At 37.3% G+C, this 115,343-nt stretch carries 119 protein-coding genes and 2 other annotated features (2 of these 121 only partly in view); of the genes, 82 read left to right on the top strand and 37 right to left on the bottom strand.

The window, feature by feature from the left end; all coding sequences use genetic code 11:
• From Q9B79_RS12895 to Q9B79_RS12880, 4 genes are all read left to right on the top strand, one after another.
• Positions 1 to 337: the final stretch of a cation:proton antiporter gene (locus Q9B79_RS12895; protein ID WP_306184730.1), read on the top strand. The gene continues 887 nt to the left of window position 1, outside the view; 337 of the gene's 1,224 nt are visible here — the last part of the coding sequence; the start codon falls outside the window, past its left edge; its stop codon occupies positions 335 to 337.
• Between the two features lie 254 nt (positions 338 to 591).
• A complete protein-coding gene (locus tag Q9B79_RS12890; protein WP_048529473.1) occupies positions 592 to 1,785 on the top strand; it encodes an MDR family MFS transporter in 1,194 nt (397 codons plus the stop codon).
• 187 nt (positions 1,786 to 1,972) lie between these two features.
• Positions 1,973 to 2,192 (top strand) — a binding site (T-box leader).
• 65 nt (positions 2,193 to 2,257) lie between these two features.
• Positions 2,258 to 4,666, top strand: coding sequence for a leucine--tRNA ligase (leuS, locus tag Q9B79_RS12885; protein ID WP_306184727.1), 2,409 nt, complete (start codon positions 2,258 to 2,260; stop codon positions 4,664 to 4,666).
• Between the two features lie 204 nt (positions 4,667 to 4,870).
• Positions 4,871 to 5,851 (top strand): hypothetical protein, encoded by a 981-nt coding sequence (locus Q9B79_RS12880; protein ID WP_306184725.1) that lies wholly within the window; start codon positions 4,871 to 4,873, stop codon positions 5,849 to 5,851.
• A 44-nt stretch (positions 5,852 to 5,895) separates the two neighbouring features.
• Here the strand turns inward: Q9B79_RS12880 and Q9B79_RS12875 are convergent, their stop codons facing one another.
• The 5 genes from Q9B79_RS12875 to Q9B79_RS12855 form a co-directional block, all read right to left on the bottom strand.
• Positions 5,896 to 6,318 carry a pyrophosphohydrolase domain-containing protein gene (locus tag Q9B79_RS12875; protein WP_000180554.1) on the bottom strand — a complete coding sequence of 141 codons (423 nt, stop codon included), beginning with the start codon at positions 6,316 to 6,318 and terminating at the stop codon, positions 5,896 to 5,898.
• Between the two features lie 98 nt (positions 6,319 to 6,416).
• Positions 6,417 to 6,602 carry a hypothetical protein gene (locus tag Q9B79_RS12870; protein WP_002089083.1) on the bottom strand — a complete coding sequence of 62 codons (186 nt, stop codon included), beginning with the start codon at positions 6,600 to 6,602 and terminating at the stop codon, positions 6,417 to 6,419.
• Positions 6,603 to 6,692: 90 nt separating this feature from the next.
• Positions 6,693 to 7,772 carry a spore germination protein GerHC gene (gene gerHC / locus Q9B79_RS12865; RefSeq protein WP_306184717.1) on the bottom strand — a complete coding sequence of 360 codons (1,080 nt, stop codon included), beginning with the start codon at positions 7,770 to 7,772 and terminating at the stop codon, positions 6,693 to 6,695.
• A complete protein-coding gene (locus tag Q9B79_RS12860) occupies positions 7,748 to 8,842 on the bottom strand; it encodes a spore germination protein (protein WP_306184715.1) in 1,095 nt (364 codons plus the stop codon). Before Q9B79_RS12860 ends, gerHC begins: the two co-directional genes overlap by 25 nt.
• A 17-nt stretch (positions 8,843 to 8,859) precedes the next feature.
• Positions 8,860 to 10,905 carry a spore germination protein gene (locus Q9B79_RS12855; RefSeq protein WP_306184713.1) on the bottom strand — a complete coding sequence of 682 codons (2,046 nt, stop codon included), beginning with the start codon at positions 10,903 to 10,905 and terminating at the stop codon, positions 8,860 to 8,862.
• 152 nt (positions 10,906 to 11,057) lie between these two features.
• Here Q9B79_RS12855 and Q9B79_RS12850 point away from each other — a divergent pair, with 152 nt between their 5' ends.
• Entirely contained in the window at positions 11,058 to 12,182 is a 1,125-nt protein-coding gene (locus tag Q9B79_RS12850) for a homoserine O-acetyltransferase family protein (RefSeq protein WP_483861656.1), read from the top strand.
• Between the two features lie 49 nt (positions 12,183 to 12,231).
• Here the strand turns inward: Q9B79_RS12850 and Q9B79_RS12845 are convergent, their stop codons facing one another.
• Positions 12,232 to 12,414 (bottom strand): hypothetical protein, encoded by a 183-nt coding sequence (locus Q9B79_RS12845; RefSeq protein WP_098669399.1) that lies wholly within the window; start codon positions 12,412 to 12,414, stop codon positions 12,232 to 12,234.
• Between the two features lie 200 nt (positions 12,415 to 12,614).
• Here Q9B79_RS12845 and Q9B79_RS12840 point away from each other — a divergent pair, with 200 nt between their 5' ends.
• From Q9B79_RS12840 to Q9B79_RS12815, 6 genes are all read left to right on the top strand, one after another.
• Positions 12,615 to 12,920: a rhodanese-like domain-containing protein gene (locus Q9B79_RS12840; protein ID WP_000141212.1), complete on the top strand. Its 306-nt coding sequence runs from the start codon at positions 12,615 to 12,617 to the stop codon at positions 12,918 to 12,920.
• Positions 12,921 to 12,997: 77 nt separating this feature from the next.
• Positions 12,998 to 13,222: a spore germination protein gene (locus tag Q9B79_RS12835; RefSeq protein ID WP_000512471.1), complete on the top strand. Its 225-nt coding sequence runs from the start codon at positions 12,998 to 13,000 to the stop codon at positions 13,220 to 13,222.
• 20 nt (positions 13,223 to 13,242) lie between these two features.
• Positions 13,243 to 13,566, top strand: a complete 324-nt coding sequence (locus Q9B79_RS12830; protein WP_001110854.1) for a hypothetical protein — start codon at positions 13,243 to 13,245, stop codon at positions 13,564 to 13,566.
• Between the two features lie 281 nt (positions 13,567 to 13,847).
• Complete coding sequence (locus Q9B79_RS12825) at positions 13,848 to 18,155, top strand: beta strand repeat-containing protein (RefSeq protein ID WP_306184706.1); 4,308 nt, start codon at positions 13,848 to 13,850, stop codon at positions 18,153 to 18,155.
• 172 nt (positions 18,156 to 18,327) lie between these two features.
• Positions 18,328 to 19,341, top strand: coding sequence for a GTP 3',8-cyclase MoaA (gene moaA, locus Q9B79_RS12820; protein WP_306184704.1), 1,014 nt, complete (start codon positions 18,328 to 18,330; stop codon positions 19,339 to 19,341).
• Between the two features lie 16 nt (positions 19,342 to 19,357).
• A complete protein-coding gene (locus tag Q9B79_RS12815; protein WP_306184702.1) occupies positions 19,358 to 20,371 on the top strand; it encodes a molybdopterin-synthase adenylyltransferase MoeB in 1,014 nt (337 codons plus the stop codon).
• Positions 20,372 to 20,407: 36 nt separating this feature from the next.
• Here the strand turns inward: Q9B79_RS12815 and moaC are convergent, their stop codons facing one another.
• On the bottom strand, positions 20,408 to 20,893 hold the full coding sequence (gene moaC, locus Q9B79_RS12810; protein ID WP_061656289.1) for a cyclic pyranopterin monophosphate synthase MoaC: 486 nt from the start codon (positions 20,891 to 20,893) through the stop codon (positions 20,408 to 20,410).
• 83 nt (positions 20,894 to 20,976) lie between these two features.
• On the opposite strand from moaC, the gene moeA reads away from it, so the two are divergent.
• The 7 genes from moeA (at position 20,977) to Q9B79_RS12775 (ending at position 25,655) form a co-directional block, all read left to right on the top strand.
• Positions 20,977 to 22,266 carry a molybdopterin molybdotransferase MoeA gene (moeA, locus tag Q9B79_RS12805; RefSeq protein WP_306184699.1) on the top strand — a complete coding sequence of 430 codons (1,290 nt, stop codon included), beginning with the start codon at positions 20,977 to 20,979 and terminating at the stop codon, positions 22,264 to 22,266.
• Complete coding sequence (gene mobB, locus Q9B79_RS12800; protein WP_306184697.1) at positions 22,236 to 22,751, top strand: molybdopterin-guanine dinucleotide biosynthesis protein B; 516 nt, start codon at positions 22,236 to 22,238, stop codon at positions 22,749 to 22,751. The genes moeA and mobB overlap by 31 nt, the downstream gene beginning before the upstream one ends.
• Positions 22,748 to 23,212 (top strand): molybdopterin synthase catalytic subunit MoaE, encoded by a 465-nt coding sequence (moaE, locus tag Q9B79_RS12795; RefSeq protein WP_306184695.1) that lies wholly within the window; start codon positions 22,748 to 22,750, stop codon positions 23,210 to 23,212. Before mobB ends, moaE begins: the two co-directional genes overlap by 4 nt.
• 2 nt (positions 23,213 to 23,214) lie before the next feature.
• Complete coding sequence (moaD, locus tag Q9B79_RS12790) at positions 23,215 to 23,448, top strand: molybdopterin converting factor subunit 1 (RefSeq protein WP_306184694.1); 234 nt, start codon at positions 23,215 to 23,217, stop codon at positions 23,446 to 23,448.
• A 94-nt stretch (positions 23,449 to 23,542) separates the two neighbouring features.
• Complete coding sequence (locus Q9B79_RS12785; protein ID WP_306184692.1) at positions 23,543 to 23,962, top strand: DUF3888 domain-containing protein; 420 nt, start codon at positions 23,543 to 23,545, stop codon at positions 23,960 to 23,962.
• A gap of 36 nt (positions 23,963 to 23,998) precedes the next feature.
• Entirely contained in the window at positions 23,999 to 24,856 is an 858-nt protein-coding gene (gene glcU / locus Q9B79_RS12780) for a glucose uptake protein GlcU (protein ID WP_306184690.1), read from the top strand.
• Positions 24,857 to 24,869: 13 nt separating this feature from the next.
• Positions 24,870 to 25,655 carry a glucose 1-dehydrogenase gene (locus Q9B79_RS12775; protein ID WP_306184688.1) on the top strand — a complete coding sequence of 262 codons (786 nt, stop codon included), beginning with the start codon at positions 24,870 to 24,872 and terminating at the stop codon, positions 25,653 to 25,655.
• 74 nt (positions 25,656 to 25,729) lie between these two features.
• On the opposite strand, the gene Q9B79_RS12770 is transcribed toward Q9B79_RS12775, so the two are convergent.
• On the bottom strand, positions 25,730 to 26,224 hold the full coding sequence (locus Q9B79_RS12770; RefSeq protein ID WP_001998466.1) for a CarD family transcriptional regulator: 495 nt from the start codon (positions 26,222 to 26,224) through the stop codon (positions 25,730 to 25,732).
• Positions 26,225 to 26,478: 254 nt separating this feature from the next.
• On the opposite strand from Q9B79_RS12770, the gene Q9B79_RS12765 reads away from it, so the two are divergent.
• Together Q9B79_RS12765 and Q9B79_RS12760 are read left to right on the top strand one after the other, a co-directional pair.
• The gene (locus Q9B79_RS12765; protein ID WP_000533799.1) at positions 26,479 to 26,715 is read left to right on the top strand and encodes a DUF2553 family protein; all 237 of its coding nucleotides are present in this window, start codon (positions 26,479 to 26,481) and stop codon (positions 26,713 to 26,715) included.
• A gap of 1 nt (position 26,716) precedes the next feature.
• Positions 26,717 to 26,899, top strand: a complete 183-nt coding sequence (locus Q9B79_RS12760; RefSeq protein WP_000621751.1) for a sporulation protein Cse60 — start codon at positions 26,717 to 26,719, stop codon at positions 26,897 to 26,899.
• 34 nt (positions 26,900 to 26,933) lie between these two features.
• Here Q9B79_RS12760 and Q9B79_RS12755 read toward each other — a convergent pair whose 3' ends face one another.
• A complete protein-coding gene (locus Q9B79_RS12755) occupies positions 26,934 to 27,161 on the bottom strand; it encodes a DUF3973 domain-containing protein (RefSeq protein WP_000498989.1) in 228 nt (75 codons plus the stop codon).
• A gap of 425 nt (positions 27,162 to 27,586) precedes the next feature.
• Here Q9B79_RS12755 and Q9B79_RS12750 point away from each other — a divergent pair, with 425 nt between their 5' ends.
• A complete protein-coding gene (locus Q9B79_RS12750; protein ID WP_306184685.1) occupies positions 27,587 to 28,018 on the top strand; it encodes an SRPBCC family protein in 432 nt (143 codons plus the stop codon).
• Complete coding sequence (locus Q9B79_RS12745) at positions 28,019 to 28,342, top strand: ArsR/SmtB family transcription factor (protein WP_306184683.1); 324 nt, start codon at positions 28,019 to 28,021, stop codon at positions 28,340 to 28,342. It begins immediately after the preceding gene.
• Positions 28,343 to 28,374: 32 nt separating this feature from the next.
• Here Q9B79_RS12745 and Q9B79_RS12740 read toward each other — a convergent pair whose 3' ends face one another.
• Both Q9B79_RS12740 and Q9B79_RS12735 read right to left on the bottom strand, forming a co-directional pair.
• A complete protein-coding gene (locus Q9B79_RS12740) occupies positions 28,375 to 29,811 on the bottom strand; it encodes an MDR family MFS transporter (protein ID WP_306184681.1) in 1,437 nt (478 codons plus the stop codon).
• A gap of 172 nt (positions 29,812 to 29,983) precedes the next feature.
• Complete coding sequence (locus tag Q9B79_RS12735) at positions 29,984 to 31,255, bottom strand: BaiN/RdsA family NAD(P)/FAD-dependent oxidoreductase (protein ID WP_306184679.1); 1,272 nt, start codon at positions 31,253 to 31,255, stop codon at positions 29,984 to 29,986.
• Between the two features lie 393 nt (positions 31,256 to 31,648).
• Here Q9B79_RS12735 and Q9B79_RS12730 point away from each other — a divergent pair, with 393 nt between their 5' ends.
• Positions 31,649 to 33,301, top strand: coding sequence for a putative polysaccharide biosynthesis protein (locus tag Q9B79_RS12730; RefSeq protein WP_306184678.1), 1,653 nt, complete (start codon positions 31,649 to 31,651; stop codon positions 33,299 to 33,301).
• Positions 33,302 to 33,342: 41 nt separating this feature from the next.
• Positions 33,343 to 34,071 (top strand): pseudouridine synthase, encoded by a 729-nt coding sequence (locus Q9B79_RS12725; RefSeq protein WP_306184676.1) that lies wholly within the window; start codon positions 33,343 to 33,345, stop codon positions 34,069 to 34,071.
• A gap of 81 nt (positions 34,072 to 34,152) precedes the next feature.
• On the opposite strand, the gene Q9B79_RS12720 is transcribed toward Q9B79_RS12725, so the two are convergent.
• The gene (locus Q9B79_RS12720) at positions 34,153 to 34,374 is read right to left on the bottom strand and encodes a DeoR family transcriptional regulator (RefSeq protein WP_000805512.1); all 222 of its coding nucleotides are present in this window, start codon (positions 34,372 to 34,374) and stop codon (positions 34,153 to 34,155) included.
• Between the two features lie 357 nt (positions 34,375 to 34,731).
• Between Q9B79_RS12720 and pepV the strand changes: the two genes are divergently transcribed.
• The 4 genes from pepV (at position 34,732) to Q9B79_RS12700 (ending at position 40,312) form a co-directional block, all read left to right on the top strand.
• Complete coding sequence (gene pepV, locus Q9B79_RS12715; RefSeq protein ID WP_306184672.1) at positions 34,732 to 36,138, top strand: dipeptidase PepV; 1,407 nt, start codon at positions 34,732 to 34,734, stop codon at positions 36,136 to 36,138.
• Positions 36,139 to 36,460: 322 nt separating this feature from the next.
• Positions 36,461 to 37,006 carry an RNA 2',3'-cyclic phosphodiesterase gene (gene thpR, locus Q9B79_RS12710; protein ID WP_306184670.1) on the top strand — a complete coding sequence of 182 codons (546 nt, stop codon included), beginning with the start codon at positions 36,461 to 36,463 and terminating at the stop codon, positions 37,004 to 37,006.
• 137 nt (positions 37,007 to 37,143) lie between these two features.
• On the top strand, positions 37,144 to 39,285 hold the full coding sequence (pulA, locus tag Q9B79_RS12705) for a type I pullulanase (RefSeq protein WP_306184668.1): 2,142 nt from the start codon (positions 37,144 to 37,146) through the stop codon (positions 39,283 to 39,285).
• 229 nt (positions 39,286 to 39,514) lie between these two features.
• The gene (locus tag Q9B79_RS12700) at positions 39,515 to 40,312 is read left to right on the top strand and encodes a phosphotransferase family protein (RefSeq protein ID WP_306184666.1); all 798 of its coding nucleotides are present in this window, start codon (positions 39,515 to 39,517) and stop codon (positions 40,310 to 40,312) included.
• Positions 40,313 to 40,315: 3 nt separating this feature from the next.
• On the opposite strand, the gene Q9B79_RS12695 is transcribed toward Q9B79_RS12700, so the two are convergent.
• The gene (locus tag Q9B79_RS12695; protein ID WP_016118745.1) at positions 40,316 to 40,594 is read right to left on the bottom strand and encodes a YtzH-like family protein; all 279 of its coding nucleotides are present in this window, start codon (positions 40,592 to 40,594) and stop codon (positions 40,316 to 40,318) included.
• Positions 40,595 to 40,827: 233 nt separating this feature from the next.
• Between Q9B79_RS12695 and trmB the strand changes: the two genes are divergently transcribed.
• Both trmB and Q9B79_RS12685 read left to right on the top strand, forming a co-directional pair.
• The gene (gene trmB / locus Q9B79_RS12690; RefSeq protein WP_001239381.1) at positions 40,828 to 41,481 is read left to right on the top strand and encodes a tRNA (guanosine(46)-N7)-methyltransferase TrmB; all 654 of its coding nucleotides are present in this window, start codon (positions 40,828 to 40,830) and stop codon (positions 41,479 to 41,481) included.
• 69 nt (positions 41,482 to 41,550) lie between these two features.
• On the top strand, positions 41,551 to 42,405 hold the full coding sequence (locus Q9B79_RS12685) for a YtnP family quorum-quenching lactonase (protein ID WP_306184663.1): 855 nt from the start codon (positions 41,551 to 41,553) through the stop codon (positions 42,403 to 42,405).
• Between the two features lie 95 nt (positions 42,406 to 42,500).
• Here Q9B79_RS12685 and Q9B79_RS12680 read toward each other — a convergent pair whose 3' ends face one another.
• Positions 42,501 to 42,812: a PepSY domain-containing protein gene (locus Q9B79_RS12680; protein ID WP_000118543.1), complete on the bottom strand. Its 312-nt coding sequence runs from the start codon at positions 42,810 to 42,812 to the stop codon at positions 42,501 to 42,503.
• A gap of 148 nt (positions 42,813 to 42,960) precedes the next feature.
• Between Q9B79_RS12680 and Q9B79_RS12675 the strand changes: the two genes are divergently transcribed.
• From Q9B79_RS12675 to murC, 10 genes are all read left to right on the top strand, one after another.
• The gene (locus tag Q9B79_RS12675; RefSeq protein ID WP_048528744.1) at positions 42,961 to 44,034 is read left to right on the top strand and encodes a M42 family metallopeptidase; all 1,074 of its coding nucleotides are present in this window, start codon (positions 42,961 to 42,963) and stop codon (positions 44,032 to 44,034) included.
• A gap of 280 nt (positions 44,035 to 44,314) precedes the next feature.
• Positions 44,315 to 44,824 (top strand): DUF84 family protein, encoded by a 510-nt coding sequence (locus Q9B79_RS12670; RefSeq protein WP_306184659.1) that lies wholly within the window; start codon positions 44,315 to 44,317, stop codon positions 44,822 to 44,824.
• A gap of 83 nt (positions 44,825 to 44,907) precedes the next feature.
• Positions 44,908 to 45,222: a thioredoxin family protein gene (locus Q9B79_RS12665; protein ID WP_000838193.1), complete on the top strand. Its 315-nt coding sequence runs from the start codon at positions 44,908 to 44,910 to the stop codon at positions 45,220 to 45,222.
• Between the two features lie 78 nt (positions 45,223 to 45,300).
• Positions 45,301 to 46,113, top strand: a complete 813-nt coding sequence (locus Q9B79_RS12660; RefSeq protein WP_000784603.1) for a DUF1444 domain-containing protein — start codon at positions 45,301 to 45,303, stop codon at positions 46,111 to 46,113.
• Positions 46,110 to 46,724 (top strand): YtpR family tRNA-binding protein, encoded by a 615-nt coding sequence (gene ytpR, locus Q9B79_RS12655; RefSeq protein WP_306184655.1) that lies wholly within the window; start codon positions 46,110 to 46,112, stop codon positions 46,722 to 46,724. Before Q9B79_RS12660 ends, ytpR begins: the two co-directional genes overlap by 4 nt.
• Positions 46,725 to 46,944: 220 nt before the next feature.
• Complete coding sequence (locus tag Q9B79_RS12650; protein WP_306184653.1) at positions 46,945 to 47,289, top strand: thiamine transporter; 345 nt, start codon at positions 46,945 to 46,947, stop codon at positions 47,287 to 47,289.
• Between the two features lie 38 nt (positions 47,290 to 47,327).
• Positions 47,328 to 48,266, top strand: a complete 939-nt coding sequence (locus tag Q9B79_RS12645) for an N-acetylmuramoyl-L-alanine amidase (RefSeq protein WP_306184651.1) — start codon at positions 47,328 to 47,330, stop codon at positions 48,264 to 48,266.
• 155 nt (positions 48,267 to 48,421) lie between these two features.
• The gene (locus tag Q9B79_RS12640; protein WP_306184649.1) at positions 48,422 to 52,123 is read left to right on the top strand and encodes a DNA translocase FtsK; all 3,702 of its coding nucleotides are present in this window, start codon (positions 48,422 to 48,424) and stop codon (positions 52,121 to 52,123) included.
• A 61-nt stretch (positions 52,124 to 52,184) separates the two neighbouring features.
• Positions 52,185 to 53,303: a nicotinate phosphoribosyltransferase gene (locus tag Q9B79_RS12635; protein ID WP_071726009.1), complete on the top strand. Its 1,119-nt coding sequence runs from the start codon at positions 52,185 to 52,187 to the stop codon at positions 53,301 to 53,303.
• Positions 53,304 to 53,555: 252 nt separating this feature from the next.
• Positions 53,556 to 54,866: a UDP-N-acetylmuramate--L-alanine ligase gene (gene murC, locus Q9B79_RS12630; protein ID WP_306184645.1), complete on the top strand. Its 1,311-nt coding sequence runs from the start codon at positions 53,556 to 53,558 to the stop codon at positions 54,864 to 54,866.
• 54 nt (positions 54,867 to 54,920) lie between these two features.
• Here the strand turns inward: murC and Q9B79_RS12625 are convergent, their stop codons facing one another.
• Positions 54,921 to 55,583 (bottom strand): hypothetical protein, encoded by a 663-nt coding sequence (locus Q9B79_RS12625; protein WP_306184643.1) that lies wholly within the window; start codon positions 55,581 to 55,583, stop codon positions 54,921 to 54,923.
• The gene (locus Q9B79_RS12620) at positions 55,580 to 55,924 is read right to left on the bottom strand and encodes a PadR family transcriptional regulator (protein WP_306184641.1); all 345 of its coding nucleotides are present in this window, start codon (positions 55,922 to 55,924) and stop codon (positions 55,580 to 55,582) included. Before Q9B79_RS12620 ends, Q9B79_RS12625 begins: the two co-directional genes overlap by 4 nt.
• A gap of 123 nt (positions 55,925 to 56,047) precedes the next feature.
• Between Q9B79_RS12620 and Q9B79_RS12615 the strand changes: the two genes are divergently transcribed.
• The 7 genes from Q9B79_RS12615 to Q9B79_RS12585 all read left to right on the top strand — a co-directional run bounded on the left by Q9B79_RS12615 (position 56,048) and on the right by Q9B79_RS12585 (position 59,559).
• The gene (locus Q9B79_RS12615) at positions 56,048 to 56,461 is read left to right on the top strand and encodes a MerR family transcriptional regulator (protein ID WP_306184639.1); all 414 of its coding nucleotides are present in this window, start codon (positions 56,048 to 56,050) and stop codon (positions 56,459 to 56,461) included.
• On the top strand, positions 56,451 to 57,356 hold the full coding sequence (locus Q9B79_RS12610; protein ID WP_306184638.1) for a DMT family transporter: 906 nt from the start codon (positions 56,451 to 56,453) through the stop codon (positions 57,354 to 57,356). The genes Q9B79_RS12615 and Q9B79_RS12610 overlap by 11 nt, the downstream gene beginning before the upstream one ends.
• 56 nt (positions 57,357 to 57,412) lie before the next feature.
• On the top strand, positions 57,413 to 57,961 hold the full coding sequence (locus Q9B79_RS12605; RefSeq protein WP_306184637.1) for a GNAT family N-acetyltransferase: 549 nt from the start codon (positions 57,413 to 57,415) through the stop codon (positions 57,959 to 57,961).
• A complete protein-coding gene (locus Q9B79_RS12600; RefSeq protein WP_242269440.1) occupies positions 57,958 to 58,449 on the top strand; it encodes a GNAT family N-acetyltransferase in 492 nt (163 codons plus the stop codon). Before Q9B79_RS12605 ends, Q9B79_RS12600 begins: the two co-directional genes overlap by 4 nt.
• A gap of 75 nt (positions 58,450 to 58,524) precedes the next feature.
• Entirely contained in the window at positions 58,525 to 58,929 is a 405-nt protein-coding gene (locus Q9B79_RS12595) for a PH domain-containing protein (protein WP_306184634.1), read from the top strand.
• Entirely contained in the window at positions 58,926 to 59,108 is a 183-nt protein-coding gene (locus Q9B79_RS12590; protein ID WP_306184632.1) for a hypothetical protein, read from the top strand. Before Q9B79_RS12595 ends, Q9B79_RS12590 begins: the two co-directional genes overlap by 4 nt.
• 16 nt (positions 59,109 to 59,124) lie before the next feature.
• On the top strand, positions 59,125 to 59,559 hold the full coding sequence (locus Q9B79_RS12585; protein ID WP_306184630.1) for a hypothetical protein: 435 nt from the start codon (positions 59,125 to 59,127) through the stop codon (positions 59,557 to 59,559).
• A gap of 35 nt (positions 59,560 to 59,594) precedes the next feature.
• Here the strand turns inward: Q9B79_RS12585 and Q9B79_RS12580 are convergent, their stop codons facing one another.
• Positions 59,595 to 60,710 (bottom strand): aminopeptidase, encoded by a 1,116-nt coding sequence (locus Q9B79_RS12580; protein WP_000654739.1) that lies wholly within the window; start codon positions 60,708 to 60,710, stop codon positions 59,595 to 59,597.
• A 187-nt stretch (positions 60,711 to 60,897) separates the two neighbouring features.
• On the opposite strand from Q9B79_RS12580, the gene Q9B79_RS12575 reads away from it, so the two are divergent.
• The 4 genes from Q9B79_RS12575 (at position 60,898) to ccpA (ending at position 64,395) form a co-directional block, all read left to right on the top strand.
• A complete protein-coding gene (locus tag Q9B79_RS12575) occupies positions 60,898 to 61,410 on the top strand; it encodes a DUF948 domain-containing protein (RefSeq protein WP_306184628.1) in 513 nt (170 codons plus the stop codon).
• On the top strand, positions 61,410 to 61,736 hold the full coding sequence (ytxJ, locus tag Q9B79_RS12570; protein WP_001057466.1) for a bacillithiol system redox-active protein YtxJ: 327 nt from the start codon (positions 61,410 to 61,412) through the stop codon (positions 61,734 to 61,736). Before Q9B79_RS12575 ends, ytxJ begins: the two co-directional genes overlap by 1 nt.
• A 117-nt stretch (positions 61,737 to 61,853) precedes the next feature.
• On the top strand, positions 61,854 to 62,870 hold the full coding sequence (locus Q9B79_RS12565) for a CamS family sex pheromone protein (protein WP_306184626.1): 1,017 nt from the start codon (positions 61,854 to 61,856) through the stop codon (positions 62,868 to 62,870).
• Between the two features lie 526 nt (positions 62,871 to 63,396).
• Complete coding sequence (ccpA, locus tag Q9B79_RS12560; RefSeq protein WP_306184624.1) at positions 63,397 to 64,395, top strand: catabolite control protein A; 999 nt, start codon at positions 63,397 to 63,399, stop codon at positions 64,393 to 64,395.
• 34 nt (positions 64,396 to 64,429) lie between these two features.
• Here the strand turns inward: ccpA and Q9B79_RS12555 are convergent, their stop codons facing one another.
• Both Q9B79_RS12555 and Q9B79_RS12550 read right to left on the bottom strand, forming a co-directional pair.
• Positions 64,430 to 64,792 (bottom strand): DUF4288 domain-containing protein, encoded by a 363-nt coding sequence (locus Q9B79_RS12555; protein ID WP_306184819.1) that lies wholly within the window; start codon positions 64,790 to 64,792, stop codon positions 64,430 to 64,432.
• A gap of 1 nt (position 64,793) precedes the next feature.
• Positions 64,794 to 65,030, bottom strand: a complete 237-nt coding sequence (locus Q9B79_RS12550) for a DUF3949 domain-containing protein (protein ID WP_306184622.1) — start codon at positions 65,028 to 65,030, stop codon at positions 64,794 to 64,796.
• A 200-nt stretch (positions 65,031 to 65,230) separates the two neighbouring features.
• Here Q9B79_RS12550 and Q9B79_RS12545 point away from each other — a divergent pair, with 200 nt between their 5' ends.
• Complete coding sequence (locus Q9B79_RS12545; RefSeq protein ID WP_306184620.1) at positions 65,231 to 65,503, top strand: DUF3917 domain-containing protein; 273 nt, start codon at positions 65,231 to 65,233, stop codon at positions 65,501 to 65,503.
• 49 nt (positions 65,504 to 65,552) lie between these two features.
• Here the strand turns inward: Q9B79_RS12545 and mscL are convergent, their stop codons facing one another.
• From mscL to Q9B79_RS12530, 3 genes are all read right to left on the bottom strand, one after another.
• Complete coding sequence (mscL, locus tag Q9B79_RS12540; RefSeq protein WP_000267003.1) at positions 65,553 to 65,951, bottom strand: large-conductance mechanosensitive channel protein MscL; 399 nt, start codon at positions 65,949 to 65,951, stop codon at positions 65,553 to 65,555.
• A 128-nt stretch (positions 65,952 to 66,079) separates the two neighbouring features.
• Positions 66,080 to 67,006, bottom strand: a complete 927-nt coding sequence (locus tag Q9B79_RS12535) for a Gfo/Idh/MocA family protein (protein ID WP_306184617.1) — start codon at positions 67,004 to 67,006, stop codon at positions 66,080 to 66,082.
• A 71-nt stretch (positions 67,007 to 67,077) separates the two neighbouring features.
• A complete protein-coding gene (locus tag Q9B79_RS12530) occupies positions 67,078 to 68,166 on the bottom strand; it encodes a response regulator (RefSeq protein WP_306184615.1) in 1,089 nt (362 codons plus the stop codon).
• Positions 68,167 to 68,489: 323 nt separating this feature from the next.
• Here Q9B79_RS12530 and Q9B79_RS12525 point away from each other — a divergent pair, with 323 nt between their 5' ends.
• The 4 genes from Q9B79_RS12525 to Q9B79_RS12510 all read left to right on the top strand — a co-directional run bounded on the left by Q9B79_RS12525 (position 68,490) and on the right by Q9B79_RS12510 (position 77,310).
• Entirely contained in the window at positions 68,490 to 71,486 is a 2,997-nt protein-coding gene (locus Q9B79_RS12525; protein ID WP_306184613.1) for an isopeptide-forming domain-containing fimbrial protein, read from the top strand.
• 39 nt (positions 71,487 to 71,525) lie between these two features.
• The gene (locus Q9B79_RS12520) at positions 71,526 to 73,187 is read left to right on the top strand and encodes a SpaH/EbpB family LPXTG-anchored major pilin (protein WP_306184611.1); all 1,662 of its coding nucleotides are present in this window, start codon (positions 71,526 to 71,528) and stop codon (positions 73,185 to 73,187) included.
• A 90-nt stretch (positions 73,188 to 73,277) separates the two neighbouring features.
• Entirely contained in the window at positions 73,278 to 74,102 is an 825-nt protein-coding gene (locus tag Q9B79_RS12515) for a class C sortase (protein ID WP_306184610.1), read from the top strand.
• Positions 74,103 to 74,205: 103 nt separating this feature from the next.
• Positions 74,206 to 77,310 (top strand): hybrid sensor histidine kinase/response regulator, encoded by a 3,105-nt coding sequence (locus Q9B79_RS12510; RefSeq protein ID WP_306184608.1) that lies wholly within the window; start codon positions 74,206 to 74,208, stop codon positions 77,308 to 77,310.
• 31 nt (positions 77,311 to 77,341) lie between these two features.
• On the opposite strand, the gene Q9B79_RS12505 is transcribed toward Q9B79_RS12510, so the two are convergent.
• Positions 77,342 to 78,022, bottom strand: a complete 681-nt coding sequence (locus tag Q9B79_RS12505; RefSeq protein WP_306184607.1) for an ankyrin repeat domain-containing protein — start codon at positions 78,020 to 78,022, stop codon at positions 77,342 to 77,344.
• A gap of 149 nt (positions 78,023 to 78,171) precedes the next feature.
• Here Q9B79_RS12505 and Q9B79_RS12500 point away from each other — a divergent pair, with 149 nt between their 5' ends.
• From Q9B79_RS12500 to Q9B79_RS12490, 3 genes are all read left to right on the top strand, one after another.
• A complete protein-coding gene (locus Q9B79_RS12500) occupies positions 78,172 to 79,626 on the top strand; it encodes a sensor histidine kinase (protein WP_306184605.1) in 1,455 nt (484 codons plus the stop codon).
• Between the two features lies 1 nt (position 79,627).
• Entirely contained in the window at positions 79,628 to 80,317 is a 690-nt protein-coding gene (locus Q9B79_RS12495; protein ID WP_306184603.1) for a response regulator transcription factor, read from the top strand.
• A gap of 120 nt (positions 80,318 to 80,437) precedes the next feature.
• The gene (locus Q9B79_RS12490) at positions 80,438 to 80,707 is read left to right on the top strand and encodes a hypothetical protein (RefSeq protein WP_306184817.1); all 270 of its coding nucleotides are present in this window, start codon (positions 80,438 to 80,440) and stop codon (positions 80,705 to 80,707) included.
• 20 nt (positions 80,708 to 80,727) lie between these two features.
• On the opposite strand, the gene Q9B79_RS12485 is transcribed toward Q9B79_RS12490, so the two are convergent.
• The 4 genes from Q9B79_RS12485 to acuA form a co-directional block, all read right to left on the bottom strand.
• The gene (locus tag Q9B79_RS12485) at positions 80,728 to 81,630 is read right to left on the bottom strand and encodes an alpha/beta fold hydrolase (protein WP_306184601.1); all 903 of its coding nucleotides are present in this window, start codon (positions 81,628 to 81,630) and stop codon (positions 80,728 to 80,730) included.
• A gap of 205 nt (positions 81,631 to 81,835) precedes the next feature.
• The gene (gene acuC, locus Q9B79_RS12480; protein ID WP_306184599.1) at positions 81,836 to 83,002 is read right to left on the bottom strand and encodes an acetoin utilization protein AcuC; all 1,167 of its coding nucleotides are present in this window, start codon (positions 83,000 to 83,002) and stop codon (positions 81,836 to 81,838) included.
• On the bottom strand, positions 82,999 to 83,643 hold the full coding sequence (locus tag Q9B79_RS12475; protein WP_000634568.1) for an acetoin utilization AcuB family protein: 645 nt from the start codon (positions 83,641 to 83,643) through the stop codon (positions 82,999 to 83,001). The genes acuC and Q9B79_RS12475 overlap by 4 nt, the downstream gene beginning before the upstream one ends.
• Before the next feature lie 17 nt (positions 83,644 to 83,660).
• Positions 83,661 to 84,293 (bottom strand): acetoin utilization protein acetyltransferase AcuA, encoded by a 633-nt coding sequence (gene acuA, locus Q9B79_RS12470; protein ID WP_061680131.1) that lies wholly within the window; start codon positions 84,291 to 84,293, stop codon positions 83,661 to 83,663.
• A gap of 176 nt (positions 84,294 to 84,469) precedes the next feature.
• Here acuA and acsA point away from each other — a divergent pair, with 176 nt between their 5' ends.
• The 6 genes from acsA to tyrS all read left to right on the top strand — a co-directional run bounded on the left by acsA (position 84,470) and on the right by tyrS (position 89,743).
• A complete protein-coding gene (acsA, locus tag Q9B79_RS12465; RefSeq protein WP_306184596.1) occupies positions 84,470 to 86,188 on the top strand; it encodes an acetate--CoA ligase in 1,719 nt (572 codons plus the stop codon).
• A gap of 90 nt (positions 86,189 to 86,278) precedes the next feature.
• A complete protein-coding gene (locus Q9B79_RS12460) occupies positions 86,279 to 86,836 on the top strand; it encodes a maltose acetyltransferase domain-containing protein (protein WP_042514614.1) in 558 nt (185 codons plus the stop codon).
• A gap of 66 nt (positions 86,837 to 86,902) precedes the next feature.
• The gene (locus Q9B79_RS12455; RefSeq protein ID WP_306184594.1) at positions 86,903 to 87,358 is read left to right on the top strand and encodes a hypothetical protein; all 456 of its coding nucleotides are present in this window, start codon (positions 86,903 to 86,905) and stop codon (positions 87,356 to 87,358) included.
• Positions 87,339 to 87,884 (top strand): RNA polymerase sigma factor, encoded by a 546-nt coding sequence (locus tag Q9B79_RS12450; RefSeq protein ID WP_306184592.1) that lies wholly within the window; start codon positions 87,339 to 87,341, stop codon positions 87,882 to 87,884. Before Q9B79_RS12455 ends, Q9B79_RS12450 begins: the two co-directional genes overlap by 20 nt.
• Positions 87,865 to 88,110: a hypothetical protein gene (locus Q9B79_RS12445; protein WP_306184590.1), complete on the top strand. Its 246-nt coding sequence runs from the start codon at positions 87,865 to 87,867 to the stop codon at positions 88,108 to 88,110. Before Q9B79_RS12450 ends, Q9B79_RS12445 begins: the two co-directional genes overlap by 20 nt.
• A gap of 77 nt (positions 88,111 to 88,187) precedes the next feature.
• Positions 88,188 to 88,416 (top strand) — a binding site (T-box leader).
• Between the two features lie 70 nt (positions 88,417 to 88,486).
• A complete protein-coding gene (gene tyrS / locus Q9B79_RS12440) occupies positions 88,487 to 89,743 on the top strand; it encodes a tyrosine--tRNA ligase (protein WP_306184588.1) in 1,257 nt (418 codons plus the stop codon).
• A gap of 77 nt (positions 89,744 to 89,820) precedes the next feature.
• On the opposite strand, the gene Q9B79_RS12435 is transcribed toward tyrS, so the two are convergent.
• Complete coding sequence (locus tag Q9B79_RS12435) at positions 89,821 to 90,123, bottom strand: YjdJ family protein (RefSeq protein ID WP_306184586.1); 303 nt, start codon at positions 90,121 to 90,123, stop codon at positions 89,821 to 89,823.
• A 150-nt stretch (positions 90,124 to 90,273) separates the two neighbouring features.
• On the opposite strand from Q9B79_RS12435, the gene Q9B79_RS12430 reads away from it, so the two are divergent.
• The gene (locus tag Q9B79_RS12430; RefSeq protein ID WP_000050944.1) at positions 90,274 to 90,402 is read left to right on the top strand and encodes a hypothetical protein; all 129 of its coding nucleotides are present in this window, start codon (positions 90,274 to 90,276) and stop codon (positions 90,400 to 90,402) included.
• A 116-nt stretch (positions 90,403 to 90,518) separates the two neighbouring features.
• Here Q9B79_RS12430 and Q9B79_RS12425 read toward each other — a convergent pair whose 3' ends face one another.
• The 4 genes from Q9B79_RS12425 to rpsD all read right to left on the bottom strand — a co-directional run bounded on the left by Q9B79_RS12425 (position 90,519) and on the right by rpsD (position 94,390).
• Positions 90,519 to 91,049 (bottom strand): SMI1/KNR4 family protein, encoded by a 531-nt coding sequence (locus Q9B79_RS12425; protein WP_306184583.1) that lies wholly within the window; start codon positions 91,047 to 91,049, stop codon positions 90,519 to 90,521.
• 133 nt (positions 91,050 to 91,182) lie between these two features.
• The gene (locus Q9B79_RS12420; RefSeq protein ID WP_002199161.1) at positions 91,183 to 91,656 is read right to left on the bottom strand and encodes a hypothetical protein; all 474 of its coding nucleotides are present in this window, start codon (positions 91,654 to 91,656) and stop codon (positions 91,183 to 91,185) included.
• Between the two features lie 2 nt (positions 91,657 to 91,658).
• Complete coding sequence (locus Q9B79_RS12415) at positions 91,659 to 93,314, bottom strand: T7SS effector LXG polymorphic toxin (protein ID WP_306184580.1); 1,656 nt, start codon at positions 93,312 to 93,314, stop codon at positions 91,659 to 91,661.
• Between the two features lie 473 nt (positions 93,315 to 93,787).
• On the bottom strand, positions 93,788 to 94,390 hold the full coding sequence (gene rpsD, locus Q9B79_RS12410; RefSeq protein ID WP_000135312.1) for a 30S ribosomal protein S4: 603 nt from the start codon (positions 94,388 to 94,390) through the stop codon (positions 93,788 to 93,790).
• Between the two features lie 400 nt (positions 94,391 to 94,790).
• Here rpsD and megL point away from each other — a divergent pair, with 400 nt between their 5' ends.
• Entirely contained in the window at positions 94,791 to 95,969 is a 1,179-nt protein-coding gene (gene megL / locus Q9B79_RS12405) for a methionine gamma-lyase (RefSeq protein ID WP_306184578.1), read from the top strand.
• A gap of 61 nt (positions 95,970 to 96,030) precedes the next feature.
• Here megL and Q9B79_RS12400 read toward each other — a convergent pair whose 3' ends face one another.
• Positions 96,031 to 96,510, bottom strand: a complete 480-nt coding sequence (locus Q9B79_RS12400; RefSeq protein WP_016085948.1) for a GAF domain-containing protein — start codon at positions 96,508 to 96,510, stop codon at positions 96,031 to 96,033.
• A 147-nt stretch (positions 96,511 to 96,657) separates the two neighbouring features.
• Here Q9B79_RS12400 and refZ point away from each other — a divergent pair, with 147 nt between their 5' ends.
• Positions 96,658 to 97,296, top strand: a complete 639-nt coding sequence (refZ, locus tag Q9B79_RS12395; protein WP_306184575.1) for a forespore capture DNA-binding protein RefZ — start codon at positions 96,658 to 96,660, stop codon at positions 97,294 to 97,296.
• Between the two features lie 11 nt (positions 97,297 to 97,307).
• Here refZ and Q9B79_RS12390 read toward each other — a convergent pair whose 3' ends face one another.
• Positions 97,308 to 98,252: a DMT family transporter gene (locus tag Q9B79_RS12390; RefSeq protein ID WP_306184573.1), complete on the bottom strand. Its 945-nt coding sequence runs from the start codon at positions 98,250 to 98,252 to the stop codon at positions 97,308 to 97,310.
• A 124-nt stretch (positions 98,253 to 98,376) separates the two neighbouring features.
• Between Q9B79_RS12390 and Q9B79_RS12385 the strand changes: the two genes are divergently transcribed.
• The 8 genes from Q9B79_RS12385 to Q9B79_RS12350 all read left to right on the top strand — a co-directional run bounded on the left by Q9B79_RS12385 (position 98,377) and on the right by Q9B79_RS12350 (position 107,872).
• A complete protein-coding gene (locus Q9B79_RS12385; protein ID WP_306184571.1) occupies positions 98,377 to 99,219 on the top strand; it encodes a LysR family transcriptional regulator in 843 nt (280 codons plus the stop codon).
• Positions 99,220 to 99,426: 207 nt separating this feature from the next.
• Positions 99,427 to 101,139 (top strand): septation ring formation regulator EzrA, encoded by a 1,713-nt coding sequence (gene ezrA / locus Q9B79_RS12380; protein WP_306184569.1) that lies wholly within the window; start codon positions 99,427 to 99,429, stop codon positions 101,137 to 101,139.
• Positions 101,140 to 101,307: 168 nt separating this feature from the next.
• A complete protein-coding gene (locus Q9B79_RS12375; protein ID WP_306184567.1) occupies positions 101,308 to 102,450 on the top strand; it encodes a cysteine desulfurase family protein in 1,143 nt (380 codons plus the stop codon).
• Between the two features lie 6 nt (positions 102,451 to 102,456).
• Positions 102,457 to 103,671 (top strand): tRNA uracil 4-sulfurtransferase ThiI, encoded by a 1,215-nt coding sequence (gene thiI, locus Q9B79_RS12370; protein WP_306184565.1) that lies wholly within the window; start codon positions 102,457 to 102,459, stop codon positions 103,669 to 103,671.
• A gap of 80 nt (positions 103,672 to 103,751) precedes the next feature.
• Positions 103,752 to 103,949 (top strand): alpha/beta-type small acid-soluble spore protein, encoded by a 198-nt coding sequence (locus tag Q9B79_RS12365; protein ID WP_000091640.1) that lies wholly within the window; start codon positions 103,752 to 103,754, stop codon positions 103,947 to 103,949.
• A gap of 175 nt (positions 103,950 to 104,124) precedes the next feature.
• Positions 104,125 to 105,711 carry an acyl-CoA synthetase MbcS gene (gene mbcS / locus Q9B79_RS12360; RefSeq protein ID WP_306184562.1) on the top strand — a complete coding sequence of 529 codons (1,587 nt, stop codon included), beginning with the start codon at positions 104,125 to 104,127 and terminating at the stop codon, positions 105,709 to 105,711.
• A 91-nt stretch (positions 105,712 to 105,802) separates the two neighbouring features.
• A complete protein-coding gene (locus Q9B79_RS12355; protein ID WP_306184560.1) occupies positions 105,803 to 106,234 on the top strand; it encodes a VOC family protein in 432 nt (143 codons plus the stop codon).
• A 69-nt stretch (positions 106,235 to 106,303) separates the two neighbouring features.
• The gene (locus Q9B79_RS12350) at positions 106,304 to 107,872 is read left to right on the top strand and encodes an amidohydrolase (RefSeq protein ID WP_306184558.1); all 1,569 of its coding nucleotides are present in this window, start codon (positions 106,304 to 106,306) and stop codon (positions 107,870 to 107,872) included.
• A 123-nt stretch (positions 107,873 to 107,995) separates the two neighbouring features.
• Here the strand turns inward: Q9B79_RS12350 and Q9B79_RS12345 are convergent, their stop codons facing one another.
• Entirely contained in the window at positions 107,996 to 108,799 is an 804-nt protein-coding gene (locus tag Q9B79_RS12345; RefSeq protein WP_098670795.1) for an NAD kinase, read from the bottom strand.
• A gap of 204 nt (positions 108,800 to 109,003) precedes the next feature.
• Here Q9B79_RS12345 and Q9B79_RS12340 point away from each other — a divergent pair, with 204 nt between their 5' ends.
• From Q9B79_RS12340 to ackA, 5 genes are all read left to right on the top strand, one after another.
• On the top strand, positions 109,004 to 109,642 hold the full coding sequence (locus tag Q9B79_RS12340; RefSeq protein WP_306184555.1) for a DUF2953 domain-containing protein: 639 nt from the start codon (positions 109,004 to 109,006) through the stop codon (positions 109,640 to 109,642).
• 13 nt (positions 109,643 to 109,655) lie between these two features.
• Complete coding sequence (gene ytfJ / locus Q9B79_RS12335) at positions 109,656 to 110,051, top strand: GerW family sporulation protein (RefSeq protein WP_000350002.1); 396 nt, start codon at positions 109,656 to 109,658, stop codon at positions 110,049 to 110,051.
• Between the two features lie 134 nt (positions 110,052 to 110,185).
• Positions 110,186 to 110,686, top strand: a complete 501-nt coding sequence (gene tpx / locus Q9B79_RS12330; protein WP_306184552.1) for a thiol peroxidase — start codon at positions 110,186 to 110,188, stop codon at positions 110,684 to 110,686.
• 198 nt (positions 110,687 to 110,884) lie between these two features.
• A complete protein-coding gene (locus Q9B79_RS12325; RefSeq protein ID WP_142337680.1) occupies positions 110,885 to 111,871 on the top strand; it encodes a class I SAM-dependent methyltransferase in 987 nt (328 codons plus the stop codon).
• 299 nt (positions 111,872 to 112,170) lie between these two features.
• Positions 112,171 to 113,364, top strand: a complete 1,194-nt coding sequence (gene ackA / locus Q9B79_RS12320) for an acetate kinase (protein ID WP_306184549.1) — start codon at positions 112,171 to 112,173, stop codon at positions 113,362 to 113,364.
• A 23-nt stretch (positions 113,365 to 113,387) separates the two neighbouring features.
• Here ackA and Q9B79_RS12315 read toward each other — a convergent pair whose 3' ends face one another.
• Positions 113,388 to 113,822 carry an NUDIX hydrolase gene (locus Q9B79_RS12315; RefSeq protein WP_306184547.1) on the bottom strand — a complete coding sequence of 145 codons (435 nt, stop codon included), beginning with the start codon at positions 113,820 to 113,822 and terminating at the stop codon, positions 113,388 to 113,390.
• Between the two features lie 70 nt (positions 113,823 to 113,892).
• A complete protein-coding gene (locus tag Q9B79_RS12310; RefSeq protein ID WP_306184545.1) occupies positions 113,893 to 114,528 on the bottom strand; it encodes a DUF1796 family putative cysteine peptidase in 636 nt (211 codons plus the stop codon).
• 137 nt (positions 114,529 to 114,665) lie between these two features.
• Between Q9B79_RS12310 and Q9B79_RS12305 the strand changes: the two genes are divergently transcribed.
• A protein-coding gene (locus Q9B79_RS12305) for an EcsC family protein (RefSeq protein ID WP_306184543.1) crosses the window boundary here: on the top strand, positions 114,666 to 115,343 show its 5' portion. 156 nt of this gene lie beyond the right edge of the window; only the first 678 of its 834 coding nucleotides appear in the window; its start codon is at positions 114,666 to 114,668; its stop codon lies off the right edge, out of view.

Below are 115,343 nucleotides of genomic sequence, written 5' to 3'. Positions count from 1 at the left end.
AGTGTGGTTGGCATTAGGAGCAGTGCTCATTACACTCATCGGTAATTTTACAGCTGGAATGATTGCAGGACGTAAAGCCGGGTTATCGCATAAGGCTTCTACGAATATCGGTTTAACACTTGTATCACGCGGAGAGTTCTCCATTATTGTAGCAAATATCGGTATTGCGGGTGGCTTAATGGCAGCGATTAAACCGTTCTCTGCACTGTACGTTTTAATATTGGCATCGTTAGGACCGTTATTAACGAAAGAGTCTGGGAGAATATACTTCCTACTAGATAAGGTATTTAAATGGAGTGCTAAAGAACGTGCGAAGCGAGAAAAAGAAGTTGGATAGTATAAATAAGGGGAGGCTGCGTGAACTTCATGTAATCTCCTCTTTTTTTATTGTTACTGCTGTCATTTTTTGTCGGTAAGTCGATATATTTTAATAATCGCTGATATATTTTCAAACAGTAATCAATATAATTTCATTTACCGATAAACCGTTATCAGAATTTCATCAACTATTAATCAGTTGCCTTCCTATTTAAAAACGACTACAATTTTACTGTTATAGATGAACGAAAAAATAGAATAGGAGGGGAGACTATGCCAAGGAAAGTATGGCTATTAGTAGCTGGGATGATTATTAATGTCACGGGTGCTTCTTTTTTATGGCCTTTTAATACAATTTATTTGCATGATCACCTAGGAAAATCTTTATCTGTGGCCGGAATGGTATTAATGATCAACTCGCTTACTGGTGTAATCGGAAACTTGCTCGGCGGTGTTTTATTTGATAAATGGGGCGGTTATAAATCAACTTTAGTAGGGATTGTCATTACACTCGTATCAATTTTAGGTCTTGTGTTCTTCCACGGTTGGCCATTATATGTTGTGTGGCTAGCGTTAATTGGCTTCGGTTCTGGAATGGTCTTCCCATCGATGTACGCGATGGTTGGTACGGTTTGGCCAGAGGGTGGAAGACGAGCATTTAATGCGATGTATGTTGGACAAAACGTTGGTATTGCGATCGGAACAGCATGTGGTGGATTAGTTGCATCGTATCGATTTGATTATATTTTCTTAGCGAACTTTATTTTATACTTTGTTTTCTTTTTAATTGCTTTTATTGGATTCCGTGGTATGGAAGACAAGAAAGAGCCAGGTGTGCAAAAAGAAGTTGAGACGAAAAAAGGTTGGTCGCTTACACCTGGATTCAAAGCACTTCTTATCGTATGTGTAGCATATGCTTTATGCTGGGTTACATACGTACAGTGGCAAGGAGCAATTGCAACACATATGCAAGAATTAAACATTAGTCTTCGTCACTACAGTTTATTATGGACGATAAACGGAGCGATGATTGTTTGTGCGCAGCCATTAGTTAGTATGTTAATTCGCTGGATGAAGCGTTCTTTAAAACAACAAATTATGATTGGAATTATCATTTTTGCGGCATCATTTATTGTGTTAAGTCAAGCGCAGCAATTTACGATGTTCCTCGTTGCGATGGTAACATTAACAATTGGTGAGCTATTCGTATGGCCAGCAGTTCCGACCATTGCAAATATACTTGCGCCAAAAGATAAGTTAGGTTTTTATCAAGGTGTGGTAAATAGCGCGGCGACTGTAGGAAAAATGTTCGGACCGGTCGTTGGCGGAGCAATTGTTGATTTATACAATATGGAAGTATTGTTTATAGCAATCATGGTAATGCTTGTAGTAGCAATTATAGCAACGAGCATTTATGATAAACGAGTAAAAGTAGAAGAAACAGTTGAAGAAAAAATTGCAGTTTAGTTTGACGGAACATGTAACATGTTTTAGAATATATTTAAATAAAACAACCTTTGGAACAAGGGAGATAGCCCGGCTGTCGTAAGACGGATTCGTTAGTTATGAAGAGTAACGATTAACCGAGAAGCCTTAGCTTTAAGTAAGCTCTTTGGAGATTCTAAGCGAAGGGTAGTTCACTTAACTCATATTTGTAATAACAGTGAGAAGGAGTAGTAGTAATAGAAGCTGGTTTAGAGAGTTGACGGTCGGTGCAAGTCAATCCACGTTTCGTTATGAACTCGCCTTTGAGTTGCAGTTGTGAAACTAATAGTAGCAATTGCCGTTAATCCACGTTACGGATCTAAGCGAATGTATATTTTTACATTAATTTAGGGTGGTACCGCGGGAATCTATAACCTCTCGTCCCTTTCTAGGGATGAGAGGTTTTTTGTATTTTGGGCGGTGAAAATAAATAGAATTTCAAGGAGGGTATCTCATGAGCTTTAATCATCAAGAAATTGAGAAGAAGTGGCAAGGGTACTGGGAAGAGAATAAAACATTCCGTACGCCAGATGAGACAGAAAAACCAAAATTTTATGCACTAGATATGTTCCCATATCCATCAGGTGCAGGCCTACACGTAGGACATCCAGAAGGTTATACAGCGACAGATATTTTATCCCGTATGAAGCGTATGCAAGGATATAACGTTCTTCATCCAATGGGATGGGATGCATTCGGTCTTCCAGCAGAGCAATATGCACTTGATACTGGAAACAGCCCAGCAGAATTTACAGAGCATAATATTAATACGTTCCGTAACCAAATTAAATCATTAGGTTTCTCTTACGATTGGGACCGTGAAGTAAATACAACAGATCCAAACTACTACAAGTGGACACAATGGATCTTCCTAAAACTATTTGAAAAAGGCTTAGCTTACGTTGACGAAGTACCTGTAAACTGGTGTCCAGCACTTGGTACAGTACTTGCAAACGAAGAGATCATTGACGGTAAGAGTGAGCGCGGTGGACATCCAGTTGAGCGTCGTCCGATGAGACAGTGGATGTTAAAAATTACAGCTTACGGAGATCGTCTATTAGAAGATCTAGATGAGCTTGATTGGCCAGAAAGCTTAAAAGATATGCAACGTAACTGGATCGGTCGTTCCGAAGGTGCAGAAGTACACTTTAATATCGACGGTACAGACGAGAAATTCACAGTTTTCACAACGCGCCCTGATACATTATTCGGTGCAACATACTGTGTACTTGCTCCGGAACATGCACTTGTTGCAGAAATTACAACAGCAGAACAAAAAGAAGCGGTAGAAGCTTACATTAACGCTGTAAAAATGAAGAGTGACCTAGAGCGTACAGAACTTGCGAAAGAAAAAACTGGTGTATTCACTGGTGCTTACGCAGTTAACCCAGTAAATGGTGAGAAATTACCAATCTGGATCGCTGATTACGTTCTTGCAACTTACGGAACAGGTGCTGTAATGGCAGTTCCAGCTCACGATGAGCGTGACTATGAATTCGCATCAGTATTCAATCTTCCAATGAAGGAAGTTGTAAAAGGCGGAGACATTACGAAAGAAGTGTACACAGGTGATGGTCCACACGTAAATTCAGCATTCCTTGATGGGTTAAATAAAGAAGAAGCAATCGCAAAAATGATTGAATGGCTTGAAGTAACAAGCGCAGGAAATCAAAAAGTAACGTACCGTCTACGTGACTGGTTATTCAGCCGTCAACGTTACTGGGGTGAGCCAATTCCAGTAATTCACTGGGAAGATGGCACAATGACAGCTGTGAAAGAAGAAGAATTACCGTTAGTTCTTCCGAAAACAGATAACATCCGTCCTTCAGGTACAGGTGAATCACCACTTGCTAACATTGACGAGTGGGTAAATGTTGTTGATCCTGAGACTGGTAAAAAAGGTCGTCGTGAAACGAACACAATGCCACAATGGGCTGGTAGCTGCTGGTATTACCTACGTTACATCGATCCAAACAATAGTGAAGCACTTGTAGATCCTGAAAAAGTAAAACAATGGCTTCCAGTTGATATTTATATCGGCGGAGCAGAGCACGCTGTACTTCACTTACTATATGCTCGCTTCTGGCATAAAGTATTATACGATATCGGTGTAGTCCCAACGAAAGAGCCGTTCCAACAATTATTCAACCAAGGTATGATTCTAGGTGAAAACAACGAGAAAATGAGTAAATCAAAAGGTAACGTTGTAAACCCTGATGATATCGTAGCAAGCCACGGTGCAGATACACTTCGTCTATACGAAATGTTCATGGGACCATTAGATGCTTCAATCGCTTGGTCTGAAAATGGTCTTGACGGAGCTCGTCGTTTCCTAGACCGCGTATGGCGTCTATTCATTCAAGATAACGGTGAATTAAGTGAGAAAATTACGGATGCACCAAATAAAGAGCTTGAAAAAGCTTACCACCAAACAGTGAAGAAAGTAACAGAAGACTATGCAGAGCTTCGCTTCAATACAGCGATTTCTCAAATGATGGTATTCATCAACGATGCATACAAAGCTGAAACACTTCCGAAAGAATATGTAGAAGGTTTCGTAAAAATGATTGCACCAGTTGCACCTCACATCGGGGAAGAACTATGGAGCAAACTTGGATACAATGAAACAATCACATATGCAAGCTGGCCAACATTTGATGAGTCTAAACTTGTAGAAGATGAAGTTGAAATCGTTGTTCAAGTTATGGGTAAAGTTCGCGCGAAACTAACAATGAGTAAAGATGCATCAAAAGACGAGATGGAAAAACTTGCACTTGAAGCAATTCAAGACCAAATTGAAGGGAAAACAGTACGTAAAGTAGTTGTTGTTCCTGGAAAACTTGTTAACGTTGTTGCAAACTAATTTATTTTAAGTAAAAAGCTCAGAGTATTTATGCTCTGAGCTTTTTTGTGTAGAAAATAATCTCCGGATCACCTTAGTTTAAGTTTTCAATTATTCCACTACGTACAAATAAAAGAGCGGAATTCCAATACAGACAAACACCTATTTTTCTATAGGAAATATGATAAAAAAGGTAGGTTAAATTGAGTAGAAGAGGTGAAAGGAATGAAAGGGATGGACAATAATGCACCACACGGATTTTTCGGAGGTGGTTCGGATAGTTATGAACAAATGATGTTAATGGGAGGAGCTGGCCAACAAGGATACGGTGGAATTCCGAGCTGGATGGGCGGAACACCTGGAGGATTTTCCACATCAGTAGCTGGTGTACAAACTGGAATTCCAACATTAACAGGAGGATTTCCATCATCGGTAGCCGGAGTGCAAACAGGAATCCCAACATTTGTTGGCGGAGCAGCGGGGGGAGTACCAGTAGGCGTACCAACTGCATTTCCATCTTTCGTTGGAGGAGTACAGACAGGATTTCCTGTACCGGGAGTAGGTGTTGTAGCAGGAGGAGTAGGTGGTTATCCACAAGGTGTTCACGGTCATCATGTACATCATCACCATCAAGGCCACCAAGGCCAACATGGCCATCATGTACACCATCACCACCAAGGCCAACATGGCCATCATGTACACCATCACCATCAAGGCCAACATGGCCATCATGGTCATCACCACCAAGGACAGCACGGCCATCATGGTCACCATCATCAAGGACAACAAGGTCATCATCACCATCATGGCCATCAACAACAAGTACATCACCAAGGTCACCACCACATTCATCCGCAAGCTGTTCTTTATCAAACACACCAAGGTCACCAAGGCCATCACCACCATGGCCAACATCATGGACACCAAGGTCACCACCACCAACAACAAGTACATCATTATGGACATCAAGGTCACCACCAACAACAAGTACATCATCATGGACATCAAGGTCATCAACAACAAGTACATCATCACGGACACCAAGGTCATCAACAACAGCATCACCATCATCAACAACAACAACAATATCTACAACAACAATCTTCGCCTTGGACAGGTGGAATTGGAGCAGGAGGAGCAGGGGCAGCGGCAGGAGCGGCTAGTATTGGTGGAGCAGCAGGACACGCGGGACACGTGGGTCATTAATGAGCCAAAGAAAAAAAGACATAATAAAAAACTGCTAGGAAATCCTAGCAGTTTTTTTCAGCTTCTTGGCGCTGACGTTCAATTTCAGCACGAAGTTGTGGTTCTGGTGCTTGCCAGCCTTCTGGTTTTAGAATTTTGCCATCGCCTTCACGGAAGCGAGGTTTTCCATCAGGGAATAATTTTGCCATGTTTGCATTATTTACAATTTCGAATCCTTTATCAGGACGTACGCCCATTTCGGCAAACGTGCCGAATGCAAAGTAAATCAGGTCAATCAATGCATCATATTGATCTTCAACAGTTGTTGCTTCTAGAAATTCTTCTAGTTCTTCTTGCATAAAACTCGCACGAATTTTTGCGCGTTCTTCTGTTAATTTTGTTGGAGTATTTGTCACAGGATGTCCGAATACTTCATGCATTTTCGCAACAAGTTCGTACCCTTTATCTAAACCTTTTTCGTTTGTCATGTTGTTTCATCCTTTCTCGCTTAGTGCCGAATCTCATTGTAACATAAGGTGATTATGAAATGAAAAGAACATCTTATAGAAAATAAGATGCTCGCCTGTTATTCTTCTTTCTTAATTAAAACGGATAAAATAAGATCGATGCCAAATATACCAATGAGTAACATTGGGATAACGACAAGTAAATAACGTGTGAAGGAAACATTTTTTAAATATGTATGAGCAAATAAAAAGACGCCGAGAAATAAAATACCATTTAAAATAGGCTTTACTAATTTTTTAGACATAAGCTCCCCCATAAATATCTTCTCTCTCTATCTAAAATAAAAACTCCTCTTTCCGTTGTATCATGCTGGAGAGAGGAGTTCAATCATTTCTCATTCAATTACACCAGAATTTGTAATATTTACGGTGTATTTTATATGAACTGGAACATCTTTATACATTTGTCTCCATTCTTCTAATTTGAATGGGCGATAATGTTGCTTATACTTTGCACCTAGCCCGAGAGGATCGACATTTAAAGATTTAAACTGCTTAATTAATTTGGCAGCCTGTGCATCCAACTGTTTTTGGACGTTTTTTTCAATTTTTTTTGTGTTCTTGTTATTTTCTAAGTTAATTTGTTTCGATAGTTCTTGAATACGTGCATCAAGCTGGACGTGAATGAAAAAGGAAGGTTTTCCGTTTTTTATTTTTATATCGTAAGTTGGAACAGAACGAATATTATTAATCATTACGTACGCAGAATCTGTTTTAAATTCATGTGAATCTAATTTATGTTTCTCTAATAGTCCTTTAAATATGAACATATCTTTTTCCGCAATTTTACCAATATATTTATCCTTTTTAAAAAGACCAATTCCATTGATTTTTATTTTATCACCATGCTTCTTTAGAATGGGAATATAGTAGTCTTGCCCTTCTTGATAATAACGGAATGCTCCTACATGCAGATTATCTGTTGGTAAAGGACCGGTCTCCATATTATGCTCTAACAACTTTTTTATATAAATTGCAACGTTGTATGAAGTCGAATATTTGCCTTTTAAAAGTTCAGTACCATTCCCCTCTAATAAACCAACATATAAAGCGTTCCCTATGTTTACATCTCGAAGTAATGTATCGAATGAAGTAGACATTCCTGTTTTGGCAAGTCTTATCGTATATAGAGCGACACGCATTTGCCCGCTAGCAAATGGTTGAGAAGACTCTAAAGATGTGTTTGCTTTTACTTGTTTTACGGCATTTGCGGTGCCTTCAAAAACTTGAACTTTATTTCCTTTTTTCTGAACGGGACAAACGAATGTCACTTTTAGTTTTTTATCTTTTGCAACATCAAATACTGTTCCTTGAATAAGTTGTACATCATCGATAATATTTTTTTGTAAACATCCAGTTAAACTAAAAAGTGCTATACAAGAAATAAGTATTAATTTGCTTTTGATTTTTTCCATTTTCTTTTCACCCACACAATGAGAAATAGGATTGGGATGTATACATAAATGAGCCAGAAACTAACCTTCGATGCATTACTAATAAAGTTATTAATATCGTGTCTGTTTGTTAAAAGTTGTGAAACAATAAGAGTGATAAACATAAAAGCGATTAAAACACCTCTTTGTTTTACACGGAATATTTCATGTGTTGCTCTCGTTGCTGCCCATAAAGGGAGGATAAAACTTGAAATAATAACGAGTGCATAGCCTGAAATTGCAATATATTCGAGTCTTTCTATAAATGGTAATTGAATGACTTGGGTCATAGAAAGTTGGGCCCATATCGTTTTTAACAATTGTTTTTCACTAAAAAATGCAAAGGCTAAAAGGGTGCTAAATAAATATAGAAGATTTGAAAATAGTGCTCCAAGCTGAGCGTATTTATGAGATTGCATAGGCTTTTTCACAAATGGATATACCATGAGATAAATCTCAAAACCGGTCATACTGTAGATTGATACTTGAGCGGATTTTAAAATATCTGAAAAAGAATGTGTGAATATAGGTAGTAAATTATCCCAATGTGAATATTTCAAAACGAATAAGCTTAGAAATAAATATCCTAATGTACCACCAACAGAGATGACACAAATACCGGTAAGGACACGAAATCCAGAAGAGACAATGTAATAGCTAACTAAGCACAAAAAGAGTGTTAACATCCACGTGGAAGCAGTTGGGAACATCCATACTTGAATAATTTCAACATACGTTCGAATAACCGAAATACTGACGATTAAAAAATAAGCTGCAAAGATGATATTAAAGACATTCCCTATCCACTTTCCAAATGTTTGCCTTTGTAAATCAATTAAATTTCCGTTTGTTTCTTTTAATAAAAAATACATCATCCATATAATGAGATGGATACAGAGTCCTGTGATTAGAACGCCCATCCATCCGTCGTATCCAGCGGCCTTTGCGGTGATTCGAGCGAAGCCGAGAACGCCAGCACCGAACTGTGCACCGTGAATTAAGAAGAAAACAAAGACAGGAGATATTTGATATTTTTCTTGAACTTTACTCATCGAATGCACCTCATTTCTTAATCGTCAAAGTCTGATCGATGTTTTGTTGAAATTCCTTTCGCTGATTTTTTTACATGTTGTGGTCTTGCTTGTACATCTCTTGTATCAATCATTGTTAAAGGGAAACGAATCCAAGAATCTTTAACAGATTGTTGTCTTGTTGGGTAGAACAAAGCGTACGGCTTGCGTAAAGAAGTAAGTCTAAATAGATGCGTAAATAAAAAGATAAATCCAAGTGAAATCCCGAAAAGTCCTCCTATTTCTGCAAATATGAGAAACGGGAAACGTAGTAATCGAACCGCATTACCCATTTTATAAATAGGTGTAATAAAGGAAGCGAGTGCTGATAAGGCAACGATAATTAATAAAATATTACTCGTTAACCCAGCTTGTACAGATGCTTGCCCGATTACGATACCGCCTACAATACCGAGTGTTTGACCAACTTTCATCGGTAACCTCGCGCCAGCTTCTCTCAGTAAGTCGATTGCAAGTTCTAAAAAGAGTGCTTCAATTAAAGGTGGGAATGGTACTTGTGCTCTTGATAAAATTAAAGTTTCAAGTAAATCACTCGGAATGAGTTCATAATGATAATTTAAAACTGCAACGTATAACGGTGTAGCGCATATTGAGAATAGAACGGCGATAAGGCGTAAAACCCTTGAGAATGTAGCGTATAGCCAAGAGACGTTGTAGTCCTCTGGTGAAATGAAAAAATCGAAATAGGATACAGGTGTTAGTAAAACACTTGGAGAGCCATCAACAAAAATAGCGATTTTCCCATCGATTAGTGCTTTTGTAACTCTATCAGTGCGCTCTGTATTGATATAGAGAGGGAAAATCGACTTTTCTCCCATCAATTCTTGTATATAAGCACTATCATTAATTTGATCATATTCAAGAGCGCGTAATGACTCCTCGAGAAAATCTACATTATCTTTTTCAGCGAGGTTGTCTAAATACATCATGACAACCTTTGTTTTGGAAAACTCACCGACAATCATTTCTTTTGTTTGTAAATCTAAAACAGGAAGCCGTTTACGAACTAAATTAATATTTGTATCAATATCCTCTACGAACCCTTCTTGAGGACCGATAACTGTCGATTCATTTAAAGGAGGAGTGGGTGCACGATAATTATCAATTGCAATGTTTGCGAGCATACATTTTTGATCTTGTTGATTTACTTGAACAATCGCATGCCCCTTTAAAACCATATCCTCAATTTTTTGTAAATCGTTCGTAATTGTAATGCCGCTCATCGGAATATGTTCCTTCAGCTCTTCTAGTGAGGCGTTAGGTCGTTCTAAAAGAGTAGGCATTAAATACTTTTGCAATTTCTCACCATCAAGCGAAGGTCGATAGTAAGAAATCCAATAAGGCATCGTTTCATCGTCAGATGTGTGGTAATTAACAAAATCACTAGACCTTTTGAGCTTCTCTATTAAATCTTGTAAAGAATGAATACGGTCTTTTTCTGGTTTCGTAAAATCATAAATACTATTACCTTTAGAGTTTTGCTGTTTATCTTGATTTGAGTCGTCTTGTTTAGAGCTTTGTTGTTTATCTTGATTTGAGTCGTCTTGTTTAGAATCTTGCTGTTTATCCTGATTTGAGTCATCTTGTTTAGAGCTTTGTTGTTTATCTTGATTTGAGTCGTCTTGTTTAGAATTTTGCTGCTTATCCTGATCTGAGTCGTTTTGCTTAGCGTGTTGTTGTTTATTTTGATCACGGTCATCTTGTTCAGAGTGTTGCTGTTTCTCTTGGTCTGAGTTGCCTTGGTTAGAATGTTGCTGTTTCTCTTGATCCGAATCATCTTGCTTAGAGCTTTGTTGTTTCTCCTGATTCGAGTCATTTTGCTTAGCATGTTGTTGCTGATCTTGAGAAGACTCCTTGTGTTCCTCTTTTTTTTGCTCTCCATTGTTATCTTTATTATGTTTCATACTTCTAGTCTGTTTTTGGTTATCATCCTCTTGATTGTTAAGTTGTTGCTCTGAGTTACCTGATTCGTTTTTCTCTGTTGTGTTTGATTTTTTTTTCTTGCGTAGCCAATTCCAAATCATATGTATGCCCTCTTTAATTGTGTAATATAGTGCTATTTTGTGGTTAATTTTGTATATTATTCATTTATTTATGAAAAGAAGGAGGAGATTGCTTTGCATAGAAAAAATCCTTTAGTAAGCAGTTCATACTATGTCAGGAAGAGGGCGAGTCTGTGCAATTTGTGAAAAAAGAGAAGTTTGTTTTAAGAGAGTTTACATTTCAAAATGGTAGGGAAATTCCTGTTCAAATGGGGTATGAGACGTACGGTACTTTAAATAGAGAGAGGTCAAATGCGATTTTGATTTGTCATTACTTTAGTGCAACTAGTCACGCGGCAGGAAAATATACAGCGCATGATGAGGAGGCTGGTTGGTGGGATGGTTTAATTGGACCAGGAAAAGCAATTGATACAAATAAATACTTCGTTATATGCACTGATAATCTTTGTAATGTGCAGGTGAAGAACCCTTATGTAATTACAACGGGACCGAAATCGATTAACCCGAAAACTGGAGATGAATATGCGATGGACTTTCCGGTTTTTACATTTCTTGATGTAGCTCGTATGCAATATGAGTTAATAAAAGATATGGGAATCGCAAGGCTACATGCTGTAATGGGACCGTCAGCTGGCGGGATGATTGCGCAACAATGGGCCGTTCATTATCCTCATATGGTAGAGCGGATGATTGGGGTTATTACGAATCCGCAAAATCCAATTATTACGTCAGTAAATGTAGCGCAAAATGCAATTGAGGTTATTCAACTAGATCCAAGTTGGAAGGGTGGAAAATATGGGGAGGAGCAGCCAACGAAGGGACTTCATTTGGCGAATAAAATGATGTTTATGAACGCCTTTGATGAGCATTTTTATGAAACGACATTCCCCCGTAATAGTATAGAGAAAGAACCTTATGAAACATTTGCTGCATTAACATCATTTGAGAAAGAAATCAATAAAGTGACATATGGAAGTATAGCTTTAGTAGATGCAAACTCATGGATGTACACTGCGAAAGCAGTTTTATTACATGATATTGCGCATGGATTTTCATCTTTAGAAGAGGCCCTTTCTAAGGTAGAAGCAAATGTACTTATGATTCCGTGTAAACAAGATTTACTTCAGCCGTCACGTTATAATTACAAAATGGTAGACATATTGCAAAAACAAGGGAAGTATGCGGAAGTGTATGAGATAGAAAGTAGAAATGGGCATATGGCGGGAGCATTTGATACTCATTTATTTGAAAAGAAAGTTTATGAATTTTTAAATCGGAAGGTGTCTAGTTTTGTGTAGAAAATAAATGATGTGAAAAAGGTGCAATGTATGTAGTAGGCACCTTTTTTTACATGATTTGTAGACGGAAAATATATGTGGCAATTGCTATACCGAAGAATGCGATACTAAGCAATAGAAATAAGAATGACATTTCTTGTGGTGATTTTATCTTTTTATTATTTTTCATACTAAGCGCAATAATTGCAGCGAGTAAGAAAATGATGCTCATAATGAAAAGAAAAAGTGTCATTTTCATTGACTCCTTTCATAAAACAAGTATATTGAGGATACAATGCACGAGTTATGTTTGTAAAGAATAAATTTTGCGGGAAAATTGAGAAATGAATTTTGCATTCTTTGCGTTCTTTCTTTCGCATGCTAAAATTGATTAGAAATGATTATTTAAAAGAAGAAACTAAAGGCTTTATTGTATATAAGGAGGAACGACATATGACAGAAGTTAAAACAATTACTACAGAAGAAGTGCAAGAACGTTTAGAGAATGGAGAAACGTTATTTTTAGTAGACGTAAGGGAAGATGAAGAAGTAGCAGCAGGGAAAATTCCAGAAGCTGTACATATTAAAATGGGCGATATCCCAAATAAAGTAGATTTCTTTGATAAAGAGAATGAATATATCTTTATTTGTCGCTCAGGAATGCGCAGTGAAAATGTATGCCATTATTTAAATGAGCAAGGATTTAAAACAGTGAACATGGTTGGCGGTATGCTTCAATATGAGGGAGAAACGAAATAAGTAGCTTAAAAAACTTGAAACGTGTTTGTTTCAAGTTTTTTTCTTTTGCATACAGTGTACAAAAGGGGGATAGGGAAATGGGGATTAACTTGCGTAAAGTAAAAATTATGAATAATACAGGGGCTGTTAATGTCGGTGATTGTTATGATCTCTCACCTTTAGCTGTAGCAAAAGTATATGCAGGTGCTGGAGGATCGAGTGCGGCTATTTTTTTAAATGGGAAAAGACAGCCAGAAGCGGTAATTCGGACATCAGTGTTCCTTCCGCCATTAGCAACAAGTACACGTACATTAGGTTCATAGAGGAAAGGTAGAGTGTAATTATGCCTGCTCATATAAAAGAGTTTGTTATTGTAAATAACACTGGGAATATATTTACTGGTGATAATTTGAGTGATACTTCATTTACTGCTTCGAAATCGTACAGTGGTTCAATGGGGTGCACTTGGATTGACGTTGTTACAGTAATAGGGACGGAGACGAAGCTTTGTTTACAGCCAGGTGATTCGGTGACGACAACATATACACGAGGTACGCCTGCTGGTACTGTAACAGGAACAAATATGGGGCAAAGTGTAAATGCATCGAGTATAGCACAAGCTGTCCCTAATACAGATAATATGGATTCAGTTGCTGGACTCCCCTAAAATCATAGGGGAGTTTTTATTTGTAAGAAAATCTATAGCATAAAAATTGAAGTAATTGTTTGGAAATTAGTATTGGAGGCCTTTTTGAAAAATACAATTCAAATAGAGGGTGAGTTTTATCCCACTTTAACGGGCAGTAAGACCTCACCTCAAAATTCAGCAAAAGTAAAGAAGTGGGGGGGCGGGCTGCCCGTAAAAGCCTGATTGGTGAGGGCTGATTAAAGTTTCACTTTATATGAAATATATTTTGTAGTTGTATTTTTGGGGAGGTGGTGGGAGTAGTGGAAGGAAATGATGAAAATCAAAAAATACAGAGGTTGATAAATTCTAATTTTAAGTTATCCCCAGATCTTGTCGGCCCTACTTTCCCTCCAGTACCGACTGGAATGACAGGGACAACGGGAAGTACGGGTCCGACAGGGGTAACAGGTCTCACTGGAAGTACGGGTCCCACGGGAGTCACGGGGGCAACAGGAAATACAGGAGCGACGGGAGTTACGGGTCCAACAGGAAATACAGGAGCTACAGGAGTCACGGGTTCAACGGGAGGTACTGGGGCAACCGGAGTAACAGGTTCAACGGGAAGTATGGGATCAACTGGAAATACAGGAGCCACGGGAGAAACTGGTCCGACCGGAAGCACAGGACCAACCGGAAATACTGGACCAACGGGAGTCGCGGGCCCAACGGGAAGTACGGGATCAACCGGAAATACCGGTCCAACGGGAGATACGGGTCCAACCGGAAGTACGGGAGCAGCAGGAAATACAGGGCCAACCGGAAGTACAGGAGCCGTGGGAATCACAGGAGCAACGGGAGTCACAGGCCCGACGGGAAGTACGGGTCCAACGGGAAGCACAGGAGCAACAGGAAGCACAGGAGCAACAGGAAGTACAGGAGCAACAGGAAGTACAGGAGCAATCGGAAATACGGGAGCAACGGGAAATACGGGTTCAACGGGAGATACGGGTCCAACAGGAGGTACAGGAGCGACGGGAAGTACAGGAGTGACTGGAAGTACGGGTCCAACGGGAAGCACAGGAGCAACAGGAAGTACAGGAGCAACAGGAAGTACAGGAGCAACAGGAAGTACAGGAGCAATCGGAAATACGGGAGCAACGGGAAATACGGGTTCAACGGGAGATACGGGTCCAACAGGAAGCACAGGTCCAGCCGGAAATACTGGACCAACAGGAAGTACCGGTCCAACGGGAGGAACTGGCCCAACGGGAAGTACAGGAGTGACCGGAAGTACAGGAGCAACCGGAAATATGGGAGCAACGGGAAATACGGGTTCAACGGGAGATACGGGTCCAACAGGAAGTACAGGAGAGACGGGAAGCACAGGTCCAACCGGAAATACTGGCCCAACGGGAAGTACGGGTCCGACAGGAAGTACAGGAACAACAGGAAATACAGGAGCAACCGGAAATACGGGAGATATGGGTCCAACAGGAAGTACCGGAGCGACGGGAAGTACAGGAGTGACTGGAAGTACCGGAGCAACGGGAAGCACAGGTCCAGCCGGAAATACTGGACCAACAGGAAATACAGGAGCAACAGGAAGCACCGGAGCAACGGGAAGCACAGGATCAACCGGAAATACGGGAGCAACGGGAAATACGGGTTCAATGGGAGATACGGGTCCAACAGGAAGCACAGGAGCAACAGGAAATACAGGAGTAACAGGAAGTACAGGAACAACAGGAAATACAGGAGTAACCGGAAGTACCGGAGCAACAGGAAGCACAGGTCCAGCTGGAAATACTGGACCAACAGGAAGCACAGGAGCAACGGGAGATACGGGAGCAACGGGAGATACGGGTCCAACAGGAAGTACAGGAGCGACGGGAAGTACAGGAGTGACTGGAAGTACCGGAGCAACGGGAAGCACAGGATCAACCGGAAATACGGGAGCAACGGGAAATACGGGTTCAACGGGAGATACGGGTCCAACAGGAAGCACAGGTCCAGCCGGAAATACGGGACCAACAGGAAGTACCGGAGCAACAGGAAGCACAGGTCCAGCCGGAAATACGGGACCAACAGGAAGTACAGGATCAACGGGAAGCACAGGAGTAACAGGAAGTACCGGAGCAACAGGAAGTACGGGTCCAACGGGAAGCGCCGGCCCAACGGGAAATACAGGAGTAACAGGAGATACCGGTCCAACAGGAAATACAGGAGTAACCGGAAGTACGGGTCCAACGGGAGGAACTGGCCCAACGGGAAGTACAGGAGTAACCGGAAATACCGGTCCAACGGGAGAAACTGGCCCGACCGGAAGCACCGGTTCAACAGGAAGTACAGGAGTGACCGGAAGTACCGGAGCAACGGGAGATACGGGACCAACCGGAAGCACAGGTCCAGCCGGAAATACGGGACCAACAGGAAGTACCGGTCCAACAGGACCAACAGGAAGCACAGGAGCAACAGGAAGTACCGGTCCAACAGGACCAACCGGAAGCACAGGAGCAACAGGAAGTACCGGAGCAACGGGAAGCACAGGAGTGACCGGAAGTACCGGAGCAACCGGAAATACGGGAGCAACGGGAAATACGGGAGCAACGGGAGATACGGGTCCAACAGGAAGTACCGGAGCGACGGGAAGTACGGGTCCAACGGGAAGTACCGGACCAACGGGAAGCACAGGTCCAACCGGAAATACTGGCCCAACGGGAAGTACGGGTCCAACAGGAAGTACCGGAGCAACAGGAAGTACCGGAGCAACAGGAAGCACAGGTCCAGCTGGAAATACGGGACCAACAGGAAGTACCGGTCCAACAGGAACAACAGGAAGCACAGGTCCAACCGGAAATACTGGCCCAACAGGAAATACAGGAGCAACAGGAAGCACCGGATCAACGGGAAGCACAGGAGTAACAGGAAGTACCGGAGCAACGGGAAGCACAGGAGCAACAGGAAGTACCGGAGCAACAGGAAGTACCGGAGCAACAGGAAGTACCGGAGTAACAGGAAGTACAGGATCAACGGGAAGCACCGGTCCAACAGGAAGTACGGGTCCAACGGGAAGTACAGGAGTAACCGGAAATACCGGTCCAACGGGAGAAACTGGCCCGACCGGAAGCACCGGTTCAACAGGAAGTACAGGAGTGACCGGAAGTACGGGTCCAACGGGAAGTACCGGAGCAACGGGAAGCACAGGAGCAACGGGAGATACGGGTCCAACAGGAAGCACAGGAGCAACAGGAAATACAGGAGTAACAGGAAGTACAGGAACAACAGGAAATACAGGAGTAACCGGAAGTACAGGAGCAACAGGAAGCACAGGTCCAGCTGGAAATACTGGACCAACAGGAAGCACAGGAGCAACAGGAAATACAGGAGTAACAGGAAGTACAGGAACAACAGGAAGCACAGGAGCAACAGGAAGCACAGGAGCGACGGGAAGCACAGGTCCAACCGGAAATACTGGCCCAACGGGAAGTACGGGTCCAACAGGAAGTACAGGAGTGACGGGAAGCACAGGTCCAACAGGAAGTACAGGATCAACGGGAAGCACAGGAGCAACAGGAAGTACCGGAGCAACAGGAAGTACCGGAGCAACAGGAAGTACCGGAGCAACAGGAAGCACAGGTCCAGCTGGAAATACTGGACCAACAGGAAGTACCGGTCCAACAGGAACAACAGGAAGCACAGGAGCAACAGGAAGCACAGGAGCGACGGGAAGCACAGGTCCAACCGGAAATACTGGCCCAACGGGAAGTACGGGTCCAACAGGAAGTACAGGAGTGACGGGAAGCACAGGTCCAACAGGAAGTACAGGATCAACGGGAAGCACAGGAGCAACAGGAAGTACCGGAGCAACAGGAAGTACCGGAGCAACAGGAAGTACCGGAGCAACAGGAAGTACGGGACCAACAGGAAGTACAGGATCAACGGGAAGTACAGGAGTAACAGGAAGTACCGGAGCAACAGGAAGTACGGGTCCAACAGGAAGTACCGGAGCAACGGGAAGTACAGGAGTAACAGGAAGTACCGGAGCAACGGGAAGCACAGGAGTAACAGGAAGTACCGGAGCAACGGGAAGCACAGGAGTAACAGGAGGCACAGGTCCAACGGGAAATACTGGCCCAACGGGAGCAACGGGCCCGACTGGAAGTACCGGCCCAACCGGGGATACTGGTCCAACGGGAAGTACGGGAGAAACAGGAGTTAGTACAACTGCAACGTATGCATTTGCGAATAATACATCAGGAACCGCTATTTCCGTTTTATTAGGTGGTACGAATGTACCATTACCGAACAATCAAAATATTGGACCAGGAATTACCGTTAGCGGAGGGAATACTGTATTTACGGTTGCGAATGCGGGGAATTACTATATAGCTTATACAATAAATTTAACAGCCTCTTTACTTGTAAGTTCTCGTATAACTGTAAATGGTAGTCCGCTTGCGGGAACGATAAATGCTCCGACAGTTGCTACTGGTTCATTTAGTGCAACGATCATTGCTAATTTGCCTGCTGGAGCTGCTATTAGTCTGCAGTTATTTGGATTAGTTGCAATCGCTACATTATCTACGGCAACGCCAGGAGCTACTTTAACTATTATTAGATTAAGTTGATTAGAAGAAAACCTTGGGGCTTTTATGCTTCAAGGTTTTTATCTCGTTATTTGTAGGTAATCTAATTGATTAGGAAAGTTTTACTTTATTCACTTGAGCAAAAACATCGCAGTTCGAAAATATATTATAATAGAATGAAAAGAGAGAAATTTGGCAGAAAGGGAGGGTGGCGATGCAGGAGATGGTTACAGATTTTTTTGGACGCCCGCTTCAAGATTTACGTATATCTGTCATTGATCGTTGCAATTTTAGATGTACATATTGTATGCCAGCGGAAGTGTTTGGGCCAGATTACGCTTTTTTGAAAGATGAGTTTTTACTGACGTTTGATGAAATTGAGCGTTTGGCAAAATTATTTGTTAGCATCGGTGTACGAAAAATTAGACTTACTGGTGGCGAGCCACTACTTCGTAAAGATTTAACAAAACTTATTGCACGTCTCGTGAAAATTGACGGGCTGTTAGATATAGGGTTAACGACCAATGCAATTCATTTAACGAAGCAAGCAAAAGTATTAAAAGAAGCTGGATTACATAGAGTAAATGTTAGTTTAGATGCAATAGATGACGATGTATTTAAGGCTATTAATGGCCGGAATATTAATACGAAACCTGTCATAAAGGGAATTATGGCTGCAAAAGTGGCTGGGCTTGATGTAAAGGTAAACATGGTTGTGAAAAAAGGAATGAACGATCATCAAGTACTTCCGATGGCTGCATATTTTAAAGAGCAAGGAATCACGCTTAGGTTTATTGAGTTTATGGATGTTGGTAGTACAAATGGATGGAACTTTGATCAAGTTGTTACAAAGCGAGAACTAATTGAAATGATTCATAATGTGTATCCGCTTGAGCCAGCTGAAGCGAATTATTTCGGTGAAGTTGCGAAGCGATATCGCTACGTTGGAACAAATACTGAAGTCGGTTTTATTACTTCTGTTTCTGAGTCATTTTGTTCTTCTTGTACGAGAGCGAGAATTTCGGCAGATGGAAAGTTTTATACTTGCTTATTTGCAACAGAAGGACTCGATATAAGGGAACTTCTTAGAGGGAAGCTTTCGGATGATGAGCTATTAAGCGTTATACAAGATGTATGGATGAATAGAAAAGATAGATATTCGGATGAACGGACAGAAGAAAGTGCAAAAAATCGTCCGAAAATTGAAATGTCTTATATAGGAGGATAAGAAAGGGGACTATCGTATGCAGGAGCGATATTCAAGGCAAATATTATTTGCTGGTGTTGGAGAAGAAGGGCAGAGAAAAATTAGAGAGAAGCATGTGCTTATTATTGGTGCGGGTGCTCTTGGTGCGGCAAATGCAGAAGCGATTGTTAGAGCAGGGGTTGGAAAAATAACAATTGCGGATCGTGATTATGTAGAATGGAGCAATTTGCAAAGGCAACAGTTATATACAGAAGAAGATGCAAAGCAGTATAAACCGAAGGCGGTAGCAGCAGCAGAACATTTAAAAGCGATTAATTCTGAGGTGGAAATAAATCCGATTGTGACTGATGTAACAGTGCAAGAAATGGAAGAGCTAGTGAATGATGTAGATTTAATATTAGATGCGACAGATAATTTTGAAACGCGTCTTCTTATTAATGATATTTCACAAAAGTATAATATTCCGTGGATATATGGTGGTTGCATTGGAAGCTACGGAGTAACGTATACAATTTTACCAGGAAAAACACCGTGTTTCCGCTGTTTAATGGAGCATCCGGCGAGCGGAGCAACATGTGATACGGCTGGTATTATACAGCCGGCAGTACAATTAGTAGTGGCGCATCAAATAACGGAAGCGCTGAAAATATTAGTAGAAGACTATGGGGCACTTCGCGAAACGATGTTATCATTTGACCTTTGGAATAATCAACAGATGGCATTTAAAGTGAATAGACAGAAAAAAGAAACGTGTTTATCTTGCGGAAGATTACGTACATATCCAAGTTTAACATTTGAAGCACAAACGAAAACTGAAGTATTATGTGGCCGAAATACAGTGCAGATCCGTCCAGGTGTGCGGAATGAATTTCATTTAGAGGAAATTAAAAAGCGCTTACAAAGAAGTGTGGATGTAAAAGCTACTCCGTATTTATTATCATTTCCAGTAGAGGAATTTCGTTTTGTTTTATTTACAGATGGCAGGGCGTTTATTCATGGAACGAATGATATCAATGTAGCAAGACGTTTATATGCAAGATATATAGGTTGAACCTAAAGAAGCCCTTTAGGTTCAACAGAGGGAAGATTAAGCTTTTCGCGTATAATCTCCACTTTTTCCACCTGTTTTTTCAAGTAAGTATGTTTCGCCAATAATCATACCTTTATCAACAGCTTTACACATATCGTACACAGTAAGAGCGGTAGCAGAAGCAGCTGTTAAAGCTTCCATTTCAACACCAGTGCTACCTTCTGTTTTAACTTTTACTTCAATAAGTAATCGATATTGTTCACCGGATTGTTTCCAATCGAAAGAAACGTCAACACCTTTTAATAATAAAGGATGGCACATTGGGATAATATCAGAAGTGCGTTTTGCGGCCATAATACCTGCGATTTGTGCAACTGCTAGTACGTCACCTTTCCCGATTTCATTGTGAGAGATTTTATCGTAAATTTCTTTTGTAACGACAATGCTAGAGCACGCAATTGCTGTTCGAACGGTTGCTTTTTTGTCGCTTATATCAACCATCTTCGCGCGTCCTTGGTCATTAAAGTGTGTGAATGAAGACATGGAATTCCTCCTTGAAGTAATTTCTATTCAATATATAAAGTTTAATCGAGATAAAAAAAATTGCAAATATGGGGTGAGAAACGATGGTAGAAAAACGAATTCCGATTCAAGTTGCTGAGGCAGTAGAGAGAGTAATGGAATATGCGAAAATTGGTGAAGTAGAAGAGGTTTCTATTACGGAAAGTTACGGGAGAATTCTTGGGGAGGATGTTGTCTCTGATCATGACGTTCCTCATTTCGATCGTTCTCCTTACGATGGTTTCGCAATTCGAGCAGAAGATACGAAAGAAGCAAATCAAGAGAATGCGATTGAGTTTGAAGTAATAGGAGAAATCGGGGCGGGGTCTGTTTTTACAGAAGAAGTAGAATCTTTTCAGGCGGTTCGTATTATGACAGGAGCAGCTATTCCAGAGGATTGTAATGCAGTCGTCATGCTAGAGTTGACGGAAGGTTTTGAGAAGAACGGAAAAACATATATGAAGTTAAAGCGTCCTTTTCACAGTGGTGACAATGTGTCATTTAAAGGAGAAGATATAAAACAAAATCAAGTTCTCGTTCAGAAAGGTGTTGCAATTAATCCAGGTGTTGCAGCTTTATTAGCGACGTTTGGATATAGTACTGTGAAGGTTGTAAAACAGCCTGTTGTTGGTATTGTGACGACAGGAAGTGAATTGTTAGAAGTACATGAGTCGTTACAGCCGGGGAAAATTAGAAATAGTAACTCGTATATGATTGCCGCTCAAATTATGAAAGCTGGAGGGAAAGTTCGTTATTATGGCCAACTTGCCGACGAGTTAGATGCATGCTTTGCAGTTGTTCAATCAGCGATGAATGAGGTTGATATTTTAATTACGACAGGCGGTGTGTCGGTAGGAGATTATGACTACCTGCCGGCTATTTATGAAAGATTACAAGCGAATGTGCTCTTTAATAAAATAGCGATGAGACCAGGAAGTGTAACGACAGTAGCTGAAGTTGAAGGGAAATTACTTTTCGGTTTATCGGGGAATCCGTCAGCTTGTTACGTAGGATTTGAGCTATTTGTGCATCCGATTATAAAAACATATTTGTATGCAAAGGAGCCTCATGTGTATAGAGCAGATGCCATTTTACAAAAAGACTTTCCAAAGCCAAATCCGTTTACTCGTTTTGTAAGAGCAAAGGTGACAATTATGGACGGAGCATTACAAGCGATGCCAGTCGGTTTAGATAAATCGAGTGCGGTATCTTCACTTGCCGATGCGAATGCCTTTATTGTGCTGCCTGGAGGAACGAGAGGATTTGAGGCAGGGATGAAAGTATCTGTATTATTGCTAGAGCATGCCGAGGGATGTGATTGGCCATGGGCAAAGCCCCTTCAATCTTACAAATAGTAGGATATCAAAATAGCGGAAAAACAACACTTGTGGAGAAAATCGTGCATCCGTTAGCTGAACAGAAAATGAAGGTTGCTACCATTAAACATCACGGGCACGGAGGTTTTCCAGAAGTAGCACAAAAGGATAGTGAAAGGCATCGAAAGGCTGGTGCTGTTGTCAGTAGTGTAGAAGGCGCTGGATTACTTTCTCTTTCGTCATTAAGAGAGGAATGGTCTTTGCAAGAAATCATTCGCTTATATGAGTTTTTTGAAGTGGATACAATTTTAATAGAGGGCTATAAAAAAGAGAGCTATCCGAAAGTAGTGTTACTTCGTTCTCCGGAAGACGTTGAACTTTTACATAAAGTAGAAAATATAGTAGCGGTTATTGCGTGGTATGATGCTCCCGCAAACTTACGGGAAGAATATAAAGTATTTCATATAACAGAAGAAGATTTGTATATAGACTGGTTTGTACAAACGGTAAGGAGTACGAAATGACAAATACGTATTATGAAGTAATTGATACAGAAATCTTGGTTGAAGAGGTAGCGAAGAAGGTTATTCGCCGTGAATGCGGTGCTGTTACAACATTTATTGGAACGGTTAGAGAGTTTACGAAAGGACGTCGTACATTATACTTGGAATACGTCGCTTACAAAACGATGGCAGAAAAGATGCTAGAGAAAATTGGTTCAGAAGTGAAAGAGAAGTGGCCAGGCACATACGTTGCGATTACACATCGCATTGGTACGCTACAAATTTCTGATATTGCGGTTGTGGTGGCTGTTTCAACACCGCACCGTAAAGCGGCTTATGAAGCGAATGAATATATTATGGAACGCATAAAACAAATTGTTCCGATTTGGAAAAAGGAGTTTTGGGAAGATGGAGACTCTTGGATTGGTGATCAATTAGAAAAAACACCATATCTTTCGGGAGAGCCTGGGAAGGAGCTATAAGTATGATTCGAGTATTGTTATTTGCACACTTGCAAGAGGAAGCTGGAACAAGTGAGTTACAAATAGAAAAAGAAAATATTACGGTTGCAGAGTTAAAAGATGTTGTTGCTAAAGAATATAATGTACCAATGGCAGCACCAATTATGGTTGCGATTAATGAAGAATATGCAAATGAAGAGGACACGATACAATCTGGTGATGTTGTTGCACTAATCCCACCAGTGAGCGGTGGTTAATATTGGATTCATTAAAACGACTTTCCTATATAGGGAAAGTCGTTTTTTTTATGGCAGTTTTGAGAACACTAATCTATAGAACAAGGAGGGAATTATGAAAAAAATATGTGTAGTTATGACGATGCTATGTGCGGCCTTTTTCTCTTCTCCAAGTGATTCTTTCGCGAAAGAATCAAGAGAACAACTTTTAGAGAGTGCATTATCGAATAGGTACTATTCAGTTATTAGACAAGTGACAGAAGATCAATATGAATGTGCTTCAGTTATAAATATAAAGCGTCTCGGGAAGAATGGTGAGTTCGTTCCTAGATATGAAGTGACGCTACAATTCCTTACATTTCAAGGAGCACATAATCCGCCGAATGATAAAGTTACGCTTACTTTGGAAGATTATTTAGATCACGTAAAGATAAAGAAAGTGGAGCGAGAAAAGAATGTTTTTGGTGCTATTGCAGAAAAGGTTTGTGAAAGGGAAAAAGAAAAAATAAAAGCTCACTCTACTGATTCAGAGTGATAACCTATGACATTTAGTAAAGAAAGGTAATGAGCGATGGATATATTTTTAGCGATTTTACCAGCTATATTTTGGGGAAGTATTGTGCTATTTAACGTAAAACTGGGCGGGGGACCGTATAGTCAAACACTCGGAACAACGTTTGGTGCACTTATTTTCTCGATTGTTGTTTATATATTTATGAAACCAGTATTGACTCCTACTGTTATCGGAGTTGGTATTGTGTCAGGTTTATTTTGGGCGCTTGGTCAGGCAAATCAATTAAAAAGTATTGATTTAATGGGCGTTTCGAGAACGATGCCCATTTCAACAGGACTTCAATTAGTTGCGACGACTTTATTCGGAGTCATCGTATTTCATGAATGGTCTACAACAATATCAGTCGTCCTTGGCATTTTGGCACTAGTTTGTATTATTATCGGTGTTATTTTAACATCGCTTCAAAGTGAAGAAGAAAAGAATGCAGAGCAAGCGGGAAATTTTAAAAGAGGCATTATCATTTTATTGATTTCAACAGTCGGTTATTTAGTTTACGTAGTAGTAATTAGACTATTTAACGTAGATGGTTGGTCAGCTTTATTGCCACAAGCGGTTGGTATGGTGTTAGGGGGCATTTTGCTTACGTTTAAACATCATCCATTTAATAAATATGCAATACGAAATATTATTCCAGGATTAATTTGGGCAGCTGGAAACATGTTTTTATTCATTTCGCAGCCGCGTGTTGGAGTGGCAACAAGTTTCTCGTTATCACAAATGGGAATTATTATTTCAACGCTTGGCGGGATTCTTATATTAGGTGAAAAGAAAACGAAACGTCAATTAACAGGTATTGTGATCGGTATCGTTTTTATTATCGCAGCCGGAATTATGTTAGGTATTGCAAAAAGTTAAAGGAGGTATAGGAATGTATAGTGATTTAGCAGGAAAAGTAGTCGTTATTACAGGGTCAGCAACTGGTCTTGGGAAAGCGATGGGGGTAAGATTTGCTAAGGAGAAAGCGAGAGTAGTGATTAACTATCGCTCACGAGAGTCAGAAGCGCATGATGTATTAGAAGAAATTAAAAAAGTAGGCGGAGAAGCGATTGCTGTAAAAGGTGATGTGACGGTTGAGTCTGATGTTGTGAACCTTATTCAGTCTGCTGTGAAAGAGTTTGGTACGCTCGACGTTATGATTAATAATGCAGGGATAGAAAATGCAGTACCATCGCATGAAATGTCGCTTGAAGACTGGAATAAAGTAATCAATACAAATTTAACAGGTGCTTTTTTAGGAAGTAGAGAAGCGATTAAATATTTTGTAGAGAACGATATTAAAGGGTCTGTTATTAATATGTCGAGTGTTCATGAGAAAATTCCGTGGCCACTATTTGTACACTATGCGGCGAGTAAAGGCGGTATTAAATTGATGACGGAAACGTTAGCGCTAGAATACGCACCAAAAGGCATTCGTGTAAATAATATTGGACCGGGTGCAATAAATACGCCAATTAATGCAGAGAAGTTTGCTGATCCTAAAAAACGTGCTGACGTAGAAAGTATGATACCGATGGGCTACATCGGTAAGCCGGAAGAAATTGCTGCAGTCGCAACGTGGCTAGCTTCCTCAGAGGCAAGTTACGTAACTGGAATTACGCTATTTGCAGACGGTGGAATGACGTTATATCCATCGTTTCAAGCAGGGCGCGGGTAATAGGAAAGGACAAAGAGTTTTAGCTCTTTGTCCTTTTTTCTGCAAAAAAAAAATAGCGGCCAGCTATTTTAAACTTAATGATTTATTGTATCTTGAAGATATTCAGTTGCTTGATGTTCAGAAACATTTTGCACAAGTGCAACTTCGCTAATCATCATTTTGCGGGCATTATCTAGCATTTGTTTTTCGCTCGCATTTAAAGCTCTCTCTTTATTGCGGCGAAGTAAATCCCGAACAACTTCTGCGCTATCTTGCAGATTGCCGTTTTTCATTTTTTCCATATTCATTGTATATCTTTGTTTCCAGGAAAGTGATGTATCTGATTCCCCGTTTTGAAATTCAAGAAGTATATCATCTAACGTACCTTTATCTACGATATAACGAATACCTGATTTTTGTAATTGATCCATAGGAAGCATTACTTGCATATCTTTACTAATGATGCGTATCACACAATATTGACGTATTGTTCCTAATATTTCTTTCTCTTCAATGGCTTCGATGACTCCTGCGCCGTTCATTGGATAAACAATTTTATCACCAATTTGAAACAAATCATCCACCTCCATATGTGGTAACCATCTTTAATGATATCATAAGTATATAAAAAAGTCAAATTTTATATAATACCATAATGTTAATGTTATAGTCAATAAGTAAAAGCTCTTTTTTATTTATATTTTTTGCTCTTACTTATCTATGATTTTTTTAGAAAAATAGTACAGGTGAAGAAGGAAGGCATATCCACTTATTTTTAAGCATAAAATGTAAAATCGCTAATACAATATACCTAAATCCGTTCTTTGCAAAGGAGGGAGAGAAGGTGGGGCGCACAATAAAAATTGATATTACAAATAAAGTTGTAGCTAAATTTAGACCAGATTATTTGGAATTATATACGAGTAAATTTATGATAGGTAAGTTTTATGTCTATACTGAAGGTAAAGAATATGTGTTAGAAGACGGATATATATATGAAGACGGAAAGTTTTATCGCATCATAGATACGCACCGTGGCAATAATCAAGCGGCGGAGGGCTGCGATCTAGGATGGTGTTAACATGATTCGTGTGAAAGTATTTGATGAAAGTCACGAGAAAGACTTAGAAGACGCCGTAAATGTTTTTTTGAAAAAGATTGATGATAGTAACTTTGTAGATATTAAGTACCAAGTCGGTGTTTCCATTAACGATGACGAAAACCAAATTTATTGTTTTTCAGCAATGATCGTTTATAAAGCATAAAAAAGAGCTGGATAACCCAGCTCTTTTTTATGCTTTATGTTGGGACAACATGTGTCGGTAATACATTCATAATAGATTGGGTTGTGCCTAATTTCTTCGTCGTTAAAAGAGGCTCCCCTGTTTCATGATTTTGGGCATCTTTACACATACCGAGGTGATAACGATCACCTAAAAATGGATCAATATAAAAACCGTTTTTGAATACTTTATCATTCGGATGTTTTTCATGGTGAATGTCAGAGCAGTTAATGCAATAGAACATAGCTTTCATCCCCTTTTTATTTTTGTTTGAAAAAAGTGAGTCGGTAGTCATTTCGCTCCTAAGGAAATGTTGAGGAGAAGAGAAATAACTACCTACTCAAATGGTGGGCATATTCCTTCTGATTTTTTCATATCTCGCGCAGTGTCCCTGAGGGAAGGAGGAGAGACGAAATACGCATGATATACGTAAGGCACTTCTTTCAAGATGAATGATGGAGTTTCATGTTGAGAGAAGTTTTTATTTTTTGTTGCCTTTGTGAGTATATTATGAAGGAATGCTGAGAGGGTGTTTGTCCTGTTGAAAAAATGTTGAGAATTTCTCAACAGTAAAAAAGAATCAGTGTTGACATGAAACTAAAAGGTGTTATATCATTAAAGTGAAACCAAAAGGTGTTATGTTTAAGTGCCAAATGAAGGAGAATGAAAATGGAACAACAAAATACATTAACTGATATTAAACAAACGATCGTTTTTAACGCGTCTATTCAAAAAGTATGGAGTGTAGTATCAACTGCAGAAGGGATTGCGTCATGGTTTATGCCAAATGATTTTGTATTAGAGGTAGGACATGAATTTCATGTGCAATCACCATTTGGGCCATCACCATGTAAAGTGCTAGAAATTGATGAGCCAAACTATCTATCTTTCTCATGGGACACAGATGGCTGGGTTGTTTCATTTCATTTGAAAGACCTAGGAGATAATAAAACAGAATTTACGTTAATTCACGGCGGCTGGAAACATCCTGATGAAATTCTTCCGAAAGCAAATGCGAAGAGCTCTATTATTCGCGACAGAATGAGCGGTGGCTGGGTAGCGATTGTAAACGAAAAACTGAAAAAGGTTGTCGAAGGTTAAGTGTCCTCATCAGCAGCGAAATATGATGTATTTCAAGCAATTGCTGATCCAACCCGCCGAGAAGTAATACGGTTATTAAGTGATAAAGAGTTACCGATTTCCAAAATAACGGATCATTTTCCGATGAGTCGTACTGCGGTTGTAAAGCACCTTCATATTCTTTCAGAAGCGAATTTAGTAAGCGGAAGAAAGAGCGGAAGAGAGAAGATATATCGCTTGCATCCAGAACCATTAGAGGAATTACAACAGTGGCTCTCATATTATGAACGTTTTTGGGATAATAAATTGTTCATGCTGAAACATATTGTGGAGAATGAAGAGTAAAAAGAGGATGACCGAAATGGTCATCCTCTTTATTATTGCTCACTTGTTTGTGTAGCTGGCTTTAATAAAAGCCAAGCGATAATTAATGTACACACTGCTAATACGAAAGTGCTCATATAAATGACGTGTACACTTGCTGCTAATGCGGATTGTGATTCAGTTGCTACACTTGCTGTAGCCCCGCCGTGTCCGCCAGATACAAGATCAAGGTTTTTAATGCCACGCGCGTGAATCATCGTATTGAAGATTGTTCCAAAGATTGCAGCACCTAACGTTTGACTAAATGTATTAATGAATGTGTTTAAACCAACGGCTGTTCCGCGTGTATGAGCTGGTACGGCTGCTTGAATTGTTACCATGTAAATCGGTGTCACAAGCCCCATTCCTAAGCCGAATAATCCGACTGCTACATAAATAAGGAACGATGGTGAATGTGTTGATAATGTAAATAATAAGAATGTAGCGACTGATAAAATGCTAGCTCCAAGTAAAATGATTTGTTTCGTTTTTAATTTTCCTACTAAGTTACCAGAGAAGATAGCACCAAATGTCCACATAACAGGAATTGGCATTAAAATAAGTCCAGCTTCCGTTGCATTTTTTCCTAATACACCTTGGCTCCAAATTGGAAGATACATTGTAATACTAATAATCATTGCGCCAGCAATAAGCGTTAATATGTTTATTGTAGATAATGTACGGTTAGAGAAAAGTGCTAGCGGAATTAATGGTTCCGGAGATTTTTTCTCGATGAATAAGAAAATAATGAATGAAACGACGGCGAAGATTAATAGGCCGATAATTGTTATATCTCCCCAGTTTTGCTTACTGCTACCTGTTAATAATGCGTATAGTAGAGCGATTGTACTTAATGAGAAGACTGTTGCACCAAGATAGTCGATATGGTGTTTAGCGGGCTTAATAGATTCTTTGTAGTAAATGGCGATCATTAAGCAAGCGATAATGCCGAATGGAACGTTTAAGAAGAAAATATAACGCCAAGATAGGGAATCAACTAAAAATCCACCTACTAACGGTCCGATAACACCAGATACACCCCAAACAGCACTCATCCAGCCCTGTGCTTTCGCGCGGTCTTTCGCTTCGCTATATAAGTCTCCAATAATTGTCATTGTAATCGGCATAACAGCACCAGCACCGATACCTTGAAGTGCGCGGAAGAAGATCAATTGTTCCATCGATGTAACGACGCCGCAAAGTGCAGAACCGACTAAAAAGATTGTAGCTCCAATGAGTAAAACTTTTTTACGGCCGAATAAATCAGCGAGCTTTCCGTATATTGGAGTTGAAACTGCTGTGGCAAGCATGTAAATTGCGTAAACCCAGCTAACAAGTTCAACGCCTGACAAATCACTCGTTATACGAGGGATTGCTGTACTAACAATCGTTCCTTCTACCGCAGAAAGAAACGTCATTAGCATTAAAGACATCATGACTTTTTTTCTCATATGTTTTCCCCTTACCCTTTTTCAAATATTCAACAATATAAAATATAAAGGTACTAAGGTATATAAAGCAACAAAAAAGCAATGGGAAGTTTGGGGGAGGGGATATTTGAAAAATCGCCGATATAATTTTATGTACCTATAAAAAAAGAAACAGGAATCCCTGTTTCTCAGTTTAATATTGCATTTTCGCGTTTTCTCCAGCTGTTGTTCCGGCAATTCTACCAGTAACAAGAGCAGATGTAATATTATAGCCACCAGTATAACCGTGAATATCAAGAACTTCCCCGCAGAAATATAAGCCGTTCGTGAATTTAGAAGACATTTCTTTCGGATTAATTTCTTTAACGGATACACCGCCGCCAGTAACGAATGCTTTTTCAATTGACTGTGTACCATTTACATTCACAGTAAATTCTTTAAAGTCTTTCACAAGTGCACGAATCTTTTCGTGAGAAACTTGTCCAGCTTGTTCGCTGCCATCAATTTCATTTTTTTCTAATAAGAATAGGAAGTAACGCTCAGGTACATAACCTTTTAAAACGTTTTTAATTCCTTTTTTCGGATCTTCTTTCATTTGTTTCAGCATGCGCTGGAATAGTTGTTCACTATTTTCGTCTGGCAATGCATCGATACTCATTTGAATGGTATTCGTTTTAAACTTTTTCAGTGCTTTCACGACGAATTGACTACAGCGAAGTGCAGCAGGACCAGATAGGCCGAAATGAGTGAAGAGCATGTCCATTTTGTGAGAAATGATAGCTTTTCCTTTAGGGTTTAATACGCTTAAGTTTACATCGCGTAAAGCTAGACCTTGTAAGGAGCGATCACGAATAAATGGTTCGTTTGAAAGGATTGGTACTTCTGTTGGGAATAATTCTGTAATTGTATGCCCGGCTTTTTTAGCCCAAGCATATCCGTCTCCAGTAGATCCAGTTTGAGGAACAGATTTTCCGCCAACAGCGATAACGACGTGATTTGTTTCTAACACTTCACCAGTTTGTAGTACAACTGCTTTCGTTTGACCGTTCTCATATTCAATCGTTTCAACGGGTGTATTCGTACGGATTTTTACACCTAAGTCTTTTAATCGTGTTAAAAGTGCGTCTACTACCGATTGTGCTTTATTTGATACAGGGAACATGCGACCATGATCTTCTTCTTTCAGTTTTACACCGAGATTTTCGAAGAATGTAATAATATCTTCATTATTGAAAATAGAAAAAGCGCTGTATAAGAAGCGACCATTTCCTGGTATATGTTTAACGATCTCATCAAGTGGTAGACGGTTCGTTACGTTACAGCGACCGCCACCTGAAATCGCAAGTTTACGCCCTAATTTATTTCCTTTATCAAGAAGTAAGACCTTTGCGCCTTCTTCTGCAGCACCGATTGCAGCCATTAGCCCAGAAGGACCACCGCCGATGACAATAACATCATAATGCATAATATATCGACCTCATTTTCTACATTTCCTGCCTAAAAGAATAGCATGTTTTCCCTTAAAAGAAAAATAGAGTGAAGTACTGCTTAAAGGGAGAATTGTGGTACAATACAAAAGTTAGAGTTCAGCACTATCCTGCTATTTGTGGGCCATAAGACGAAAACCTTAAGATGTAAGAGAAATAAAAAGGGAGTTTGGCAGCCCGTAAATGCTCGCATAGTTCAACTAATTAAAGTTTCACTTTACCCCGCATTAACGGGCAGTAAGGCTCCAGCCTTAAAGTTCAGCGGGAGATTAACTGCCCGTAAATGCCCGATTGGTTCAACTAATAATCAGTGGGGAAGAACACCCCACTGATTAAAGTTTCACTTTATGTAGATGTAGGAGGATTTTTGTATGTCCGATTCGAAATTTCTGCGCGGAACACTTATTGTTACGCTAGGGACATTTTTAGTAAAGTTCTTAGGCATGATTTACGTCTTTCCGTTTCATGCATTAGTAGGGACAGAAGGCGGAACGCTCTATACATATGGATACATTCCATATACGATCTTTTTAAGTATTGCAACGGCAGGGGTGCCGCTTGCTGTTTCAAAATTTGTTTCCAAATATAATGCGCTTGGCGATTATAAAACGAGCCGGAGAATGTTCCGCTCGGGAATGGTTATGATGATAGTAACAGGAGTTCTTTCGTTCCTAGTTCTATACATGACGGCGCCACTGTTTGCAGAAGCAATGCTCGGTAAACAAAGTATACACAGTAATGTAGAAGAGGTTACGACGATTATTCGTCTTGTAAGTTTTGCACTTATTGTTGTACCAGCAGCGAGTTTAATTCGTGGTTATTTCCAAGGTCACCAATCAATGGGGCCGACTACTGTTTCACAAATTATTGAACAAATTATTCGTATCGTCTTTTTATTAGCGGGTAGTTTTATCGTTATTAAAGTACTTGGCGGTACTGTTGCAACGGCGGTAGGAGTAGCGACATTCGCAGCGTTCGTTTCAGCAGTTGGAGCGCTCGGCGTATTAATTTGGTACTGGTTAAAACGTAAAAAACATTTGGATCAATATTTAATTGAACAAACTGCACCTGAATCGACAGTGAGCACTGTTCAATTATTTAAAGAATTATTTGCATATGCGATCCCTTACGTTGTAATTGGGTTAACAATTCCTTTATATCAACAAATTGATACATTGACATTTAACTCCATTATGCAAGCGATTGGTCAAGGAGATATTGCAGAGCGAGCTCTTGGTATTTTCACAATGTGGACGCATAAATTAATTATGATTCCTGTATCACTTGCGACAGCGTTTAGTTTAACGCTTGTACCAGCGATTACAAAATCATTTACTGAAAAACAATACCGTTATTTAAAGTTACAAATTACACAAACATTCCAGGCAAATATGTTCTTAACATTGCCGGCAGTTGTGGGTATTTCATCACTTGCCTATCCAATTTATACTGCGTTTTACGATTCAGATCCACTAGGTGGACAAGTATTAATGTGGTATGCACCGGTTGCGTTGTTATTTGCTTTATTTACAGTAACAGCGGCAATTCTGCAAGGTATTAACCAACAAAAGCACGCGATTATCGCGCTTATAATGGGTGTTATTTTGAAATTTGTATGTAACGTAATCTTTATTCGTTACTTCGGTACAGTAGGAGCGATTCTAGCAACAGCTGTTGGTTTCTTAGCTTCTGTTTGGTACACAAACCAACAAATTAAAAAATATGCAAATTATTCATTTGGTGTTGTATATAAGAGAACATTCCAAATTGCAGTATTAACATTTATAATGGTCGTTACTGTGAAATTATCACAATGGATTCTATCCTTCATGATTTCGCCTGATAGCCGAATGGGCGCTCTTATTACAGTTGTGATTTGTGCAGGTATTGGTGGTCTTGTTTACGGATTGTTAGCAATTCGCACAGGAGTACTTGAAAGAGTATTTGGCGGAGAAGCATTAGAGAAAATCCAGCGTAAACTTGGCAATAGATTCAAAATAAAGTTGAAATCAAAAGGGGCGTAATTACGTCCCCTTTTCTATGATAAACAAAGAAGGTGAAAAACGTGAGATTAGATAAACTATTAGCAAATATGGGATATGGCAGTAGAAAAGAAGTAAAGAAATTATTGAAAGACGGCGTTGTGAAAATTGATGGAACGCCAGTGAAAGATGCAAAGGTTCATGTAAATGTAGAAGAACAAGAAGTTATGATTCACGGAGAAGTTGTGGAATATAAAGAGTTTGTTTACTTAATGATGCATAAACCACAAGGCGTTATTTCAGCGACGGAAGATGATAATCATGAAACGGTAATAGATTTATTAGAGTTAGAAGATGCAATCTTTGATCCGTTCCCAGTTGGACGACTTGATATTGATACAGAGGGTTTCTTACTGATAACAAATGACGGGAAGTTATCACATCAATTGTTATCTCCGAAAAAGCATGTGCCGAAAAAATATTATGCACACGTTGCAGGAGTAGTTACAGAAGAGGATGTAAAAGAGTTTGCTAAAGGTGTTATTTTAGATGATGGCTATGAAACAAAGCCAGGTGCACTTACAATATTAAAAAGCGATGATATTTCTGAAATCGAGCTTGTCATTACAGAAGGAAAGTTCCATCAAGTGAAGCGTATGTTTGAAGCGGTAGGGAAAAAAGTAGTCTACCTAAAGAGAACAGAGATGGGACCGTTAGTATTAGATGAAGAGCTAGAACTTGGACAATACCGAGAGCTATCAGATGAAGAAGTAGAAATGTTAAAAACATATCAAGTAGATACTGACAAATAGTGCTGTTTTTAGGCGCAGAAAAGACCCCTTTCTAATGAGTTAGAAAGGGGTATGTATTTATTTACATACAATTATTTTTCGTTATGAGGTCATTCTCACTTTCTTTCCTGTTGTTGTCCACTTACCGCGGCAAGGGCTATACACGAGTTCATTAAACTGCAACACATTTAGATCACGTTGTATCGTTCGCGGTGTGATCCCGAACTCATCTACAAGGTCTTTCGTCGTTACCGTTCCGTTTTCATTGATGTACATATAAATTGATTTAATGCGTGTTAGCATACGAGTAGTTGTAGGTTTCAAGAGAAAACCACTCCTCTACTAGTTTTTTTGACCCCATTCAGGAAAGAAGGTCGTTACTACCATTGTACTCTACATGATAAAATTCATGCTTTAATCTACTTAAATTTTACAGAAATTTAACAAATATTCATATAGAAAAATATTGGTAGTTGACATTGTATATATGGTCAGTCAACTAACACATAAAATTCTACGTAAAACGCCAAATTCCTGCAAATTTTTTTAGAAAAATAAAAGAAAAACTAATGAGAAATATCTGAAATATTACAATTGTTCGGTATTTAGTTTTCGTATATGGCATAAGAGATTTCGGTTTGTTATGATGAAAGAAACAATATAGTGAAGGATGGATGCGTGATGTCAGCAATTAATTGGAAAGAAGAAGTTGCGAAACGAAAAGATGATTTAATTCGTGATACACAACAATTTTTACAAATTAAAAGTGTATGGGAAGAAGAATCGGCGAAAGAAGGCGCACCATTCGGTGAAGGTGTAGAAAAAGCTTTATCTTTCATGTTACATAAAGGAGAAACTGAAGGTTTTACTTCTAAAAATTTAGAAGGGTATGCAGGTCATCTTGAAATGGGGCAAGGAGAAGAGTTAGTAGGTATTCTTTGCCACGTTGACGTTGTACCAGAAGGCGATGGCTGGACGACTCCTGCATATAGTGCGGATATTCGCGATGGAAAGATTTTTGCACGCGGTGCAATTGACGATAAAGGCCCAACGATGGCAGCTTATTATGCGATGAAAATTGTGAAAGAATTAGGTTTACCTCTTTCAAAACGCGTTCGTATGATTTTAGGAACAGATGAGGAAAGTAATTGGAAATGTGTAGATCACTACTTTAAAAACGAAGAAATGCCAACAATCGGTTTTGCGCCGGACGCGGACTTTCCAATTATTAATGCAGAAAAAGGTATTTCTGATATACAAGTTGTGCAAAATGGTAGTGAAGAGAAGAAAGGTACATATGAACTTGTTTCGTTCGAGTCAGGTCGTCGTTTAAATATGGTTCCTGATTTTGCAGAAGCTGTTGTTACTGGAGAAGATGTAAATGCACTTACAGTAGCATATGAAGAGTATTTACAAACTGCTAAAAAAATAGGTGAAGCAATTGTAGAAAGTAATACGGTGACGTTGCAAATTAAAGGAATTTCAGCTCACGGGTCTACTCCGGAGAAGGGTGAGAATGCAGGTTTATTACTGGCAACCTTCTTAACGAAAGTCGCTCTTGATGGAAAGGGAGCTTCGTTTGCAACATTTGCAACAGAAACATTTATTGGTGATATTTATGGTGAAAAGGCTACTATCGCTTATAAAGATGAAGTTAGTGGTCCATTAACAGTGAATGTTGGTCGTCTTTCTTATACGAAAGAAAATGGTGGCAATTTCGGATTAAACGTACGTTACCCAGTTACGACTAACTTCGAAGAGATGATTGCGAAGTTAAAAGAATACGTTAGTACTTATGGATTTGAAGTAGCAGATTATTCAAACTCTCGTCCGCATCACGTTGATAAAGACCACGTATTAATTCGTACGTTGCAGCGCGTATACGAAGAACAAACAGGCGAAAATGCAGAGCTATTAGCGATTGGCGGCGGCACTTACGCTCGTTCATTAAAAGCTGGTGTAGCATTTGGTCCGCTATTCCCTGGAAAAGAAGAACTTGCGCATCAAAAGGACGAATATATTGAAATTGAAGACTTATTAAAAGCGACAGCAATTTACGCGCAAGCAATTCATGAATTAGCGAAGTAATAGATATATAAATAATAAGAGACCGTCCCGATACATATTTTGGGACGGTTTTCTATTACGTGTCGTTTGTTATTAAATCGATATTCCTTGTCGAAATGTCGATATAATTTCATCTATCCCGCTTTAATGGGCAGTAAGACCCCCACCTCAAAATGCAGCGAAAGCAAAGAATTGAGGTGGGGGATGGAGAACCCCCCCACTGATTAAAGTTTCACTTTATTAACGTGCCCTGAACTTGGTTAGACTTGTAGGGAAGTTTGATTCTTTTTCATGGAATGAGATAAGAAAGAAAAGCAACAATAGAAAGAAGGAGAAGATGTACATGGAGCCGCATTATTTTGTCGCAATCACTTTACCAAATTATATAAAAGAAGTGCTGTCTAACTATAAAGAAGAAATGCAGGGAGAATTACCATTTCGTTCATGGGTACATAAAGACGACTATCATATTACCCTTTCATTTTTAGGGAGTGCGACAGAGGAACAATTAGAAGGAATACAGAATGGATTACAAACCCTTACAGAAACAAAGGAACTCTCGTTCAAGTTACAAGGATTTTCAACGTTCGGTATGGAAGATAGGCCGCGTATTTTTTGGGCGAAGGTAAGCGAGAATCAAGATTTGTTTCAAGTACAAAAACAAATACACGCTATTTGTGAAGGGAATGGATTTTCTTTAGATACGCGCCCATATCATCCGCATATTACTGTTGCACGTAAATGGGTAGGAGAAGAAAAGTTTGATTTAGAACATATAAAGGAAGTGCCTGAAATATCATTCCAAGCGGATACAATTACTTTATACGAATCTCACGTGAAGGAGACACCGAAATATAAAGCAATTGCTGAAATAAAATTACAAAAATAGAATGTATGAAAACGTTTTTTATACAGGTGAATATACTATAAAGAATAATGTGTTACTGTATAGAGTCTTGCTGATAAGAATAGCCTTATCATTTGCAGCTCGTTTCATTTAACTTTAAGAATGATGGTGATTTTTTTATGTTGAAAGTAAAACGTCCATTTGATGCCTATTTAGATGAAATGAATAAAATTACAATTTTGCTCCCACATGCGTATGGAACAAGTCGGACATTTCGTTTGCAAGAAGGAAGTAACGTGAAAGATTTACCGATTGCTCATACAATTGCGCTTCCGGATGCAACGAAGTATGAGTGTTTTATAGAAGAGCCGCTGGATGTGGGGAAATATTATACAGTACGAGATGAACGGAATGAAGAAACGGATTTACAAATAGGTGCTGTCATAAGAACAGCGATTTTTGATGAAAAGTATTATTACGAAGGTACCGATTTAGGGGCAGTGCACCAAAAGGAAGCAACGACATTTAAAGTGTGGGCTCCAACTGCGAGACTTGCGAAAGTAAGAATTTATAAAAGTGATAAAGAATATACCGATCATGAAATGTATAGAGGAGAAAATGGAGTTTGGACTCATACATTACAGGGCGATTTAGCCGGGGAAAAGTATACATTTCTTGTTTGTATTAATTTAATATGGAACGAAGCGGTGGATCCTTACGCAAAGTCAGTGACTGTAAATGGGAAGTACGGCATTGTTATCGATTTAGAAAAGACGACTGTAACGAAACGAGAGCAATTACCACCATTACAAGCAATGACAGATGCCGTATTGTATGAACTGCATATTCGTGATGCTACTATTCATCCGAACAGTGGAGTGAGTAAAAAAGGAACGTATAAAGGGTTAATGGAAGAAGGAACAACAGGACGAAATGGGACATTGACAGGTTTGTCTCATATAAAAGATTTAGGTGTCACACATGTTGAACTATTGCCTTTATATTGTTTCGGTGGTGTAGATGAGGCGAATCCTGCTTCTGCCTATAATTGGGGGTACAATCCATTATATTACAATGCACCGACGGGATATTATGCTACAAATCCCTCTGACCCGTATAACAGGATAGTAGAGTGCAAACAGTTAATTGAAACGTTTCATGAACACGGCATTAGAGTAATTATAGATGTTGTATATAATCATGTTTATGAAAGAGAGCTATCATCATTTGAAAAGCTTGTCCCAGGATATTATTTTCGTCATGGTGAAAATGGTATGCCTTCTAATGGGACGGGAGTCGGGAATGATATAGCATCTGAACGAAAAATGATGAGGAAATTCATTGTAGAGTCTATTTTATATTGGCTTACTGAATACAATGTTGATGGATTCCGATTTGACTTAATGGGAATTTTAGATGTTGATACAATGAACATAATAGAAAAAGAAGTGCGAAACATAAAACGAGATGCATTGCTATTAGGGGAAGGGTGGGAGCTACAAACACCACTTCCGGCTGAAGAAAAAGCAACGCTAAATAATGCGAAGAAAATGCCGTATATTGCGCAATTTAATGATCAATTTCGTGATGGAATAAAAGGGAGTACCTTTCATATAAATAAGCGTGGTTTTGCATTTGGTGGGCATGTAGACTGTAATCATTTGCAGTATATAGCAGCAGGAAGCCTTTTGAGTATGAAGGAAACAGGTTTGTTTCTAGAGCCTGTGCAAAGCATTAACTATGTAGAATGTCATGACAATATGACGATGTGGGATAAACTAATACGCAGTAATGAAGAGGCAGAAGAGATTTTGAAGAAACGTCACCTGCTAGCGAGTGCAATGGTGATTTTGTCACAAGGTATACCTTTTTTACATGCTGGGCAAGAGTTTTATCGTACGAAGCAAGGAAATGAAAATAGTTATAATGCAAATGATGAAATTAATCAATTAGATTGGGATCGAAAAGAGAAAGAGATAGAGACTGTTAACTATATAAAAGGTTTAATTGCAATTCGTAAAGAGCACGGAGCATTCCGATTACAAAACGCAGACCTTATAAAAAAACATATGACATTTTTGCAAACATCTCCAGAAGTACTTGCATATCACCTGCAATATGCAGAATCGTTCGGACCGTGGAAAGAGATTGTCGTTTTATTTAATAGCGGTTTAGAAGCTAAAACGGTGCAACTTCCGAAAGAAGAAACGTGGCATGTGTTAGTAAACGAAAAGCAAGCGAAAATAGAGCCAATTTCTTCATTTAGAGGAAAGGAACTTAGGCTCGCTCCAATTAGCACGTATATATTGACGATAATGTGACAAATCGCTACTTGACGATGAGAATGTAATAAATGTAGAATTGACAAAGGTGACGATTTTGATAAGTTGTCATTCTATGACTGGTTTTGTAAAATAAAATAGAGAGTTTTTGGCTTATGCCAAAATTTCTTTTCATTTACAGTAAAATATATATGAATCCACAACATGTGTAGAAATGTTGCGGTTTTTCTTTTCATAACTATAAAAGATAAGGATTTGTTAACGGGTAATGAATATGGAATGGTTGGAACAATTATTAGGAAAAGAGTGGAGTCTTGTACCGGCTGGTGGAGTAACGGGCGATGCATATATTGCGCAAAACGGACAACAGAAGTTATTTTTAAAGCGGAATACATCGCCCTTTTTAGCGGTATTGTCAGCAGAAGGAATTGTTCCAAAATTACTTTGGACAAGAAGGGTAACGAACGGTGATGTAATTTCTGCTCAAAAATGGCTTCCGGGACAGAAGCTAGAGCCAGAGGATATGAAACTAGAACGTGTTGCGAAACTTTTGAAGAAAATACACTCCTCTAAAGCGCTTGTACAGATGATTCAAAGACTTGGGAAGCAGCCGCTTCACGCACAAGAATTATTACAACAACTGCAACTCGTTTTAAGAGGAGATATAAGGGATGATGAAACAATTCAGCAAGGCCTTCAATATTTAATGGATTCATTAAAAGAGATTGAATACAATGAATTCGTTGTATGCCATTGTGATGTAAACCATAACAACTGGTTATTGTCGGATGAAGATGAGTTGTTTTTAATTGATTGGGATGGAGCTGTAATTGCTGACCCAGCTCTAGACCTTGGTATGTTATTATATTGGTATATTCCGCGCCGCGAGTGGAGTGAGTGGCTCGGTTATTATGATATTGAAATGGATGAATCGCTGCTTAAGCGTATGAGATGGTATGTAATAGCACAAACGATTTTGTCTATTCAATGGCATACAACAAAAAAGCAGCAAGCAGAAGCTGAATATTGGCATCAATATTTACAGCAACTACTTGCTTCAGAGTAATACTTAAGAAAAATTGTCCATTCCAGCAATCCACTGAGTAAGTTGTTCTTGATTATTGGAAATGTGGTTGTCCAAATTAGAGGAAGATTTACCCGATTGACTATAAGAATATACATCGTTTAGCATTGCTTTAGCGTCACTACTTACATTATCGTTTGCGAGTAACGATTGAATGAGACGCTCTAATTGCTCGCATTCAGAAACTGTCCCGCAACAATCACTTTGGTGATTGACTAAAATATCTTTCAGCACTTCTAATTGATGTTGTTGATTAATTGGCATGAACGGATCATCCTTTCGATTGTTTTTCTCTTCTTAGAAAAGTAAGAGAAAAAGCTGTTTCGTCATGGAATGTTTAATGCTGTATGTAGTTTTTATCAAAATGGTACATCTTATACTTGAAAGAAACGGACCGAGTGCTCGTACGTACTTGGTTTTTTGTTTGGTAGATTGATTAAAAACAGAGAGAAGGAATTATTCCTTTAAAATAGCTATGTAAAGAGAGGGAGACATCTATGCGTTTAAGACATAAACCATATGCAATGGATCGAATTAATGAGTATTCACATATCGTAATTGGAAACCCAGAGGAGCGCGCTGGTAACTGGAAAGAAGTATTTGGAAATGAACAACCAATTCATATTGAAGTAGGTACAGGTCGTGGCCGCTTTATGTATGATATGGCAAAAGCAAATCCTCATATTAATTATATTGGAATTGAAAAATTCACAAGTGTTGTTGTAGATGCACTTGATAAATTAATTGAAGAAGAATTACCGAACTTAAAGTTAATTAATAAAGATGCTGAAGATTTAACAGTTTTCTTCGCAAAAGGTGAGATTGATCGCGTTTATTTAAACTTCTCAGATCCATGGCCAAAGAAACGTCATACGAAGCGTCGTTTAACGTATAAAACGTTTTTACGCAATTATGAAGAAGTGTTAGTAGAAGGTGGAGAAATTCATTTCAAAACAGATAACCAAGGTTTATTTGAATACTCTCTAATGAGTATGGCTGAGTATGGTATGTTATTAACTTACCTTAGCCTAGATCTTCATAATAGTGATTATGAAGGTAATATCATGACTGAATACGAAGAGAAATTCTCTAGTAAAGGTCATCGTATTTACCGAGTAGAAGCGAAATATCGTACAGAGCCTATGCAGTAATGCATAGGTTTTTTGTAGCTAAAATAATCAGAATTTTATGTTAGTATTAAAAGGAAAGGGGGATGAAAAATGGAACAGTTACAAATTGGAGATATAAAAGTGACGTGGCTAAAAGGAGGAAACACACATTTAGACGGGGGAGCGATGTTTGGTGTCGTGCCGAAAGTACTTTGGTCACGTAAGTATAAACATAATGATACAAATCATATTTATTTACGAACAGATCCATTACTTTTGCAAACGAAAGACGGAAATATGCTCATTGATTCCGGAATAGGAAACGGGAAATTGAATGAGAAGATGAAGCGAAATCAAGGCGTAACAGAAGAATCATCGGTTTATGAATCATTAGAAAAACTAGGATTAAAGCCTGAAGATATTCACTATGTTTTAATGACGCACCTTCATTTTGATCATGCATCTGGTTTAACAAAATGGGAAGGTGATCACCTTGTACCGGCGTTTCCGAACGCGAAAATTTATGTAAGTGAAACAGAGTGGAATGAAATGAGGAACCCAAATATTAGATCACGTAATACATATTGGAAGGAAAATTGGGAGCCGATTGTAGATCAAGTTGTTACATTCCAGCAAGAAATAGAAATTACAGATGAAATAAAAATGGCGCATACAGGTGGTCATAGTGATGGTCATGCAGTTATTGCGTTAGAAAGCCAAGGGGAAACGATGCTTCATTTAGCGGACTTATTACCGACGCACGCACATCAAAATGTATTATGGGTAATGGCCTATGATGATTATCCGATGACATCAATTGAAAATAAGCAAAAGTGGATGAAGTATGGTGCTGAAAAAGGTGCTTGGTTTACGTTTTACCATGACGCGTATTACTGTGCAGTAAAGTGGAATGAGGAAGGGCATATCGTAGAAAAAATAGAGCGGAAAACGAGTATAGAAGCATAAAAATAGGAGGTTGTTCCAGAATATTTGTTGGAGCAGCCTCTTTTTATTGTCGGTGATTAAAAAATAAGAGGTTCACCTAATGGGAACCCTCCTTTTTATGCTGCTATAACCTCTAAAACAGTACCTGTTTTAGCATCAACTAAAAATTCAAATCGTTCTTGTATATCATTTAACATCGTTGTAAGACCGCCGCGATAAACTTCATATGCGACATCATATTTTTCAAATGTCTCTGGAACCATATGTACCCAAGAGCCAGTAATTTCACCTTTATGACTTAATGCTTGTTTCACCATTTTCAATGCTTTTTCTGAAGAAATATGGGATTGTTCTTGGACTTTGTTTGCAACGAGATAACCAGCTGCAAATCCAACGCCAAGACCTGCTACTAAACCTTTCCAGCTCATATATTCACCTCAATTCTATAAAATAAAAATAGTGTACCGATAATAATTATAAAGCAAATACAGCTAAAAAAGAAGAAACTAGAAACATTTCGAAAATTTCGTTACAATAAAAGAGGTATTCTACTAAGGTTTGAAAGAAGGGGACTTCGTGAATAAAGAGACATTACAATTATTTCGTACGTTAACAGAATTACAAGGTGCATCAGGTTTTGAGCATGATGTACGCCGTTTTATGAAGCAAGAATTAAGCAAATATGCGGATGAAATTGTACAAGACGGTTTAGGTAGCGTATTTGGTCTGAAAAAAGGGGACGAAACTGGCCCACGTGTTCTTGTAGCAGGTCATATGGATGAAGTAGGTTTCATGGTTACGCAAATTACGAAAAATGGAATGCTTCGTTTTCAAACGTTAGGCGGCTGGTGGAGCCAAGTACTATTAGCGCAACGTGTACAAGTTATGACGAAGAATGGTCCTGTTGTTGGGGTTGTTGGTTCTATTCCTCCTCATTTATTAAGTGACGCGCAACGTGCAAAACCGATGGATATAAAAAATATGTTAATTGATATAGGTGCAGATAGCTATGAAGATGCGATTGAAATTGGTGTAAAACCAGGACAACAAATCGTGCCAATCTGTCCGTTTACACCGATGGCAAATGAAAAGAAAATTATGGCGAAAGCTTGGGACAACCGTTACGGATGTGGCCTTGCAATCGAATTATTAAAAGAATTAAAAGACGAAACATTACCAAACACATTATACTCTGGTGCGACTGTACAAGAAGAGGTAGGTCTTCGCGGTGCACAAACTGCTGCAAATATGATTCAACCAGACATTTTCTATGCGCTTGATGCAAGTCCAGCAAATGATGCATCTGGTGATAAAACGCAGTTCGGTCAATTAGGAAAAGGTGCTCTTCTTCGTATTTATGACCGTACGATGGTAACACATAGAGGAATGCGTGAATTCATTTTAGATACAGCAGAAACACACAATATTCCGTACCAATACTTTATTTCACAAGGTGGTACAGATGCGGGCCGTGTACATACAAGTAATTCGGGTATCCCATCAGCAGTAATTGGTGTTTGCGCACGCTACATTCATACACATGCTTCTATTTTACATGTTGATGACTATGCGGCAGCGAAAGAACTCATTACGAAGCTTGTAAGAGCGACGGATAAAACGACGTTAGAAACAATTAAGAATAACGCGTAAGGAGGAAGGGCGAAAAACCCTTCTTTTTTTAGGTTGAATAGATGACGCGTCCATGTGTGGAAGCGGTTAGTGCCTAATTGATTCTCGTGTGAGGTATTAAAACCCGGGGTAGGAAGTGAGATGAAGGCTGCATTTTGAGTTCGAATACAGTAATGGTGAGGGAATCCGTCTTCTTTTTTAGGTAGAAGAGATGACTCAGTGGTGTGTGGTGGCGGTGCCCCCGTGTATAAAAAATAACTTGATTAAAGTAAGATGATGAATTTTTATAGAGGTGAACGAAATGAAAGTAGTAGTTGGATCGAAGAATAAAACGAAAGTTGGAGCTGTGGAGAAGGTTTGGAAAGATGCTGAAATTACATCTCTTTCTGTTCCTTCAGGGGTAGCAAACCAACCGTTTTCAGATGAAGAGACGATGCAAGGAGCGGTTAATAGAGCGAAGCGAGCGCTGCAAGAAGGAAAAGCTCAAATTGGTATTGGGCTAGAAGGCGGCGTAATGAAAACGGAGCACGGTTTATTTATGTGTAACTGGGGCGCGTTAGTAACAAGTGACGGGAAAACGTTCGTTGCCGGCGGGGCACGTATTAAGTTACCAGATGATTTTTTAGCACCTCTTGAAGATGGCAAAGAGTTAAGTGAAGTGATGGAAGAGTTTGTGCAGAGAAAAGATATTCGCAGTCACGAAGGTGCGATCGGTATTTTTACGGATGATTATGTTGACCGTACGGAATTATTTGTACACGTTGTGAAGTTACTTGTTGGGCAATATAAGTATGAAGAAAAGCAAGCATAAACCTTGCACCGTGCGCGATGTATGGTAGTATAAAAGAAAGATTATAACATGAAGAAATGCACTCGTTAGAGGAGGAAATATAGATGAAATCATTAGAAAGCATGGAGCAATTCCAACAATTAAAAAATGAAGAGAATGTAGTCTTTATGTTCTCAGCGGAATGGTGCCCAGATTGCCGTTTTGTAGACCCATTTATGCCAGAAGTAGAAGAGAAATATAGTGATTTCTCATTTTACTATGTAGATCGTGATGAGTTTATTGATCTATGCGTAAAATTAGACGTATTTGGCATTCCGAGCTTTGTAGCGTACAATAAAGGTGAAGAAACAGGTCGCTATGTAAACAAAGATCGTAAAACACAAGAACAAATCGAAGAGTTCATTGAAGGTTTAAAATAAGGCAATTTGCCAATTGAATTGTAAAACAACCTCTACCTTCGCGGGGGAGGTTATTTTTTTGGAAGGGAGGAAAAAGAGATGAAGATGACAAGTAAAAAGATGAAAGACGAGTTAATGAAGAAATTATCTCGCCCGGAATGGGACTTTCAGTATGATAGCGAGAAAGAAGTTCTACGTATAGAACAGAAAGACTCCAAAAAAGGTATTAACGTATCGCTTCCAGGAGTTGTAGCAAAATGGGAAGTGAATAAAGAAAAGGCGATTGAAGAGGTTGCCTATTACGTACAAGAAGCGTTAATTGCGATGCATAAAGAAGAAAATAGCGCGGCGAAAATTTTACCTGTTATTCGCTCTACTTCTTTCCCGAAACAAGCAGAAGAAGGAAATCCGTTCATTATGACGGATCATACGGCGGAAACACGTATTTACTATGCGCTAGATTCGAATAAAACATATCGTTTAATTGATGAGCGTTTATTACAAAAATTAGGGCTTACAGAGCAACAAGTGCGTGAAATGGCATTATTCAACGCTCGCTCATTAGGTTATGAATTTAAACAAGACACAGTAGCAGGTAATACATTCTACTTTTTAAACACAAATGATGGGTATGATGCGACTCGTATTTTAAACGAATCGTTATTACAATCGATGCGTGAAAAGATTTCTGGTGACATGGTTGTTGCTGTTCCTCACCAAGATGTATTAATTATTGCTGATATCGTCAACGAAATCGGTTATGATATTATTGCACAAATGACAATGAAATTTTTTGCCGAAGGGCATGTTCCGATTACATCACTTTCATTCGTATATGAAGATGGGGACTTTGAACCAATCTTTATTTTAGCGAAAAATCGGAAGAAGACAGATGGAAAAGAGAAAGGATGAACGAAGTGAACGTTTTTTACAACCTTGAAGGAATTGGTGACACTCTAATTGTTGCCTTACAAGATATTACTTTAGAGAACCGTACTTTTGATCGCAAAGGAGATGTTGCACGCGTATACGATCGTGAAAGCAACGAAACAGCAGGATTCAACATCTTTCATGCATCTTCTTACTTAGAAGTAAAAGAAACAGGTAACTTAACATTAACAAAAGAACTTGTAGAAAAAATCAACGAAATTTTAGCGAAGAACGGCTTTGAAGAAAAAGTAGAAGCAGATCTTTCTCCAAAATTTGTTGTAGGCTATGTAGCTGAAAAAGAGAAGCATCCAAATGCTGATAAGCTAAATATCTGTAAAGTAGAAATCGGTACAGAAACATTACAAATCGTATGTGGTGCACCAAACGTTGATGCAGGACAAAAAGTTGTCGTTGCAAAAATCGGCGCTGTAATGCCAAGTGGTATGTTAATTAAACCAGCTGAACTTCGCGGTGTTCCTTCTTCTGGAATGATCTGCTCAGCACGTGAATTAGAGCTTCCAGATGCTCCACAAGAAAAAGGTATTCTTGTATTAGAAGATAGCTTTGAAGTTGGACAAGAGTTCAAATTTTAATTGATATAAGAAAAGAGAGGTTGTCCTTTTGGACAGCCTCTCTTTTTGTGTTGTCGGTAAGTCGATATTCAGTGTCGAATCATTGATATATTGTGAGATGTGATAGATATATTCAGGAAATCGTCCATATTCATAAGGATGTCACTTTTTTTCTTAAAATCTATATTGTATTTTATAATCAAAATAGTTAAAATTTAGAAAAATAGAAGGGGATAGACGTGTGAAACAACAACCCAAAATCGCAGAACTTCTGAAGCGAATTGAAACTTCAAAACAGCAAGATATCGAATTAGATTCTTATGAAATATATTTGTTTAGTGAAAATGAATTAGAAAAAGGACAAATCGGTTATCGATATGATAAACATAAAAATTCGTTAATAAATGAAGAACATGGAAAATGGAAAGAAGAGTGGATTGTTATCGGATATGAAACAGATATGGGGGATCCGGTTTTCGTAAATGTGGCTGATGATGCGTATTTCGTTTATACGGCAGAGCGTGGTACAGAAACGTGGCAACCCGTTCATATTGGAAATATGGATGAGATTATAAAACAATTATAAAAAACTTTGAGACCGGTGCAAAGTGATGGGAGAAAAGCATGAAGTATATAAAAATAATGAGTATGATTGCATGCATTGGCATATATATGGGCGGTTGTTCGCAAGAAGAGCCGAAAAAAGAAGTAACATCTTCTATGAAGGAAAAAATCAAAGATAACAAGGAAGACGCACCGGTAGAAAAGCAGCAAGAAGAAACGCAAGCGGTTCAAACGAATGAGCAAGTAGAGCAGAAGCAGGAGGAAGTGCCGACCGAAGAAAAGAAAGAGGAATCGCCGCCAGTGCAGCCAACTGAGAAACCGCTACAAAGTAATGAACAAAAAGTAGAGAGTAATGAAAAACAAGAAAAGTTTCTTGTCGTTATTGATCCGGGGCATCAACAAAAAGCGAACTTAAATTTAGAACCGATTGGGCCAGGAGCAGCGACGCAAAAATATAAAGTGACAGATGGTACAACTGGTGTTGTGACGAAAAAAAGAGAGGCTGTTCTTGTATTAGAAATGGCTTTCGTATTAAAAGAAAAGTTAGAAGCAAAAGGAATGCAAGTATTAATGACGAGAACGTCACAAGATGTTGATATAAGTAATAAAGAACGTGCGACATTGGCGAATGATCATAAGGCAAATTTATTTTTACGTCTTCATGCAGATGGTTCTGAAAATCCAAATCAAAGTGGATTTGCTGTATTGACACCAGCAGAAGGAAGTCCATATACGAAAGAAATTTATGCGGAAAGCCTTCAAATCTCTCAAACGATCGTAAATAAAATGAGAGAGAATAAGCAAGTGAAAGTAAATGGAATTAAATTTAGGGATGATCTTTCTGGATTTAATTGGTCCAAAGTACCTGGCGTACTATTAGAACTTGGATTTATGTCAAACCCTGAAGAAGATAAAAAATTATCTGACCCGCAGTATGTAAATTCTTTATTACAAAGTGTAACGGATAGTGTAGGTGAATATCGGAAGAGTAAAGCTTAAACGCAGTCTTACATGTAAGACTGCGTTTTTCCATATGAAAACACTCGTAAATTAGAATATTATGGATAAATATGACATGCTTAATTTTACCTGCACTTTTTGCCGAATGCTGATACAATAAAGGATGTTACTATTTAGTAGAAAGAGTGGTAAGCATGTTAGATTGGATGAAAAAGCTGTTTAACAAAGAGGAAGAACAAACAGCGATGAATAAAGAAGTACCAAAGCAAGTTGAAAGTCAGCCGAAAATTCCTCGTGTAAACCACTACACTGAAGCAAGAGAAGCACAAATGGCAAGTAGGAATGCAGGTAAATGCCGTTTTCCATTAGTACCGGATAATGGGTTCGATGAAGAGGATGTTATAGAAACAGGGCATTTTGAAGAACAACCTGTTCAAGCTGTAACATATGAAAATCAGCCTACTCCAAGAGGAATCAAGGTGGAAAGAAGTAGACGACAGTATGTGGAGAAGGTAGTTTCTACATATGAAGAGCCGGAAATGCAATATGAACCGGAGCGAGAGCCTGTCGTAAAGAAAGCATCTGCACCTACGCAAGAAAGTAACCGTAGACCATTTCGTCCGACAGAAATGATTTCGCCAATTTACGGATATAATCGTCCTTCAGTAGAGAAAAAGGTAGAAAAGCAGGAGGAAGAAAAGGAAAGAGAAGACCTTGAAATATCTGTAGAGGGCAAATCAGTCGTTGATGCATGGTTAGAGAAAAAAGGATATACATTATCTCATTTCTCAGAAGGACAAGCGCAGACCTCTTCCAGTCATAAAGGAGTTGATCAGCGAGATCAACAAAGTAAAAAGGAAGAAAAGTCAGTTGTTGATCAATGGCTAGAGAAAAACGGTTATGAAATTGAACGCCAAGAGCCTATAGTAGAAGAAAAAGAAGTGGTTCAAGAAATGAGTGCACCGCAGGAAGTTCCAGCGGCTGAATTACTTCATGAAACAGTTGCTGAGCGTATGGAAGATACGGAGCAAGAAAAAGATGTAGTGGCCCGAAACATTCTACAAGAGGAATTAGTAGATTCTAAAGTAGAGCACGAGGATACAATATTATCAGAAGAAACTAAACGTAATACAGAAATAGAACAACCTACTATTGAAGTAGAAGAGCAATCTCCAGAAGAATCAGTGATTGTCAAAGCAGAAGGAAAACTGGAAGAAACAATCATTGTGGAAATACCAGAAGAAGTGGAAGTAATTGCAGAAACAGAAGAGTCAGAAGAAGTGGAAGTAATTGCAGAAACAGAAGCGCCAGAAGAAGTGGAAGTAATTGCAGAAACAGAAGCGCCAGAAGAAGTGGAAGTAATTGCAGAAGCGGAAGAAACAGAAGAAGTGGAAGTAGTTGCAGAAGCGGAAGAAACAGAAGAAGTGGAAGTAATTACAGAAGCAGAAGCGCCAGAAGAAATAGAGCCTGTAGCATTTGAGGAAACACAGCAAGAAATGGTGTTAAATGAAGCCATTGAACAAAAGAATGAATTTATACATGTTGCTGAGGCTGATGAACAAACGAAGAAAGATGTTCAAAACTTTGCGGATATTTTAATTACAGAAGAGCAACCAGTTGTAGAAGAAGCACCGGTCGCAGAAGAAGCAGCGATTGCAGAAGAGCAACCAGTTGTAGAGGAAGCAGCGATTGCAGAAGAGCAACCAGTTGTAGAGGAAGCAGCGATTGCAGAAGAGCAACCAGTTGTAGAGGAAGCAGCGATTGCAGAAGAACAACCAGTTGTAGAAGAAGCAGGGATTGCAGAAGAGCAACCAGTTGTAGAGGAAGCAGCGATTGCAGAAGAACAACCAGTTGTAGAAGAAGTAGCGATTGCAGAAGAACAACCAGTTGTAGAAGAAGCAGGGATTGCAGAAGAGCAACCAGTTGTACAAAAAGAGGAACCAAAACGTGAGAAAAAGCGTCATGTACCATTCAATGTTGTTATGTTGAAACAAGACAGAACGAGATTAATGGAAAGACATGCGGCTAGAGCAAATACAATGCAAACTTCTATGAGTGAACGAGTAGAGAATAAGCCTGTACAACAAGTAGAAGAAAAGCCAATGCAACAAGTGGCAGAGGAACCACAAGTGGAAGAAAAAACAATGCAGCAAGTGGTGGTAGAATCACGAGTGGAAGAAAAGCCAATGCAGCAAGTGGTGGTAGAATCACGAGTGGAAGAAAAGCCAATGCAGCAAGTGGTGGTAGAATCACAAGTGGAAGAAAAGCCAATGCAACAAGTGATAGTAGAACCACAAGTGGAAGAAAAGTCAATACAACAAGTGATAGTAGAACCACAAGTGGAAGAAAAGTCAATACAACAAGTAGTGGCAGAGCAAGTACAAAAGCCAATTTCAAGTACGGAAGTAGAAGAGAAAGCATATATTGTAAATCAAAGAGAGAACGATATGCGAAATGTATTACAAACACCACCGACATATGCGGTTCCACCATTAACATTACTATCGATTCCGCAGCAAGCGGCGTTAGATAATACGGAATGGCTGGAAGAACAGAAAGAATTATTAAATACTACGTTTAATAATTTCCACGTTGGCGCACATGTTATTAATGTATCGCAAGGTCCAGCAGTCACTCGTTTTGAAGTACAGCCAGACCCAGGTGTGAAAGTAAATAAAATTACAAATTTAAGTGATGATATTAAGTTAAGCTTAGCGGCGAAAGATATTCGTATTGAAGCACCGATTCCAGGGAAGAGTGCGATTGGAATCGAAGTTCCAAATAAAGAAAGTAAGCCAGTATTTCTTCGTGAAATTTTAAGAAGTCCTGTGTTTACGAAGAGCGAATCACCGCTTACAGTTGCGCTAGGACTTGATATTTCAGGTGACCCAATTGTAACGGATATTCGAAAAATGCCACACGGACTGATTGCAGGTGCAACCGGTTCGGGTAAAAGTGTGTGTATTAACGCAATTTTAACGAGCATTTTATATAAAGCAAAACCACATGAAGTGAAGTTAATGTTAATCGATCCGAAGATGGTTGAGCTTGCACCATACAATTCTGTTCCTCATCTTGTCGCACCTGTTATTACGGATGTAAAAGCTGCGACAGCTGCATTAAAGTGGGCAGTTGAAGAAATGGAGCGCCGTTATGAATTGTTTGCGCACGCAGGTGCTCGTGATTTAACTCGCTACAACACGATTGTAAGTGAGCGAGAAATTCCGGGAGAAACATTACCTTATATCGTTATTGTCATTGACGAGTTAGCTGATTTAATGATGGTAGCACCTGGTGATGTTGAGGAAGCGATTTGTCGTATTGCGCAAAAAGCACGTGCTTGTGGTATTCATTTATTAGTAGCGACGCAGCGTCCATCTGTAGATGTTATTACAGGTTTAATTAAGTCAAACATTCCAACGCGTATTGCGTTTACTGTATCATCTCAAGTTGATTCGCGTACGATTATTGATATTGGTGGTGCGGAGAAATTACTTGGCCGTGGTGATATGTTATTTTTAGGGAACGGTACATCTAAGCCTGTTCGTGTACAAGGTGTATATGTATCGGATGATGAGATTGAAAAGACAGTTGATCATGTGAAAAAGCAAATGAAGCCGAATTACTTATTTAAGCAAGAGGATTTATTAGCGAAAACAGAACAGGCTGAGTCGGAAGACGAATTGTTCTTCGAAGCATGTCAATTTGTTGTAGAACAAGGGGGAGCGTCCACATCTTCTGTACAGCGAAAATTCCGCATCGGTTATAATCGCGCGGCACGTCTCATTGAAGAGATGCAATCGCAAGGAATTATTTCTGAAGCAAGAGGAACGAAACCAAGAGATGTCCTTATTTCTGAGGATGAATTCGCTGCTATGCAGGAAACAAATGTATAGTAAACGGTTTTGCTGTATACTAAGAGAAAATGTTGGATAGTAAAGTAGGGAGTAAAGCGACATGAAAGAAATTGAATTAAAATTAAAAGGTGAAATAAATAGACTAACAAATAGAACATTTAAATTTGACGAACGCGTTGGAGAAGGTTGGTTCTCTGCCGTTTACTTTTTAAAGACTAGAGAAATCATTGAAGAATTTCGCCCGAAAAGTGTTGTAACGATGCAATTTTTCCAAAAGGAAAATGCAGTTCTTTGCGGAACAGATGAAGTGATTGCATTGCTACAAACATTCGCTAAAAATCCTGAGGAACTTGAAATTAACTCTTTAAAAGATGGCGATAAAATTAGTCCATTTGAAACAGTGTTAACAATTCATGGTCCTTATGAAAATTTCGGATTTTTAGAAGGTGTCATTGATGGAATTTTAGCTCGTCGTACATCAGTTGCGACAAACGTTTATAACGTTGTCCAAGCTGCGCGTAGCGTAGATAAAGAAAAACCAGTTATTTTCATGGGAGACCGTGACGATCATTATACACAACAAGCTGGTGACGGTTATGCAGCATACATCGGCGGTATGAGCGCACAAGCGACGCATGCAATGAATGAATGGTGGGGCAAAAGTGGTATGGGGACAATGCCTCACGCATTAATTCAAATGTTTAATGGTGATGTTGTGGAAGCGGCAAAAGCATATCATAAGAAATTCCCAGAAGATGAATTAGTTGTATTAATTGATTACAATAATGATGTCATTACAGATGCACTTCGCGTAGCACGTGAATTTGGATCAACATTAAAAGGTGTACGTGTAGATACGTCGCGCACGATGATTGATCAATACTTCATTCGTCACCCAGAAGTACTTGGAACATTCGACCCACGTGGTGTAAACCCATCGCTTGTATTCGCACTTCGTAAAGCACTTGATGAAGAAGGATTCCAGCATGTAGATATCGTTGTAACTGGTGGATTTGATGAGAAGCGTATTCGTGAATTTGAAGCTCAAAACGTACCTGTTGATATATATGGAGTAGGAAGTAGCTTATTAAAAATGAATATTGGCTTTACTGGTGATAACGTAGAATTAAATGGAAAACCAGAAGCGAAAGCTGGTCGTAAATATCGTCCAAACCCACGTTTAGAGCGTGTTCAATTAGAAAAAAGAGAAGATATGTAAAAGAGAGAAAAACTGATAGGTGATTGACCCTATCAGTTTTTCTGTTATCATAGTATAGCGGCTTCTTTTTTGCTATAATGGATTTGTTATGGACATAAAAAAGCAGTACGTACGAGTTTATCCTGATAAGTGAAGGGAAGAATAACTTCACTACATCAAAAATGTATGATGATTACCAAAATAAGAAAAGATTCATATACTGTCTTATAGATAGGCCGTTGTATTAGTTCGAAATGTTGGAGGTTCTTTAAGATGACAGTTTACCATTTTGTAGGAATTAAAGGAACAGGAATGAGTTCATTAGCGCAAATTCTTCATGACATGAAGCATACTGTTCAAGGGTCTGATTATGAAAAACGTTTCTTTACACAAACAGCGTTGGAAAAGCGCAATATCTCGATCCTTCCTTTTGATAAAAATAATGTAAAAGAAGGACAAGTGATTATTGCAGGAAATGCATTTCCTGATACGCATGAAGAAATTGAAGCAGCAAAAGAATTAAACATCCCAGTACATCGTTACCATCACTTCTTAGGTGACCTTATGAACCAATACACAAGTGTTGCTGTAACTGGTGCGCATGGAAAAACATCAACAACTGGTTTGTTAGCCTATGTAATGCAAGGTGCACACCCTACATCTTACCTTATTGGAGATGGAACAGGGCATGGGGTAGAAAATAGTAAGTATTTTGTATTTGAAGCTTGTGAGTATCGTCGTCATTTCTTGTCTTACAATCCAGACTATGCGATTATGACAAACATTGATTTTGATCATCCAGATTATTTCACAGATATCAATGATGTATTCAGTGCATTCCAAGAGATGGCATTGCGAGTGAAAAAAGGCATTATTGCATGTGGAGATGATGAAGAACTTCAAAAAATTCAAGCGAAAGTACCTGTTATTTTCTATGGATTTGGAGAAGATAATGATTTCCAAGCACGTAACATTCAAAAGAGAACAGATGGTACTATTTTCGATGTATTCGTTCGTAATACGTACTATGACACGTTCAAAATTACAGGATACGGCAACCACAGCGTATTAAATGCATTAGCAGTAATCGCACTTTGCCATTATGAAAACGTTGAGGTAGAAGCAGTTAAGCATCAGCTAACAACTTTTGAAGGCGTAAAACGTCGCTTTAATGAAAAGCCGATGGGAGAGCAAGTGATTATCGATGACTACGCACACCATCCGACAGAAATTAATGCAACGCTTGAAGCAGCTCGTCAAAAACATCCAGAGCGTGAAATTGTCGCTGTATTCCAGCCACATACATTCTCACGTACAGAAAAGTTCTTAGATGAGTTTGCTGAAAGCTTAAGCAAAGCTGACCAAGTATACTTATGTGATATTTTTGGATCGGCACGCGAAAACAAAGGTGAATTAACAATCGAAGATCTGCAAAAACGTATTGACGGTGCAGAACTAATTACAGATACAACAACGGATGTATTAAAGAAACATAAAAACGGCGTTCTAATCTTCATGGGCGCAGGAGACATCCAAAAATTCGAAGCAGCTTACGTAAAAGAAGTTCAAGTTGCAGAGAAGTAAGAGAAAAGACGCATAGCTGTGGCTGTGCGTCTTTTTTATTGTGTTCGATATATTTTAAAAAGCGTTAATATGTTGATATTGTTTATTCTTTTTGTATAGTTGTTTTAATAAAAAGATATATAGTGAACTAAAAAGTACATATCCAATTAAATAATAGAATGAAAACATATCGAATTGTTTTGTGATTATAATTCGAATCGCGAAAAAGGTGAATGGGAGAGCAATTAACAGTCTTGAACTGATGAAAATAATTGTTTTAAAGTATTTTAATAAATCTGTATTCCAATGGTTTTCTCTACAGATGAACCAAATGTTGCTTGCGATAAAGGCTAGTAAAAATGGTAAATTAGCAGAAAAATTTATAAAACCGAGTACAATAGGCACGGATAAAGCGCCGAGTGGACCAATAGATAGGCCGGAATAATATTTAATAAATGTATTTGTAGATTGCTGTGCAGCCTGAATAACATCTGTATATTCTCCTGCAATTTCCTTTGCTAATTCTTTTGGAGGAAGGAATTCTTCAATTACTTGTGAAGGGATGATTTCTAATGGTATCCCTTCACTTTCTTTACATAATGCATTTTCATATAAATCGGATTTAATCTCTAGCACATGTTGTTCTCTTGCTGAGATAGGTAAGTTCATTAAGCCTTTGTCGAAATCCTGTAAAAATGAAGTAATGAGTTCATTTGAAAAGAATTGTTCCTTGTTCATTTTTTATCCTCTCCTTTAGCTAGTAACATTAGAGCATGATACACTGCATCATAATCATGTAAGCGACTATGTAAAATTTCTCTCCCTTCGTCTGTAATACGATAGTATTTTCTTTTTGGACCATCGCCGGACTCTTCCCAATAGGAAACAGCCCAATTGTTTTTCGTGATTCGATTTAATATAGGATAAATTGAGCCGTTTGGAATATGAAACACAGGGATACCTTGTAATGAACTTGTAATTTCGTATCCGTACATAGGTTGTTTACTTATTAAAGACAAAATAGCAAGATCAAAAACACCTTTACGTAATTGAATTATAAAATTATCATTTTTTTCCATACTTTAACTATATATGATTCATATCTAGATATCAATCGTATATAGTTGTTTTTTTATTTATGTATTGACCTAGAGTTAACTCTAGGTTGTAAGATGAAAATGTAAAAACAAGGGGGAGAGAACATGTATAAAATCGGTGAAGTAGCAGAGTTAACTGGGATGGGTATTCATACTTTGCGTTACTATGAGAAATTAGGATTATTACCACCACCAACGCGAAATAGCGGGATCCGCCAATATACAGAAGGTGATGTACGCCTTTTAAAATTTTTATATTCGTTAAAACAAACTGGAATGTCATTAGAAGAGATGGCTCAGTTTGCAAGTGATGGATGTATTATAGAGGAAATTAGGCAGAGAAAAGAGGAAGTGCCAGCGAAAGTAAAAAAGAGAATTTCACTTTTAACAACCCACTTGAAGCGATTAAAAGAACAGCAGGAACAATTGCAAAAAGTTGTTCAGCTAACGGAGGAGAAGCTAGAAATTTATTACGGTTTTCTAGAAGGGGAAAATTCGGAGGGTGACAATGAAAAATAAAGTATACGCTCAGCTACTTGGATTTGCGATTTTCACTGGTGGGACATTTAATGCTTCGAAATATGCTGTGCAGTATTTCGAAGCAATTCATATAGCAGCATGGCGCTTTGGAGTTGCTGCATTTGTAATGTTATGTTTGTTAAAAATACGAAAAGATTTTGAGGTAGAGGTATGGAGGGAGAATAAGGTTTATTACTTTTTACTAGGTATTGTTGGTGTATTCGGTTTTAACTTCTTTTTCTTTTTAGGTATGAAACATACAGAAGCTATGAATGGTGCACTGATTATGGCGACGAACCCGCTCGTTACGACGCTATTAGCAAGTTTTATTTTACGAGAAAAAATTATAAAACGCCAAGGTATTGGGATGTTACTTGCATTACTTGGTGTTGTTTTTGTACTGACAAAAGGTTCGTTTACGATAATACAAAACTTATCATTTTCAAAAGGAGATTTTTATATTTTATTAGGGAATATTTGTTGGGCTTTATACGGTGTACTAGGCAGAAAGTTTATTAAAATTAATAGCCCAATACAAACGACGACATACACAATGACTATTGGTGCTATCGCCTTTATGATCATATCTTTCACTCAAAAAAATATAGTACCAGTTTCGGAAATTCCTTTGTTAGCTTGGGGAGCGATTCTTTTTATGGCAATTGGAATGAGCGTGCTTGGTTATTTATGGTGGAATAATGGAATTGCTCAAATTGGAGCAGCAAGGACATCTTTATTTTTTAATTTAGTGCCTGTTGTTACAATGATTATTTCTTTTATTGAAGGAGTAAATATAACACCTGCACAGTCTGTAGGAATGATATTAGTTGTTACGGGTGTATTGTATTCTTCTAATTTTATGCAAATAAAACCGGAAAAAAGTGTGAATATTTAACAATTTACATCTAGAAGTGTTAGAATAATAAGAAAACTAAAAGGGAGCTAAAAAACATGTTCACACTTCGAGTAGACGATGAAATCGAATTACAGTTATTAGAGAAGCATCATAAGGAGGAACTATATCAATTAATAGACCAAAATCGTAATCATTTACGAAGATGGCTTCCTTGGGTAGATGGGACGAAATCTGCTGATGCGTATGATGAAATTTGCCCGATGTGGTTAAAGAAGTTTGCAGAGGGAGACGGTTTTGAAAGTGGTATACGTTACAAAGGAAAGCTCGTTGGGATGGTAGGCATTCATCCAGTAAGCTGGGGGAAGAAAGCAGCAAGTCTCGGATATTATCTTGCAGAAGATGCTGGCGGGAAAGGTATTATGACGCGTAGTGTGAAGGCTGTACTTCACTATGCATTTGAGAATTTGAAATTAAATAAAATGGAAATTAGATGCGGTGTTGAAAATGTGAAAAGCCGGGCTATTCCAGAGCGTTTAGGTTTTAAGTTAGATGGTATTTTAAGAGATGATGAATGGCTATACGATCATTTTCAAGATATCGCTGTATATAGTTTGCTAGCTTCAGAGTGGAAGGAGATTCGATGAACGAGAAGATACGCATTATTCCGTATGAAAGTACGTTTCAAGATGAAGTAGTAGATCTTATCGTTCATATTCAGCAAAAAGAGTACAATGTCTCCATTACGAAAGAAGAGCAGCCAGACCTGCTTGAAATAGGAACATTTTATCAAAGGAATCATGGCAACTTTTGGGTAGCCACTTATGATGATAAAGTAGTTGGAACAGTAGCTTTATTAGATATTGGGAACGATCAAGTAGCGCTAAGAAAAATGTTCGTAAAAAAAGAATTTCGCGGAAAAGAGTGGGGCGCATCACATAAGTTGCTCCAAACAGCAATTTCGTGGGTTGAGAATAAAAAGCTGAAAGATATTTACTTAGGAACGACAGTGAAATTTTTAGCGGCGCATCGCTTTTATGAAAAGAATGGTTTTCAAAGTGTGAGTATAGACGAGTTGCCGAAAAACTTTCCAGTGTTACAGGTAGATAAGAAATTTTATAGGTACATCGTGTAAAAGGTCATTCCGAAATGGCCTTTTTTTATGAACTAAAATGGAAAAAGTGGTATAATTTAGGTTAGGGGTGCATGTATGAACATTCCGATTCAAAGAAGTAAATCGGTAGTCATTTTCGTTTGTCTCACGTTAGTTTTTATGTTCGTATATCCACTTGTCATGATTGTCACAAATAAAGAGCAGTGGATGTCAGCGTTAATTGGAATGGGTTTATGCTTCCTTGTAAATGTACCACTCGTTTGGGAAGTATTTATTAAAAAGCATAGAGTAGAAAATGGTGTATTAAAGTACGGCATTTTAAATGACGATATCGTATTGAAAGAGATACGAATCATTCGTCAAGTTGGGAAAAATCTTGAAATTACAACGAATGCGTATAAAGTACATATGGTTGCGATGCCGCAGGATATGAATGAATTTTTGGCGCTTATTGAGAAAGAGAATTCACATGTGAAAATAGAAATGGTAGGTAAAAAATGAAATATGTAAAACCTTTGTTTTGTCTAGAAATATTGCTGGTGCTTGCTATTTGCACTAGAGTATATATGAAATGGGATCTGCCCTTATATGTGCCAATCTTAATATGTACTATCGCAGTAGCACTTTTATATTATTTTCATTTTCAGCAAACAAAAAGCAAGGAAAGTAGCTCTATATAGTGTAGGAGGGGTAGAGATGAAAAAAGTCCGTATGTTGTTTTTGCTTCTGCTAACCGCATCCGTTCTTTTAATAGGATGTAGTGCGAAGAAGGAAAAGGCTAATATGAACTTAGAAAAGGCACAAAAGGTTGAGATTGAATCACTTACAGATTCAAGTGATAAAAAAGTAATGACCGATAAGAAAGAAATTGAAAAGCTGTTTGAAGTCATGAAAATGGATAAGTGGGAAATGCAATCGGCTCCTTTAGATACTCAGCAAGGGAAAACATTTAAAATGTATCAAGAGGATACAACAAAATTATCAGAGTCGAGTAAAGATAAAAAGGAATTACATGAAATAGGTACGATGACAGTATATAAAGATGTTCCGTATGTTGAAGTTGAAATGAAAAATAAGAAGATGAGTTTTAAAGTGCCAGAAGATGTGGTGAAAGACTTATTAAAGTATTAAAAAACGCTCGGAGAACATTCCGAGCGTTTTTATTATTATTTTAAGTTCTCTGGATTTAGAGCTTCTAATTCAGGTACAACGAAGCGTCCGTCTTTACGGATTAGTACGTCGTCGAAGTAAATTTCGCCGCCTCCGTATTCAGGGCGTTGGATGCATACTAAATCCCAGTGAATGTTCGAGTTGTTGCCGTTCCATGCATCGTCGTAAGCCTGTCCAGGAGTGAAGTGGAAGCTGCCATCGATTTTTTCATCGAATAGGATGTCTCCCATTGGATGTAAGATGTATGGATTTACGCCGATTGCAAACTCACCAACATAGCGTGCGCCTTCGTCTGTATCGAAGATTTTGTTAATGCGTTCTGTATCGTTTGCAGTTGCTTCAACGATTTGACCGTTCTCAAACTTAAGTTGTACATTTTCAAATGTATAGCCGTTGTAAGGAGATGGTGTGTTGTAAGAAACTGTACCGTTAACAGAATCGCGAACTGGTGCAGAATATACTTCACCGTCTGGAATATTTAAATGACCTGAGCATTTAATAGCTGGAATGTCTTTAATAGAGAATGTTAAGTCAGTTCCAGGACCAGTTAAACGAACTTTATCTGTTTTATTCATTAATGTAACAAGGCTATCCATCGCCTTATCCATTTTACCGTAGTCTAAGTTACAAACTTCGAAGTAGAAGTCTTCGAAAGCTTCTGTGCTCATTTTAGCAAGCTGCGCCATAGAAGCATTTGGGTAGCGAAGAACAACCCAGCGTGTTTTCGGAACGCGAATGTCTCTATGAACTTTCTTACCAACTGTTTGACCATGAATTTGCATTCTTTCACTTGGTACGTCAGCTTGTTCGTTAATGTTATCGCCAGAGCGAAGACCGATATAAGCGTCCATATCTTTCATTACGCTCGCTTCATATGCAGCGATTTGTTCAAAATGTTCTTCAGTAGCACCCATTAATAAAGAGCGATCTACTTGATGATCTTTTAAAGAAACGAATGGGAAACCACCAGCTGCATATGCTTCTTTTACAAGTGCAGTTACAAGTTCTTTTTGTAAGCCAAAGTTTTCAATTAATACTTTTTCGCCTTTTTGTAAGCGGATAGAGTAGTTAATTAAATTGTATGCTAACTTTTCAATGCGTGGATCTTTCATATGTAAAGCCCCCCTACTAATTATGTATCCTCTCCTATTGTAACCTACTTAGTGGAATTTGTTGAATCATTTATGTTAAAGTTAACGAATAAGTATGAAAATTCTAATGAGAAGATAGGGATTAGAACGAAACGGAAAATGATTGTATAATAGGGGAAAGTATGAAAAAGATAAAGGAAGTGATGAAATGCAAGTTCTTTTATATGTAAGTGCGACTATTATAGCGGTTGCTTTCGCTGTATTAGTAGTATATGTATGTAGAACGTTGTTATCGGTTCAGAAGACGTTAGAAAACGTTGCAAGCACGTTAGAAGGTTTAGAAAAGCAAATGCAAGGGATTAGCGTAGAGACGGAGCAATTATTACATAAAACAAATGCGTTAGCTGATGATATTCAACAGAAGTCACAATCGTTAAATAAAGTAGTATCGGGTGTAGATGGAATTGGAACGACAATCCACTCTTTAAATACGAAACTTCGTAATGTATCAGAGTCTGTTACGGATGAAATTGAAAATAATGCGGATAAAGTAGCGCAAGTTGTACAGTGGAGTAGCGCAGCAATTGAAGTATACAATCATTATCGTGCGTCAAGACAAGAGAAAAAGATTGAAAAAGAAGAGCGTAAATTAGAAAGACTTGAGAAAAAAGCTGAAAAGAAAGAGAAGCGCTCTAGACTTCGTATGAGAGGTGAATCGTAATGAATATGACAAAACTTGAAACAATTGAAGAGCTTGAAGTATTAGTAGAAAAAAACGAGCCGTATGTTCTTTTTAAACATAGTACGACATGCCCGATTAGTCATGGTGCCTATACAGAATTTCAAGCGTATTGCAGTGAAGAAAGAGCGGTACCAGCGTATTACTTATACGTGCAAGATGCGAGAGATGTTTCGAATCGTGTTGCAGAACAGTACAGCATTAAACATGAATCTCCGCAAGTGTTATACATAAAAGATGGGATGGTAGTATGGAATACGTCTCATTGGAACATTAAAAAAGACGCTTTAGAAGAGAATATTAAGTAAAAAGAAGCAAGCAAAAGGTGCTTGCTTCTTTTTTTTGTTTTTGTTGAAATATATTTAATGGTACACTGTTATTAGTTCAAATTAAATAACTAGATTGTTGAAAGTAGGTTTTAAGTAATGAAGAAAATGGCATTATCTTTCGCGGTCGTAAGTTTATTACTAGGAGCTTGTAGTAATGATACGATTAGTAAGAAGGATGAAGTTATACAGAAGGATACGAAAGAAAAAAGCATGATCCCGAGAACTGCTGTTTCTAAAGATTATTATAGAACTGTAATTCCTTTAAAAGAACAAAAGGTTATAAATACAGCTAATCTAAAAACAAATTCTAAATTAGATTTAGCAGAGTATGAAAATGGTTTAATGAATATTGCAAAAGAGCAATTTGATACAGAAAATCACGTACTACAATTAAATCAGTATATTCCGGAGAAGCTAGTTGATGAATTAGTCGCAAAAGTAGAAGCACCCGTTTTGACAAATATTATAGAACAAGACTATTTCGGGAAGCAGAATTCAAACGAACTAAGTTTATCTGGTGTTATGATCGGGTTAGCAATGTCGTCAAGTGTATCAAATGAAGAAGCAATGTCTAAGGGTACTGAAGTTGCCAAGCAACTTATTGAAGCTATTAATAAAAATGACAAGTATAACAAATCTCCAATTACGTTTGCTATCTTTAAGCAAGAAAGTACAAGTTCTTTGAAAAATGGTACATATATTGCTAGCGCTACCGTTCAAAAGAATGATACGAATCTTGGACAATGGAACACGATTGAAGAAAAAGCATATTCATATCCTTCTGATGAATTTAAACAAGAACATGGAGAAGATAGTGAGAAAATAGATAAATTTTCCAAGGAAATGAAAGGTTTTTCTACTGGAGATTTCATCCCAGTAAATGCTAAAGTTTCTTATAAGAAAAATCAAATGGATACATTAAATATGAATATTGTTATTAAATATAACGGTAAAACAGAATTAATGGCTCTTACTCAACTGGCTGCTCAAAGTATGTTAGAAAAGTTACCTAAAGATGCAAAAGTACAATTGCAGATAAAGTCTGAAAGTAAAATCGAGGCAATTATCATAAAAGAGAAAAACAGCGATAAACCGTTCGTTTCCTTCTTATAAAAAAAGACAGTGTTTAAACTGTCTTTTTTTATTGCAAGTGCAAATGTACGATGGGAAAGAGCGCGTCATATTTATGCTGTGCCGATTTTAAAGGAAGAAATATATTTACCCCTCTTGTTCTCGATGTAACGTATTCTACAGGGCGCCACGTACCTTCAGATCCAGCACATCAAATGATTATCATTGTCGTTTACTGTCAGTAAGTCGGTATATTCGAAAAATCGCCGATATAAATTTCATTCACTATCGTACTGCTTAAAATAAGGTTTCTACTTATGAAACATCTATATTTTTACAAAAAATACCCTTTTTTTCATGAAAAATACGAAAATACGAGAAAAGAAGCGAATTTTTTCGAAACTTTTGCGGGAAAATATTGTATGACCCTGCGTTTTTATCGTATCATTAGTAAAAGGAAGAACTCGGGACGATTGGTGGCATCTGCAAATAGAGTTGATGTCTTTTTTTCATTCAAGTAACCGATACATAAAAATAGATAACAAAAATAGAAGGAGTGTGCGATGAGATGAACGTAACAATATATGATGTAGCGCGCGAAGCGAACGTTTCAATGGCTACCGTATCACGCGTTGTGAACGGTAACCCAAATGTAAAGCCTACAACAAGAAAGAAAGTATTAGAAGCAATTGATCGTTTAGGATACCGCCCAAATGCGGTAGCACGTGGATTAGCAAGTAAGAAGACAACTACGGTAGGTGTTATTATTCCTGATATCTCAAATACGTTTTATGCAGAACTTGCTCGTGGAATTGAAGATATCGCAACAATGTACAAATATAACATCATTTTAAGTAACTCTGACCAAAACAAAGAGAAAGAGTTCCATTTATTAAATACGATGCTTGGAAAACAAGTGGACGGAATTGTTTTCATGGGTGAAGATATTACAGATATTCACATTGAAGAATTTAAAAAGTCTCCAGTACCAATCGTATTAGCAGCGTCATTTGATGAGCAAAATGAAACGCCATCAGTAAATATCGATTATACACAAGCAGCTTACGATGCAATGAAGCACTTTATTGAACAAGGACATAAGCGTATCGGTTTCGTCTCTGGTCCTTTCATTGATAAAGCGGGAAGCGCGAAGAAATTACAAGGTTATAAAAAAGCTCTAGAAGAAGCAGGTATTTCATATGATGAAAATCTTGTAATAGATGGAGATTACACATATGATTCAGGTATCGAAGCATTCGAAAAGCTTTGGGGCCTTGATGAGAAGCCGTCAGCAATCTTCGTATCTTCTGACGAAATGGCACTAGGTGTAATCCACGCAGCACAAGACGCTGGATTAAACGTACCAACTGATGTAGAAGTACTTGGATTCGATAATACACGCCTTGCATTAATGGTTCGTCCGCAACTTTCAACAGTTGTACAACCGATGTATGATATCGGTGCAGTAGCAATGCGTCTATTAACAAAGTATATGAACAAAGAAAAAGTGGAAGATCACACTGTTATCTTACCTCACCGTATCCAATTTAGAAATTCAACGAAGTAAGTATAAAAAGGCTCACAGCATTTGCTGTGAGCTTTTATTTGTATTCAGGATAGTATGCTTTTAATACGGAATCCACCGTTTCATTTTTCTTAACGTGTACAAATCTTGCGTATAACTCTGTTCCTGTTTCAAATGAAGTATCATTTAATTCAAATACATGTATCACTTTCCGAAACTTCCATGTGACTTGTTCACCATACACATTATCATATGATTCTTCAGAGTGTATAGCTATCTTTTTACCTAATTCATGAGCTTCCTCTAGGTCATTTGCTTTAACAAGGATAATACTTTCTTCAAAAAGTGTATCGTGATTTTCTTCATAATGCTCATCAATTTTCGTAGGATCAGGTTTACCAGAATGAACAGATTCAAACAATAATTTTACAGCGTACATATTATGCTGCATGTTTCACTCTATAAATAATACTTGCGACAAGCGAAGCAGGTATTGTGAATATGTTACTTTGATAGTGATAATGTATTTGGGATTCTTCATAAGACATGTTGTCATATAGTTCGTTTTGTGACACATTCATTTTTTTCTGCTTTTCTTTGAGCATCTTAATATAGTTATACTGTATTGGGACGAGAATGATGAAATAAGCTAATACGATTAGTGAAATCCAAATCATTATGAACACTCCCTTATAAAGGATATTTATATATAATAATTATATCGATTTATATGAAAAATATCCATTTATTTCTAGTGGTCAATTTCCTTTCCAAAATGCCGTTGTTCCTTGTTATATGTCACATAAGTGGAAATTTACCTATTATAGGGCAATGTCATGTATAATAGAAAGAAAAGGCTTGTGAGGGGGGAGAAGAGATGATCGTTCTTTGGATAATTACGCTTTGTATGACTGCTATTTTTGCATATATGACGTTAAAACAAAATGGTTTAAAGCGATTTGTTCCAGGAAGTATTCTTGCAGGAATTGCCCTTATCACGTATGTAATTTCTATTTTTATTGAAAGTGTATCAGTGGACATGAGCACAAGTTTAATGTTTATCGGTATTACACTATTTGCAGGTAGTGTAATGGTACTTATGGTTGCTGGTATTATTTTATTTATTCATATGAATTCGGAAACGTTATAGCATATAGAAAAGGCATGTCCCCTTGGGACATGCCTTTTTATCCGTTCAATTATGCTCTATCTTTAGAAGAATTTTGTTGCTTTAATAAGTCGCGAATTTCGCCAAGAAGTTCTTCTTCTTTTGTTGGTTCTGGAAGTTCTTCTTCTTTTTCTTCTTCTCTCTTAGATGTTAGTTTGTTGAATACTTTAACGAACATAAAGATAGCCGCTGCAATAATTAAGAAATCAAAAATAGTTTGGATGAAGTTACCATACATAATAGATGATTTACCGAATGTAATTTTTAAATCTGTAAAGTCAACGCCACCTAATACCATACCAAGTAATGGTGTGATGATATCTTTTACTAAAGAACTAACGATTTTACCGAATGCAGCACCGATTACAACCCCGACAGCTAAATCGATTACATTCCCTTTGAATGCGAATTTTTTAAACTCGTTCCACATGTGTTAATCCCACCCTTTCCACGATTCATTATGAAATTTATAATTCCTATCAACATATTCTATAGAAATTTACGAGAGAAATAAAGAGGATATGGGAATGAAAGTAAATTCTGAAAAATGTATCCGTTTTAATTTTTGTTTACATCGTTCAGTAGAGATTGCAGCAGTTGCTGCGTTTTTAATCCTTCTAATCCATCTACAACAGGCTTTGTATCCCCGTGTACACATTGAATAAAATGATGAACAGCATCTTCAAAACCACGTTGTTTTAACGTCGTATCCCATGATGGCGAACCAATTTGAGAAACTGAATTTTCCTGTTCAACTTCAAATGTGTTCATATTTTTTACGCGAATGATTTTTCCTGTTGTGACAAGTTCAACTTGTTCTAAATTTGTACCGGCATGGCGATGCATTGCGGTAGAAAGTAACATTCCATTTGCAGTTGTATATGTATGATGTCCGTAAAGAAGTTCATTCTTTTCATTGATTTGCATCATATTATGAACGACGTTAAGCTCGTCGTTAGCTAACCAGCGAGCAGTATCTACAATATGTAAGTAATCATCTAACATCGTAAAGTCGTACGTATAGGGTCCGACTTTATTTGTACGATGCTTTTCAATTCGAATCCATGAAATATTATGAGCTTGCTCTTTTGCCGCAACATACATAGGAACGAAGCGGCGATTAAATCCAACCATTAACTTTCGGTTATACTTTTCGCTCAACTCAACTAGTTTCTCAGCTTGTTCCACTGTAGCAGCTAGCGGCTTATCAACATAAACATCGATTCCTTTTTTCAGAAGTTCAGAAACAATTTCATAATGCGATGCAGTTGAACTATGAACGAAGATTGCATTACATTCTGAAGCTAACGTTTCAATAGAATGGAAGTCTTGTATGCGGTATTGCTGGCAAACTTGTTTTCTTTTCTCAGCGTTAGGTGTAAACGCCCCTACAAAATTCCAATCTGTTTCTTTTGTAAGTGTTGGAAGGTAGGCTTTTTGTGCGATACTTCCAAGTCCAATCATCCCAATTTTAGGTTTATTCATATGTATTCCCACCCTATTAATAGTAATGTAACGGGTTAAATGTAGCATAGGGTGGGGGAGGAAGGCAAAAATTAAATAGTAGTCATTTCGCTATCACTTAATAATTTATGTAGTACTTTTTCTTGATTCCTTTTTGCTACTTTATTCCCTGTTTTTTCATATAAGGTAATTAAATATTCATATGTACTTTCTTCGAAAGGATTAATAGATTGCAAATGTATACAAATATCAATTGCTTCATTATAACTTTCGTTTCTTATATAAAAATGAAACAGAGACAAGGCATGTTGAAAATATAAATTTTGTAATCTTGTCCTTTCTCCTTCGCTCCACCAATAGTCTGTACCACTAAAATAATCCCCATGATATAAAGCGAGAAATGTAATGTATTCCCCTATTGTATCGTTGTATATTTCTTTTGGCAGGGCTGTAGCTGCTTGATCAAATATATCGACATCAATAAGAATGTTTTGTAATTCAAGTTTATATCCATCATTTACTCGGGTAATATTCATGTCCATTTCATAAGAATGGATGGTTCGGCGAATTTGATATATAGCTGAATGCAAGTTTACTCTCGCTTGCTCTAAATCGATACTAGGCCATAGTAATTCAATTAAAGTATCTCTATTAATAGTTTTATTTCGATTATGAACTAAATATAGAAATAATTCTTTTGCTTTTTTTGTACGCCATTTTTCTACAGGAACTTTTTTATTTGTTTTGTAATTTACATAATGTAATTCACCAAGGCAATTGAGTATTGAAGTTTGTATTTTAGGAAGAGCTGACTTTGTGTTCATAGTATTTTGCATAAGTCGCTCAATTGTGTTATGTAATCTTTCCCTCGTAATTGGCTTCATGATGTAATCTAATGCATAAATTTCAAATGCCTCAACCGCATAACCTTCGTATCCAGTAATGAAAACTATTTTAATATTCTTATGCTTTAATTGAAGTTCTCTTGCTAACATAACACCATTTTTTTCAGGCATTTCAATGTCAAGAAAAGCAACGTCAATTGTATGACTTTCGCTATAAAGATTAAGAGATTCATATTCATTAAAGCAAACAATATCATGAAAAATTTGAAGTTCTTGTAACATCTTTTCGAGTCTTTGGAGTATCAATGGTTCATCATCAATAATAATTGCTCTCATCATTCATTACCTCCTTCTTACATGTAACTCTCATATGTTAAGTCAGACCATGTTATGAATAAATTTTTAAATCAAATCGCCTATTTTTTTGTTAAGCAATTTTGAAGCGAAAATGTTTAACGTAACTATGGATTAATTCTAGTATAAGTGACTTTTAATGATTTGTAATATATAGGGATTTGTTGAAATATATGTGGGTTTCATTTTTTTGTTCAGTTTTTGTTCAGAGTGGAGGTTTATACTGTGGGCGTCAAGGAATTAAATTTAGCGAAAAAGGAGGAAATGGGGCGATATAAATTTATGTTATATGAAAGGATGGAAGAATGAAGAAGAATGTAATACCTTTGCTAATACTTTTACTACTATTTCAAATCGTAAGCCCAGGGATGGTTGCGTTTGCTAATAATATAGTAGAAGCAATAGAGCATAAGGTGACTACTAAGTCGACAGGGAATATGTGTTTAAGGGAGCATGAGGGGGAGTTAACATTTCAATGGCCACGTAATAAAAAGAAAGTGGACCTTGTTATTGTGCAAGATGCAAGTGGTAGTTTTAAAGATACAATCGGAAGTGTTAAAAGTGCATTAAATAAAATTATTGATCAATTAGATCCTCAAAATGATCGAGTAATGGTCACGAGCTATCAAGACTATCGAGGATTTAAAGATAGTAACGGGAATCCACTTTGGGGAGCGAATGGACCGGGAATTAAAACGGTTTTACAAGCGCAATTAAGCAACAGTTTTTCTTCTGCGAAAAATGGCGTTAATAGAATTGAACCGAATAGTGGTACACCCACTGCAAGTGGCCTTCAGTTTGCTTTAAATGAATATGAAAAAGCAAAGGGGCAACCAGACTCAAATAGAGAAGTGATTTTTTTACTTATTACAGATGGTGTTGCTAACGTTAGGAAAGATGGATACATTTACAAGTTAACGAATCAAATCACGGATAGAGTTGATCGATATTATACATCAAGTGAATATGGTCAGGATTATATAGGTGCTTTAAAAGAGGTAACTGGTGAAGCGCAAAAAGTGAAAAATGCAGGCTATAAACTAGTTACGGCTTTTTGGGAAGATAAAGACTCACTTGCAGCACCTACTCAATATTATGATAAATATGAAAGAGAAGTAGGACCATATGCGAGACAGGAATTAAAGAAAATGGCGACGGACCCGGAATGGTTTGTGCTAGCAAATAATATTGAAACATTTACGAAAAACTTAATTGAAACAGTTACAAAGGTTACAAAAAAAGAAAAAGACAAAATGATTTTAGATTTTAATAATGATTTACAAGTGGAAGATGTAAAAGTATTCGGACCGAAAGGATCGAATGCAAAAGCTATTCTACAAGAGAATCAAGTGATTTTAGACTTAGAGAGTCAGCCAGAAGGGGCGTATAAAATCATTTATAAGGTGAAAGAAAAGAAACCTCAATCAAAAGAGTTTAATGTGGCAGGTGGTTATTTTATTTCATCAGATCAAAAAATTGATATTCCAGTAGTGAAGGCTTCTCCAAATGAAAATGCGGAAAAGTGTATTACTGCTGTAACGAAAAAAGTTTCGGATTCAGATCAAAAAATGGTAGATGAGGCATTATTAAATTCATTACATGAAGAATTTGTATACGATGTGAGTTACAATTTTGGATTTGATGCAGAATCGAAACAAGAAATTGTTATACAAGATGACTTAGAAGATATTTTAGAAATCTTAGATGCGAATTTATTGAATGAAAAAGGTGAAGCGGTCAACGTAACGCCGGTTATAGACAAAGAGAGAGCAATTGTAACGTATAAGTTACCGAAACAAAATGATTCGTACGCATATTTAGCTGGTGGACAATATCATTTGAAGATTAAAGCGAAGATAAAGACTGGTACGAATATTGACGTGATTAAAGGTTACTTAGACAAAGGTGGAGTTCCAAATAGCGCAAAGCTTATTTTAGATAATAACCCAGTAATATCGAATAAGGTTGTTGTGAAACCACCGATTGAAGAGCCAAAATTACACAAAACTGTATCGGATGAGGATGAAAAGAACGTAGAAAAGGCTACTTTATCTAATGTAAAAGAGAAATTTATTTGGAATGTGCAATATGAATTTGGAAGTGCACCAAGTGGATACGACTCTATCGTGTTACAAGATGATTTAGAAGATATTTTAGCAATTGTAGATGTAAAAGTTGTAAATAAAAAAGGTGAAGCGGTCAACGTAAAACCTAAAATTGATGCTACTAAGAAACAAGTGGTAATTGAAATACCGAAAAAAGAAGGAAGTTATGCATATTTAACAGATGAAGTATATACGATGCATATTACATCTAAAATTGCTGATGGTGTAAATCAATCGGAATTGGCACGATATATAGTAAACGGCGGAATTCCAAATAAGGCAGAATTGGTTATAAATAATAAGTCAGTAAAATCTAATGAAGTGTATGTTATTCCTCCGAAGGAAAAACCGAAAGTAATAAAAAGCGTTTCTACTCAAAATGAGAAAGAAGTGGAAAAAGCTGTATTGCAAGCGCAAAGTGAAGAGTTTACGTGGAATGTGGAGTACCAATTTGGTAATGATACAACAAAACTGGAGAAAGTTACTCTTCAAGATGATTTAGAGGATATTTTAGAAGTTTTAGATGTGAAACTTATGAATGAAAAAGGTGAGGAAGTTAAAATAACACCTAAAATTGATGAACAAACAAAAAAAGTAACGATTGATTTAGAAAAGAAAGATGGTTCATATTCATATTTAGCCGGGTTAAAGTACACGATGCATATTAAGAGCAAAATAGTAGAAGGTACATCGGCAGAAGTGCTAGCTAAGTATATTGCAAAAGGCGGTATACCAAATATAGCAGAGCTTGTTTTTGATAATAAGCCAATAAGTTCAAATGAAGTAGTTATTATTCCACCATCAATCGGGAAAATTGAAATTGAAAAAGTGGATGCGGAAGATGAAAATGTAAAACTACAACATGCTGAGTTTCTCGTTTTCAATCAAGAAGGAAAAGAGATCGGTAAGCTAACGACAGATGAAAGTGGTAAGGCGAGTTTAGGGGGATTACCATTTGGTAAATATACGATTAAAGAAGTAAAAGCGCCAGATGGTTATATGTTGTTACGTGATCCAATTGAGGTAGAGGTAACGGCATCCACACCAACGCAAAAAATAAAAGTCGAAAATCGAAAAAGTGAGTGGGAAATTCCGAATACGGGCGGAGTAGGAACAAATGTATTTTATTTAATTGGTGCATTTTTAATGCTTTTAATACTACTTGTATTTTTTCGTAGACAAAATAGCAATAACTAGAATAGTAAAAAAATAGAATCGAAAGAGGAGAATTGAAAAATGAAAAAGTTTTTAAGTATGTTTTTAATCGTTATACTTATGTTTTCTTCATTGCCGAGCATATTAACAAAAGCAGAATCGAAAAGTAAAGGTACATTAACAATTCATAAGTTTGAGCAAGATCCTTTTAATGGCCCACTTGTACAAGGAAGTGGTACTACTAATGTACAAATTCCTAAAAATGCGAAACCTTTAGCGGGAGTTACTTTTGAGATTAAACAAATTGCATCATTTGAAAAAATATCAAATGACGGAAAAATTGCAAAGGAAGATGTAAAGCCAGTAAAAGATGCGAAACCAATTCAAGTTACAACGACAGAAGAAGGGATTGCATTTTTTGATAATTTACCAATAGGTCGTTATGAAGTGAAAGAAATTTCTGGACCACCACATGTAAATATCAATCCCAAAACATACACAGTTGATATTCCAATGACGAGTGAAGATGGGAAAGTATTAACATATAATGTTCATATTTATCCAAAGAATGAAACGAAGCGTGGGGCAGTAGAGTTAACAAAATTAGGTGTGAAAGACAAGGTACTTAAAGGAGCAGAATTCTCTTTATTTAAAGAAGATGGTGCAGAATTAGAAAAAGGACTTGTAACAGATGCACATGGTAAAATTCGTATCGGTAATTTACCATACGGGCATTATTACTTTAAAGAAACGAAAGCGCCAGATGGATATGTATTAGATCCAAAAAAGTATGAATTCTTCATTAAAGAATCTGGTGTTCTTAGTGAAGATGGCACAATTACTTCTGGTGAAATTGTTAAAGTTGAAGTGAGGAACTATGAAGAACCAACAATTGATAAGAAGATTAATGGAGATTTAGAGAGTTTACCAATTAATACGAAAACAGATTATAACTATGATATTAAGACATTAATTCCGGAAGATATTAAGGATTATAAATCTTATGTGGTAACGGATGTATTAGATAATCGATTAGAAATTCAAGGGAAACCAGTTGTGAAAATTGATGGTGAAGTTGTAGATACAAGTGTTGTAGAAGTAGTTGTAGATGGGCAAAAAGTAACGGCTACTGTAAAAGATTTCTCAAAATTAAATGGTAAAAAAGAATTTCACTTGCAAATTAAAGCACAGATTAGAGATGGAGTAGAAACAGGAACAGAAATTCCAAATACAGCAAAAATTGAGTTTAAAAATAAAGATGATGTAACAAAAGAAAAAGAAACGAAACCTGTTATCGTTACGCCGACAACGGGTGGCATTACATTAACGAAAGTCGATGGGAAAGACGGAAAGAAATTAGAAGGTGCGGAATTCGAACTGCGAGATAAAAAAGGAAATGCAGTCGAAATTGATGGTAAGAAAGTAGTAGGCACATCTGATAAAAATGGTGTAATTACATGGAATAAAATACCGTATGGTGAGTATCAAATTGTGGAGACAAAAGCTCCAACTTATGAAAAAGAAGATGGGACAACAGGATCATATCAACTATTAAGAGAGCCGATTCATATAACAATTGATGCGAATCATAAAGCAATTGCACTTACTGTAGAAAATAATAAGAGTGGATGGATTTTACCTGCAACGGGTGGCATCGGAACAATGATCTTTACTGTAATTGGTCTTGTATTAATGCTAGCAGCGGCATTTGTATTCTTTAGAAAAAAAGCAGGAAATAATTAAAAGATAGTGGATAGTAAGTAAATATAAAAAGAGGAGAGGAGGATTCCTTTCCTCTTTTTTCGCCATTAGTATTTTTTAGAGGAGGATATGATGAAACGAAATATTATATTTGGCATCATTTTTTTATTGGGACTTTGTATTTTCTTGTATCCGACAGTTAGTAATTGGCTAGCGACGAGGGCACATTACTCAGCAGTTAGTTCGTATGATAAAAAAGTGAAAGAACTTCAGCAAAAAGAAATTGAACGAAGAGGGAAAGAAGCGAATGAACATAATAAAAATGTCCAGACGACTTCACAATCATTTTCGGATCCGTTTAATAAAAAAGGAAGTGAAGAAAGCGAACATTCGTACGCAGATATTTTAAATGTAGGCGAAAGCATGGGGTATATTGAAATTCCTACAATTGATGTTAAGCTTCCCATTTATGCTGGTACATCTGAAAATGTTTTGAGCCGTGGAGTGGGCCATATTAAGGCTTCATCTTTACCGGTAGGGGGCCAAAGTACGCACGCTATTTTAACGGGACATCGTGGTTTACCTTCTGCTTTATTATTTACAGATTTAGATCAAGTGAAGCAAGGAGATACTTTTTATATACATTCGTTAAATAAGGTGCTTGCTTATAAGGTTGATCAAATAAAGGTTGTACTCCCAAATGAGATAAATGATCTATTAGTTGTAAAAGACAAAGATTACGTTACGTTAGTTACATGTACACCGTATGGAGTGAATACACATAGATTGCTAGTTAGAGGAGAAAGAGTACCTTTCGAATTAAAAGAAAAAGAAATTATAAATAAGTCTACATCACCTTTATTAGGAAAACAAATGATAGGCGTATTAATTATTGTAGTTATTATCTTAATTCTTATTTATAGAAGATGGAGAAAAAATAGTAAGGAGGTTTTATAAGAAGATAATTGAATAAATGTAGGAGATAAGTAGTGAATTTGCAAGGTAGAAACAGTTCACAATAATAAATCAATACTTATTTACTATAAATGAGGTTTCCGATATGTCTAAAAGAAAAATGTTATACATTGTATTTTTATTTATTATTTTTATCATTAGCCTTCGTCTCATATGGTTTAAAAATTCTTTTTATATTCATCAACCAGTTGTTCAAAGTGGGAATTTAAATTTAGTGAAATTTAAATTTGATGAAAAGAATATTGTTATATTAAACGGGGAATGGGCTTTTTATCCAAATGTTTTATTAAATCCAGACCGACTGAAAAATAATTCTATTGAAAAAAGGGAATGGATTGAGGTTCCTAGTAAATGGTCTGGAAAAGTTTCGAAAATTGATGATTATAAAGAACGTGGTACGTATGCATTATCAATTCATGTGAGTAATCCTAAAGGAAAATATGCTTTGAAGGTTCGAGATATTAATAGTAGTTTTTCTCTTTATGTGAATGGAAAATTAATTGAAACAAGAGGAAATGTATCTAACGTAAAAAAAATGGATAGGTCTAGCTTGTATCCGACGGTTTTGATGATAGAACCTGATAAGGAAGGGATGATTCAACTTCTTATAGCAGTTGAAAATAACTCTTACGAAGCTACTAAAGGTGGGATTGTGAAAGGGATACGCTTTGGAACGCAAGAAGCTATTTTAGCTGATCATTTAAATATAATTTATTTGCAAGTTGTGGTTGCTGTAGTTATGTTCTTACATAGTATTTATGCATTTATACTCTTTTTAATAAGACCAAAGAAATTGGAGAGTATATATTTTGCTATTGCCAGTTTTTTAGCTGGAATTTCAGTTTTAATTAGCGATGATAGGGTTATTTTCAATTGGGTAGATATAAATTTTGAAACATATATAAAAGTTGCTTATATTTCTTATGCAGGACTAGCGATGTTTTTCTTGCTGTTTATACGATCTCTCTTTGGGATAAAATACAATATTAGAATAGCTCATATTATAATAGCTCTATGTGGGATATATTTGATTTTTATTTTACTAGCCCCATACACAATTATTCGTAAGTGTTCTATTTTCTTGTTTTTCGCATTAATTATTCCGTTTTTAACTATAGCTGGTATCATTTTTCAAGCGATAAAAAGTGGGAAACAAAGTTCTTTGTTTCTATTTTTTGCTGCCATTAGTGCAACATCGAGTGTTTTATGGGCAAGCTTGCAAAAATATATTGTTTTTGTAATTGAATGTATTATGAGAGTATGTAACTTGTATTATTCCCCTACAAATTTACTACTTATATTTGATCCGAATTTTTATCCTGTAGATTTAATTATTGCGTTTATTACATTTTCTACCTTTTGGTTTGTTCGTTTTTTTCATACGAGTGATGAGAATATGAAACTAATTAGAAAATTAAAAGAGGAACATTCTCGTAAAGATCGTTTTTTGGCAAATACAGCACACGAACTTAGAAATCCGTTACATGGGATGATTAATATTGCTCAAAGCGTTATAGATGAAGAAAAATTAATAAAAGAAAACAATAAACAACATTTGAAATTATTAATGACGATAGGAAGACGTATGTCATATTTATTGAACGACTTAATAGATGTTACAAGGATGGAGCAAAAAGAGATAGCGATTCATAAAAGGCCGGTTGATTTGCAACCAATTATTACAATGGTAATTGATATGCAAAAGTTTATCGGTGAAGAAAAGAAATTACAAATTATAGCTAATATTCCTGAACGCTTCCCCTTTGTATTTGCTGATCAAAACCGTCTTATTCAAATTTTATTTAACTTACTTCATAATGCAGTGAAATTTACGGATGAAGGCGTTATTACAATTGATGTGGAAGAAAGAAATAATTATGCGGTTATTCATGTGACAGATACAGGTATCGGAATTGATAAAGAAACGCAACACCGAATCTTTCTTCCTTATGAACAAGGTAACAGTTCTTATGAAGAAAGTGGTGGATTTGGACTTGGATTAAGTATTTGTAAACAATTAGTGGAGATGCATGGTGGAACACTCACTGTTACATCTGTTTTGCATAAAGGTTCAAGGTTTACATTTACATTACCGTTGGTTGAAAATGAAAGGGTACCAATTGTTTCTAAGAAAAAAATTGAAAAAGTAGTAGAATTAAACCTACTTGAAACAAAGAATTATAGAGTTAGTAATAGAATAAGAATTCTTGCTGTCGATGATGACCCTGTTAATTTAAAAGTATTGAAAAGTATATTGCCACAAGATGAATATGAACTTGAAACGGTTACGACAGGAAGAGAAGTTTTAGAACGTTTAAATATAGAATGGGATATGGTATTAGTTGATGTTATGATGCCGAAAATGTCAGGTTACGAATTAACGAAAATGATTCGTGAGCAGTATTCTATTTCAGAATTGCCTATTATATTGTTAACCGCTAGATCTCAGCCTGAAGATATTTATACAGGGTTTCTCTCCGGGGCGAATGATTATATTGTAAAACCTGTTGATGCTTTAGAATTAAAAGTAAGAATTAATGCGTTAACAGAGTTAAGGAAATCCATTCATGAACGGGTAAGAATGGAAGGTGCTTGGCTTCAAGCGCAAATTCAACCACATTTTCTCTTTAATACGCTAAATACGATTGCTGCTTTAAGTGAAATTGATATTGTTAGAATGGAAAAATTAATTGTTGAGTTTGGAACATATTTAAGAGCTAGTTTTGGTGAAGAAGTTTTAGCGGAAAGCATTCCTATACAACAAGAGTTAGATTTACTTCAATCATATCTTTATATTGAAAAAGAAAGATTTGGAAAGCGAATACAAAGCGTGCTAGAAGTTGAAGATGGAATAGAATGTTTCGTACCACCGTTTTCTATTCAAACGTTAGTAGAGAATGCTGTGCGCCACGGTATATTGAAAAAAGCAGTAGGTGGGAGCATACATATAAAAGTCGAGAGTGAGAATGGATTTATAAACATTTCAATTGCTGACGATGGGGTAGGGATGACAGAGGAAAAAATAAAAGAAATATTAGTGAAAAAACCAAATCAAAAACAAGGAATTGGTTTATTGAATACAGATGCAAGATTAAAACAGTTATACGGAACTGGATTAGAAATAAAAAGTGAGCTTGGAAAAGGAACAGTTGTTTCGTTTCAGGTGCCTATTGTTATCAATAATAAGTAAAAAATCCGAAGTAATAAATACTTCGGATTTTTTACTTATTCCCTTCTAACAAAATCTTCTCTATCTCTTCAAAATTATGAGCGCGAGCATGCTCTAGCGGGGTAACGCCATCGTTGTCGGGAATATTTACATCCGCACCGTGCTCAATAAGAAGGCGAATGACTTGTTGTTGTGTTTCATCTCCGTTACTTAGTACGATTGCTTCCATTAAAGCAGTCCATCCGAGATTATTTATATGGTTAACATCAATAGATGTCCGGGTGAGGAGTTCGTTAATAACATCGATATAGCCATGTTCTGAGGCGGGGATAAGAGCTGTTCCGCCGTAACGATTCGTAAGTGATGGATCTGCGCCAGCATCGATCGTTAGTTTTAAAATATCTAAGTAACCTTCAGCGCCAGCGTATAGAAAGGGATTATTTTTCATATCATCTTTGATATTTACGTTAGCACCAGCTTCGATTAGTGCTTTTGCGGTTTTTACATCATTCTTGTATGTAGCAATCATAAGAGGAGTACGTCCTTTATTGTCCGTTATATTTATGTCAGCCCCTTTTTTGAGTAAAGATATAACAGTATTCGTTTCTTGTTTCTCAGTAGCTGTTAGTAGCGCTGTCTCCATGTTTGTCATCTCCTTTTTAACTTCTTGTTCTTGCGAGCATCTTTGCAAAAAAATTAGGCAACAGATCATGCTTACTGTTTTTTTGAACATGGAACCTCAACCTCCTAATTTCAACTGTAGAATAAGAACATTAAATTTTTATAAACTGACGCTAAAATTACTATAAAATCGCTTGAGTATTTGAACATATATTTCTATGCTTATAAATAATAAGGTTTGATAAAGTGAGGATGTAACATATGTCTATTAAAACAAGGTTTTTATTTTCTTATATTGCTGTCATTCTCGTTTCTATTACGCTTATATTAGTTGCGGGATTTTTAATCGTTTTTGCGATAACAGGTGACTTGGAAGCAGTGAAAAATTTCTATAAAAGTTCTTACATTCAAAAGCCGCTTACACCAGAAGAAGAGAATGTCTATATTGAGTTGAAGTCGGCTGCAAAGAAACATCAATCTCAACTATTAGATGAATCGTTCGTTTCATCACTTGAAAAAGAAGGGGTGAAAATAGTTGTAAGAAAAGGAGAAACCATTTCTTATGCTACAAAAATATTTGAAAGTGTATCTTTAAAAGAAGCCCTTCCAAAATTTGAATCAGCAAATATTAATAGTCGTGGTACAACAGAATTAGGCGATACATTTTATCGATATGTAAAGTTTGATTTTTATTTTCCTCAGGAAGAAGAGGGGAGTATATTTGTATTAAAGAAGCAAAGTTCATTTGTAGATCTTACACAAAAATTATTTCCGATTTTGTTCGTAGCACTTTTACTGTTAGCCGTTTTGCTTATTGGATTATTAAGTTACCTCGTCTCAAGAAGTGTCATAAAACCAATCTTTGTATTGAAAGATGCGACTGAGAAAATTAAAGAAGGAAATTTAGATTTTCAAATACCAGTTACATCGCACGATGAAATAGGGCAATTAAATCAAGGGTTTGAGGAAATGAGGAAGAAGTTAAAAGAATCGATAGAGATGCAAACGCAGTATGAAGAAAATCGAAAAGAACTCATTTCAAACATCTCTCATGATTTAAAAACACCCATTACATCTATTATCGGATATGTGGAAGGTATAAAAGATGGAGTCGCAAATACGCCTGAAAAAATGGATAAGTACTTAACGACTATTCATACGAAAGCAAGACATATGGATACACTCATTGACGAACTATTTTTATTTTCGAAGCTCGATTTGAATCGAGTTCCCTTTCAGTTTGAAACTGTTGAATTAAATACGTTTATGCAAGAATTAATAGAAGAGATGCAGATGGATTTAAGTAAAGAAGGTATAGAGGTTAACTTACAATTACATGCATCACCACTATATGTAACGGCTGATTGCGAAAAGATCAATAGAGTGATATCGAATTTAATTCATAATAGTGTGAAATACATGGATAAAGAAGAAAAGGAAATTACTGTAGCAGTATCGATTGATAACAATAAAGTGATTGTGAAAGTAATGGACAACGGATCAGGTATTGAATCGGATACACTTCCGTATATTTTTGAACGTTTTTATCGTGCAGAGCAATCGAGAAATTCTAGCACAGGTGGAAGTGGACTTGGCTTAGCGATAGCGAAGCAAATTGTTGAAGAACATGGCGGGGAAATTTGGGCGGAAAGCAAGCTTGGGAAAGGCACAAGCATATTCTTCTCATTGGAAAAAGTAGAGAAATGTGGTGAGTAAATTGAAAAGAATATTACTAATAGAAGATGAAGTAAGTATTGCAGAATTACAGCGAGATTATTTAGAAATTAGTGATTTTCAAGTTGACGTAGAGCATTCAGGAGAAATAGGTTTACAAATGGCCTTGCAAGAAGACTACGATTTAATTATTTTAGATATTATGCTTCCGAAGATGAACGGATTTGAGATTTGTAAACAAATACGTGCTGTAAAAGATATTCCGATTTTACTTGTTTCAGCGAAGAAAGAAGATATAGATAAAATTCGCGGGCTCGGTTTAGGGGCGGATGATTATATAACGAAACCGTTTAGCCCAAGTGAATTAGTCGCAAGGGTAAAAGCACATATTTCTCGTTATGAAAGATTATCAGGAAATGTAAGTAAGCAACGCGATACGTTATATATTCACGGAATCTCTATTGATCAGCGAGCAAGAAAAGTTTTTATAAACAATGAAGAAATTGCGTTTACAACGAAGGAATTTGATTTATTAACATTCTTTGTAACGCATCCAAACCAAGTATTAAATAAAGAACAGTTATTTGAACGCATTTGGGGATTAGATTCCGCTGGCGATTTAGCTACTGTTGTCGTTCACATAAGAAAGCTACGTGAAAAAATTGAAAGAGATCCTGCCCACCCGCAATACATTGAAACAGTGTGGGGAGCTGGTTATCGTTTTAACGTGTAATGTACCTGCCGAGTAATTGGCAGGTTTTTTTATGTTATTCGAATGAAAGGGAGGAATAGGTAATTTATGTTAAAATATAAAGAAATACACATAGGAGAGTATGAGAGGGCGTGCTACATTTTGGGGCATACAGTAAAAAATAATAAATCAAACAAGACTTTAAGAATCGGGATTAATATTATACTTGTTTTATTATTAATAGGTGCAATACAAATGTTTTATGATGAAGATTCTACAAATGATCATTTCGGTGGGTTATTTATGATGGTCTTTTTTGGAATTAAAATAATTTCTAATTTTATGATGAGTATAAAAGAAGGAGATAAAAAGGCAGTATTACTTGATTTAGGTTTAATGATTTTTTTGTTCTGCTTGTTGTTTCTAGTGTGAAACATTTCTTTTGCAAAAGCTCATAGTCTCTTATAGAGGCTGTGAGCTTTCCTTAATAATAACGGTTGTAACGATTTATAAAATGTTTGAGTAGTAGAAATAAATTGAGCAGCTTCTTCTAAAAAAGGATAATGGTTACTCTCTTCAAATGTCACAAAGATAGAATTACGTATACTCTTATGCATCTCGATAGAATATTGAATCGGGCACTGCACATCATATCTTCCGCATATAATAAGTGTTTTTATTTGGATGGATGGTAAATGCTTTCTTAAATCAAATGACGGATATTCATTGGCAAAAGCATTCATCCGAATAGCGGACATTGTTTTTACAATTGATTTACAAAAATAAGAGTTGTAGTTTTCTGGTTTATACAATGATAATTTTGTTCTCTTAGTAGCTAGTTCTTCCCGTTCTTCACTTGTAAGTTGAGGGGTTTTTAAGTTTTCGATGAGCTGTTGCATATAATGAAACTGTGGATGTTCTGGGTGATAAATGCAAAATGGTGTTTCGGTATAGTTACTTGCTGCCGCTCCAACGACGACTAATGATTGTAAGGAATTTGGATAGGTAATTGCATATAAAAGTCCAAGCATACCACCTGTTGAATGACCGGCGAAATGCCATATTGGAAGTTGTAAAGCTTCTCGTATAGCTTCTAAATCGTGAATTGTTTCAAGCATACTTAATTCTTTTTCAGAATTGGCTTTTGCAGAGTTACCAGTGTCGCGTAAATTAATGAGGAATACACGATGCGTAGAAGTGAAAACATCCGCAAAGTAATCACCAGTCTCATTAAATTGTGAATAGTGATGTGTAATGCAAAGCGGTTCGCCACTGCCTTTAGTAAAAAGCTCGAATGTGCCACGTTTCGTGTGGATCATTTGTTGTGTCCACATAATATTACGACCTTTCCTCATAAAGTCCGTTAGTACATAAAAATATATCAGTGATTATTAGAATATATCGGCGCAACTCAAAATATATCAGCGATTATCAAAATATATCGGCGCAACTTGAAATATATCAGCGATTATTAAAATATATCGACTTACCAACAGAAATCGACAATAATAGCAAGCTTTAAATAAAAGGAGGCTATTCAAAAACGAGCCTCCTTTTCGTTTAGTACAAAGATTTTTTCATATTATTCCGAATAATTTCAAGGGATTTCGCTACAGTTAATGCATTCTTTTCTTCGATTTCTGGTTTACGGGGGATAGGTTTATACATGTTGTCTGGATCTTCCCATGTGAGGGGAAGTTCTGTTTCTGCTTGTCCTTTCCAAGCGTCAATCCATTCTGGAGGGAGATAACCTGAGATGTTTTGGATGTTGTTCATTTCGAGCCAAATGAGTGCCCAAGCTCTTGGGACGACGCGCCAGTGGTCATAGCCACCGCCGCCGACAGCGATCCAGCGACCTTCGCAATATTCGTTAGCGATTTCGCGAGCGAGCTTCGGTATTTCACGGTAAATATTCATCGTCGCACAAAGGTGTGTAAGTGGGTCGTAATAATGTGCGTCAGCACCGTTTTGCGTTAAAATAATATCCGGTTTAAAGTAGGCTGCAACTTCTTTTACGACAGTTCGATATGAATCTAAGAAAGATTCGTCTTCTGTAAAAGCATCGAGTGGAACGTTAAAAGAATAACTATAGCCATTCCCTTGTCCGCGTTCATTTACAGCGCCAGTTCCAGGGAATAAATAGCGCCCGGTTTCATGTAGTGAAATGGTGCATACGTTAGGATCATCATAAAATGACCACTGTACACCATCACCGTGATGAGCATCTGTATCAATATATAAGACGCGTAAACCGTATTTCTTCTGAATATATTTCATTGCGATGGAACTATCGTTATAAATACAAAAGCCAGATGCTTTGCCGCGGAAGCCGTGATGTAAGCCGCCGCCTAAATTAAGCGCGTGTTTTACTTTCCCGGAAAGAACAGCATCGACAGCAGTTAACGTACCGCCAACGAGTAATGCGCTTGCTTCGTGCATATTTGGAAACATCGGTGTATCTTCTGTTCCGAGTCCATATGTCATCGCAATTGATTTTTCTAACTTACCTTCTCCAGCACGTTTTACCGCATTTATGTACTCCTCTGTATGAACGTAGGCGATCTCTTCATCTGTAGCCATCCGTGGTGGGATGATTTGGGAAGGAGAGATAAAACCGCCCTTTTGTAATAAATCATATGTAAGTGTGACGCGCAGTTGGTTAAAAGGATGATCAGGGCTAAACGAATAGCCCCGAAAGTCATCCGAATAAATAAACACGCTACTCATGCTTGCATCCCCATAATGTTCGGCCATAATACACGGTAGCCTTCTGCCTCAAGTGCATCAATCACTTTTAGCGGATTCATCGTTTGAATGCGGAAAACGAGTACTTTATCATTCTCATCTTTTGCTGGGTAGACGAGAACGCTCACGATATTGATTTGTAACTCACTAAAAATAGCAACGACTTTTCCGAGAATACCAGGTTCGTTTTTTACTTGAATTTCAATTTGTGAACTTGGTTGATGTGCTCCTGTTAATTTCACTAACGTGTGCAGCACAGTAGATTCAGAAATAATTCCAACTAACTTTCCAGCCTTTGTAACAGGAAGACAGCCAATTTTATTTTCAAAAAATAAAGTAGCAATTTCCTCAACGAAATCGAGAGGATGGCAAGTCATAACAGGATGTTTCATAATGAGTTCAAGCGGTTGCTTCAGCATATCGAGTGAAACTTGTTCATCTAAAATAGACGGACTTGCATCTCTTACATCCCGATCAGAAATAATGCCTACGACGTGATTATTTTGATCGACAATTGGAATGTGCCGAATGCCTTTCGTGCGTATCGTTCGGATTGCTGTTTCGATTGTATCGTTTGGATGTAGTGTCACTACATCTTGATTCATAATTTCTTCTACAATCATTCCAGTTGCCCCCTTTATTAATACATAAAACGATTGTGAAAACGTAGACGATCAAATGCTTGAATAGAATCTGTATCAACGCGTTTACCGATGCGGACCATTAAACAATTAGCGGGGTGCGAACAAATTTCAGGATCATCTGTAGCCATCCATTGTAACCCGCCAGCATTCATCATTTTTTCCATTACTTTGCGGTACTCCCAAACATTTAAGCCTGTTTGTTTTAAATCCCAGTGCCAATAATATTCAGTCGTCAATATAATGTAATCTTCCATATGGTCGTCCATCATTGAAACCTCTAATAAGTTCTTTCCGACAGCGCAACCGCGGAAGGCAGGGACAACTTCAATCGCCCCGAGTTCAATTAAGTTTTCTATCTTTCCTTCTGACCATCGTTCAAGTGGATCAGGATATAAGTATGTAACATATCCAACAATCGTTTGGTCATGTCTAGCAATAATGAGACGAGCTTCTGGCAATTTAGAAATTTCGACAATTGCTTTATATTGCTGCTCGGCAGGACGAAACGCAATTAAGTCTGGATGAAATTCATACATTTCTAAGTTATGTGTAGAGACAGGCCCTTCAATAATTAAAGTGCCTTTCGCTGTTTTTAAGTTTCTAGCATTATATATTTTTTTATGAATCAATGTATTGCTCACCACCTTGAGGGTTTGTGAATCTATTCATATCGTACTTTATAATATATGCGATGTGAATCGAAATTTGTCATTAAAAATTTGTCTAAAAATCAACAAATATACTGAAAATTTTAAATAATGTTATTATAATAGATAATAGAATACATAGGAGGGGGATGTAAAGTATGAAAGTAGAAACGCTTCCTGTCATTAAAGGAGAAAATAATTTGCCGAATTATGATGAGGCATACGCGAATTTTAACTGGGAAGAGGTTAATAAAAGCTTTACTTGGAATGAGACAGGCCGAGTAAATATGGCGTATGAGGCAATTGATAAGCATGCGAAATCCGCTCGAAAGAATAAAGTAGCCCTTTATTATCAAGATGGATCGCGAAAAGAGAAGTATACATTTAAGGAAATGAAGGATTTTTCTAATAAAGCAGGAAACGTCCTGAAAAATTATGGCGATGTAGAAAAAGGCGATCGCGTTTTTATTTTTATGCCGCGTTCCCCAGAGTTATATTTTGCACTTTTAGGTGCAGTGAAATTAGGGGCAATCGTAGGTCCGTTATTTGAAGCATTTATGGAAGGTGCAGTTCGCGATCGTTTAGAAGATAGCGAAGCGAAGGTGTTAATTACAACGCCTGAATTGTTAGAGCGTGTACCATTAAATGATTTACCGGCTTTAAAAACAGTCTTCCTTGTTGGAGATCATGTAGAAGAAGGCGGTAAAACAGTAGCGTTCAATCCTTTATTCGAACAAGCTTCAAAAGAATTACATATCGAATGGTTAGGCCGTGAAGACGGTTTGATTCTACATTACACGTCTGGTTCTACTGGTAAGCCAAAAGGTGTGCTTCATGCACAAAACGCAATGGTTCAGCACTATCAAACGGCGAAATGGGTATTAGATTTAAAAGAAGATGATGTATATTGGTGTACAGCTGACCCAGGCTGGGTAACTGGAACAGCTTACGGTATTTTCGCACCGTGGTTAGTTGGGGCATCAAATGTTATTTTAGGCGGACGCTTTAGTCCAGAAGCGTGGTATGAAGCGCTGCAAGATTACGGTGTAACAGTTTGGTACAGTGCACCAACGGCGTTCCGTATGTTAATGGGTGCTGGACAAGATGCAATTAAAAAATATGATTTATCACAAGTGCGCCACGTATTAAGCGTTGGTGAACCGTTAAACCCAGAAGTAATTCGCTGGGGTATGAACGCATTTGGACTTCGCATTCATGATACATGGTGGATGACAGAAACAGGTGGACAAGTTATTTGTAACTACCCTTGTATGGAAATCCGTCCAGGTTCAATGGGTAAACCAATTCCAGGTGTGAAAGCAGCGATTGTTGATAATGAAGGAAATGAAGTGCCTCCTTACACAATGGGTAACTTAGCAATTGGTAAAGGTTGGCCAGCGATGATGCGTGGAATCTGGAATAACAAGCAAAAATATGAATCTTACTTTATGCCGGGAGACTGGTACGTATCAGGTGACTCTGCTTATATGGATGAAGATGGATACTTCTGGTTCCAAGGACGCATTGATGATGTAATTATGACATCAGGCGAGCGCGTTGGTCCGTTTGAAGTAGAAAGTAAATTAATCGAGCATGCTGCTGTTGCAGAAGCCGGTGTAATTGGTATTCCTGATCCGGTGCGCGGAGAAATCATTAAAGCATTTATCGCGCTTCGAGCAGGATACGAACCATCTGAAGAATTAAAAGAAGAAATTCGTCAATTTGTAAAGAAAGGCCTAGCAGCTCATGCAGCGCCAAGACAAATTGAATTTAGAGATAAATTACCGAAAACGAGAAGTGGTAAAATTATGCGCCGCGTATTAAAAGCGTGGGAGTTAAACTTACCAACAGGTGACTTATCGACGATGGAGGATTAAGAAAGAAAGGTCTGAACAAGTAATATGTTCAGACCTTTCTTTTTTTATGGTATCATAAACTTATATATACGAGTTAAAGGGGATAATAAAATGAAAACAGAAAAAGAAAAGATGATACTAGGCGAAATGTACATACCAGCTGATCCAGTTTTAGTTCAAGAGAGGGAGCAAGCTCGTATATTAACGAGAAAATTAAATGAAACGCCAGAAGTACAATTAAAAGAGCGTAGCGAAATCGTAAAAGAACTATTCGGAACGACTGGAGATAACATTCATCTTGAATCTTCTTTTAGATGTGATTACGGTTATAACATTCATGTTGGCGAAAATTTTTACGCGAACTTTGATTGTACAATTTTAGACGTATGCCCGGTGACAATCGGAGTGAACTGTATGTTAGCTCCAGGTGTTCACATTTATACAGCAACACACCCGCTTGATCCAGTAGAACGCATAAGCGGATTAGAATACGGAAAACCAGTTACAATTGGCGATAACGTATGGATTGGCGGAAGAGCGATTATTAATCCAGGTGTCACAATTGGAGACAACGCGGTGATCGCATCTGGTGCTGTTGTAACGAAAGATGTGCCTGATAATGTAGTAGTTGGCGGAAATCCTGCAAAGATTATTAAAAAAATAAAATAATATTTGAACGAAGTGCCTTCCTCGTCTGTATACACTTATGAAAGAATAGATGAGGGAGGCTTTTTTATGTCTAATAAATTACTTCTTACTTTTGCCTTAATTGGAATTATAGTCGTATTTTCTTGTGGTCTTTTCTTACCGATGCTAATCGGTTTTAAAGTATCAATGATTACAGCTGGGGTCATGATGATTGTTATGTTTTCCATCATTATTCCGTTTGATAGAAAACATATAGTAAGGAAAAATAGATATAAAATTGATTTTAAGAAAACAAAAGTGTATTTTCGCTGGAATGTATTTGATACGATTTCGGTTTGTCTTGCAGTGTATGCGTGCATATGTGTGCAAGCATTAAACATTTTAGTTTCAACGGGACAGACAATACAAAACCCCTATGTTCAATTTTTTACGAATCAATCACAAGTATGGATTATTGTCGCAAGTTGCTATTTAATTTCCCGCATTTCATTAACGTTAAAAGGAATAAAGGAGATCAAAAATCATGGCGCAGATTGGGATTGAGGAGGAGCTCATGCTTGCGTATCAAAGTGGAGATAAGCAGGCTGGGGAAAAACTATATGTTTTGATCAAACCAGCGCTATACACATTTTTATATCGATTTAACCGAGATGAACAATTAAGTATCGATCTCGTGCAAGATACGTTTTTGACGTTAGAGCGTAAGAAACATATGTATGAACTTGAAAAAGGAAAAATAAAAACGTATTTATTTCAAATTGGTTATCGTCTTATGATTAATAAATTAAACAGAAGAAAAAAGTGGCGTACGCTTTTGCCATTTTTAGTGTCGATTCCGGAAAAAGAATTTTCTCACGAAGATCGGCTCACAGTAAGAGAAGCAATTTTGAAAGTTCCGGAAGAACAGCGAGCTGTCCTTATTCTTTCTTATTATCATGATATGCAGCAGAAAGAGATTGCAGAGATATTAAACATTCCGATTGGAACAGTGAAGTCGAGACTTCATAACGGGATAAAGAAATTAAAACAATTGCTGGAGGTGGATGAAATTGAGCGGAAATCCCTTTAAGAGTGAATATAAATTAAGACAGCATTTAGATAGTGACCATGTAGAAGTACCGGACTTTCCAAAAACGGTAAGTCACTTCGATCGATTAATCGGATTTCTTGGTTCTCCAGCGAAAGATCCTGTAGAGGCGATGATTGGGAATGATTTATCAGTTGTGTTTCACGTATCGTTATTAGTTGGGGTTCCGGTTATTTCTCTTATTACGATACTCTTTGCGACGTTATAAAGGATTGGGAAGAAGAGAAACCCGACCTCTATTTGACACGCCTATATAAATGATGGTATAAAGAAAAGTATATGAATAATTGAGCGTGGAAAGGGAGAAGTAGTGATCATTTCCCTGTTTTAGAGAGCTGATGGCCGGTGAAAATCAGCACATAGATGATCGCGAATTACGCCCCTAGAGCATCTTTTTTCGATTGAATTGTATTCAAAAGGGAAAAGACGGTGCTAAGCCGTTATGTAAATAAGGTGGTAGGCTTTTTTGGCCTGCAACTAGGGTGGTAACGCGATAATCAAAATCGTCCCTTATTTGAAGGGGCGATTTTTTTATGTTTTCAACCTTCACGCCAGTAATGAACTTAAAGGAGAGTATGTAGGATATGGGTATTTTACAAGATCTTGAATTTCGCGGTCTAATTAATCAGCAAACAGATGCTGAGGGACTTGAGCAATTATTAGAAAAAGAAAGCGTTAAATTATACTGTGGTTTCGATCCGACAGCGGATAGCTTACACATCGGTCATATGTTACCAGTGTTAATGTTACGCCGTTTCCAATTAGCTGGTCACCAACCAATCGCACTTGTTGGCGGTGGTACTGGTATGATCGGTGACCCAAGTGGTAAAAAAGCGGAGCGTACATTAAATACAAAAGATACAGTTGCTTACTATACAGAAAGCATTAAAAACCAACTTTCAAACTTCTTAGAGTTTGAAAACGTGGACAACCCAGCAACAATGGCTAACAACTATGACTGGCTTGGTAACTTAGATGTCATTTCATTCTTACGCGATATCGGTAAAAACTTCGGTTTAAACTATATGTTAGCAAAAGATACAGTAGCATCTCGTTTAGATACTGGTATTTCATTCACTGAATTTAGTTACATGATTTTACAATCATACGACTTCTTAAACTTATACCAAAACCATAATTGCCGCTTGCAAATCGGTGGTAGTGACCAATGGGGTAACATTACAGCTGGTCTTGAATTAATCCGTAAATCGGAAGAAGATGCGAAAGCATTCGGTTTAACAATTCCACTAGTTACGAAATCTGACGGTACGAAGTTTGGTAAAACAGAAGGCGGCGCAATTTGGTTAGACCCAGAGAAAACAACTCCTTACGAGTTCTACCAATTCTGGATTAACACAGATGACCGCGACGTTGTTAAATACTTAAAATACTTCACATTCTTATCTCATGAAGAAATTCTTGAGCTTGAGAAGCAAGTAGCTGAAGCACCAGAAAAACGTGCAGCACAAAAAGCATTAGGTGCAGAAATGACAAAACTTGTTCACGGTGAAGAAGCATTAGAGCAAGCGATCAAAATTTCAGCTGCATTATTCAGCGGTTCTGTAGCAGAACTGACTGCAAGCGAAATCGAGCAAGGATTCAAAGACGTACCATCTGTAGAACGTACTGCAGAAGATACAGTATTAATCGACTTACTTGTAGAAAGCAAAATCTCTCCATCAAAACGTCAAGCACGTGAAGATGTAACGAATGGTGCAATCTACGTAAACGGTGAGCGTACACAAGCATTAGACTACGTTGTAACAGAAAAAGACCGCATCGAAGGTAAATTCACAATCATTCGCCGCGGTAAAAAGAAATATTTCTTAATTCGTTACTAATTAGAAACGAATATAAACAAATAGTACCCCGAATTGTAGGCTGAAAAGTTTATGATTCGGGGTTTTTATGCATGAATTTAGATTACCTTACGAGTTCTTGTAAATAGAATATGAAGAATTAATACGAGCATATAAAGTAAGCTAATGAGCATAACAATAAATGCTACTGGATAAAATTTTGCTGCATATATAAAGAAGTCGATTTGATAAATATCTTCGTAATTTGAAACGGTGCCTTTAAAGAAATTCGTAAACTTAGCGCTATATTTCCATTCATCAGGATTATCTATTAAATTACTCCCTTGATACCAATTAATAAGTGCGGAAGTAATAAATAGCATACATGCACTACCCAATTGAACCATTTGGTTTATTGTCAAAATGAATCAACCTCCTATTTTATGGTTATTATAGCGTGCATTCATATTTCTGTAATCTTTTTGTTGTAATCTCCTTTTCGAGTTCATACGGAAATCACATGTAAGCGGTATGATAAATGTATAACAACTAGAAAGGAGTGGTAAAACAAAATGTCACTAGAAGCGCTCATTATTTTTTCTTTGCTAAACGCGGGTCAGCTTGCAGAGAATTCAAAGGTGGATGTACATAAAGAGCAGAAAGATGCTTATGTATATGTTCAAAAAGAGGAAAATAAATAACTTTAATATATATAAATAAAAGCTACTCGAAGTAACTGTTTTAGTTGTCTTCGGTAGCTTTTTAAATTATGAATAAATAGGAATTAATTCTTGTGGCTCCACTTTTACTATTCATGTTAAAAGTCTAAATCTTTTTCATTACCATCATAATCTACTAGTAATGATCCTTCGTCTAAGGTATCCATTAACCATTCCACCAAACCATTCCATGATCTAGAAAAGCTTTGAGTCTCCCTATCCCATTGTATTACCGTTGCATCGTATCCATTGCTTAATTCTAAGTCTATACATATCGAGTCACCATAGTTTAAATCTGCGATGATTAAATACATGTCTGGCATCTTTGTCGGTCTTCGTTCTTTTTTAAACGAATCATTTAGATAGGAGCCACCACGATGTTTTTGACCCCGAGCAGTTGTATGAATTTCTGATAGGACTGTTCCAGGTATAAATAATTCTCCACCATTACACACTTGGAGAAAATCTTTATATATATCAGGAATTTGAATGTTAAGTTCATTTTGAAGGCTTGTTATATCTTCTAAGTTAATTCCATTGTTTAGGGTGTGAATGCCATCTACATATTTATTAACTTCCTCAAAAAATGGTTGTAAATGATTGTTTTTTGAATAATATTTTCTTAGCATAAAACCATCTCCCTTTATTCATGTTTCCAAGGCACAACATCTCAAATCTAGATACATAAAGAAAATCCGGCTCTTGTGAGTCGGATTTTCTTTTTTTATATATAAGATAAGATTGCCTTTCTTATATATAAAATTATGAATAGATAGGAATTAATTCTTGTTTAAAATCTTCATACATACCTAAAGCAATTTTTAAAATTTTTTCTAAGCTGTCATAATCGCTAAATAGTACGGGCTTAATTCTAGTATCTGGAGAAATTAAAAGTCTTGAATATAGACTCCATGGACTACCTAATCTTAGTTCATCATTATGATAAACTACCCAAGTAAAGTCCAGAACGTTTACTTTAATACCAATATTAAAATAAAATAAATTTTCTTTTTTATCACCTAGTTCTCCAACTTTTAAAAACTTTTCTTTTTTATCATAAACTGATTTATAACCTAGCTTTTCAAGTATTTGTTGAATTTCTTCAATATTGGGATTAGGAATGATTTCTTCGGCATCATAATTTTCTCTCGAAAAAGAAGAAAGTTCTGTGTATCTATTAACAAAGTCAATTTTTTTTAGTGCTGTTTCTATTTCAGGTTTTAATTTTAAGCTCATTATTATTCCTCCCTAAATCTTAATGTTACACCGTATTCTTCAGCTATCTCTTTATATTTTTCTATATTTTTAATGTTTTTATTAGATGCTGGCACCTCTAAAATATAGTCTCCGTTAAGTTTTAGGCCATCTAACTCAGGATACTGATTTGATCTTATTTTAGTGCCAGATGAATATTTATCCCTAAATTCGTTCAAGTAAGTTCTAAATGTTGCCTCGTCTATTTTATGTAAATCTGTAGCTTTCCTTGAAACGATTTCTTCAAAAATTGGGTCATACGAATCCAGTCTTTTGTGATTTTCTAAATGTAATTCATGGTAATCGTACCAACCTTCTTCTCTTGCTTTTGAATTAAATCTATTTCCTCTTGCCATAGGTGAATTTTTTGTCCAATAATCACTTGCTTCTTTCCAATCTAATCTGTCTTTAGGGACTTTCCCCTCTTTGGCTTTTCTATCACAATATTGCTTGTATCTTAATTCTAAATCAGATTCGATAAATTTACCATCTTTTAAAAGATTTTTAGCAGTCTCACTTGAGCCCTTAACTCCACTAACAGAACCACTAGAAGAAGACTGGATTTTTTGAAGAGTATCCTTACCATTTTGAATTGCATTACGCCCAACAAATACACCATGTCCAACAAGACTAACTCCAGCCGTTGTAGCAGCTGCATCAAACGTAATAGCAATTGGTGATGCTAATCCACCAGTTCCTACTGTTGCGACTAGAGTTAAAAAATTAGAGCCGCCTATGACGGTAAGGCCTTCTAGAATTTCTATAATGGAAGCCGCTCCTGCTATAACATTTCCCATGAACCTTCCCGCTTGATAAGTTAACTTGCTTTCTAATTCATCATTATCAGGTGATTCTAATCCAATAACGCTTTCGAAAGCCGCACTGCCAGCGCCTTGAAAAAATTCTTTCATAAATTCCCAAGTACCGATAGCTGTTTTTTCGTACCATGGTCTATTGGCCTCTTGTTCTCGTAAAGCAATTATTTCTTCAATTTCTTTTTTTATTTCAGCTTCACGAGCTGTTTCCTCTGTAATTTGTTGAATGGAAGTTATCCATTCCATATTTAATCCCTGTGTGCTAAATGTTCCTGATACAGGACTAAAACCTTTTCCACTTTGAACTTCCGCCAAACCTGTCGCAATGCTAGCGGCTAGTTGGAGTGCAGTATCATAATTATTACTAGAAGTATAATTAAATTCATATAGATGTTCTAATTTTTCTTGCAGTTTTTGCCTCATGACAGTAAAAAGATTTACCATAGCGTCCATACCTGGGATCGGCATAGTTTGGTTGAGCGCTTCTGTACTTGCTATCATTCGATCGATTTCTCGAATTTGTTCTAATATCTCCTGTTCGATAACATCTCTAGAAGCTACCTGTGATTGAAAGTCTCTTGGAAAAGCATCATTTTGACGGATTAATTCTTCGCATAAGTAAATGATTCCTTGTGCTAACGGACGAAAGGTTTGTAAGAAATATGCTTTTGCACTGCTATATGTTTGTCCTTGTAGAACAGTATCCAATGCAAAAGCATTAATAGAATGAATAATTTGTTCCATTCCTTGAATAGTAGCGTTACAGAAAGCGTTCATACTTTCTGTTTGAGCTTGTACTTCACCGAGATACATATTTAAAGACATGAACTTTCCCTCCCCTTACAAGAAAAATAATACCAATTTAAGGAAGTGATTGTAAATGTAATATTCTAATTATTTAGCGAAAAAGGTACTCTTTCATTAAGTTTTATAATCTCATTCGGATGATCTGGTAATGAAGAGGTTTTTTAGTTGAATGTAAATAGAAAAAGGGAAGGTATAGATTATGTACAAATAAATACGTTGTAAAAATAATGTTAAGAAAAGGAGAGTACAGCAAAGAAAAATGAGTTATGGGATAGAATGTAGTGTTTTTAAGTGTTAGAAGAAGGGGGTAGGTTTTTATTAATGTGGATAAAAATGGATGAAATTTTAGAGAGAGGGTTAAGTTTTATTTTGTTTTGTTACATTGTTCCGTTTCTATACATATAGCGGCTATATTCAATAAAAAAAGCCCAGGCCCCTTGATAAACAAGGTTCCTAAGGCTTTTAATAATACTCTTTTCAGAGTACCGAGATTAACGAGAGTAGAACTCTACGATTAATGCTTCGTTGATTTCAGCTGGTAACTCAGAACGCTCAGCGTGACGAGTGTAAGTAGCTTCTAATTTGTCAGCATCGAAAGTTAAGTATTCTGGTACGAAGTTGTTAACTTCGATCGCTTCTTTAACAACAACAAGGTTGTTAGATTTTTCGCGAACGCTGATAGTTTGACCAGGTTTAACACGGTAAGATGGGATATCTACGCGAGCGCCATCAACCATGATGTGACCGTGGTTTACTAATTGGCGAGCTGCACGACGAGTGCGAGCTAAGCCCATACGGTAAACTAAGTTGTCAAGACGAGCTTCAAGAAGGATCATGAAGTTTTCGCCGTGCTTACCAGGCATTTTACCTGCTTGGTCAAATGTGCGACGGAATTGACGCTCAGTCATGCCGTACATGTGACGAAGTTTTTGTTTCTCTTGTAATTGTAAACCGTATTCTGAAAGTTTCTTACGTTGGTTAGGACCGTGAGGACCTGGTGCGTAAGGGCGTTTTTCTAATTCTTTTCCTGTGCCGCTTAGAGAGATTCCAAGACGACGAGACAGTTTCCAAGCTGGACCTGTATAACGAGCCATAGTTGACTCCTCCTTTAAAAATGTTTTTATTTACGTAAAATAAAAACAGACGTAATCGATATTTACGGGCATTTTGTTTTCATGTACCTTCGCTCCAGCAGCAGGGAGTTACGAGATACACCTCCGTAGAGGAACAAAATACAAACGATAAACTCACATTACAAGGCTGCCTTTTTATTTTACACAAACGCTATTATATCTTTTACCCAGAGTTTCGTCAAGCGAGTACGTTTTTGTTTTATGCATATAAATTTTGGAAATGAACAAGAAGGAATTTAAAACGATATAAAAGAAGAGATAGAAACACAAATAAAACGCTTACATAAAATATAGTAAAAAATGTTCATTAATTTTTGGTTGATGAATATGCGGCAGTAAAAACATAAAAGGGGATGTTTTTATGAAAAAGAAGCATATGGAGACAGCGTTAATTCATCACGGGTATACATCTGAGGAACATAAAGGAAGTTTAACACCACCTTTATTTCAAACGTCTACATTTACATTTGAGACTGCGCAGCAAGGAGAGGCGAGTTTTGCGGGAGTAGATCCATCTTATATTTATTCAAGACTTGGAAATCCAACTGTAAAATTATTTGAAGAACGTATGGCGGTGTTAGAAGAAGGAGAAGAAGCACTTGCTTTCGGATCCGGTATGGCAGCTATTTCTGCAACGTTAATTGGTTTTCTAAAGGCTGGAGATCATATTATTTGTTCAAATGGATTATATGGGTGCACGTATGGATTTTTAGAAGTGTTAGAAGAGAAATTTATGATTACGCATTCGTTTTGTGATATGGAGACAGAGGCTGATATTGAAAATAAGATTCGCCCAAATACGAAGCTTATTTTCGTTGAAACACCGATTAATCCAACGATGAAATTAATCGATTTAAAACAAGTCATTCGGGTTGCGAAGCGACATGGTTTATTTGTCATTGTTGATAATACGTTCTGTTCACCTTATTTACAAAGACCACTGGAGCTTGGTTGTGACGCAGTTGTGCATAGCGCGACGAAATATATTGGCGGTCACGGCGATGTTGTGGCGGGTGTAACAATTTGTAAAACGAAAGCGCTAGCTGAAAAAATTCGCCCGATGCGAAAAGATATCGGCGGTATTATGGCGCCGTTTGATGCATGGTTATTGTTACGCGGATTAAAGACGTTAGCGGTAAGGATGGACCGTCATTGTGATAATGCAGAAAAAATTGTATCGTTCCTAAAAAATCATGATGCGGTAGAAGGTGTTTGGTATCCAGAAGGGGAGTTAGCATCTCGTCAAATGAAACGGGGCGGCGGCGTAATTTCTTTTTCAATTAAAGGCGGAAAAGAAGAGACACAAGCGTTTATCAATGACCTTCACTTTATTACAATTGCGGTAAGTTTAGGAGATACAGAAACGTTAATTCAGCATCCGGCAACGATGACGCACGCTGCGATTCCAGCTGAGTTAAGACAAGAAATGGGTATTTATGATAATTTAATACGTTTATCTGTCGGTTTAGAATCTTGGGAGGATATTGTTTCTGATTTAGAGCAAGCGTTAAAGAAAATATCTACTGTTAGTAATCAATAAAAAAAGGGCTAGCTATCGGTTTCGTACGTGATGTACGCAATTGATAACTGGCTCTTTTTTTCTACATATGTTTTAGGAGTGTTTCCACAAACTTTTCTAAATAGCGCTGATCTACTTCATCGAAGCGATTTTTTTCGGGACTATCAATATCAAGTACACCGATGACAGTTCCTTCTTTCACGATTGGTACGACAATTTCTGAATTTGAAGCGCTGTCGCAAGCGATATGTCCTGGGAATTGATGAACGTCTGCTACAAGCTGCGTTGTTTTCGTTTCAGCTGCAACGCCGCAAACACCTCGTCCAAATGGAATGCGTACGCAAGCAGGCATTCCTTGGAATGGTCCAAGGACAAGCTGATTTCCTTCTGTTACGTAAAAGCCAACCCAATTCACACGATCTAAAAATTGGTTTAATAATGCGGACGCATTTGATAAGTTTGCGACTACGTTTGATTCGCCGGTTAATAATGCATCCAGTTGTTTAATTACTGTCTCGTATTGTTCTTCACGAGAACCTGCATAACTTTCTTTTGTAAACATGGAAACAGCCCCTTTTTTATCGAGATGTGTAAAAAATTAGCAAAATACGATGTATTTCACATGACTTTGTCGATAGAAAATTAAAGGAATTTGTCTTAAAAGTCAAGAAATTTACACTATAGCTGTTCAGTGAGAGGAAGTGAGCGCATGAAACAGACGAAACAAAAAGTAATTGATGCGGCAATATCGCTGTTTAATACGAAAGGTTATGATGGAACGTCGGTGCGAGACATTGCAAAGCGAGCGGATGTGAATGTAGCGAATATTTCATATTATTTTGCTGGAAAGCAAGGCCTATTAGAGCAGCTTATTACTAATTTTTTAGAAGGGTATATTCATGTGATTGAAACGTCCTTTGAACAGAGAGAATATTTGTCGGCTAAAGATGTGATGGTGCAAATGGTGCGCGGGATTTTACGATATCAATTTGAAAATAGGGAACTGACACGTTTCTTCTACCGGGAGCTTTCACTAGATACAACATTAATTCGCGAAGTTATGACGATTTACTTTTCTAAAGAAAGATATTATATAGAGCAAATCATAAAGCAAGGACAAATGAAACGAGAGTTTAAGAAGGTATCTTTTACAATGTTTATGACGCAATTAAAAGGCATGATGAATATGCCGTTTTTATATCCGCAATATATATCAGAAGTGCTGCATTCTTTTCCGTCTGAGACATTTTTCTTAGAAATGTACACGAAAGAAATTGAACAATGGATGGAACAAACATTATGTATAACGAATATGTACCAAGAATGGCCAAGAGCTGTTCATATGTGAGAAATCCCCACCTAACGAACTGAGGTGGGGATTTTTGTGCTTTCTTTTCTTTGCCATACATTGTTGCATAATAGCGCGATAATTGTTAATGAGGCTCCGGCAATTTCAACTTTGTCGACTGTATAACCTCGAAAGATGGAACCGATAAGTGCAAGTACAGGAACTAAATTCATAAATAATATGCCGTTAATAGATGAAATATAGCGATTTCCTGTGTTCCAGCAAAATACAGCGATAACACCTGCAATAATCGACATATACAAGAGTTCAAAACGAACGCTCATAATTGTACGAAATGACGGCACAGTAACGATGTTTGTATAAGTGAAGAAGGTGACAATGATGATAAGTGAAATTGAGCCGAATAAACAAGTTAACGTCGTGTACCTAAGTGGTGACCAAGAGTGAAAACGAGCACCGCCGTTCGTGTAAATGACCCAGCAAGTAACGCCGCATAGCATAAGTATATTTGTTGAGAGGTGACTGGCAGCTCCAAATAATAAGTGAACATTTCCCTTTGAAATGACAAGCATAACACCGAGCAGTGCAACGAACATACAAAGGAATGTATAGTTTTGTGGGCGTTTGTTTTTCGTTATCCACTGCAATAATAAAGCGATGAGTGGCATAAGAGATTGAATCATCGCGGCATGGATGGCTCCAGCAGGTCCGGCAAGTTGTTGACCGTAAAAAATGAGAAAACCATATCCAGCGAAACCGACAGTCCCGTAAAAGAATAAAGAAAGTGTTCTTTTCTCTAAGCGGAGTGAAGTTTTCCCTTCAGTGATGAGTAGCAAAATAAGAAAAATAATAGCTGCTGATCCGTATCGGATAGTTGTGAAAAAGAACGGATCAATAAACTGCAGGGCATTTGCCATGACAGGAAACATGAACCCCCAAGAAGTGACGGCAAGTAGGCATAGAAGGGAGCCAAGTAGCATTTGTTTTTTATCCAAGAGTATCTTTCCCCTTTACATTTCGTTATAGTAAGTTGATGAAATAAGTATAAAGAGTAATTGTTTATAGAAGGAAATATCGATTTTTTATGACAGTTATAACTTTTTGTTAGAGGTGTGTACGATGGATTTAGAGGCAGTACGATCGTTTATTGAAGTAAAGAATACGCGAAGCTTATCGAAGGCGAGTAAGCTTTTACATATTTCTCAACCGGCGCTTAGTAAGCAAATTCAAAGATTAGAAGCGGATTTAGAGGTTACTTTACTGAAGCGTTCCGCGCAAGGAGTGGAGTTAACAGAGGCTGGAGAGTTATTTATAAAAAGGATGTTACCGATTTTGGAACACATATATGAAGTGAAAGACGAAATGAAAAATTTTCAAGAAAAGCGGAAAATTTCTATAGGCATATTGCCGAGTTTAGCAGCACATTATATTTCAAAATGTAATAATGTGTTAGGTAAAGAGTTCGAAGTAGAATGGAAAATTGAGCATACGAAAGTATTAATGGGGCTCTTTAAAGAACGAAAAATTGAAGCGATGTTCATCGATTCGGTAGTAGAAGGCGCTGCGTGTATAAAAGAAATACGAGAAGAGAGAATTGTTTGTGTCATTTCAAATGATCATCTTTATAAAGAGAAAACAGTAATCCGAATGGAAGATTTGCAAAATGAAAAGTTAATCGTATATCCAGAAATCTGTGATGTAAGAAAAATGATTACGAATATGTTTCATGGGATAGGTGCGAAACCAATCATTGCATTTGAAACTTCTTATGCAGAACCGATGCTTGCGATGGTCGGTGCTGGACTTGGTATCACGTTACTACCAGAAATGTCAGTAGAGCAAGCAGTAAGGCAAGGGAATGTGCATGCGATTTCTGTTGAGCCACCACTTGTGCGCAAAATTTATTTCACATCTCATATGGAAGAAGGCCCTTTAGCGCATTCATTTGATGATGAGAGGTAATCCAAACGGAATATTGAGAAAGATTACAATTGCATTGAAAGAAACATGAAATTTTAAAAAAAACTAGGTCAAAAACACACCATTACATGGTATGATTAGTACATTGTTAGTTGTTAAATATAGGGGAATTCCCTTTTTATACATAATGCCTTCCATTTCATAAACGGAACGGACAAAAAAAGAGATATAACTAGGAGGCTTTTTTGCATGGATTCTATCCTGACGATCGTTATCATTGTAGTAAGCTCTATTCTAGTGCTGCTCATGATAGAGCTTGTGATAAGAAATCGTTCATATAAAGATATTGAAGCACTTGAGCAGTGGAAACAAGAGATAAAAGATAAACCTGTGGCAGATGAACTAAAACGGGTAAAAGATTTAAATATGACGGGTCAAACAGAAGAGCTGTTTGGTAAATGGCGTGAAGAATGGGATGAAATTGTATCAACAACCCTTCCGAAAGCTGACAAAGATTTAGCGCAAGCGCGAAAATTCGCCTCGCAATTCTCCTTCCGAAAAGCAAAGCATGCGATGAATGAATCCATAAGTGGTTTAGATGACGCTGATAATCGTATTACAGGCATTTTAAATGAATTACAGCAATTGTTAGAAAGCCATGAAAAAAATAGCTCAGAAATTGAAGGGTTACGTGATACATATCGTAGTATGAAGAAGAGTGTTCTTGCTCATAGACATATGTATGGAGCAGCAGAGCAGAAAATTGAAGAGATGCTAGACGCTGAGTCTGAGAAATTCAAAAGCTTTGAAGAAGCAACAAATAATGGTGACTATTTAAAAGCGAGAGAAATTGTTATTAGTTTGGAAGAAGGTTTAGCAGATTTAGAAATCATTATTCACCAAATTCCAGATTTATTGGTAGAGTGTCAAGCGACGTTACCAGTTCAGCTGGAAGATTTATTACACGGACATAATGATATGGTAAGACAAGGTTATGTATTAGAGTATTTGGAAATCCCTAAAGAAGTTCGCGATATGAAGAAACAACTACAAATATGTTTAATGGATATACAGGAGCTTCACATAACGGAAGCGGCTGAAAAAGTAGAAAACTTAAAAACGAGTTTAGATGGCTTCTATGATCAACTAGAACAAGAAGTACATGCGAGACATTATGTGGAGCAAAAAACACTTTCTGTTTATGAAGATTTAGAAGAAATTCGCACTGAAACGATTGAAACAAAAGCAGAAACACAGCTTGTGAAACAAAGTTATCAGTTACAAGATAAGGACATTGAGTCTCAAAAAGTAATTGAAAAGCAAATGCACATTTTAATGAAACGTTTTGAAATGTTGCAATTACGCGTTGCTGAACAAGATATTGCCTTCTCTATCATTCGTGAGGAACTAGAAGAGATTTATGAGCAATGTGAAACATTAAAAGTACTTCATGCAGAATATAAAGAAATGCTACAAATGATGCGTAAAGAAGAATTTGAAGCGCGTGAGAAGTTACAAGAAATGCGAAATACTATTTTCGAAACGAAACGCTTTATGCAAAAGTCGAATTTGCCAGGTCTTCCAGAGAGTATTATGGAAGATTTAAAAAGAGGACAAATGGCAATGCAAGCTGTATATGAGCAATTAGAAGTGAAGCCGTTAAATATGAATGCTGTAAATAGCAGTTTAGAAGAAGCGTACAAAACTGTTAATGGTGTAGCTGAAATGACAGAAGAGTTAATTGGACAAGCGTATTTAGTTGAAAAATTAATTCAATACGGTAATCGTTACCGCAGTCATGATGAAAACCTTGCAGAGAGCTTAAATTATGCGGAGAAATTATTCCGTGAATATCAATACGATGCTGCTTTAGAACAAGCGGCTTCTGTACTAGAGCAACTTGAGCCTGGCGTTGTTCAAAAAATCGCTGAATATGTAGACAATGAACAAACCCTTTCATAAGGGTTTGTTTTTTTGTGTAATTTTGCAGGCGATGTTGCTATAATGAATAGCGGAATACAGTAAGGTTGTTCGTTTTAAAATATAACGGAACCTTTTAGTAGTCTTAGCGTAATGGCACGTATTTGTGATATGATTATATGATGTGACAGCGCTGAAAGGGGAAGAACGATGATCTATTTTGATAATAGTGCGACGACAAAGCCATATCCAGAAGCTCTTCAATCTTACGTAACGGTTGCAGGGAAATATTTTGGGAATCCTTCTTCTATTCATTCGCTTGGAGGAGAGGCAGAGCGTCTATTAACACAATCAAGAACAATTGCAGCGCAGCTTCTTCACGTTAAACCTTCTGAGATTATTTTCACATCAGGTGGAACGGAAGGGAATAACCTTGCGATCAAAGGGATAGCGATGAGGAATCGTTCGCGCGGTAAACATATCATTACAACAAATATTGAACACGCGTCTGTGTTTGAAGCATATAAACAATTAGAAGATCTCGGTTTTGATGTAACATATTTACCGGTTAATGAGCATGGTGTTGTATCGGTAGAGGATGTAAAACGAGCACTTCGTGAAGATACGATTCTTGTGTCAGTTATTCACGTGAACAACGAGACTGGAGCAATTCAGCCTGTTGCTGAGATCGGAACGTTATTATCGAACTATCCGAAAATAAGATTCCATGTAGACCATGTACAAGGGATAGGAAAAGTACCGCTTAATTTATATGCTTCTCATATTGATCTTTGCTCAATATCTGGACATAAATTCCACAGTGTAAAAGGAACGGGTCTTCTTTATGTACGTGATGGCGTAAGATTAGATCCAATTTTATCAGGTGGTCAACAAGAGCTGAAGTATCGCTCTGGTACAGAAAATTTACCTGGCATTGTAGCGATGGTGAAAGCACTTCGCATGACAATGGAACAAGTGAAAGAAAAGGTAGCTCATTTGCAAAGTTTACAAGCAGAGCTTGTTCGTTTCTTTAAAGAGATGGAAGATGTAACGATTAATACGTCGCTTGCATACGCAGCACCGCACATTTTAAATGTATCATTTGTAGGTTTAAAACCAGAAGTGGTCGTTCATGCTTTAGAAGAACACGGTGTATATGTATCAACCAAGTCTGCTTGTTCTTCAAAAGCAAATGAAGTGAGCAGAGTGTTAGTGTCAATGGGCGTACCGCATGCGGCTGCTGCAAGTGCTATTCGCATTAGTTTGGCACCAGAAAACACAATGGAAGAAGTAAAACAATTTGAAGGCATTGTGAAAGAAACAATGCCAAAATTATATGAAGTGATGAGGTAAAGGAATATGATGACATATGAATATATTTTAGTTCGTTATGGAGAGATGACGACTAAAGGTAAGAACCGTTCTAAATTTGTAAGCACATTAAAAGATAACGTGAAGTTCAAACTGAAAAAATTCCCAAATATTAAAATCGATGCAACGCATGACCGTATGTACATCCAATTAAATGGTGAAGATCATGAAGCGATTTCTGAAAGATTAAAAGACGTATTTGGTATTCATAAGTTTAACTTAGCGATGAAAGTACCGTCAGAATTAGAAGATATTAAAAAAGGTGCATTAGCAGCTTTCTTACAAGTAAAAGGCGATGTGAAAACATTTAAAATTACTGTACACCGTTCTTATAAGCATTTCCCAATGAGAACGATGGAATTATTACCTGAGATTGGTGGACACATTCTAGAAAATACTGAAGATATTACAGTAGATGTTCATAATCCAGATGTAAATGTACGTGTAGAAATTCGCAGTGGTTACAGCTACATCATGTGCGATGAGCGTATGGGAGCTGGCGGGCTACCAGTTGGCGTTGGCGGAAAAGTAATGGTACTTCTTTCTGGTGGTATCGATAGCCCAGTAGCAGCGTACTTAACGATGAAACGCGGCGTATCAGTGGAAGCAGTTCACTTCCATAGCCCACCTTTCACAAGCGATCGCGCGAAACAAAAAGTAATCGATTTAGCACAAGAGCTAACGAAATACTGTAAACGTGTAACACTTCACCTTGTTCCATTTACAGAAGTGCAAAAAACGATTAATAAAGAAATTCCATCTAGCTATTCAATGACAGTTATGCGCCGTATGATGATGCGTATTACAGAGCGTATTGCAGAGGAGCGTAATGCACTTGCAATTACGACTGGTGAAAGTCTTGGACAAGTAGCAAGCCAAACGTTAGATAGTATGCATACGATTAACGAAGTAACAAATTATCCAGTTATTCGTCCACTTATTACGATGGATAAATTAGAAATTATTAAAATCGCTGAAGAAATTGGCACATATGATATTTCAATTCGTCCGTACGAAGATTGCTGTACAGTATTCACACCAGCAAGCCCAGCGACGAAGCCGAAGCGTGAAAAAGCAAATCGTTTTGAAGCGAAATATGATTTCACACCATTAATCGATGAAGCTGTAGCGAACAAAGAAACAATGGTATTACAAACGGTAGAAGTAGTGGCGGAAGAAGAAAAATTCGAAGAACTTTTCTAAAACCATAAATTACCATATCTAAATCGTGTATGAAGTCATGTTATTTATCACACTCTATACTCACAAGGAGGTGATATAACATGTCACGTAGCACAAATAAATTAGCGGTTCCTGGTGCTGAATCAGCATTAGACCAAATGAAATACGAAATCGCTCAAGAGTTTGGTGTTCAACTTGGAGCAGATGCAACAGCTCGCGCTAACGGTTCTGTTGGTGGTGAAATCACTAAACGTCTAGTTTCTTTAGCTGAGCAACAATTAGGCGGTTACCAAAAATAATCCCATATAAGATGGCTTAGAAAGAGCGGGTTCTCCCGCTCTTTCTTTTTGTTGTTTGCATCGGTATATATTCCTTTCGACATAGACATAAAAAATTTGTCAAAAGAAGAGGGTTCAAAATAGACAGAAAATTCTTTATTATATAAGGGAGGCATAAAGAAAAAGGAGGATGTTTATGAAAAGAGAGGAATTGTTGGCGCCACCGTCTTATAATTTAGTTTCTGAAATAGAGAAATATATAGGGGATAAAGATAAGCTTGCTTTAATTTGGCAAGATGATAAAGGGAATAGACGAGAAGTTACATACGCTGAGCTTATGCAAGGTGCGAATAAAATTGGAAACGCTTTTATAAAGAGTGGTCTGCAAAAAGGGGACAAGCTTCTCATTATGATGCCGCGCTTAATTGAAGCGTACATGACGTATATCGCTGCGATTAAAGCAGGATTTGTCGTAATTCCGAGTTCGGAAATGTTACGCAAAAAAGATATCGAATATCGCATTGGACATGGGGAAGTAAAAGCGATTGTAAGTTATGAACCATACATTGGACAGTTTGATGATATAGAAGCGATGGAATCTCTTCAAAAATTCGTTCTGAGCGAGCAGTCAGTAGATGGATGGATTAATTTAAAAACAGCGTTAGAAACAGAAAGTGATATGCTGGAAATGGCGAAGACAGATAAAGAAGATATGGTCTTTTTATCTTACACGTCAGGGACGACAGGAAACCCAAAAGGTGTTGTTCATACGCATGCGTGGGCATACGCTCATTTACGTACGAGCGCTCCAAATTGGCTCGGAATTGAAGAGAATGATGTTGTGTGGGCGACGGCTAGTCCAGGCTGGCAAAAGTGGATTTGGAGCCCGTTTTTAGCAACTCTCGGATCAGGAGCAACAGGATTTGTATACAACGGTAAATTTGAACCGAAAACATACTTAAATTTATTAGACGATAATAAGGTGAATGTGCTTTGTTGTACGCCGACTGAGTATAGATTAATGGCAAAAGTAGAGAATTTAAGCCAGTACAATTTAGAAGCGTTACATAGCGCTGTATCAGCAGGTGAGCCGTTAAATAGAGAAGTCATTGAAACGTTCCAAAAGCATTTTCATATTACAGTCAGAGACGGCTATGGGCAAACGGAAAATACATTGCTTGTTGGTGTAATGAAAGGGATGGATATTAGACCAGGATCAATGGGAAAACCAACGCCAGGCAACCACGTTGATATCGTAAATGAAGAAGGTATTCCAGTTACAGTGGGCGAAGTTGGTGATATCGCAGTTCACATTGAAACGCCAGCCCTCTTTAAACAATATTATAAAGATGATGAGCGCACAGCGATGCAATTCCGCGGTGATTATTATATTACTGGCGATAAAGCGAAGAAAGATGAAGACGGTTATTTCTGGTTTGAAGGGCGCGGTGATGATATTATTATTAGCTCTGGTTATACAATCGGGCCATTTGAAGTAGAAGACGCGCTTGTAAAACATCCTTACGTAAGAGAGTGCGCAGTTGTCGCAAGCCCTGATGAAATTCGCGGAAGTGTCGTGAAGGCATTTATCGTATTAAGAGAGAATATAGAAAAGAACGAAGAAACATTAATTCCAATACTCCAACAACACGTCAAAGAACTCACTGCACCATATAAATACCCTCGCAAAATTGAATTTGTAGATGAACTACCAAAAACGATTTCTGGAAAAATTCGCCGTATTGAACTTAGAAAACAAGAGATGGAGATTCCGTCAAAATAATTTCGAAAATAGTTGAATGAACTGTAAACTATATGATATTATAAAAACGAACATAAGTTCGTGTTTATAAACTAAAAAAAGAGGTGTCCGTATGATTGTAGGTATTAATCCGTATTTAGTTTTAGATGGTAATGGGCAAGAAGCTGTACAATTTTATAAAGAGGCGTTAGATGCAAAAGTAGAAGTCATGCAAACTTTTGGTGATATGCCTGAAAATCCAAAATACCCGATTCCAGCTGAAGCGAAAGAGCGCGTTTTACATGCTACTTTAAAAGTTGGTAATACGGACCTTATGATTTCTGATACATTCCCAGGTCAAGGGCATGCAATCGGATCTCAAGTAACAATCGCAATTCAAATTAATAATGCAGAAAAAGCGAAAGAAGTATTCGATAAGTTACAAGAAGGTGGAGAGGTTATTATGCCACTTCAAGAAACATTCTGGAGCCCAGCATACGGACAAGTAAAAGATAAATTTAATATTGAATGGCAAGTTACAACGTCTACTACTGAACAAAAGTAATGTTTAGAAAAGCACCATGTTTTGAAATGGTGCTTTTTTTTATACAATAAAACAAAGGAGATGGGATATATGGGAGAAATTTGGTATGGCGGCACCATTTACACGATGCGAGAAGAGAATGAAAAAGTAGAAGCAATTTATGTTGAAAAGGGTATGATCGTTGATGTCGGGAGTAAAGAAGAGTTAGAAGACCGATATGCTACCGTTAAATTGCACGATTTAGAAGGCAAAACAATGATTCCAGGTCTCGTTGATAGTCATATGCATCTTATTGGGCATGGAGAGAGGTTACTTCGTCTAGATTTATCAAATTGTACATCTTACAGCGAAGTGCTGACTCTCGTTCGGAAACGAGTAGAAGAAGCCCCAAAAGGTTCTTGGATTATTGGGGAGGGCTGGAATGAAAATAATTTTACAGATACAAAGCAAGTTCATGTACGCGACCTAGATGAAATCTCTAAAGAACATCCAATTTTATTAAAGCGAGTTTGTCGTCACGTTACATGGGTGAATTCATACATACTGCAAGAAGCGAACATAACAGAAATGACGCAAGACCCGAAAGGCGGGAAAATCGGTCGTGATTCAGCAAATATGTTAACGGGGCTTTTATATGAACAAGGGCAAGAATCAATTAAACATGTACAACCTGAAATTGATGAAACTTATTTACAAAGGGCTTTGCAAACAGCGATTAAAGACTGTTGGCAATATGGACTCGTTGGTGGGCATACGGAAGATTTAAATTATTACGGTGGCTTTAGAAAAACGCACAATGCGTTTTCTCATGTCATAAAGGATATGCCATTTAAAGCACATTTACTCGTTCACCATGAAGTAGCACATGAACGAAAAGAATATGAAAATGAACACTATATTGAATTTGGTGCGATGAAAATTTTTTCTGACGGTTCTTTTGGCGGAAGAACAGCTTTATTAAGTGAACCGTATGAAGATGCGCAAGAAACCAATGGAGTTGCAATCTTCTCGCGCAAAGAGCTTGCGGAGTTAGTGAAAAAAGCACGAGACTTACATATGCCAGTTGCGATTCATACAATCGGTGATTTATCTCTTGAATATGTCATTGATGCACTTGAATTATATCCACCAGCAGAAGGATTACGCGACCGCATTATTCATTGTCAGCTAGCTCGTGAAGAGTTGATTGAGAGAATGAAACACTTGACGGCTATTATCGATATTCAGCCCGTCTTTCTGTCATCGGACTTCCCGTCAGTCATTGAAAAACTAGGCGAGCATCGTCTTCGTTATGCATACGCGTGGAAGACGTTACTAGAAGCAGGATTACACTGCAACGGTGGGTCTGACGCACCAATTGAACAAGTGAATCCGTTTTTAGGCATATATAGCGCTGTTACACGTAGAAGTTTTATTGACGGTGTATGCTATATGCCAGAGGAAAGATTAACCGTATATGAGGCTGTCTCTCTATTTACGACAGGAAGTGCCTATGCAATCGGAAAAGAAGCGAAACGAGGACAGATTACAAAAGGATATGAAGCGGACTTTACGATATTAGACCGCGATATTTTTGAGATAGAGGCGGAAGAAATAAAAGAGGTACAAACTGCGATGACTGTAATTGATGGGAAGATTGTGTATAGAAAAGATGCGTGAAGATATATCAGCGATTATTAAAGTATATCGATTTCCCGACAGGAAATGACGAAAATAGCGGCCGATAGCGAAAGAAAAAACCGCCGCATTATGGAATATCATAATGCGGCGGTTTTTTTCATGTTATAAAAACGTTCTCTGTACTTTTTCCCAGAAGGAATTGTTTTTCAGTTTAACTGTTTTAATTTGTTTATCGCTTAAGCGTACAACAGCTTTTTCTACTTGTTTAATGCTAAGCGCTTCATTATCCATACCGATAACAGGATAATCGTTACCGTCTGGTCTTAGTTTTAAAGTTAGTGTACGTTCGTGATTTAAAATGAACGGTGAACCGAGCGTACGGTATGTGTTGTTATTTAATGACGCTAGTTCGCTTACTTGGAAGCACGGAATAAGTGGGTCAACAACCGCACCATGTAATGATTTATTGTAAGCTGTACTTCCTGTTGGGGTAGAAACAACTAAACCGTCCCCTCTAAATGTTTCGAAATATAGATCATCAACGTGAACATCTACAACGAACGTTTTAATAATGCTAGAACGTAATGAGAACTCATTTAAACAATGGAAAGATGTGCTACCATCCACATCTACTTCAATTGTTGGATATTTTCGCACTTCAATTTCATTTTTTGTAATTTCTTGAAGGGCTGTATCAACGTGATCAATGTGGAAATCGCAGTAGAAAGAAGTTTCATCTTTCGTAGAAATCCCTGCGTATAAGCAATCTTCTCTAAAACCAGTTTTACGAACGGCTTGCAAGAAAGTTGCATCATCTCCAACACTGACGATAGCGTTTGCATTTTTTGGATGATCTAATATGGTAAATCCATTCTCTTCTAAAATACGATAGATTGGTTTCATTTTTTCAACGAGCGTTGCTTTGTCATCACCATAAAAGAAAAATAAATTGCGACGATCTGCCATTATGTATCCCTCCACTGCAGTTAATTTTCTGTTCTTCGTGCTACATATCATCCAAATACGTTCCCTGATGATATGTTCAAATAATATATTTCGATATAAAATGTCAAAAAACCTTTTTATTTTTAGAAAAATTTTTATATTCAATCTTATGGAATTCTGTTTAATGATGAATAAACTTGTCGATAATGGGTACGGAGTGAAAGGATGATACGTATGAAGTGGTTCGTAATTGGAATAATAATTCTTCTCCTTTTTATTTTGCTTATACTATTGTCGAAAATAAAGCTTAAAGTGACATTTTTATATTCAGAAATGGAAAAGCAATGTTTGTTTCAAGTAAAAATATGGATGGTTCGCTATACATTCGATGTGTTGGAAAGAATTGAAAAGCAACAGAAGAAGACAGGGCAAAAGATTGAGAAAGCTGAAGAAGATGGTGGATTAGATAATAAAATTATAGCGCAACTTGATAGTATAGGGGAACTGATAAAAAAGCTGCAAGAAGTTCATACTATTGTTAAAGATTTTCTCAAACGAGTGAAAATCAATGGTTGGAGATGGCACACGCAAATTGGAGCAGGCGACGCGGCTAGCACTGGAATTGTCACCGGATATGCATGGGGGACAAAAGGAATGGCTGCTGGAGTTGTAGGACAATATATGCATATTGTAGACGTACCAGAATTTGAAATTACTCCTGTTTTTCAAGGAAAAGGATTCGCGTCAAGATGTGAGTTAACGGCATCTTTTCGCATATTTCGTGCTATAAGAACAGGAATCAAATTACTCGTATTTATGAGAAAACAAAGATCTGGTACGACTGAAAAATCTGTTCAAGCATAAGGGGGGATATAGAATGGATCATCCAATTCAAGGTTTAATGACAACCGCAATGCAGCATTTAAAACAAATGACTGATGTAAATACAATTGTAGGCGATCCAATTAAAGCTGCTGATGGAAGTGTAATTCTTACCGTTTCAAAAGTGAGCTTCGGATTTGCCGCTGGTGGAAGTGAATTTGGTAAAATAGAACATTCAGGCCGTCATCCATTTGGCGGGGGAAGTGGTGGAGGAGTTTCTATTAATCCTGTTGCTTTTCTTGTAATAAATGGAGAAGGTGTAAAAGTATTGCATTTAGATAAGCAAACACACGTCATCGATAAAATAATTGAATTAGCGCCACAAGCTGTTGATAAAGTGAAAGAAATGATGGATAAACGAAAAGAAGACGATCCTGAATTTCAAATTTAACGAGTAAAGAAGCTAATCAATGGATTAGCTTCTTTAATTTTTTTGTAAATAAAGCGATTTTATTTGCATTATCGATAGGGACAAACTATCATTTACATTGTACATATTTTGTTTAAATAAGGGAGGATTTTCAAGTGGCAAACGTAACTTTTAAAGGTAACCCAATGACTTTAATTGGAACAGAAGTTAAAGTTGGCGATCAAGCGCCGAATTTCCAAGTATTAGCAAACGACTTATCTCCAGTAAGTTTAGAGACATACAAAGGCGAAGTAAAATTAATTAGTGTTGTACCTTCAATCGACACAGGTGTGTGTGATGCACAAACACGTCGTTTTAACCAAGATGCAGCAGGTATTGAAAACGCGAAAGTATTAACAATTAGCGCTGACTTACCATTCGCTCAAAAACGCTGGTGTGCAGCAAACGGTTTAGAAAATGTTGTTACACTTTCTGACCACCGCGACCTTTCATTCGGTGAAGCTTACGGCTTAGTAATGAAAGAGCTTCGTTTACTTGCTCGTGCGGTATTCGTAGTAGATAGCAACGACAAAGTAGTTTACGCAGAATACGTAAGCGAAGGTACAAGCCATCCAAACTATGAAGCAGCATTAGAAGCAGCTAAATCGGCAAAATAATGTGAAGGAAGATGACCTCTTTGTAAGAGGTCGTCTTCTCTCATATATTGCTATATGGAATCGATATACGAGAGAAGACGTTACATCATACATCACTGAAAAGGGAGCTCTTAAAAAAGGGGTCGCTTTTTCTTTTGGGAAAAAATCAGATTATGGTATGATATAAGTTATGTGTAAAAGAGAGAAGGAGGAATGTACGTGAGTCAGACAGTAGAAACATTATTTTCTATTTTTGATTCTTCTGCGGTAGTTTTACGTAAAGAATTAGATGTAACATATTTAGAGGCGCTTGTAGAAACAGGTGATAACCTGTTTGAAGGAGCGATTTTACAAGAGGAATTATCTGAATCAGCAATTGAAAGGCTGAATCGTGAATATAGTACGTTTAATGAAGAAACATATAAAGGTGAAGAAATTCGTAAAGCATTTCAGTTAGCCATCTTAAAAGGAATGAAAGAAGGCGTACAAGCAAATCACGAAATGACGCCTGATGCAGTTGGTATGTTTATGAGCTACCTATTCCATAAATTTATGAAGGGTCAAAATGAAATTACTGTGTTAGATCCTGCAATTGGAACAGGTAACTTAATGACGACAGTGTTCAATAGCGCTCAAGAAAACGTTACGGTGAGTGGATTTGGTGTAGAAGTGGATGAAGTGTTAATTAAACTTGCTTTAGTAAATGCGAATTTACAAAAGCATGCAATCGAATTCTTCCATCAAGATGGACTAGCACCACTTTATATCGATCCAGTTGATGCAGTCGTTTCAGATTTACCGATTGGTTATTATCCAAATGAAATCGGTGCAAGTGAATATAAGTTAAAAGCAGATGAAGGAATGTCATATGCCCACCACTTATTTATTGAACAAAGTGTGAAACATACGAAAGAAGGCGGGTACTTATTCTTCTTAGTACCGAACTTCATTTTTGAAAGTGATCAAGCACCAAAATTACATGCATTTATTAAAGAAACATGCTTTATTCAGGGGTTATTACAGCTACCTGTTTCCATGTTTAAAAACGAGAAAAATGCAAAAAGTATATTTGTTCTTCAAAAGAAAGGCCCTAGTGTAACGATGCCAAAACAGGCGTTATTAGTGGAGTTACCTAAATTCTCCAACATGAAGGCGATGGAAGACATTATGGACCAATTAAATACTTGGTTTGCAACGCATAAATAAGGCTAGGTATATGTAACAGGGTTAGTGATTCATGTAGTACAGTTTTATATGATATGTCATATTTTTAAATGTATACTAGATTAAACTGAATTTTTTTGAAATCTGTAATATATATTTTTTCTTGGTGTTACAATTTTTTCACTTGAAATATATGTCGTACGATGTTTAAATTAAAATCGTGAGTATAAAATTTGCTAAGAATGAAACGTTTTCATATTTAGTGAATTTGATCAGATAAAATCGAGCGGTTTGTGGAAACATCCACACAACTACCAAGAGAAAAAGGGGCGAAAGACTAGATGTCAAAAATCATCGCGATTAACGCAGGAAGCTCTTCCTTAAAATTCCAATTATTTGAAATGCCAAGTGAAACAGTATTAACAAAAGGTTTAGTAGAACGTATCGGTTTAGAAGATAGTATCTTCACTATTACTGTAGATGGCGAAAAACAAAAAGAAGTTACAAACATTCCAGATCACGCAGTAGCAGTTAATATGCTTCTTAACAAATTAACTGAAAACGGAATCGTTAAATCTCTAGATGAGATTGGCGGTATCGGTCACCGTGTTGTTCACGGCGGCGAAAAATTTGCTGACTCTGTTTTAATTACTGATGAAGTATTAGCTGATATCGAAGAATTAAGCGATTTAGCACCACTTCATAACCCAGCAAACGTTGTTGGTATTAAAGCATTCCAAGAAGTATTACCAAACGTACCAGCAGTAGCAGTATTCGATACAGCATTCCACCAAACAATGCCGGAATCTGCATTCCTATACAGCTTACCATATGAGTACTATGAAAAGTTCGGCATCCGTAAATACGGTTTCCACGGAACTTCTCATAAATATGTAACTGAGCGTGCGGCTGAACTATTAGGTCGTCCACTTGAAAGCTTAAGCTTACTTTCTTGTCACTTAGGTAACGGTGCAAGTATCGCAGCAGTAGAAGGCGGTAAATCTATCGATACTTCTATGGGCTTCACTCCACTTGCTGGTGTAACAATGGGTACACGTTCTGGTAACATTGACCCTGCGTTAATTCCATACATCATGGAAAAAACAGGCCAAACAGTAGAAGAAGTAGTTAACGTATTAAACAAGAAGAGTGGTATGTTAGGTCTTACTGGTTACTCTAGTGACCTACGTGACATCATTGCGAAAGAAGAAGAAGGCGACCACCGTGCGAAAGTAGCACTTGATGTATTCGTAAGCCGTATCCACAAATACATCGGTTCTTACACTGCTCGTATGAAAGGTGTAGACGCAATCATCTTCACAGCTGGTGTAGGTGAAAACAGTGCAATTATTCGTGAGCGCGTATTAGAAGGCCTTGAGTACATGGGCGTATACTTCGATGCAAAACGCAATAACGTATTCGGTGAGGAAGCATTCATCAACTTCCCACACTCTCCAGTAAAAATTATTGTAATTCCAACTGACGAAGAAGTTATGATTGCTCGTGACGTACTACGTCTTGGAAACATTGGTTAATATATGAAAAGAAAGACGAGATCCTATAGGATCTCGTCTTTTTTCTTTTTGACATAGTTTAAAATTCCATCTGGATATAGTACTTTTTTCTTCTGAATGAATGCTGTAATGGGAATCCATTTCGCATACGATACGGTTTGCTCATCTTGTATATTCATTTTTTTCATTTCATATAGTGATGTGTCTAATAAGCGTAGAGAATATAGTTGGATGATTTCATGACCAATTTCTCCGTCAAGATGAAAGATATTTTCTACACAACCTAAATAATTGATGATTTCCACTTCTGTATGAAGCTCTTCTTTATATTCACGAATAACGGTATGTGCTGATTTTTCACCAAGTTCAATTGAACCGCCGATAGGTCGGTAATATGTTTCATCTGCTGTACTATATTCTTGTACGAGAAGGCGACCGTCATGTATAGCAATGCCAAAAGCTTTTGCACGTGGATACATATACAACCACTCCTTATTTATTTTGTATAAGGATGATTATAATGCAGTGTGTGATAAAAGTGTCATGTATTTAAGAATGTGGTTTAATCGTAATCCCATCGAATAAGTCTCCCCAAAATGCTTCATTGTACTGAAATACATCCATAATAGGACATTTTATAACACAAATATTTTGTAATCCCCAATCTTCTTCCGTAACAGTTGGTACATCTTCAGGAATGAGTAATAGAACGGAGAATGTATGTGTAACGATTTGAGATAAAATGTGTTCCAAGGAACGTGCTTCTTCGTATGTTCCTCCAGTTCGAATAAATAATGTGGATTCTGCCGTCTCAATTGTATTTAGAAAACGATTAATTCGATGCTCATAGTTTAACTTAATTTCTGTATAAGAAGGCCAAGAAGTTGGTGTGTTTACATCTGTTTTAAAGTCGTGGCAAGAGTCAATTTCATATAGGTTGTCACGGAGTCTTAATTTTGCACCATCATCCCAAAATGAGATGAAGGATAAGTTTTCGAACTGTAAAAAACGGTCAAATCGATTTTGTAATAATACATTCACTTTTTCTAATGAAGGGCTTAGCATAAAATCAATAACGCCAAAAAATGGTGATAATTCGAATTGATATAAAGCCCAAGCAGGCCAGCAGTTTTGACCTAAGCTGAATACCGCATGATATTCTTTTTTTATATCGGATAGATTCATGTGATTCATCTCATCCTTTTTGTTACTATTTTATGCTACTCAAAAATGGTATGTGAATAAAGATAGACAAGCATATTTGCAAAGAATAAGCAGAAATATGTTACAATAGAAAAAAATCGAACGAGGTGGTTGTTACGATGCGATCGAAGCGAGAACAAGCCATTTTAGACAATATAAAAGAATGGGAATTGCAATTAGTTGAGCAAGAAGCGACTGACTTTCAAAAAGTGTTTGATAAATGGGTACATACCACAATTGCGAAATTACCTGAGAAAAAACGAAAAGATTTCTTTACGAAAGCAGATGGATGGCTCTTTCATTTGCATGCATTGATTCAAAGTTCACAATCGCAGTTAGAGGCGCGTAATCGTATTTTAGGAACGTCGAGATTATTTGATGAATCGATTGAGCAACTAGAGGATTTAAAAGCATTATCTATTGATCAATTAACATACATAGCAGAGCAGCAAACAGCACGACATCGCTTATATTCATTCGTACAAGGCGGAGCAACGGGTGCTGGAGGGTTATTATTATTAACAGCTGATTTCCCGGTTATGATTGCGTTAAATGTGAAGGCTGTCCAACTTATTGCAACATCATTTGGGCATGATGTAAACAAGCCTTATGAAATGATGCTTGCATTAAAGGTCTTTCATGCGTCCTTACTACCAGGAAGACTTCAGCAATACGCATGGTACAATTTACTGCAAGAGCTAGAGCAAGAGGATTCGTTCTTCTACGAAGGAGACGAAGCGGTATTACAACCAGCTTCTACTGAAGTTGTGTTAAAACAAATTTTGAAAACATTTTCG

This window comes from Bacillus sp. MHSD_36 (genome assembly GCF_030757775.1).
Taxonomy (GTDB): domain Bacteria; phylum Bacillota; class Bacilli; order Bacillales; family Bacillaceae_G; genus Bacillus_A.
The sequence above is the reverse complement of the archived record's forward strand: the minus strand, read 5'-3'. Positions and strand labels throughout refer to the sequence as shown.

Coding starts and splice junctions, on each gene's coding strand:
- Q9B79_RS12890 (WP_048529473.1), top strand. CDS start 592: ATGCCAAGGAAAGTATGGCTATTAGTAGCTGGGATGATTATTAATGTC.
- leuS (WP_306184727.1), top strand. CDS start 2,258: ATGAGCTTTAATCATCAAGAAATTGAGAAGAAGTGGCAAGGGTACTGG.
- Q9B79_RS12880 (WP_306184725.1), top strand. CDS start 4,871: ATGAAAGGGATGGACAATAATGCACCACACGGATTTTTCGGAGGTGGT.
- Q9B79_RS12875 (WP_000180554.1), bottom strand. CDS start 6,318: ATGACAAACGAAAAAGGTTTAGATAAAGGGTACGAACTTGTTGCGAAA.
- Q9B79_RS12870 (WP_002089083.1), bottom strand. CDS start 6,602: ATGTCTAAAAAATTAGTAAAGCCTATTTTAAATGGTATTTTATTTCTC.
- gerHC (WP_306184717.1), bottom strand. CDS start 7,772: ATGGAAAAAATCAAAAGCAAATTAATACTTATTTCTTGTATAGCACTT.
- Q9B79_RS12860 (WP_306184715.1), bottom strand. CDS start 8,842: ATGAGTAAAGTTCAAGAAAAATATCAAATATCTCCTGTCTTTGTTTTC.
- Q9B79_RS12855 (WP_306184713.1), bottom strand. CDS start 10,905: ATGATTTGGAATTGGCTACGCAAGAAAAAAAAATCAAACACAACAGAG.
- Q9B79_RS12845 (WP_098669399.1), bottom strand. CDS start 12,414: ATGACACTTTTTCTTTTCATTATGAGCATCATTTTCTTACTCGCTGCA.
- Q9B79_RS12840 (WP_000141212.1), top strand. CDS start 12,615: ATGACAGAAGTTAAAACAATTACTACAGAAGAAGTGCAAGAACGTTTA.
- Q9B79_RS12835 (WP_000512471.1), top strand. CDS start 12,998: ATGGGGATTAACTTGCGTAAAGTAAAAATTATGAATAATACAGGGGCT.
- Q9B79_RS12830 (WP_001110854.1), top strand. CDS start 13,243: ATGCCTGCTCATATAAAAGAGTTTGTTATTGTAAATAACACTGGGAAT.
- moaA (WP_306184704.1), top strand. CDS start 18,328: ATGCAGGAGATGGTTACAGATTTTTTTGGACGCCCGCTTCAAGATTTA.
- Q9B79_RS12815 (WP_306184702.1), top strand. CDS start 19,358: ATGCAGGAGCGATATTCAAGGCAAATATTATTTGCTGGTGTTGGAGAA.
- moaC (WP_061656289.1), bottom strand. CDS start 20,893: ATGTCTTCATTCACACACTTTAATGACCAAGGACGCGCGAAGATGGTT.
- moeA (WP_306184699.1), top strand. CDS start 20,977: ATGGTAGAAAAACGAATTCCGATTCAAGTTGCTGAGGCAGTAGAGAGA.
- mobB (WP_306184697.1), top strand. CDS start 22,236: ATGGGCAAAGCCCCTTCAATCTTACAAATAGTAGGATATCAAAATAGC.
- moaE (WP_306184695.1), top strand. CDS start 22,748: ATGACAAATACGTATTATGAAGTAATTGATACAGAAATCTTGGTTGAA.
- moaD (WP_306184694.1), top strand. CDS start 23,215: ATGATTCGAGTATTGTTATTTGCACACTTGCAAGAGGAAGCTGGAACA.
- Q9B79_RS12785 (WP_306184692.1), top strand. CDS start 23,543: ATGAAAAAAATATGTGTAGTTATGACGATGCTATGTGCGGCCTTTTTC.
- glcU (WP_306184690.1), top strand. CDS start 23,999: ATGGATATATTTTTAGCGATTTTACCAGCTATATTTTGGGGAAGTATT.
- Q9B79_RS12775 (WP_306184688.1), top strand. CDS start 24,870: ATGTATAGTGATTTAGCAGGAAAAGTAGTCGTTATTACAGGGTCAGCA.
- Q9B79_RS12770 (WP_001998466.1), bottom strand. CDS start 26,224: ATGGAGGTGGATGATTTGTTTCAAATTGGTGATAAAATTGTTTATCCA.
- Q9B79_RS12760 (WP_000621751.1), top strand. CDS start 26,717: ATGATTCGTGTGAAAGTATTTGATGAAAGTCACGAGAAAGACTTAGAA.
- Q9B79_RS12755 (WP_000498989.1), bottom strand. CDS start 27,161: ATGTTCTATTGCATTAACTGCTCTGACATTCACCATGAAAAACATCCG.
- Q9B79_RS12750 (WP_306184685.1), top strand. CDS start 27,587: ATGGAACAACAAAATACATTAACTGATATTAAACAAACGATCGTTTTT.
- Q9B79_RS12740 (WP_306184681.1), bottom strand. CDS start 29,811: ATGAGAAAAAAAGTCATGATGTCTTTAATGCTAATGACGTTTCTTTCT.
- Q9B79_RS12735 (WP_306184679.1), bottom strand. CDS start 31,255: ATGCATTATGATGTTATTGTCATCGGCGGTGGTCCTTCTGGGCTAATG.
- Q9B79_RS12730 (WP_306184678.1), top strand. CDS start 31,649: ATGTCCGATTCGAAATTTCTGCGCGGAACACTTATTGTTACGCTAGGG.
- pepV (WP_306184672.1), top strand. CDS start 34,732: ATGTCAGCAATTAATTGGAAAGAAGAAGTTGCGAAACGAAAAGATGAT.
- thpR (WP_306184670.1), top strand. CDS start 36,461: ATGGAGCCGCATTATTTTGTCGCAATCACTTTACCAAATTATATAAAA.
- pulA (WP_306184668.1), top strand. CDS start 37,144: ATGTTGAAAGTAAAACGTCCATTTGATGCCTATTTAGATGAAATGAAT.
- Q9B79_RS12700 (WP_306184666.1), top strand. CDS start 39,515: ATGAATATGGAATGGTTGGAACAATTATTAGGAAAAGAGTGGAGTCTT.
- Q9B79_RS12695 (WP_016118745.1), bottom strand. CDS start 40,594: ATGCCAATTAATCAACAACATCAATTAGAAGTGCTGAAAGATATTTTA.
- trmB (WP_001239381.1), top strand. CDS start 40,828: ATGCGTTTAAGACATAAACCATATGCAATGGATCGAATTAATGAGTAT.
- Q9B79_RS12685 (WP_306184663.1), top strand. CDS start 41,551: ATGGAACAGTTACAAATTGGAGATATAAAAGTGACGTGGCTAAAAGGA.
- Q9B79_RS12680 (WP_000118543.1), bottom strand. CDS start 42,812: ATGAGCTGGAAAGGTTTAGTAGCAGGTCTTGGCGTTGGATTTGCAGCT.
- Q9B79_RS12670 (WP_306184659.1), top strand. CDS start 44,315: ATGAAAGTAGTAGTTGGATCGAAGAATAAAACGAAAGTTGGAGCTGTG.
- Q9B79_RS12665 (WP_000838193.1), top strand. CDS start 44,908: ATGAAATCATTAGAAAGCATGGAGCAATTCCAACAATTAAAAAATGAA.
- Q9B79_RS12660 (WP_000784603.1), top strand. CDS start 45,301: ATGAAGATGACAAGTAAAAAGATGAAAGACGAGTTAATGAAGAAATTA.
- ytpR (WP_306184655.1), top strand. CDS start 46,110: ATGAACGAAGTGAACGTTTTTTACAACCTTGAAGGAATTGGTGACACT.
- Q9B79_RS12645 (WP_306184651.1), top strand. CDS start 47,328: ATGAAGTATATAAAAATAATGAGTATGATTGCATGCATTGGCATATAT.
- Q9B79_RS12640 (WP_306184649.1), top strand. CDS start 48,422: ATGTTAGATTGGATGAAAAAGCTGTTTAACAAAGAGGAAGAACAAACA.
- Q9B79_RS12635 (WP_071726009.1), top strand. CDS start 52,185: ATGAAAGAAATTGAATTAAAATTAAAAGGTGAAATAAATAGACTAACA.
- murC (WP_306184645.1), top strand. CDS start 53,556: ATGACAGTTTACCATTTTGTAGGAATTAAAGGAACAGGAATGAGTTCA.
- Q9B79_RS12625 (WP_306184643.1), bottom strand. CDS start 55,583: ATGAACAAGGAACAATTCTTTTCAAATGAACTCATTACTTCATTTTTA.
- Q9B79_RS12620 (WP_306184641.1), bottom strand. CDS start 55,924: ATGGAAAAAAATGATAATTTTATAATTCAATTACGTAAAGGTGTTTTT.
- Q9B79_RS12615 (WP_306184639.1), top strand. CDS start 56,048: ATGTATAAAATCGGTGAAGTAGCAGAGTTAACTGGGATGGGTATTCAT.
- Q9B79_RS12610 (WP_306184638.1), top strand. CDS start 56,451: ATGAAAAATAAAGTATACGCTCAGCTACTTGGATTTGCGATTTTCACT.
- Q9B79_RS12605 (WP_306184637.1), top strand. CDS start 57,413: ATGTTCACACTTCGAGTAGACGATGAAATCGAATTACAGTTATTAGAG.
- Q9B79_RS12600 (WP_242269440.1), top strand. CDS start 57,958: ATGAACGAGAAGATACGCATTATTCCGTATGAAAGTACGTTTCAAGAT.
- Q9B79_RS12595 (WP_306184634.1), top strand. CDS start 58,525: ATGAACATTCCGATTCAAAGAAGTAAATCGGTAGTCATTTTCGTTTGT.
- Q9B79_RS12590 (WP_306184632.1), top strand. CDS start 58,926: ATGAAATATGTAAAACCTTTGTTTTGTCTAGAAATATTGCTGGTGCTT.
- Q9B79_RS12585 (WP_306184630.1), top strand. CDS start 59,125: ATGAAAAAAGTCCGTATGTTGTTTTTGCTTCTGCTAACCGCATCCGTT.
- Q9B79_RS12580 (WP_000654739.1), bottom strand. CDS start 60,710: ATGAAAGATCCACGCATTGAAAAGTTAGCATACAATTTAATTAACTAC.
- Q9B79_RS12575 (WP_306184628.1), top strand. CDS start 60,898: ATGCAAGTTCTTTTATATGTAAGTGCGACTATTATAGCGGTTGCTTTC.
- ytxJ (WP_001057466.1), top strand. CDS start 61,410: ATGAATATGACAAAACTTGAAACAATTGAAGAGCTTGAAGTATTAGTA.
- Q9B79_RS12565 (WP_306184626.1), top strand. CDS start 61,854: ATGAAGAAAATGGCATTATCTTTCGCGGTCGTAAGTTTATTACTAGGA.
- ccpA (WP_306184624.1), top strand. CDS start 63,397: ATGAACGTAACAATATATGATGTAGCGCGCGAAGCGAACGTTTCAATG.
- Q9B79_RS12555 (WP_306184819.1), bottom strand. CDS start 64,792: ATGTACGCTGTAAAATTATTGTTTGAATCTGTTCATTCTGGTAAACCT.
- Q9B79_RS12550 (WP_306184622.1), bottom strand. CDS start 65,030: ATGATTTGGATTTCACTAATCGTATTAGCTTATTTCATCATTCTCGTC.
- Q9B79_RS12545 (WP_306184620.1), top strand. CDS start 65,231: ATGATCGTTCTTTGGATAATTACGCTTTGTATGACTGCTATTTTTGCA.
- mscL (WP_000267003.1), bottom strand. CDS start 65,951: ATGTGGAACGAGTTTAAAAAATTCGCATTCAAAGGGAATGTAATCGAT.
- Q9B79_RS12535 (WP_306184617.1), bottom strand. CDS start 67,006: ATGAATAAACCTAAAATTGGGATGATTGGACTTGGAAGTATCGCACAA.
- Q9B79_RS12530 (WP_306184615.1), bottom strand. CDS start 68,166: ATGAGAGCAATTATTATTGATGATGAACCATTGATACTCCAAAGACTC.
- Q9B79_RS12525 (WP_306184613.1), top strand. CDS start 68,490: ATGAAGAAGAATGTAATACCTTTGCTAATACTTTTACTACTATTTCAA.
- Q9B79_RS12520 (WP_306184611.1), top strand. CDS start 71,526: ATGAAAAAGTTTTTAAGTATGTTTTTAATCGTTATACTTATGTTTTCT.
- Q9B79_RS12515 (WP_306184610.1), top strand. CDS start 73,278: ATGAAACGAAATATTATATTTGGCATCATTTTTTTATTGGGACTTTGT.
- Q9B79_RS12510 (WP_306184608.1), top strand. CDS start 74,206: ATGTCTAAAAGAAAAATGTTATACATTGTATTTTTATTTATTATTTTT.
- Q9B79_RS12505 (WP_306184607.1), bottom strand. CDS start 78,022: ATGTTCAAAAAAACAGTAAGCATGATCTGTTGCCTAATTTTTTTGCAA.
- Q9B79_RS12500 (WP_306184605.1), top strand. CDS start 78,172: ATGTCTATTAAAACAAGGTTTTTATTTTCTTATATTGCTGTCATTCTC.
- Q9B79_RS12485 (WP_306184601.1), bottom strand. CDS start 81,630: ATGAGGAAAGGTCGTAATATTATGTGGACACAACAAATGATCCACACG.
- acuC (WP_306184599.1), bottom strand. CDS start 83,002: ATGAGTAGCGTGTTTATTTATTCGGATGACTTTCGGGGCTATTCGTTT.
- Q9B79_RS12475 (WP_000634568.1), bottom strand. CDS start 83,643: ATGATTGTAGAAGAAATTATGAATCAAGATGTAGTGACACTACATCCA.
- acsA (WP_306184596.1), top strand. CDS start 84,470: ATGAAAGTAGAAACGCTTCCTGTCATTAAAGGAGAAAATAATTTGCCG.
- Q9B79_RS12460 (WP_042514614.1), top strand. CDS start 86,279: ATGAAAACAGAAAAAGAAAAGATGATACTAGGCGAAATGTACATACCA.
- Q9B79_RS12455 (WP_306184594.1), top strand. CDS start 86,903: ATGTCTAATAAATTACTTCTTACTTTTGCCTTAATTGGAATTATAGTC.
- Q9B79_RS12450 (WP_306184592.1), top strand. CDS start 87,339: ATGGCGCAGATTGGGATTGAGGAGGAGCTCATGCTTGCGTATCAAAGT.
- tyrS (WP_306184588.1), top strand. CDS start 88,487: ATGGGTATTTTACAAGATCTTGAATTTCGCGGTCTAATTAATCAGCAA.
- Q9B79_RS12430 (WP_000050944.1), top strand. CDS start 90,274: ATGTCACTAGAAGCGCTCATTATTTTTTCTTTGCTAAACGCGGGTCAG.
- Q9B79_RS12425 (WP_306184583.1), bottom strand. CDS start 91,049: ATGCTAAGAAAATATTATTCAAAAAACAATCATTTACAACCATTTTTT.
- Q9B79_RS12420 (WP_002199161.1), bottom strand. CDS start 91,656: ATGAGCTTAAAATTAAAACCTGAAATAGAAACAGCACTAAAAAAAATT.
- Q9B79_RS12415 (WP_306184580.1), bottom strand. CDS start 93,314: ATGTCTTTAAATATGTATCTCGGTGAAGTACAAGCTCAAACAGAAAGT.
- rpsD (WP_000135312.1), bottom strand. CDS start 94,390: ATGGCTCGTTATACAGGTCCAGCTTGGAAACTGTCTCGTCGTCTTGGA.
- megL (WP_306184578.1), top strand. CDS start 94,791: ATGAAAAAGAAGCATATGGAGACAGCGTTAATTCATCACGGGTATACA.
- Q9B79_RS12400 (WP_016085948.1), bottom strand. CDS start 96,510: ATGTTTACAAAAGAAAGTTATGCAGGTTCTCGTGAAGAACAATACGAG.
- refZ (WP_306184575.1), top strand. CDS start 96,658: ATGAAACAGACGAAACAAAAAGTAATTGATGCGGCAATATCGCTGTTT.
- Q9B79_RS12385 (WP_306184571.1), top strand. CDS start 98,377: ATGGATTTAGAGGCAGTACGATCGTTTATTGAAGTAAAGAATACGCGA.
- ezrA (WP_306184569.1), top strand. CDS start 99,427: ATGGATTCTATCCTGACGATCGTTATCATTGTAGTAAGCTCTATTCTA.
- Q9B79_RS12375 (WP_306184567.1), top strand. CDS start 101,308: ATGATCTATTTTGATAATAGTGCGACGACAAAGCCATATCCAGAAGCT.
- thiI (WP_306184565.1), top strand. CDS start 102,457: ATGATGACATATGAATATATTTTAGTTCGTTATGGAGAGATGACGACT.
- Q9B79_RS12365 (WP_000091640.1), top strand. CDS start 103,752: ATGTCACGTAGCACAAATAAATTAGCGGTTCCTGGTGCTGAATCAGCA.
- mbcS (WP_306184562.1), top strand. CDS start 104,125: ATGAAAAGAGAGGAATTGTTGGCGCCACCGTCTTATAATTTAGTTTCT.
- Q9B79_RS12355 (WP_306184560.1), top strand. CDS start 105,803: ATGATTGTAGGTATTAATCCGTATTTAGTTTTAGATGGTAATGGGCAA.
- Q9B79_RS12350 (WP_306184558.1), top strand. CDS start 106,304: ATGGGAGAAATTTGGTATGGCGGCACCATTTACACGATGCGAGAAGAG.
- Q9B79_RS12345 (WP_098670795.1), bottom strand. CDS start 108,799: ATGGCAGATCGTCGCAATTTATTTTTCTTTTATGGTGATGACAAAGCA.
- Q9B79_RS12340 (WP_306184555.1), top strand. CDS start 109,004: ATGATACGTATGAAGTGGTTCGTAATTGGAATAATAATTCTTCTCCTT.
- ytfJ (WP_000350002.1), top strand. CDS start 109,656: ATGGATCATCCAATTCAAGGTTTAATGACAACCGCAATGCAGCATTTA.
- ackA (WP_306184549.1), top strand. CDS start 112,171: ATGTCAAAAATCATCGCGATTAACGCAGGAAGCTCTTCCTTAAAATTC.
- Q9B79_RS12315 (WP_306184547.1), bottom strand. CDS start 113,822: ATGTATCCACGTGCAAAAGCTTTTGGCATTGCTATACATGACGGTCGC.
- Q9B79_RS12310 (WP_306184545.1), bottom strand. CDS start 114,528: ATGAATCTATCCGATATAAAAAAAGAATATCATGCGGTATTCAGCTTA.